General features: G+C 36.1%; 107 protein-coding genes, 3 tRNA genes, 1 pseudogene and 1 other annotated feature (1 of these 112 running past the window's edge). Of the genes and pseudogenes, 71 read left to right on the forward strand and 40 right to left on the reverse strand.

Features of this window, described 5'->3' with window-relative positions; genetic code table 11:
• Positions 1 to 481: 481 nt before the first annotated feature.
• From ftsH to BLP98_RS05265, 17 genes are all read right to left on the reverse strand, one after another.
• Positions 482 to 2,455, reverse strand: coding sequence for an ATP-dependent zinc metalloprotease FtsH (gene ftsH / locus BLP98_RS05185; RefSeq protein WP_074482253.1), 1,974 nt, complete (start codon positions 2,453 to 2,455; stop codon positions 482 to 484).
• A gap of 21 nt (positions 2,456 to 2,476) precedes the next feature.
• A complete protein-coding gene (gene hpt, locus BLP98_RS05190) occupies positions 2,477 to 3,019 on the reverse strand; it encodes a hypoxanthine phosphoribosyltransferase (protein ID WP_074482435.1) in 543 nt (180 codons plus the stop codon).
• A 4-nt stretch (positions 3,020 to 3,023) separates the two neighbouring features.
• Positions 3,024 to 4,289 carry a tRNA lysidine(34) synthetase TilS gene (gene tilS, locus BLP98_RS05195; protein WP_074482254.1) on the reverse strand — a complete coding sequence of 422 codons (1,266 nt, stop codon included), beginning with the start codon at positions 4,287 to 4,289 and terminating at the stop codon, positions 3,024 to 3,026.
• 10 nt (positions 4,290 to 4,299) lie between these two features.
• Positions 4,300 to 5,586, reverse strand: a complete 1,287-nt coding sequence (locus tag BLP98_RS05200) for a serine hydrolase (protein ID WP_074482255.1) — start codon at positions 5,584 to 5,586, stop codon at positions 4,300 to 4,302.
• 15 nt (positions 5,587 to 5,601) lie between these two features.
• A complete protein-coding gene (locus tag BLP98_RS05205; protein WP_074482256.1) occupies positions 5,602 to 5,721 on the reverse strand; it encodes an SP_0009 family protein in 120 nt (39 codons plus the stop codon).
• A gap of 1 nt (position 5,722) precedes the next feature.
• Positions 5,723 to 6,094 (reverse strand): FtsB family cell division protein, encoded by a 372-nt coding sequence (locus tag BLP98_RS05210; RefSeq protein WP_074482257.1) that lies wholly within the window; start codon positions 6,092 to 6,094, stop codon positions 5,723 to 5,725.
• A complete protein-coding gene (locus BLP98_RS05215; protein WP_006531199.1) occupies positions 6,081 to 6,353 on the reverse strand; it encodes an RNA-binding S4 domain-containing protein in 273 nt (90 codons plus the stop codon). Before BLP98_RS05215 ends, BLP98_RS05210 begins: the two co-directional genes overlap by 14 nt.
• A gap of 127 nt (positions 6,354 to 6,480) precedes the next feature.
• Entirely contained in the window at positions 6,481 to 7,035 is a 555-nt protein-coding gene (locus BLP98_RS05220; RefSeq protein WP_074482258.1) for a helix-turn-helix domain-containing protein, read from the reverse strand.
• A gap of 98 nt (positions 7,036 to 7,133) precedes the next feature.
• Positions 7,134 to 10,631, reverse strand: a complete 3,498-nt coding sequence (gene mfd / locus BLP98_RS05225; RefSeq protein ID WP_074482436.1) for a transcription-repair coupling factor — start codon at positions 10,629 to 10,631, stop codon at positions 7,134 to 7,136.
• Positions 10,632 to 10,635: 4 nt separating this feature from the next.
• Positions 10,636 to 11,205, reverse strand: a complete 570-nt coding sequence (pth, locus tag BLP98_RS05230) for an aminoacyl-tRNA hydrolase (RefSeq protein ID WP_074482259.1) — start codon at positions 11,203 to 11,205, stop codon at positions 10,636 to 10,638.
• A 77-nt stretch (positions 11,206 to 11,282) separates the two neighbouring features.
• Positions 11,283 to 12,398: a redox-regulated ATPase YchF gene (gene ychF, locus BLP98_RS05235; RefSeq protein WP_024344481.1), complete on the reverse strand. Its 1,116-nt coding sequence runs from the start codon at positions 12,396 to 12,398 to the stop codon at positions 11,283 to 11,285.
• Between the two features lie 99 nt (positions 12,399 to 12,497).
• Positions 12,498 to 12,689, reverse strand: coding sequence for a DUF951 domain-containing protein (locus BLP98_RS05240; protein WP_006531193.1), 192 nt, complete (start codon positions 12,687 to 12,689; stop codon positions 12,498 to 12,500).
• Between the two features lie 10 nt (positions 12,690 to 12,699).
• On the reverse strand, positions 12,700 to 13,584 hold the full coding sequence (locus tag BLP98_RS05245; protein WP_074482260.1) for a diacylglycerol/lipid kinase family protein: 885 nt from the start codon (positions 13,582 to 13,584) through the stop codon (positions 12,700 to 12,702).
• Between the two features lie 130 nt (positions 13,585 to 13,714).
• Complete coding sequence (gene dnaN, locus BLP98_RS05250) at positions 13,715 to 14,851, reverse strand: DNA polymerase III subunit beta (RefSeq protein ID WP_074482261.1); 1,137 nt, start codon at positions 14,849 to 14,851, stop codon at positions 13,715 to 13,717.
• A 157-nt stretch (positions 14,852 to 15,008) separates the two neighbouring features.
• Positions 15,009 to 16,364 carry a chromosomal replication initiator protein DnaA gene (gene dnaA, locus BLP98_RS05255; protein ID WP_074482262.1) on the reverse strand — a complete coding sequence of 452 codons (1,356 nt, stop codon included), beginning with the start codon at positions 16,362 to 16,364 and terminating at the stop codon, positions 15,009 to 15,011.
• A gap of 203 nt (positions 16,365 to 16,567) precedes the next feature.
• Positions 16,568 to 17,350: a ParB/RepB/Spo0J family partition protein gene (locus tag BLP98_RS05260; RefSeq protein WP_074482263.1), complete on the reverse strand. Its 783-nt coding sequence runs from the start codon at positions 17,348 to 17,350 to the stop codon at positions 16,568 to 16,570.
• A 72-nt stretch (positions 17,351 to 17,422) separates the two neighbouring features.
• Positions 17,423 to 18,661, reverse strand: a complete 1,239-nt coding sequence (locus BLP98_RS05265) for a S1C family serine protease (protein ID WP_074482264.1) — start codon at positions 18,659 to 18,661, stop codon at positions 17,423 to 17,425.
• A 214-nt stretch (positions 18,662 to 18,875) separates the two neighbouring features.
• Between BLP98_RS05265 and rlmH the strand changes: the two genes are divergently transcribed.
• Positions 18,876 to 19,355, forward strand: coding sequence for a 23S rRNA (pseudouridine(1915)-N(3))-methyltransferase RlmH (gene rlmH, locus BLP98_RS05270; RefSeq protein WP_074482265.1), 480 nt, complete (start codon positions 18,876 to 18,878; stop codon positions 19,353 to 19,355).
• Between the two features lie 449 nt (positions 19,356 to 19,804).
• Here rlmH and BLP98_RS05275 read toward each other — a convergent pair.
• A tRNA-Arg gene (locus BLP98_RS05275) sits at positions 19,805 to 19,878 on the reverse strand.
• Between the two features lie 332 nt (positions 19,879 to 20,210).
• Here BLP98_RS05275 and BLP98_RS05280 point away from each other — a divergent pair.
• Positions 20,211 to 20,282: transfer RNA gene (locus tag BLP98_RS05280), tRNA-Glu, on the forward strand.
• A 31-nt stretch (positions 20,283 to 20,313) separates the two neighbouring features.
• A tRNA-Asn gene (locus BLP98_RS05285) sits at positions 20,314 to 20,387 on the forward strand.
• 97 nt (positions 20,388 to 20,484) lie between these two features.
• Here the strand turns inward: BLP98_RS05285 and BLP98_RS05290 are convergent.
• The 3 genes from BLP98_RS05290 to BLP98_RS05300 all read right to left on the reverse strand — a co-directional run bounded on the left by BLP98_RS05290 (position 20,485) and on the right by BLP98_RS05300 (position 25,757).
• Positions 20,485 to 23,073 carry a YfhO family protein gene (locus tag BLP98_RS05290; RefSeq protein ID WP_074482266.1) on the reverse strand — a complete coding sequence of 863 codons (2,589 nt, stop codon included), beginning with the start codon at positions 23,071 to 23,073 and terminating at the stop codon, positions 20,485 to 20,487.
• A 95-nt stretch (positions 23,074 to 23,168) separates the two neighbouring features.
• The gene (locus tag BLP98_RS05295; protein ID WP_074482267.1) at positions 23,169 to 24,791 is read right to left on the reverse strand and encodes an ATP-binding cassette domain-containing protein; all 1,623 of its coding nucleotides are present in this window, start codon (positions 24,789 to 24,791) and stop codon (positions 23,169 to 23,171) included.
• Between the two features lie 93 nt (positions 24,792 to 24,884).
• Positions 24,885 to 25,757 (reverse strand): YitT family protein, encoded by an 873-nt coding sequence (locus BLP98_RS05300; RefSeq protein ID WP_074482268.1) that lies wholly within the window; start codon positions 25,755 to 25,757, stop codon positions 24,885 to 24,887.
• A 210-nt stretch (positions 25,758 to 25,967) separates the two neighbouring features.
• Positions 25,968 to 26,175: a binding site (T-box leader), on the forward strand.
• Positions 26,176 to 26,229: 54 nt separating this feature from the next.
• Here BLP98_RS05300 and trpS point away from each other — a divergent pair.
• The 3 genes from trpS to BLP98_RS05315 all read left to right on the forward strand — a co-directional run bounded on the left by trpS (position 26,230) and on the right by BLP98_RS05315 (position 30,070).
• Positions 26,230 to 27,252 (forward strand): tryptophan--tRNA ligase, encoded by a 1,023-nt coding sequence (gene trpS, locus BLP98_RS05305; RefSeq protein WP_074482269.1) that lies wholly within the window; start codon positions 26,230 to 26,232, stop codon positions 27,250 to 27,252.
• A 225-nt stretch (positions 27,253 to 27,477) separates the two neighbouring features.
• Positions 27,478 to 28,959 (forward strand): IMP dehydrogenase, encoded by a 1,482-nt coding sequence (gene guaB / locus BLP98_RS05310; RefSeq protein ID WP_074482270.1) that lies wholly within the window; start codon positions 27,478 to 27,480, stop codon positions 28,957 to 28,959.
• 244 nt (positions 28,960 to 29,203) lie between these two features.
• Positions 29,204 to 30,070 (forward strand): GRP family sugar transporter, encoded by an 867-nt coding sequence (locus BLP98_RS05315; RefSeq protein ID WP_074482271.1) that lies wholly within the window; start codon positions 29,204 to 29,206, stop codon positions 30,068 to 30,070.
• Between the two features lie 65 nt (positions 30,071 to 30,135).
• On the opposite strand, the gene recF is transcribed toward BLP98_RS05315, so the two are convergent.
• A complete protein-coding gene (gene recF, locus BLP98_RS05320; RefSeq protein ID WP_074482272.1) occupies positions 30,136 to 31,230 on the reverse strand; it encodes a DNA replication/repair protein RecF in 1,095 nt (364 codons plus the stop codon).
• Positions 31,231 to 31,232: 2 nt separating this feature from the next.
• Entirely contained in the window at positions 31,233 to 31,616 is a 384-nt protein-coding gene (yaaA, locus tag BLP98_RS05325) for a S4 domain-containing protein YaaA (protein ID WP_074482273.1), read from the reverse strand.
• Between the two features lie 87 nt (positions 31,617 to 31,703).
• Here yaaA and yfmF point away from each other — a divergent pair, with 87 nt between their 5' ends.
• From yfmF to BLP98_RS05370, 9 genes are all read left to right on the forward strand, one after another.
• Complete coding sequence (gene yfmF / locus BLP98_RS05330) at positions 31,704 to 32,948, forward strand: EF-P 5-aminopentanol modification-associated protein YfmF (RefSeq protein ID WP_074482274.1); 1,245 nt, start codon at positions 31,704 to 31,706, stop codon at positions 32,946 to 32,948.
• Positions 32,949 to 34,238, forward strand: coding sequence for an EF-P 5-aminopentanol modification-associated protein YfmH (yfmH, locus tag BLP98_RS05335; protein ID WP_074482275.1), 1,290 nt, complete (start codon positions 32,949 to 32,951; stop codon positions 34,236 to 34,238).
• A 65-nt stretch (positions 34,239 to 34,303) separates the two neighbouring features.
• Complete coding sequence (locus BLP98_RS05340) at positions 34,304 to 35,248, forward strand: helix-turn-helix domain-containing protein (RefSeq protein ID WP_074482276.1); 945 nt, start codon at positions 34,304 to 34,306, stop codon at positions 35,246 to 35,248.
• A 9-nt stretch (positions 35,249 to 35,257) separates the two neighbouring features.
• Complete coding sequence (gene pgsA, locus BLP98_RS05345) at positions 35,258 to 35,812, forward strand: CDP-diacylglycerol--glycerol-3-phosphate 3-phosphatidyltransferase (RefSeq protein WP_074482277.1); 555 nt, start codon at positions 35,258 to 35,260, stop codon at positions 35,810 to 35,812.
• Positions 35,809 to 36,651 (forward strand): energy-coupling factor ABC transporter ATP-binding protein, encoded by an 843-nt coding sequence (locus BLP98_RS05350; RefSeq protein ID WP_074482278.1) that lies wholly within the window; start codon positions 35,809 to 35,811, stop codon positions 36,649 to 36,651. Before pgsA ends, BLP98_RS05350 begins: the two co-directional genes overlap by 4 nt.
• Positions 36,627 to 37,469 (forward strand): energy-coupling factor ABC transporter ATP-binding protein, encoded by an 843-nt coding sequence (locus BLP98_RS05355; RefSeq protein WP_074482279.1) that lies wholly within the window; start codon positions 36,627 to 36,629, stop codon positions 37,467 to 37,469. Before BLP98_RS05350 ends, BLP98_RS05355 begins: the two co-directional genes overlap by 25 nt.
• Positions 37,462 to 38,259: an energy-coupling factor transporter transmembrane component T family protein gene (locus BLP98_RS05360; RefSeq protein WP_074482280.1), complete on the forward strand. Its 798-nt coding sequence runs from the start codon at positions 37,462 to 37,464 to the stop codon at positions 38,257 to 38,259. Before BLP98_RS05355 ends, BLP98_RS05360 begins: the two co-directional genes overlap by 8 nt.
• 139 nt (positions 38,260 to 38,398) lie before the next feature.
• Positions 38,399 to 38,998 carry an aggregation-promoting factor gene (locus tag BLP98_RS05365; protein ID WP_074482281.1) on the forward strand — a complete coding sequence of 200 codons (600 nt, stop codon included), beginning with the start codon at positions 38,399 to 38,401 and terminating at the stop codon, positions 38,996 to 38,998.
• Between the two features lie 218 nt (positions 38,999 to 39,216).
• Positions 39,217 to 39,897 carry a transglycosylase SLT domain-containing protein gene (locus tag BLP98_RS05370; protein ID WP_074482282.1) on the forward strand — a complete coding sequence of 227 codons (681 nt, stop codon included), beginning with the start codon at positions 39,217 to 39,219 and terminating at the stop codon, positions 39,895 to 39,897.
• A 28-nt stretch (positions 39,898 to 39,925) separates the two neighbouring features.
• Here the strand turns inward: BLP98_RS05370 and BLP98_RS05375 are convergent, their stop codons facing one another.
• From BLP98_RS05375 to sdaAB, 3 genes are all read right to left on the reverse strand, one after another.
• Positions 39,926 to 40,561 (reverse strand): HAD hydrolase-like protein, encoded by a 636-nt coding sequence (locus tag BLP98_RS05375; RefSeq protein WP_074482283.1) that lies wholly within the window; start codon positions 40,559 to 40,561, stop codon positions 39,926 to 39,928.
• 90 nt (positions 40,562 to 40,651) lie between these two features.
• Positions 40,652 to 41,524 (reverse strand): L-serine ammonia-lyase, iron-sulfur-dependent, subunit alpha, encoded by an 873-nt coding sequence (gene sdaAA / locus BLP98_RS05380; RefSeq protein WP_074482284.1) that lies wholly within the window; start codon positions 41,522 to 41,524, stop codon positions 40,652 to 40,654.
• Between the two features lie 11 nt (positions 41,525 to 41,535).
• Positions 41,536 to 42,207: an L-serine ammonia-lyase, iron-sulfur-dependent subunit beta gene (gene sdaAB, locus BLP98_RS05385; protein WP_074482285.1), complete on the reverse strand. Its 672-nt coding sequence runs from the start codon at positions 42,205 to 42,207 to the stop codon at positions 41,536 to 41,538.
• A 259-nt stretch (positions 42,208 to 42,466) separates the two neighbouring features.
• Between sdaAB and mnmA the strand changes: the two genes are divergently transcribed.
• From mnmA to rpsD, 7 genes are all read left to right on the forward strand, one after another.
• Complete coding sequence (gene mnmA / locus BLP98_RS05390; protein ID WP_074482286.1) at positions 42,467 to 43,588, forward strand: tRNA 2-thiouridine(34) synthase MnmA; 1,122 nt, start codon at positions 42,467 to 42,469, stop codon at positions 43,586 to 43,588.
• A gap of 313 nt (positions 43,589 to 43,901) precedes the next feature.
• Complete coding sequence (gene mnmG / locus BLP98_RS05395) at positions 43,902 to 45,806, forward strand: tRNA uridine-5-carboxymethylaminomethyl(34) synthesis enzyme MnmG (RefSeq protein WP_039696103.1); 1,905 nt, start codon at positions 43,902 to 43,904, stop codon at positions 45,804 to 45,806.
• Positions 45,807 to 45,892: 86 nt separating this feature from the next.
• Complete coding sequence (locus BLP98_RS05400; RefSeq protein WP_074482287.1) at positions 45,893 to 47,872, forward strand: DHH family phosphoesterase; 1,980 nt, start codon at positions 45,893 to 45,895, stop codon at positions 47,870 to 47,872.
• Positions 47,869 to 48,321 (forward strand): 50S ribosomal protein L9, encoded by a 453-nt coding sequence (gene rplI, locus BLP98_RS05405; protein ID WP_074482288.1) that lies wholly within the window; start codon positions 47,869 to 47,871, stop codon positions 48,319 to 48,321. Before BLP98_RS05400 ends, rplI begins: the two co-directional genes overlap by 4 nt.
• Positions 48,322 to 48,355: 34 nt before the next feature.
• Positions 48,356 to 49,717 (forward strand): replicative DNA helicase, encoded by a 1,362-nt coding sequence (dnaB, locus tag BLP98_RS05410; protein ID WP_074482289.1) that lies wholly within the window; start codon positions 48,356 to 48,358, stop codon positions 49,715 to 49,717.
• Positions 49,718 to 49,741: 24 nt separating this feature from the next.
• On the forward strand, positions 49,742 to 50,014 hold the full coding sequence (locus tag BLP98_RS05415; RefSeq protein WP_004233634.1) for a Veg family protein: 273 nt from the start codon (positions 49,742 to 49,744) through the stop codon (positions 50,012 to 50,014).
• A gap of 256 nt (positions 50,015 to 50,270) precedes the next feature.
• Positions 50,271 to 50,882 (forward strand): 30S ribosomal protein S4, encoded by a 612-nt coding sequence (gene rpsD, locus BLP98_RS05420; protein ID WP_004233633.1) that lies wholly within the window; start codon positions 50,271 to 50,273, stop codon positions 50,880 to 50,882.
• Between the two features lie 94 nt (positions 50,883 to 50,976).
• Here rpsD and BLP98_RS05425 read toward each other — a convergent pair whose 3' ends face one another.
• A complete protein-coding gene (locus tag BLP98_RS05425; protein ID WP_039696208.1) occupies positions 50,977 to 51,513 on the reverse strand; it encodes a TetR/AcrR family transcriptional regulator in 537 nt (178 codons plus the stop codon).
• 131 nt (positions 51,514 to 51,644) lie between these two features.
• On the opposite strand from BLP98_RS05425, the gene BLP98_RS05430 reads away from it, so the two are divergent.
• Together BLP98_RS05430 and BLP98_RS05435 are read left to right on the forward strand one after the other, a co-directional pair.
• A complete protein-coding gene (locus BLP98_RS05430; protein ID WP_074482290.1) occupies positions 51,645 to 54,359 on the forward strand; it encodes a YhgE/Pip family protein in 2,715 nt (904 codons plus the stop codon).
• Positions 54,360 to 54,510: 151 nt separating this feature from the next.
• Positions 54,511 to 54,864: a DUF1304 domain-containing protein gene (locus tag BLP98_RS05435; protein ID WP_074482291.1), complete on the forward strand. Its 354-nt coding sequence runs from the start codon at positions 54,511 to 54,513 to the stop codon at positions 54,862 to 54,864.
• 51 nt (positions 54,865 to 54,915) lie between these two features.
• Here the strand turns inward: BLP98_RS05435 and BLP98_RS05440 are convergent, their stop codons facing one another.
• The 4 genes from BLP98_RS05440 to BLP98_RS05455 form a co-directional block, all read right to left on the reverse strand.
• On the reverse strand, positions 54,916 to 55,821 hold the full coding sequence (locus tag BLP98_RS05440) for a DUF4097 family beta strand repeat-containing protein (RefSeq protein ID WP_074482292.1): 906 nt from the start codon (positions 55,819 to 55,821) through the stop codon (positions 54,916 to 54,918).
• Positions 55,821 to 56,402: a DUF1700 domain-containing protein gene (locus tag BLP98_RS05445; protein ID WP_074482293.1), complete on the reverse strand. Its 582-nt coding sequence runs from the start codon at positions 56,400 to 56,402 to the stop codon at positions 55,821 to 55,823. Before BLP98_RS05445 ends, BLP98_RS05440 begins: the two co-directional genes overlap by 1 nt.
• Complete coding sequence (locus BLP98_RS05450) at positions 56,389 to 56,715, reverse strand: PadR family transcriptional regulator (protein ID WP_074482294.1); 327 nt, start codon at positions 56,713 to 56,715, stop codon at positions 56,389 to 56,391. Before BLP98_RS05450 ends, BLP98_RS05445 begins: the two co-directional genes overlap by 14 nt.
• A 250-nt stretch (positions 56,716 to 56,965) precedes the next feature.
• The gene (locus BLP98_RS05455; protein WP_021143347.1) at positions 56,966 to 57,259 is read right to left on the reverse strand and encodes a WXG100 family type VII secretion target; all 294 of its coding nucleotides are present in this window, start codon (positions 57,257 to 57,259) and stop codon (positions 56,966 to 56,968) included.
• 243 nt (positions 57,260 to 57,502) lie between these two features.
• On the opposite strand from BLP98_RS05455, the gene BLP98_RS05460 reads away from it, so the two are divergent.
• From BLP98_RS05460 to BLP98_RS05545, 17 genes are all read left to right on the forward strand, one after another.
• Complete coding sequence (locus BLP98_RS05460) at positions 57,503 to 57,973, forward strand: type VII secretion protein EssA (protein WP_074482295.1); 471 nt, start codon at positions 57,503 to 57,505, stop codon at positions 57,971 to 57,973.
• Positions 57,954 to 58,220 (forward strand): EsaB/YukD family protein, encoded by a 267-nt coding sequence (locus BLP98_RS05465; protein WP_074482296.1) that lies wholly within the window; start codon positions 57,954 to 57,956, stop codon positions 58,218 to 58,220. The genes BLP98_RS05460 and BLP98_RS05465 overlap by 20 nt, the downstream gene beginning before the upstream one ends.
• Entirely contained in the window at positions 58,210 to 59,358 is a 1,149-nt protein-coding gene (gene essB, locus BLP98_RS05470; protein ID WP_074482297.1) for a type VII secretion protein EssB, read from the forward strand. Before BLP98_RS05465 ends, essB begins: the two co-directional genes overlap by 11 nt.
• A gap of 6 nt (positions 59,359 to 59,364) precedes the next feature.
• On the forward strand, positions 59,365 to 63,816 hold the full coding sequence (essC, locus tag BLP98_RS05475) for a type VII secretion protein EssC (protein ID WP_074482298.1): 4,452 nt from the start codon (positions 59,365 to 59,367) through the stop codon (positions 63,814 to 63,816).
• Positions 63,817 to 63,823: 7 nt separating this feature from the next.
• Positions 63,824 to 66,625: a type VII secretion protein EsaA gene (esaA, locus tag BLP98_RS05480; RefSeq protein ID WP_074482299.1), complete on the forward strand. Its 2,802-nt coding sequence runs from the start codon at positions 63,824 to 63,826 to the stop codon at positions 66,623 to 66,625.
• Between the two features lie 69 nt (positions 66,626 to 66,694).
• Positions 66,695 to 67,111 carry a YwqH-like family protein gene (locus BLP98_RS05485; RefSeq protein WP_074482300.1) on the forward strand — a complete coding sequence of 139 codons (417 nt, stop codon included), beginning with the start codon at positions 66,695 to 66,697 and terminating at the stop codon, positions 67,109 to 67,111.
• Positions 67,112 to 67,122: 11 nt separating this feature from the next.
• Positions 67,123 to 67,404 carry a variable surface protein mvspG gene (locus BLP98_RS05490; protein WP_074482301.1) on the forward strand — a complete coding sequence of 94 codons (282 nt, stop codon included), beginning with the start codon at positions 67,123 to 67,125 and terminating at the stop codon, positions 67,402 to 67,404.
• Positions 67,404 to 68,066 carry a DUF4176 domain-containing protein gene (locus BLP98_RS05495; protein WP_074482302.1) on the forward strand — a complete coding sequence of 221 codons (663 nt, stop codon included), beginning with the start codon at positions 67,404 to 67,406 and terminating at the stop codon, positions 68,064 to 68,066. Before BLP98_RS05490 ends, BLP98_RS05495 begins: the two co-directional genes overlap by 1 nt.
• Positions 68,056 to 69,654 (forward strand): T7SS effector LXG polymorphic toxin, encoded by a 1,599-nt coding sequence (locus BLP98_RS09315; RefSeq protein ID WP_159427429.1) that lies wholly within the window; start codon positions 68,056 to 68,058, stop codon positions 69,652 to 69,654. The genes BLP98_RS05495 and BLP98_RS09315 overlap by 11 nt, the downstream gene beginning before the upstream one ends.
• A 5-nt stretch (positions 69,655 to 69,659) precedes the next feature.
• Positions 69,660 to 70,541 (forward strand): hypothetical protein, encoded by an 882-nt coding sequence (locus tag BLP98_RS05510; protein ID WP_081341170.1) that lies wholly within the window; start codon positions 69,660 to 69,662, stop codon positions 70,539 to 70,541.
• The gene (locus BLP98_RS05515; protein ID WP_074482304.1) at positions 70,534 to 70,842 is read left to right on the forward strand and encodes a DUF4176 domain-containing protein; all 309 of its coding nucleotides are present in this window, start codon (positions 70,534 to 70,536) and stop codon (positions 70,840 to 70,842) included. The genes BLP98_RS05510 and BLP98_RS05515 overlap by 8 nt, the downstream gene beginning before the upstream one ends.
• 36 nt (positions 70,843 to 70,878) lie before the next feature.
• Positions 70,879 to 71,859: a hypothetical protein gene (locus BLP98_RS05520; protein ID WP_074482305.1), complete on the forward strand. Its 981-nt coding sequence runs from the start codon at positions 70,879 to 70,881 to the stop codon at positions 71,857 to 71,859.
• A complete protein-coding gene (locus BLP98_RS05525) occupies positions 71,850 to 72,596 on the forward strand; it encodes a hypothetical protein (protein ID WP_074482438.1) in 747 nt (248 codons plus the stop codon). Before BLP98_RS05520 ends, BLP98_RS05525 begins: the two co-directional genes overlap by 10 nt.
• 7 nt (positions 72,597 to 72,603) lie before the next feature.
• Positions 72,604 to 73,347, forward strand: coding sequence for a hypothetical protein (locus BLP98_RS05530; protein ID WP_142349360.1), 744 nt, complete (start codon positions 72,604 to 72,606; stop codon positions 73,345 to 73,347).
• Positions 73,348 to 73,359: 12 nt separating this feature from the next.
• On the forward strand, positions 73,360 to 73,788 hold the full coding sequence (locus BLP98_RS05535; protein ID WP_074482307.1) for a hypothetical protein: 429 nt from the start codon (positions 73,360 to 73,362) through the stop codon (positions 73,786 to 73,788).
• A gap of 1 nt (position 73,789) precedes the next feature.
• Positions 73,790 to 74,251, forward strand: a complete 462-nt coding sequence (locus BLP98_RS05540; protein ID WP_074482308.1) for a DUF5085 family protein — start codon at positions 73,790 to 73,792, stop codon at positions 74,249 to 74,251.
• On the forward strand, positions 74,244 to 74,978 hold the full coding sequence (locus BLP98_RS05545; protein WP_074482309.1) for a hypothetical protein: 735 nt from the start codon (positions 74,244 to 74,246) through the stop codon (positions 74,976 to 74,978). Before BLP98_RS05540 ends, BLP98_RS05545 begins: the two co-directional genes overlap by 8 nt.
• Before the next feature lie 112 nt (positions 74,979 to 75,090).
• Here BLP98_RS05545 and BLP98_RS05550 read toward each other — a convergent pair whose 3' ends face one another.
• Positions 75,091 to 75,666: a TetR/AcrR family transcriptional regulator gene (locus tag BLP98_RS05550; RefSeq protein WP_074482310.1), complete on the reverse strand. Its 576-nt coding sequence runs from the start codon at positions 75,664 to 75,666 to the stop codon at positions 75,091 to 75,093.
• A 314-nt stretch (positions 75,667 to 75,980) separates the two neighbouring features.
• On the opposite strand from BLP98_RS05550, the gene lepB (BLP98_RS05555) reads away from it, so the two are divergent.
• The 4 genes from lepB (BLP98_RS05555) (at position 75,981) to BLP98_RS05570 (ending at position 83,529) form a co-directional block, all read left to right on the forward strand.
• The gene (gene lepB / locus BLP98_RS05555; protein ID WP_074482439.1) at positions 75,981 to 76,595 is read left to right on the forward strand and encodes a signal peptidase I; all 615 of its coding nucleotides are present in this window, start codon (positions 75,981 to 75,983) and stop codon (positions 76,593 to 76,595) included.
• A 31-nt stretch (positions 76,596 to 76,626) separates the two neighbouring features.
• On the forward strand, positions 76,627 to 81,030 hold the full coding sequence (locus BLP98_RS05560; protein WP_074482311.1) for a SpaA isopeptide-forming pilin-related protein: 4,404 nt from the start codon (positions 76,627 to 76,629) through the stop codon (positions 81,028 to 81,030).
• A 60-nt stretch (positions 81,031 to 81,090) separates the two neighbouring features.
• Positions 81,091 to 82,524, forward strand: coding sequence for an isopeptide-forming domain-containing fimbrial protein (locus BLP98_RS05565; protein ID WP_074482440.1), 1,434 nt, complete (start codon positions 81,091 to 81,093; stop codon positions 82,522 to 82,524).
• A 174-nt stretch (positions 82,525 to 82,698) separates the two neighbouring features.
• Positions 82,699 to 83,529, forward strand: coding sequence for a class C sortase (locus BLP98_RS05570; RefSeq protein WP_074482312.1), 831 nt, complete (start codon positions 82,699 to 82,701; stop codon positions 83,527 to 83,529).
• Between the two features lie 21 nt (positions 83,530 to 83,550).
• Here BLP98_RS05570 and BLP98_RS05575 read toward each other — a convergent pair.
• From BLP98_RS05575 to rpmF, 5 genes and pseudogenes are all read right to left on the reverse strand, one after another.
• Positions 83,551 to 83,679 (reverse strand): annotated as a pseudogene (locus tag BLP98_RS05575) (trehalose operon repressor); the annotation flags it as partial.
• A complete protein-coding gene (locus BLP98_RS05580) occupies positions 83,676 to 84,002 on the reverse strand; it encodes a hypothetical protein (protein ID WP_074482313.1) in 327 nt (108 codons plus the stop codon). The pseudogene BLP98_RS05575 and the gene BLP98_RS05580, both read right to left, overlap by 4 nt.
• A gap of 98 nt (positions 84,003 to 84,100) precedes the next feature.
• The gene (locus tag BLP98_RS05585; protein WP_074482314.1) at positions 84,101 to 84,637 is read right to left on the reverse strand and encodes a 2'-5' RNA ligase family protein; all 537 of its coding nucleotides are present in this window, start codon (positions 84,635 to 84,637) and stop codon (positions 84,101 to 84,103) included.
• 100 nt (positions 84,638 to 84,737) lie between these two features.
• Positions 84,738 to 84,887, reverse strand: coding sequence for a 50S ribosomal protein L33 (rpmG, locus tag BLP98_RS05590; RefSeq protein WP_002262412.1), 150 nt, complete (start codon positions 84,885 to 84,887; stop codon positions 84,738 to 84,740).
• Between the two features lie 16 nt (positions 84,888 to 84,903).
• Positions 84,904 to 85,080 (reverse strand): 50S ribosomal protein L32, encoded by a 177-nt coding sequence (rpmF, locus tag BLP98_RS05595; protein WP_003066947.1) that lies wholly within the window; start codon positions 85,078 to 85,080, stop codon positions 84,904 to 84,906.
• 289 nt (positions 85,081 to 85,369) lie between these two features.
• Between rpmF and hisS the strand changes: the two genes are divergently transcribed.
• From hisS to BLP98_RS05620, 5 genes are all read left to right on the forward strand, one after another.
• Complete coding sequence (hisS, locus tag BLP98_RS05600) at positions 85,370 to 86,647, forward strand: histidine--tRNA ligase (RefSeq protein ID WP_074482315.1); 1,278 nt, start codon at positions 85,370 to 85,372, stop codon at positions 86,645 to 86,647.
• Between the two features lie 155 nt (positions 86,648 to 86,802).
• Positions 86,803 to 88,551 carry an aspartate--tRNA ligase gene (aspS, locus tag BLP98_RS05605; RefSeq protein ID WP_074482316.1) on the forward strand — a complete coding sequence of 583 codons (1,749 nt, stop codon included), beginning with the start codon at positions 86,803 to 86,805 and terminating at the stop codon, positions 88,549 to 88,551.
• A complete protein-coding gene (locus tag BLP98_RS05610; RefSeq protein WP_074482317.1) occupies positions 88,544 to 89,482 on the forward strand; it encodes a YitT family protein in 939 nt (312 codons plus the stop codon). The genes aspS and BLP98_RS05610 overlap by 8 nt, the downstream gene beginning before the upstream one ends.
• A 44-nt stretch (positions 89,483 to 89,526) precedes the next feature.
• Entirely contained in the window at positions 89,527 to 90,393 is an 867-nt protein-coding gene (locus tag BLP98_RS05615; protein WP_074482318.1) for a YitT family protein, read from the forward strand.
• A 104-nt stretch (positions 90,394 to 90,497) separates the two neighbouring features.
• Entirely contained in the window at positions 90,498 to 91,916 is a 1,419-nt protein-coding gene (locus tag BLP98_RS05620; RefSeq protein WP_074482319.1) for a prolyl oligopeptidase family serine peptidase, read from the forward strand.
• Between the two features lie 41 nt (positions 91,917 to 91,957).
• Here BLP98_RS05620 and BLP98_RS05625 read toward each other — a convergent pair whose 3' ends face one another.
• Together BLP98_RS05625 and argS are read right to left on the reverse strand one after the other, a co-directional pair.
• Entirely contained in the window at positions 91,958 to 92,251 is a 294-nt protein-coding gene (locus tag BLP98_RS05625; protein ID WP_074482320.1) for a bacteriocin immunity protein, read from the reverse strand.
• A 111-nt stretch (positions 92,252 to 92,362) separates the two neighbouring features.
• Positions 92,363 to 94,054 (reverse strand): arginine--tRNA ligase, encoded by a 1,692-nt coding sequence (argS, locus tag BLP98_RS05630; RefSeq protein ID WP_074482321.1) that lies wholly within the window; start codon positions 94,052 to 94,054, stop codon positions 92,363 to 92,365.
• Positions 94,055 to 94,243: 189 nt separating this feature from the next.
• On the opposite strand from argS, the gene argR reads away from it, so the two are divergent.
• The 18 genes from argR to nrdG all read left to right on the forward strand — a co-directional run bounded on the left by argR (position 94,244) and on the right by nrdG (position 112,300).
• A complete protein-coding gene (gene argR / locus BLP98_RS05635) occupies positions 94,244 to 94,681 on the forward strand; it encodes an arginine repressor (RefSeq protein ID WP_074482322.1) in 438 nt (145 codons plus the stop codon).
• Positions 94,678 to 95,031: a YlbF family regulator gene (locus BLP98_RS05640; RefSeq protein ID WP_074482323.1), complete on the forward strand. Its 354-nt coding sequence runs from the start codon at positions 94,678 to 94,680 to the stop codon at positions 95,029 to 95,031. The genes argR and BLP98_RS05640 overlap by 4 nt, the downstream gene beginning before the upstream one ends.
• Entirely contained in the window at positions 95,018 to 97,594 is a 2,577-nt protein-coding gene (gene mutS, locus BLP98_RS05645) for a DNA mismatch repair protein MutS (RefSeq protein WP_074482324.1), read from the forward strand. The genes BLP98_RS05640 and mutS overlap by 14 nt, the downstream gene beginning before the upstream one ends.
• Before the next feature lie 120 nt (positions 97,595 to 97,714).
• Positions 97,715 to 99,658 (forward strand): DNA mismatch repair endonuclease MutL, encoded by a 1,944-nt coding sequence (gene mutL, locus BLP98_RS05650; protein WP_074482325.1) that lies wholly within the window; start codon positions 97,715 to 97,717, stop codon positions 99,656 to 99,658.
• 1 nt (position 99,659) lies between these two features.
• Positions 99,660 to 100,253: a Holliday junction branch migration protein RuvA gene (gene ruvA / locus BLP98_RS05655; RefSeq protein WP_074482326.1), complete on the forward strand. Its 594-nt coding sequence runs from the start codon at positions 99,660 to 99,662 to the stop codon at positions 100,251 to 100,253.
• A gap of 29 nt (positions 100,254 to 100,282) precedes the next feature.
• On the forward strand, positions 100,283 to 100,834 hold the full coding sequence (locus BLP98_RS05660; protein WP_074482327.1) for a DNA-3-methyladenine glycosylase I: 552 nt from the start codon (positions 100,283 to 100,285) through the stop codon (positions 100,832 to 100,834).
• Positions 100,835 to 101,039: 205 nt separating this feature from the next.
• Positions 101,040 to 102,251, forward strand: coding sequence for an MFS transporter (locus BLP98_RS05665; RefSeq protein ID WP_074482328.1), 1,212 nt, complete (start codon positions 101,040 to 101,042; stop codon positions 102,249 to 102,251).
• Positions 102,252 to 102,348: 97 nt separating this feature from the next.
• Positions 102,349 to 103,608 carry a competence/damage-inducible protein A gene (locus BLP98_RS05670; RefSeq protein ID WP_074482329.1) on the forward strand — a complete coding sequence of 420 codons (1,260 nt, stop codon included), beginning with the start codon at positions 102,349 to 102,351 and terminating at the stop codon, positions 103,606 to 103,608.
• Positions 103,609 to 103,657: 49 nt separating this feature from the next.
• Positions 103,658 to 104,812, forward strand: coding sequence for a recombinase RecA (gene recA, locus BLP98_RS05675; RefSeq protein WP_074482330.1), 1,155 nt, complete (start codon positions 103,658 to 103,660; stop codon positions 104,810 to 104,812).
• Positions 104,813 to 104,972: 160 nt separating this feature from the next.
• Positions 104,973 to 105,371, forward strand: a complete 399-nt coding sequence (spx, locus tag BLP98_RS05680; RefSeq protein WP_004233512.1) for a transcriptional regulator Spx — start codon at positions 104,973 to 104,975, stop codon at positions 105,369 to 105,371.
• A 239-nt stretch (positions 105,372 to 105,610) separates the two neighbouring features.
• Positions 105,611 to 105,880 (forward strand): IreB family regulatory phosphoprotein, encoded by a 270-nt coding sequence (locus tag BLP98_RS05685; protein ID WP_003066890.1) that lies wholly within the window; start codon positions 105,611 to 105,613, stop codon positions 105,878 to 105,880.
• Positions 105,877 to 106,296 (forward strand): Holliday junction resolvase RuvX, encoded by a 420-nt coding sequence (gene ruvX / locus BLP98_RS05690; protein WP_074482331.1) that lies wholly within the window; start codon positions 105,877 to 105,879, stop codon positions 106,294 to 106,296. The genes BLP98_RS05685 and ruvX overlap by 4 nt, the downstream gene beginning before the upstream one ends.
• Before the next feature lie 32 nt (positions 106,297 to 106,328).
• On the forward strand, positions 106,329 to 106,646 hold the full coding sequence (locus tag BLP98_RS05695) for a DUF1292 domain-containing protein (protein WP_006531413.1): 318 nt from the start codon (positions 106,329 to 106,331) through the stop codon (positions 106,644 to 106,646).
• A 295-nt stretch (positions 106,647 to 106,941) separates the two neighbouring features.
• The gene (locus tag BLP98_RS05700) at positions 106,942 to 108,516 is read left to right on the forward strand and encodes a glycosyltransferase family protein (RefSeq protein ID WP_074482332.1); all 1,575 of its coding nucleotides are present in this window, start codon (positions 106,942 to 106,944) and stop codon (positions 108,514 to 108,516) included.
• A 100-nt stretch (positions 108,517 to 108,616) separates the two neighbouring features.
• Entirely contained in the window at positions 108,617 to 110,842 is a 2,226-nt protein-coding gene (nrdD, locus tag BLP98_RS05705) for an anaerobic ribonucleoside-triphosphate reductase (RefSeq protein ID WP_074482333.1), read from the forward strand.
• Positions 110,843 to 110,991: 149 nt separating this feature from the next.
• Entirely contained in the window at positions 110,992 to 111,138 is a 147-nt protein-coding gene (locus BLP98_RS09465) for a hypothetical protein (protein ID WP_165941999.1), read from the forward strand.
• Positions 111,139 to 111,149: 11 nt separating this feature from the next.
• Entirely contained in the window at positions 111,150 to 111,653 is a 504-nt protein-coding gene (locus BLP98_RS05710; protein ID WP_074482334.1) for a GNAT family N-acetyltransferase, read from the forward strand.
• Positions 111,654 to 111,685: 32 nt separating this feature from the next.
• On the forward strand, positions 111,686 to 112,300 hold the full coding sequence (gene nrdG, locus BLP98_RS05715) for an anaerobic ribonucleoside-triphosphate reductase activating protein (RefSeq protein ID WP_074482335.1): 615 nt from the start codon (positions 111,686 to 111,688) through the stop codon (positions 112,298 to 112,300).
• A gap of 675 nt (positions 112,301 to 112,975) precedes the next feature.
• Here the strand turns inward: nrdG and BLP98_RS05720 are convergent.
• Positions 112,976 to 113,587 carry a TetR/AcrR family transcriptional regulator gene (locus BLP98_RS05720; protein WP_074482336.1) on the reverse strand — a complete coding sequence of 204 codons (612 nt, stop codon included), beginning with the start codon at positions 113,585 to 113,587 and terminating at the stop codon, positions 112,976 to 112,978.
• 409 nt (positions 113,588 to 113,996) lie between these two features.
• On the opposite strand from BLP98_RS05720, the gene BLP98_RS05725 reads away from it, so the two are divergent.
• The 3 genes in view from BLP98_RS05725 to BLP98_RS09410 are tightly spaced (at most 34 nt apart) and all read left to right on the forward strand, a layout consistent with a single transcriptional unit that may run on beyond the window.
• Entirely contained in the window at positions 113,997 to 114,275 is a 279-nt protein-coding gene (locus tag BLP98_RS05725) for a DNA repair protein (RefSeq protein ID WP_074482337.1), read from the forward strand.
• A gap of 18 nt (positions 114,276 to 114,293) precedes the next feature.
• Entirely contained in the window at positions 114,294 to 114,908 is a 615-nt protein-coding gene (gene lepB / locus BLP98_RS05730; protein ID WP_074482338.1) for a signal peptidase I, read from the forward strand.
• A 34-nt stretch (positions 114,909 to 114,942) separates the two neighbouring features.
• Positions 114,943 to 115,343 carry the 5' end (the start) of a SpaA isopeptide-forming pilin-related protein gene (locus BLP98_RS09410; protein ID WP_159427430.1) on the forward strand. It continues 4,081 nt past the right edge of the window, so the window shows 401 of its 4,482 coding nt (coding positions 1-401); its start codon is at positions 114,943 to 114,945; its stop codon lies off the right edge, out of view.

Below are 115,343 nucleotides of genomic sequence, written 5' to 3' on the forward strand. Positions count from 1 at the left end.
GTCACTGACAGATTTATCGTTTCTTTGACAGGTTACTTCCGTAACCCGCACGTTTGGTTCGTATTGTTCAGTTTTCAAAGGTCTTTGTCTCATCAGAGACAACTTCTATATTCTATCAAATTTAAAACTTGTTGTCAACACCTTTTTCAAGAAATTTTCAAACTCGTTTCAAACTTGTTACCGCTGTCCTCTCGAACAACAGCTATATTAGTTTAGCATTTCTATCACGCTTTGTCAAGAACTTTTTTAAGTTTTTTTAAAGCCTTCTGAAATGTTTGCTGCCTCAAACAACAGCTTATTTAGTATACTAAACTTAACTTTCACTGTCAACACTTTTTTGATAGTTTTTTGATTTATTCTTGCTACTATTTTATAGCCCATTTTTAAGCTCGTTTTACGCGCATTTATATATTCTCTATATTTTACATATCAATATATAAAAAGAAGGCTCAGAGAGCCTTCTTTTGCCTTTTACTATAGATTATTCTTCAGAATCATCCATTTTTTCTTTCACTTCATCATATGATAGTGCATGTGCTTCCTCAGTATCATTTTCTAATTCTTCAGGTACTTTCCCTGTTTCATAGATAGATTTGATTTGAGCAGCATCTAATGTTTCATATTTAAGAAGTGCTTCTGCAATAAGTTTATGAGTTTCACGGTTATTGTTGATGATATCAACAGCTTTATCGCGTGCTTCATTTAGAAGGGCACGTACTTCATCATCAATCATTTGTGCTGTTTGTGATGAATATGATTTTTCTGGTGATACTTGGCCTGCCATTATAGCATGATTACCTTCATATTGAACAGGACCCAACTTTTCACTCATACCATATTCCGTTACCATTGAACGTGCCAATTGCGTTGCTTGTTCAAAGTCATTTGATGCACCTGTGGTTTGCGCATTAAAGATAATTTCTTCTGCAACACGTCCACCCATCAATCCAGCTAGTTGTTCTTTAAGATCAGATTTAGAGTGTAACATTTGGTCTTCTTTTGGAAGAGCAATCATGTAACCTCCTGCACGACCACGTGGTACAATTGTTACTTTATGAACGACACGTGCGCTTGAAAGAACTAAACCAACAATAGTGTGTCCAGCTTCATGGTAAGCAACCATTTCACGGTCACGTTGTGAAATCGTACGGTCTTTCTTAGAAGGACCAGCAATAACTCTATCTTCGGCTTCATCGATATCTGAAGCATCGATTTTAGTTTTATTACGACGAGCAGCAACAAGTGCAGCTTCATTTAGGACATTTTCAAGATCTGCACCAACAAATCCTGGTGTTTGCTGTGCAACAACTTTCAAATTGACATCTTCTGCCAACGGTTTATTTTTAGCGTGTACTCGAAGTATTGCTTCACGCCCTTTAACATCAGGACTTCCAACAAGAATTTTACGGTCAAAACGTCCTGGACGAAGAAGAGCAGGATCTAGAACATCGCTACGGTTAGTTGCGGCAATAACAATGATATTTTCATTTCCTTCAAAACCATCCATTTCAATAAGAAGTTGGTTAAGAGTTTGTTCGCGTTCATCATTTCCGCCACCCATGCCAGCACCACGTCGGCGACCGACAGCATCGATTTCATCGATGAAAATAATCGCACGCTCTGCCTTCTTAGCATCTTCAAATAGTGATCTAACACGACTCGCACCCACACCCACAAACATTTCAACAAAATCAGAACCTGAAATTGAGAAAAATGGGACGCCAGCTTCACCGGCAACAGCTTTAGCAAGTAAAGTTTTACCTGTTCCTGGAGGGCCTTCTAAAAGAACACCAGCTGGAATACGAGCACCAAGTGCTTTATATTTTTTCGGATTTTTTAAGAAATCAACAACTTCAACAAGTTCTTGTTTTTCTTCTTCAGCTCCAGCAACATCAGAAAATCTCACTTTAACGTCACCTTTATTTTGTGACTTAGCTCGATTTTTACCAAAACTCATTGCTCCACGAGCACCATTTCCGCCTTGATTCATCATCATGAAGAAGAAGACAATTACTAGGATAAGTGGAAGATAAGTTAATGCCAAAGATAGCCAAGCACCGCTTGAACTTTCTTGTTTGATATTTACATCAACATCTGCATCATCTGCCGCTTTAGTAAGTGTATCAATAGAAGAATCACTTGGTAAAATAATTGATGTAAACTCAGTAACTGATGTTGAGTTACTTCCTTCTAGGAAAGGAAGAGAAGCACTTGATTTTGTTTTTTTAGGTTTCGAATACTTACCACTTACTTCAATAATGCTACCGTTTGGCTGGTAAGTAATCGATTTAATATCACCCGCTTTAAGTTGCTTAACTAAAGTCGAGTAATTAATTTGTTGACTTTGTGTACTTGTTCCTCTCAAATAATATTGAAATGCGGTAATCGCCGCAATAATGACAAGAATATAAATAAAGGAATTTTTAACAAAGCCATTATTTTTGTTATTTTTCATATATTAACTAACGACTTTCTACTATTTTGAATAGATTTCTTCTTTCAAAACGCCAACATATGGTAAATTACGGTAACGTTCAGCATAGTCAAGACCAAACCCTACGATAAATTCATTTGGAACATCATAGCAGACATAATCAGCTTCGATGTCAACGACACGACCTTCTGGTTTGTCAAAAAGAGTTGCGATTTTTACTGAACTTGCTTTACGGTATTTAAACATATCACGAAGGTATTTTAGAGTACGTCCAGTGTCGATGATATCTTCGATAAAGACAACATCACGACCTTCAATATTTGTATCAACGTCTTTAAGAATTTTTACTTCACCACTGCTTTTTACTCCACCGTGGTAGCTAGAGACAACCATAAAATCAATTTCGACATGTGTATCGATATGTTTGATTAATTCTGCCATAAAAGGAACAGAACCTTTCAAAACACCAATTAATAGAGGATTTTTACCTTCATAGTCTTTTGTAAGTTGTGCGCCTAATTCTTTGGTTTTGGCAATAATCTCCTCTTCAGAATACAACACTTTTTCAATATCTTGTTCAAGCATGACATCACCTATTTCTAATTTTTTCAATATACAATTTGCCCTCCATTATATCATGTTTAGAGGGTTTTCTCAAATAAGTTTTATCAGCAACCTGAACAAAAATTATTTTTCCATCCTGTTCGCCGATAATGGCATTTGCACGTTCCTGACTTGGAATTTTTTCATCAATAAAAAGCCTGCGCAATTTTTTCGAAAAATCTCCAAAATCAATACGGTCCCCTTCCTGTCTCCGTCTTAAAAGAATAGGATGTAAACTGTAAACGGCTATGCCTTCCTTATCTTTGCCAGCAAATTGAAATCGATACTGACCATAATTGACTATGCTGTTATATTCTAGCATCTTTTGAACTAGTTCCCCATCGGTCTTAGGGCTGATTTTTTTCACTTGAAATGTTTCATAATCTTTAACTAGCCAGTAATCTGATTTCACATGATAGTTAGCATTAGATTTATTTATTAAAAGATGCAACATTTCCTCAAACTGTCCATGAGACACTTGCAATTCAGGAAAGTTTTCAAGGTAATTTTGAAAAAGAAGGGCTTGAACTGCGGGAGTCTGAGCTAAAAATTGAGAACAGTTTGTCGCCTCAATACCTTGTGTTAAATCTTGGAATGCTTGAAAGAGTTGTTGGCTTTCATGACCAAGATAGCGGAGAGCTTGTTTAAATTTAGGATTTTCTTCCTCTAGTACTGGAAAATAACGATTTCTAATACGATTCCTCAAGAAATCCAAAGAGTGATTGGTATCATCTTCAAAGTGAAAAATGTCAGGTAAATCCCTCTTCGAATAAGTCAAGAAAGGACGAATCAACTCACCGTTACCAAATGCATTAACTGGCTGCATTCCAGATAAATGACGCAAGCGACTACCACGTAAAAGACGCATAAAAATAGTTTCAGCTTGATCATCTGCATGGTGAGCCGTTACAAGAGCTGTATAATGGTGCTCATTCATCATCTCTTTAAAAAAACTGTAACGAAAATCACGCGCAGCTTTTTCAGAAAAAGTCCCCGAAAAATAAGCAACGTGAATTGGTACCTGATGTTTTCCTGCCCACTCGCGTAAATAAGCTTCCTCAGTATCTGACTCAATACGCTGTTTATGATTGACATGAGCAATAGCAATCTCTATGTCTAATTTTTTTCGATATATATACAAAAAGTGTAGCAGATTCATAGAATCTACTCCACCTGAGACAGCTATTAAAATTTTTTTATGTTTGGCGAAATATGCCTGTTTTTGAATTTCTTTTACTAATTTATCATACATAAGACTTCACTTATTTCAAAATGTTGTAAACGTCATTAGCGATATTTGAAATATCGTCGTAAGAAGCTTTATCTGTAAAAATTGACAAGATGAACGGTTGATTAGCATAAACGATAGCAACATCGTGTCTGTAATCATAAGCATCACCGATTTTGTGAGCTACCTGAACATTAATATCTTTAGAGATACGTGCATTATCAAATGCTGTTGATGATAGATATGAGATAATATCTCCATTTTGCTGATAGATAGCTTCCATTAAGTCAGCAGCGGTTTTAGATGACATTTCACGTGCCTTCATATCAAAATTAGTATTCGTTATAGCACTAATATCTGATGTGAAATGATCACCATATTGTTTGGCAATATAATAGCCTAAAATATTGGTTGCAACGTTATCAGAATTCTGACAAACAGCTTTTAATAAATCTTCAACGCTGTAATCTTTGTCATCAGCAGTTTTGCTAATTTTTCCGCTACCGCTTGGATTGTAAGCTTTAGCAAAAGTATTAACATCGGCAGTGTATTTTAACTTATCGTCCATTTTAACACTGCCATCTTGAATTTTTTCTTCAACGTAGTAAAGGGTCGCTAGCTTAGCAACACTAGCTGCATACATTGTCGTATCAGAATTAATCCCTGCTGTTTCTTGTGTTGAGAGTTGTTTAACGTAAATTGAGTAGTTACTTTTATTATATTTCTGATTAAGAACCTGCTGCACTTTTTCCATACGGTTATCTGTATCAGAAAGAGAGTCACTACTAATCCATCCTTTACCATCAACTCTATAATAAGTTCCATGATAAGTTGTCGCTTTTTGAGAAACGGTAACTGCTGAATAAGCATTTAAATCTGTTTTTACTTCCTGAGTTCCAACAACATATGGTGTTTGATAAACTTGAAAATCATCCTTTAACCAATAATTTTTTGACACTGTTTCCTGACTAAGAATGACATCATCATAAATTAATTGATGACTAGCTTCAATATAATTACCATCAGATAACTCAAATACTGGTTGTGAATTATCATTGATTAGAATTCTATCAATATCTAATTGGCTATTAGCAGCAATTGTTCTTGAAGCAACCGTCAAATTACTATCTTTATAAACATCACTGGTTTGGGCAAGGACAGGATTTGATGGTAAAGCATCAAAGTAAGTTGTCGATGCTGCCACACCAGCTGTCAATTGGTATTTTGCTGCATTACTTAAATCAACATTTTTTTCGGTACTAACAACAGAAAGAGAAGTCAAGAAAAATGGTATTAGCATCACTGCGAATAATCTTTTCATTGGCTCCTCCTTTCATTATTTTTCAGTTGATTGGTGATTTTCTTCTCGTAATTTTTGATTTTTTTCAGCCAATTCTTCTAACTTCTCATCTGAATAAGCTAGAAATTTTTCAATAGTTTCGATTAAATTTTCCATATTATTTTGGTAATAGATTTGGCAATGGATAAACCGTTTCGCCTGAACGTGATAAGTAATACTTAGCACGAGCATACTTCTCAACATAATTTTCATCTTTCAAACGATTAGCCAAAACTTTTTCAGCATCCGTTTCAACGACCAGATTGTTATATGTTTTCTGAAGTGAAACAACTTTATCCTTACGTTCTTGTAAAGTTTGATAACTTTTGACAAGGTTGTAAGTTGGCAAAATAAACAATAACATGACAACAATTAAAATCCATCCCATAAAACGATTGCGTTTGCGATTTTCTTCTTCTATGTAACGTTTTTTGGTATTTTCATCATTGATGTATTGATTATTTAATTGAACGATATTAGGCTTCTCCATCCGCTTCTATCCTTGTTTCATTAATGATTTCGTACATTTTAGTTGCATCTTCTTTTTTAGTACTGTCTTTCATTTCTAAGACACGTACAGTCAACAATTTATTTCCAAAACGAATTTCAACTTCGTCGTTAATTTTTAAATCAGTTGATGATTTAGCTAAGATACCATTTACTTTGATACGTCCTTTGTCAGCTACTTCTTTAGCAACTGGACGACGTTTTATAATACGGGATACTTTTAAATATTTATCTAATCTCATAATATTTTACCTCGCAATCTTTTCTATTTTATCACTTTTTTTCAGAAAATAACTGTTTTCAATATGTTTGTTAAGATAATGTAATAAAAAGAGAGCTAATGCTCTCTTAGTAACATCTAAAAAATTATCAATAAAAAATCACAGTAGAAACAATTGTACCAGCAAAAAAGATAATAAATACAATCACTAGCAAACTTGCCACAAACCATAGTTCACTTAAAAGACTTGTTTTTTTATTCTTATTAGGATTTAAGAAATTTAAAATATCAGCATAAGTCTGAAGTTCTCGATTTTTTAAAATATAAAATATTTGAAAAACTGAATAAGCAACTGGCATAGCTAACAGCCAGAGAATTATAGACTCTTGTACTGAATCAAGTAAATAACGTGTGGGTACTGCTACCGAAAAAAGAAACCAAGAAATTCCTCCAATAATGAGCCATTTCTTAAGCTGCGACTGGTCAACTTGATGTTTCATAATCTCAACATCCCCTTTGATTAAATTATCTAAAGTAACATCAAAATAGGCCGCAATCAACAAGAGTGAATTGATATCTGGATAAGTTTTACCACGTTCCCAGTTGGAAATTGTTTGACGTGAAACATAGAGCTTTTCTGCCAACTCTTCTTGAGAGAGATTTTTTTCCTTTCTCAATTCAACTAATCTGCGTTCAAGTTTCATTTTGACCTCCTTGATAATGCCAGTCTAAGCTTTATCAAAAACTTTACCATAAAGCTACTTTGACAAACTAGCATTTCATTGACAAAAGTCTTTGACAGCTAGTCTTGTTGTATTTTTCTGGCTTTGATTTCAGCTAGCATGCTACCAAATTTTTGAAGTTCTTCTAGGATTTCGTAATCTTTCTTTCCGCGAACATTAAAGGTAATTTCAATTTTACCTTGATTTTCACCAATACGGGCTTTCAAGTCTGTTTTAGAAAGAGCTTCAAAATAATCTTGTGTCAAGTAATGTTGTAACGAAACTTTCTCAAAACGTACCAATAAGTTGTTATCTTTACGCTCTACAAGTTCTGTAAAAGCATTATCCATATAAGACTTGACCAAACCAATCTCAAGTAAGTAGGCGACTTGGTCAGGGTATTCGCCAAAACGATCAATCAATTCATCTTGTAAACTTTGATAATCTTTCTGGCTTTCAATTTCACGAATGCGTTTGTAAATTTCAATTTTTTGACGTTCATCATCAATATAATCGCTTGGTAGATAGGCGTCAATTTGAAGATTCATCTCAGCATTACTCTTACGACGCGCTTGGGATTTTCCTTGTTTCTTAGCAATCGCTTCTTCTAATAATTGAGAATACATCTCAAAACCAACGGAATCAATAAAACCACTTTGTGAAGCACCGAGAATATTTCCCGCACCACGAATGGATAAGTCACGCATAGCAATCTTAAATCCAGACCCCAACTCTGTGAATCCTTTAATGGCATCCAGACGTTTTTCAGAAACCTCTGTCAAAATCTTGTCTGGGCGGTACATGAGGTAGGCGTAAGCAATGCGGTTTGAACGCCCAACGCGACCTCGAAGTTGATACAAGGTTGACAATCCCATGTGATCAGCATTTTCAATAAATAAAGTGTTCACATTCGAAATATCGACACCTGTCTCAATGATTGTTGTCGCAACCAGAACATCGTAAACACCGTCAATAAAATCCATGAGCGTATTCTCAAGTTGAATTTCACTCATCTGACCATGAACAAAACCGATGCTTGCTTCAGGCACCAATTCTTGTAATTCAGAGACTTTTTGGTCAATGGTGTCAACTCTATTGTAAACATAGAAAACTTGACCTCCACGATCAATCTCACGAATAATAGCTTCACGGATTAAACCAGGGTTAGTTTCCAAAACATAAGTTTGAACAGGATAACGGTTAGTTGGTGGTGTTTCAATAACTGATAAATCACGAATACCCAACATTGACATGTGAAGTGTTCGTGGAATTGGTGTTGCTGTTAACGTCAAAACATCAACTTTAGTCTTAAGTTCTTTCAGTTTTTCCTTGTGTTTCACACCAAAACGTTGTTCTTCATCGATGATAATCAGACCTAAATCAGCAAACTCAACATCTTTTGATAATAGACGATGTGTTCCGATAATAATGTCAACTTGACCTGTTTTCAATTTTTCTAAAGTAGCTGTTTGCTCTTTTTTACTTTGGAAACGGCTAAGCACATCAACTGCTACAGGGTAATTATCAAAACGCTCTGAAAAGTTCGTATAGTGCTGTTGAGCAAGAACGGTCGTTGGTACCAAAACAGCTACCTGCTTATGGTCCTTAACAGCTTTAAAAGCAGCACGCATGGCAACTTCGGTTTTACCAAAACCAACATCCCCTACCAATAGACGATCCATTGGTTTAGCTTCTTCCATGTCATGCTTGATTTCCTTAATAGAACGAAGCTGATCTTCAGTCTCTACATAAGCAAAATCGTTATCAAATTCCTTTTGTAAGTCATCATCTGGTGAAAAAGCAAAACCTTTTAGTTGACTGCGTTCAGCATAGAGTTTCAACAAATCATCTGCAATGTCTTCGACTTGCTTAGAGACTTTTTGTTTTGTTTTTTGGAAACGGCCGTCATTTAATTTGTTAATCTTAGGCTCTTTACCATCTGCCGAAACGTATTTCGATAGATTTTCAATTTGTTCTACGGGTAATGAAATCGTTGAAGAACCTTGATATTGAATCGTTAAATAATCACGGTGCACACCATGAATTTCAATGGTTTCAATACCTAAAAATTTACCAATACCATGAACGTGATGAACCACATAATCACCCTTAGAAAGTTCATTGTAGTCTTTCAAACGCTCTGCATTACTGATATTTGAACGACGAATACGACGTTTTATCTTTTTATGGTAAATTTCATGTTCCGTAATTAAAACAAGCTTTTCATCAGCAAAGTAAAAACCGTTTGATAAATTACCAACCACTAGCTGCGCTTGATGTTCTTGTAAATCACCCGCATCCGCTACTGGCAAATCTAAACCATACTCTTGCAAGTTTTCTTGAAGACGTTCTAGACCATGCTGAGTATCTGATTGAATTAAAATTGTTGCTTTAGATTTTTGGTAACGATTAACCTCATCAATCAACAAAGGAAATTGATTGAAGAATTCTTGCATTGGGTATTGTGTGAAATTGTGAAGCTTATCAAATTTTAGATTTCCCAAACCCTTATGGAAGTTTGAAAAGAAGGTTGCTGGCTGATACTGACGCAAATTTTTATAAATATCAGCAAAGTAAACCAAGCTTGACACTGCTTTACCACGTTGTAAATCTTCTGTCAACAAGTTTGCAATCTCTAAATCAAACTTGGCATTACGATCAACAATCTTTTGATAGTCATCAAAAAAGACAGGAGTTCCTTTAGGAATATAATCTAGAAGTGTCCACTGCTTAGCATAAAACAGTGATAAAAATCGTCTAATATCTTGATGTCTGTAGTGCTCTTGTGTTGCTGCATAAAGCTCGCTCAAATAAACCTCTTGCTCTTCTTTTGCATTTTCTAAAAACTTCTCAAATGCCTGGCTAGCTCTAGCATAATCCTCTTCTGATAAGATTAACTCATCAGCTGGATAGATTGTTACTTGTTCAACATTGCTAAGAGATTTTTGAGTCTGCGCATCAAATTGACGAATGCCATCAACTTCATCACCAAAGAACTCTAAACGGTAAGGATAATCTGCTGTTATCTCATAAATATCAATAATATCGCCACGTCGACTAAACTCACCAGGGTTCAAGACTTGAGAGACTTTTTGATACCCAACATTTGACAACACCTTTACAACCTTGTCAAGATTGTAATCCTCACCGACAACAAAATGTAATTGACTTTCAGAGTATGTCTTAGGATTTGGTAACAAAACACGTGCCCCAACTAGACTTGTTATCAAGATACCAGATTGATTATTATCCTGTAAAAAATTTAAAGCCTCTAGGCGCGAATGAGCTTTATCCATTGATGCAAAAATAAATTCTGCAGCAGCAACATCATCCGCAAAAAACGTGTAAACATTGTCCTCACCAATCAAACCAGATAAATCACTAGCTAATTTTTCAACCTCGTTTTGACTTGATGTGACAACTACTATTTTTTCTTCATTAGCCTGATAAGCTGAGGCGATAGCAAGAGCTTTACTTGCTCCTGATAATCCCATGACAAGTTGTCTCCCAAGAGTAGACACACCCCCATGCCATGACTGAATCAGCTTATTTTGACTAAATAAATCAATAATATTCATAGACTTACCCATTAAATTTTTGCATTGTTTTTACAAAATCAGCTTCCTGTAAGTAAAATTGAACAGCATCATTAACTTTTTCAAGTGTGTTAGTAACAGTGATATAGTCGTCTTTGTCAAATTTTCCAAGAACATGATCGACAACTGAGCGACCTTGCTTAGGACGTCCAATACCCACTTTAATACGGTCAAATGCCTGTGTTCCTGTGTGAGCAATAATAGACTTAATACCATTATGACCACCAGCTGAACCTTTTTGACGGAGACGAATACGCCCAACTTCCATATCCAAATCATCATAAATTACCATAAAATCTTCAATAGCAATATTATAGTAAGTCAGCAAAGCGTGAACTGCAATTCCTGAATTATTCATAAAAGTTGTTGGTTTAACCAAGTAAACTTTCTCTCCGTTTATAAAACAAGAACCTACCTCAGCTTTAAAATTCTTTTCTTCTGAAAAAGTCACATTCAAATCTTTGGCTAAACGGTCAATTGCCATAAAGCCAATATTGTGTCTTGTTTCGTGATATTTACTGCCTGGGTTTCCCAGACCAACAATCATTTTTACCATTATTTTTTCCTTTCAAATGCCAAAAGGGCTGGAAAAACTTTTTCCAACCTCATTTGATGTTTTATTATGATTTTTGCTTAGACGTTAAAGCGGAATTCCATGATATCACCATCTTGAACCACATAATCTTTCCCTTCTTCACGAAGACGACCTGCTTCTTTGACAGCTTTTTCAGAACCATATTTGATTAAATCATCGTAAGACATTGTAATCGCACGGATGAATCCACGTTCGAAGTCAGAGTGAATGATACCAGCTGCTTGAGGAGCTTTAATACCGCGTTTAAATGTCCATGCACGAACTTCTTTTTCACCCGCAGTAAAGTAAGTTCCAAGACCAAGCAAGTGGTAAGCTGCACGAGTCAAACGATCGACACCTGATTCTTTCAATCCAAGATCTTCAAGGAAGAATTCTTTATCTTCATCATCAAGTTCTGAAATTTCTTCCTCCGCACGTGCTGAGATAACAACAACTTCAGCATTTTCAGTTGCTGCGAATTCACGAATTTGTTTTACATATTCGATGTCGTCTGGGTTAGCAACTTTATCTTCATCAACGTTTGCTACATAAAGAACTGGTTTTGTTGTCAAAAGGAACAATTGTTTAACAATTTTTTGTTCATCTTCGGTGAATTCAATTGTACGAGCTGATTTTCCATCTTCAAGTACTGGCTTGATTTTTTGAAGAACGTTAAATTCTGCAACAGAATCTTTATCTTTTTGTGTACGTGCCACTTTTTCAACACGCGCATAGCGTTTGTTAACTGATTCTAAGTCAGCAAGAATCAATTCCAAGTTAATTGTATCAATATCAGCAAGTGGATCAACAAAAGCATCTTCACGCCCTTGTTCACGCATAACATTTTCATCATCAAATGCACGAACAACGTGAACAATAGCATCTACTTCACGAATGTTAGCAAGGAATTTATTCCCAAGACCTTCACCACGAGATGCTCCTTTTACAATACCCGCAATATCAGTAAATTCAAAAGTTGTTGGAACTGTCTTTTTAGGTGTGATAAGTTCAGTCAATTTTTGTAGACGTTCATCTGGAACTTCTACCATACCAACGTTAGGATCAATTGTCGCGAAAGGATAGTTAGCAGCTTCCGCACCTGCCTTTGTAATCGCATTAAAAAGAGTTGATTTTCCGACGTTTGGTAAACCAACAATACCTGCTGTTAAAGCCATATTTTATTAGTCTCCGTTAAATTTATTCAATCACAACTATTATAGCATAAAATTACTCAAAAAAGCCTGCTATATGCGCAGACTTAATGATTTTAAATATTATAATACTTTCTTCAACTTGCGTTCAAAATCATGACGACTCATCATGACAATATGATCACAATTAGTGCAACGAATTTTAATATCGGCTCCGATGCGGATCACTTCCCACTCGTTTGCCTTTTTACCAGTTGCCTTAACGGTACAAGCATGAGGTTTCTTCATTTCAACAAGACTTCCAATTTCGTACATGATTTCTCCTTTACAGATAAATATAACGCTTTTGAGGTGTTAGTGTCACTTCATCCAATGACACGATTTCACCATCAATCTCTACTAAACTTTTTTCAGGTGTCCTAATGGTCACCTCTTTATACGACTGATGCTGCAGATAAGGTGAGTATTCATGAATTTTAAAAACAAGACTTAATAAAACTAACACGCGTTCCCATAAAGTGTCACCCTTAGCATAAACACAATCTAATTGTTCTGAATAAGCTGTCGCATGTGGCCAAATCATCACACCACCACCAAAATAGGTATTATTGGCAAGTGAAAAGAAAAAGTGATTATTGACCTCAACAGATTCTCCCGACTCAGTCTCCAAGCAAAGCGAAGCAAAAGCAGGCTTCTTAATCAAACATTGAATGGCTGTTATGATATAAGTCAATTTTCCCAAATGATATTTATTAAGTCTAGCCTTTAGTTGTGACTGTTCAACATGATCAATGACCCAAGAAGCAAAACCAAGATCCAAACTATTTAATACCAGTCCGTTCTGGTAAGTATAAACAGTAATCTCTTTTGGTTCTTGCTTGGTAGACTCAATAAGACGTGTGAAATCTTTTTTCACTCCGAGAGCACGCGCAAAATCATTTCCAGAACCAAGTGGATAATAAGCAAAAGGAAGGCTAGCTGGCCAATAATATAAAATCTTTGACAAGGTGCCATCACCACCTAGAACTAACAATCTATCTTGATCACGCTGAAATGTTTCCAAAACGTATTTAACTTGATTTTTTTCATCATTTGGATATCGCGTTAGAAAAACAGCTATCTCTTGATTTAGCTTATTTTTCAACGTTGTAATAACATCTTTGGCACTACGATTTCCTGAATGAGGATTAGCAATAATATAAAGTGTCATATCAAGAGATATTATAACATAAAAAGCAAGAGCACTGTATAGACGGTGCCCTTGCTGGAGATTATGAAAAAGAAAAGTTTTAGGATGATTATAGTATACGAATTCATCCTTAAAGTTTCCTTAAAGATTTTTAGTTTGTGCGAACAGGTGTAATCAATTGAATGAAGTTTTCAGCATCATCACCTGGCATCAACGTAAAGGGACGTACTGGAGAGATGAAACGAATAACAACTGTTTCGCTCTTCAAAGCTTTAAGAGCTTCAATCAAATAAGTTGGGTTAAAGCTAATGGTTAAATCACTTCCTGATTGGTCAATGATATCCAACTCTTCGTTTACTTTACCAACTTCAGGAGAGTTAACGTGAGCTGATACGCTATTATTAACAATTTCAAGTTTCACAGTTCCGTTTTGAGTAGCATTTGAAATCAAATGAGCACGTTCCATTGCTGAACGAAGAGCAACTGTATTGAACGTTACTTCTGTTTCAAATGAGTTTGTCAACAAACGGTCCGTATCAGGATAATTTCCTTCTAGAAGACGTGTATAGAAACTAATGTAATCACTGCGGAAAAGCATTTGACTGTCTGAGAAGAATACTTCAACAGTTTCAATATCATCTGTAAAGACTGCTGCAAATTCACGTAATGATTTACTTGGAATAACAACATTAAAGTCATTTGACGTATTTTCTAAAGTCAATCTACGTTGACTCATACGGTGTGAGTCAGTTGCGACTGCTTTAAAATCTTTATGATCACTAAGTACCATATGAACACCAGTCAAAATTGGACGACTTTCTTGAAGACTGGCTGCAAAGGCAGTTTCAGTGATAATAGATTTCAATAATTTTGTTTCCAAAACTAATGGATTTTCAGTTTCCATTTCTTGAAGACGTGGGTAAAGATCTACGTCTTTACCTTTTAAGGTAATTTCTGATTTACCACTTGTCAATACGATTTGATGATGCTCAATTTCTTCAAAATCTAAAGTAACATCTGGAAGACTTGAGACAATATTAATAAAGAAATTTGCTTCTAATAGTACTGCACCGGGTGAAGTAATCAAAAGACCTGCATTTTCATTAGAAGTTGGAATAGTATTTTCAATTGAGATTTGTCCGTTTGAACCAGTTAAAGTAATGTTACTATTTTGAACTTCAATTTTGATAGTAGATAAAACTGGAATAGCATTCTTCGAAGAGATTGCTCTCTTGGTAGCATTCAATGCTTGAAGAAAGAAGGATTTATTAATTGAGAACTTTATCATGAGATAACTCCTTTATTTTATAAGTATTAAATTAGTAGTAGTAGTAGGTCTTGTTTAAACTGTTGATAACTCTCAAAACGCCTGAAAAATCACAGATCAAGAGTTGTTAACAACCTGTGGATAAATTGCATTGTTTTTTATTACTTATCCACAAGTCCTACTTAATCTTGTTTTTGATGGTTTCAATTTCGATTCGCAAACTATCATCTTGAGCCAACATATTTTTGATTTTGTTGTAGGCATGTAGAACGGTTGAGTGATCACGTCCACCAAATTCTTTTCCGATTTTTGGAAGTGAGTTATCTGTCATTTCACGAGCCAAATACATGGCTACCTGACGTGCTAAAACAATATCTTGTGTACGTTTGGTTGCCTTGATTTCTTTGACAGTAACACCGTAGAATTTACCAACTTGACTTTGGATTTCGTCAATTGGGATAACGGTCATTTTCGGACCATCTTGCTTACGTGCGCGAATAGCTTCAGCTGCAATATCTACGGTAATCGTTTGAACTTTTTTGATACTTGCTACAAGGCTGATATCTTTTAGCGCTCCCTCAAGGTCACGCACATTAGAATCAAACTGTCCTGCGAGATACTCGATAGTATCTTGAGGGAAAATGTAATCGTACTCTTGTGTTTTATTAGTCAAGATAGCTACACGTGTTTCAAAATCAGGTGGTGTGATATTGATAGTCAAGCCCCATTTGAAGCGCGTGACCAAACGTTGTTCGAGGTTATCGAGGTGATCTGGTGTACGGTCACTGGTCAGTACGATTTGCTTGTTGTTATCGTAAAGTGCATTGAAAGTATTGAAAAACTCTTCTTGTGTACCAGATAAGGTTTTTTTAGCTAATGATTGGATATCATCAATTAGCAAAACATCAAGATTACGGAATTTTTCTTTCAATTCTTCCATAGTGTCTAAACGAATATGAATAACAAATTCATTGATAAAATTTTCCGCAGTGATGTATTTGACACGCGCTTTAGGGTTGTTTTGCAATACCGCATTACCAATGGCGTTAAGCAGATGGGTTTTTCCAAGTCCAGGTCCACCCCAGATAAATAGGGGGTTATAAGTTGTCCCTGGTGCATCAGCAACGGCATAAGACGCAGAAAAGGCCCAACGGTTTTCATCACCTTGGACAAAGTTGTCAAAAGTATACTTGGTGTTCAAGTCTGAATCAACTTGTGGCAAGTGGCTTTTTTGTGGTGTTTGGAGAACTTGAGATGCCGTTTCTGCTACTGCTTGTTTTGCTAAATCTTCTTCAAAGACATAGTTAACTACAATTTCAGCATTATAAACCTCAAAACCAGCCGTTAAAATGATTGGTTTTAAATTTTTATCCCAAAACAGTTCTTTCATAGGATCCAGGTAAATTGTCGCCGTATTTTGCTCAATTTGAATTAACCGAGCATCTAAAACAAAAAATTCATAAGTTGCTTGTTTTAATTGACTTTTTGCCAGTTCAAGGACCCTATTCCAAAAAATTTGTTCATTTTCAGTCATAGTCATTTCCTTTTTGTGGATAATTCATAAATTATTTTAACATAAAATAAAAAAGTTTTCCACAACAGTGGAAATAAAAAATCCACACTGTTTATAGAAGTTTTCCACAGGTTGTGGAAAACAAAGAAAAAGGCCTAAAATCAATGATTTTAGCCTATTTTTCTTGTGGAAAACTATGAAATTGAAAAAGAGAAATTCACAAGCTATTTTAGCCTGTTGATAATTCTGTTTAAGTCTTCTTCAGACTGAAAATGTAATTGTAAGTCTCCTTTAAAGCCGCTTTTGGAAAGGGATAAGGTGACAGGAAGACCTAATATTTTTGAGAGTTCTTCTTCTTGATGACGGATAAAAATATTTTTTTGATTTGTTTTAGAAGATTTTTTCTTCTTTTTGCCGGATTTTACCAATTGCTCCAGTTTGCGAACACTAATTTCTTCACTTACTATTCTTTGATACCACTTCTGCTGTTCTTTTTCATCTTTAAGTGTTAGTAGCACGCGCGCGTGACCTTGAGAAAGGTCACCTTTTTCGACGGCTTTAGAGATACTTTGGGGGAGATTTAATAAGCGCAAGCAATTGGTAATGTAGGGGCGAGATTTCCCCATAAATTGAGCCAGTTCTTCATGTGTCATTTGATTTCTGTCTAAGAGTTGCTGATAGGCTTTGGCCTCCTCGATAGGATTGAGGTCAGAGCGCTGCAAGTTTTCGACGATAGCGAGCTGCATACTTTCTTTGTTAGAAATATCTTTAATGATTGCAGGAATTTCGCTTAGGCCAGCCATTTTAGATGCTTTTAGGCGTCTTTCTCCTGCTATGAGTTCATAACCAAAGATAGCTGATTTTCTGACAATGATAGGTTGGATTAGCCCATTAGCCTTAATAGAGCGAGAAAGTTCTTCTAATTCTTCTTGTTTAAATTCTAAGCGAGGTTGGTATGGGTTGGGAGCAATATCGTCAATATTTATTAGGTTAAGTGTTTCAATCATAGTTTCTCCTCTAAAAAATGAAGCTGAGAGAACCCAGCCTCATTAATTTTTATTCCTAAATTATTGATTTGATTAAGAGAGATCTTGTGTGGTTTTACTTAGCTTAATTGTTTCTGTTTTCTTATCAGTACCACGATAGAAAGTTACTTTGACAGAATCTCCAGTTGAATGACCGTAAAGAATACTTTGGAGGTCTGTGGTAGAGCTAACTTCTTTATCATCGATGGCTGTGATGACATCATATTTATTAAGTGTTCCTTCAGCAGGCATACCTGATTGAACAGAAGCTACAACGACACCAGCTGTAACACTAGTTGGGATATTAAGGCGACTAATTGTTGTTGTTGGCAAATCGCTTAGATTAGCCATTTTGATGCCAAGTGCAGGACGGATTACTTTTCCGTTTGCTTCCAATTGGTTGATGATTTTGACAACGTCGTTAGATGGAATAGCAAATCCCATACCTTCTACAGAGTTTCCAGAACCTGTATCTGATGTAGAAGAAATTTTACTTGAATTAATACCAATAACTTGACCTTCAACATTAATTAAGGCACCACCAGAGTTACCAGGGTTAATAGCTGCATCAGTTTGGATGGCATTAGTTGAGATAGTTTCACCATCGTCATTAGTCATTGTTACTGTACGGCTTAGGCTTGATACAATCCCTTGGGTTACAGAGTTCGCATAGTCTGTACCGAGCGGGCTACCAATTGCAACAGCAGTTTCACCAACAGTAATTTTATCTGAGTCAGCAAATTCAGCAACTGTTTTAACTTTATCAGAAGCAATCTTTACAACAGCAATATCAGAGTAAGTATCAGCACCTACTAAATCTCCGACAACTTTTGTACCATCAGAAAGCATGATTTCAAGTTGACTAGCACCATCAACAACGTGGTTATTAGTAACGACATAGGCAGAGTTGCCATCTTTTTTATAAATAACCCCAGAACCTTCACTTGCGATACTTAAGTCGTCATCAGAAGTATTATTATTGTTAGAATTTGAACCATCACCAAACATTTGGGCGTACAAATCATTTGATGATGTATTTGATTGGTAATTGATGACTGATACAACAGCTTCTCCGACTTTTTCGACAGCTTTTGTTGTATCATTAGAATTTGAATAATTTACTTTACTAGTTGTGGTTTTAATACTTGAACCACTAACGTTATTGACTGATACCCCAGTCAAATCTAAAACAAGTAGTGTCCCAGCTACTCCTCCAATAAAACCAACTAAAATAACTATTAAAGGTTTTAATAGTTTCTGGTAATTGACTTTTTTTAATTTTAATTTTTTCATGTCTCGACCTCCCTTTTTTATTCACAGATAGAATATAAAAAACGACTTAATTATACCTTAAAAGCCAAAAAAAATAAAGTAATCCACAGGTTGTGGAAAACTTTTTAAATATGTTTAAAAATCCCCCAATTAAGCGGATTTTAAGCTTGTTTATAGATTGTTAACATGTGGATAATGTGTGAAAAGCTTGTGAATATGTGGTAGAATAGAAAGCATGAAAGTAAAAATTATTGCTGTTGGAAAATTAAAAGAAAAATACCTAAAAGATGGTATTGCTGAATATGGCAAACGCATGAGTCGTTTTGCAAAATTTGAAATTGTCGAGTTACCGGATGAAAAAACACCAGATAATGCTAGTGATGCGCAAAATAACCAAATTATGGAAAAAGAAGGTGAGCGCATTTTAGCAAAAATATCTGATCGTGATTATGTTATTGTTTTAGCGATTGAAGGGAAGCAACTCCCATCAGAAGAATTTAGCAAAGTGATTGCTGAAGCAACTTTGAGAGGATATTCAGATATTGTATTTGTCATTGGAGGAAGTCTTGGGTTAGCTGATAAAGTTAAAAAACGTGCTAATCTTAAACTAAGTTTTGGTTTATTGACACTACCCCACCAATTGATGCGTTTAGTTTTGGCAGAACAAATTTATCGAGCTTTTATGATTCAACAAGGAAGTCCCTATCATAAGTAAAATAAATACGTAGACAAACTCTCTTAGCAGTATAACTATTGTAAATTTAAAGTGTGTCTGTCGACTTGAATAAACTCTTAGAAATGCTGGGACAACGGTATTTCTAAGAGTTTTTATTTTTTAACAAAAAGAAAAAAAGATTGAATAAAAATATCCAAAATGGATTTTTTCATTAATCTGAAGTTTTCATTGGAGGCTCTCTTTTATGAGCCTAAAAACTGAAAAGTAAATGGCTAATTTTGAAAAAAATCGATTTTTTACTAGTCCTAATTTTTCGTTACTGACCTAAAACGGGCTATGACAACGTACTCTCCTACTAACTACCGCGTATTACTGACTATAATTGCATAAAAGATAGGTTGAGTATTTTTGACTCAACCTATCTTTTTCGTTTCATGTGAAACATCAATGATATAAAATAAAAAACCGGCTAAAGCCGGTTAAAGATTTGATCCCAGCAGGATTCGAACCTGCGACCGTTCGCTTAGAAGGCGAATGCTCTATCCAGCTGAGCTATGAGACCATATCAACTTAATCATTCTATCAAAATAACAGCTTTGCTGTCAACTAAAAATCGTACTTTAACCTATGATACTAGCTATTTAGAAGTAAAAAAACAAGTAAACTAAAAAATACTTTTTAACTGGTAAACTCTTCTCGATTGTTTACTAATGGTTACTCTATAAAAGCCTATAATATCAGGCTTTTTCACACGTTAAAATTATTTGAATTTTTTGGCGATAGTTTAGTGCAAAAAAACTTCAAAAAAAGTAAAAAAAATTGAAAAAAACTATAGACAAAGAAAAAATATCTGCTATAATAGTATAAGTGTTGAGGGGAAATCCTAAAACTTCTGGTCCGTTGGTCAAGGGGTTAAGACACCGCCTTTTCACGGCGGTAACACGGGTTCGAATCCCGTACGGACTATAAAACTACTGCTTAGCAGTTTTTTTGTTTATCCGGCATAGCTCAGTTGGTAGTAGCGCATGACTGTTAATCATGATGTCGTAGGTTCGAGTCCTACTGCCGGAGTGATAAGACACCTTCCTAAGTTTTACTTAGGATTTTTTATTACTCAAAAAGGCTAGAACATTTGTTCTAGCCTTTTTTTGTTGTAATCTCATAAATACTAGGTTCTAAATACTTTTTTTCGTTTTCTAGTGATAGTGTAGATGATAAATAATGTGATACCAATTAGTGATAAAACGACACCTTCTTTAAATCCTGTTGGAACATAAGTTAGGATAACTTTTCCTTTTCCAGGTTTCACATCAACCTTCATAAAACCATCTTGAGCTTTTGATAGGGTGATTTTTTTACCGTTTTGAGTAGCTGTCCATCCTTTATCATATGGAATGGTAAAGAAGAGCGATGAGGCTCTATTAGCTTTATAGGCAGCTGTTACGGTATTTTTATGAGTTGTTACTTTGACATCTTGATTATCAATGATAGACATAGCTTTTTGATAATTCGCTAAATCAAGTGCATAGAAGTTGGGTTGATTGAATGATACTTGATTGTTTTCAGGAAATGTAAGTGTTACATGTAAAACTTGACTATCTTCAAAATAACCGAGATCAAAGAAAGTATAGGCATTATCAGTCGTATAGTCTACTGTTTTACCGTTGACAGTGATTTGTACCTTTTGGCTGTTTTCATTAGAAAATGTGATATTGGGAACACTAACATAAAGTTGAGTATTAGGAGCTACGGTTAAATCGTAATTGGCATGTGCATTTAATTCATCGTCATTACTTGATGTTACACGGCCGTTTAGAAGATTAGCTCCACCTGTTAATTGAGAAGCTACACGAGTAAAGTATCTTTCAGAAAGACCAGTTAAATTGTTAATTAAGTTGGTTTGGTTGTCAAGTGTGTTGACACTGAAGTTGACATCATTGTAAATGCCATTTGTTAAGATAGCAAGTTGGCTAGCATATTGATTTTCATATAATGACGTATCGCCCGAACTAGCTTTATAGTGAAAACCAAATTTATTGACATCCGTTTCAGAAAGATTATATTTTACAGCAAATAAACTATCCATCAACAAGGTATTGTTTTGATAACGAAGATTGAGATTGGTTCCTGTTGATTTAAATCCTAGGCGATCTAGTGTACTACTAGAAGTGGTGTTTCGAATAGATGAAAATTGGGAAATACCATGGTAATTATATTTCATACTATCGTTACCTGTTTGAGGAAGTAATTCTTCTGTACGATAGAAAGTGGTGTTAAGTTTATTGTTTTTTTGGATGAGTTGTTCAGTATCTGTCAAATGAAGTTCATAACTTTGACGTGATGGAAATACCCATTCATTATTTAATGCAGTAATCTGGTAATAAGTGTTTAGGGATATTTCAAATAATGTAAAGAGAAGTGTAAAGCTGACAAATAAGTTAAAGGTTAGGTACTGTTTAGCGTAGCTAATCAATATAATGGCATAAGCTGTTAAGAAAGAAAGCGTAATAATGATTTGTGGTGCTTCTAAAAATTGATAATGACTTTTCAGTAGCGTTGTAGCTAAAAATCCAACGACTAGAGGAATAATTCCAATAAGATAGTGTTTAACAGTTAGTTCTTTGAGATGTGATAAGGTCTCTGCTGCTAGAAGGATAATAATTATTGAAAATGTCCAAGAGTAACGGTGAAGGAACATATTTGGTGAATGCATTCCTTGCCACATTAAATCTAAAGGCTCAAGGTAAAAACTTGCAATAATTAGCAGCAAAATAACACCGTAGGCTAAACGTGTCTGCCATTTGATTGACTTAATTGTAAAGAAAATAATGGCTAAGATTAAAGGGAAAATTCCTACATAAATCATAGGAATTGAGCCAAATTTAGTTGTGTCATAAGAGCCAACAAAGTTTTTGGCAAATAAATCAAGAAACCATGAATTTTCTGTAAACCATTCTGTAAAGGTAGAAAATTTCTCTCCGTGTGTTGACAGGTCCAGGTAAGTTGGCAAGAGCATTACACAGCTAGATAGTCCAGCTAAGGTTGACACAATTGTAAAGTCTATAAATTGGCGTCCAATCGTTTTCCAGTGCTTTTCTTTGCTTACTTGAACGAGAAAATAAAGGACAAGGAAAATGGCAACCATAAAACCAAAGTAGTAATTTTGGATAAAGAGAATGGTTAAGGTAATGTAATATAGGACAAATTTTTTCTGATCTAGTAATCGATGAAGTCCAAGAATGATTAGAGGTAAGAGGATAAAAACGTCTAACCACATGTTAATCTCAATTTGGCTAACAGCAAAACTCATTAGAGCATATGAGGTTGACAGAATAACAGTAAATGATTTTAATACCTTTGGATAAAGTTGACGAAGACTATAAAAACTAGATAATCCCATGCAGGCAACTTTTAATAAAGTAAAGAGATAAACAGCATCTGGCATGCTCTTTAAGCTAAAGAAGTAGACCAAAGGTGAGAAGAAACTTCCAAGATAATAACTAATTAGAGCATAAAAATTTAAACCGAGTCCACTTGTAAAAGTATAAAATAGACTATCTGAGCCATGTAAGATGTTTCGTAGATTTTCAGCGAAAATAACATACTGATGAAAACCATCACTAGCTAAAATAGTTGTCTCACCGTTTAGGGTAATATCTTCAGCTAAAAGAGCTAGAAATAAGATAATGAAAGGTAAACAGAATGCTGTTAGGTAGTAAATGATATTATTTGTTAGTTTAAAAGATTTTAATTTCATAATGTTAGTAAGACAGGTTGAGATAAAAATCCCAACCTGTTTCTTTTCTATAATCTAAAGTATTGTAAATGTCACAATAAATTATGACAGAGTAATTAGTCTTTCCAGAGTTCTTTGACTTTTGCTTGAACTTCTTCGTTTTCAAGAAACTCATCGTAAGTTTCATCAATACGGTCAATGACACCATTTTTAGAAATAACAATGATGTGATTAGCCAAAGTTTGGATGAATTCGTGGTCGTGACTAGCGAAGATGATAGATTCTTTGAAATCTTTCAATCCATCGTTCAAGCTTGAGATTGATTCCAAATCTAAGTGATTTGTTGGATCATCGAGGATAAGAACATTTGATTTGAGAAGCATCAGTTTAGAAAGCATCACGCGCACTTTTTCTCCCCCTGAAAGGACGCTAACAGATTTGTTAACTTCATCTCCAGAGAAGAGCATACGACCAAGGAATCCTCGAAGGAATGTGTTATCGTCTTCTTCTTTATCAGCAAATTGACGAAGCCATTCAAGGATTGATTCACCTGAAGCAAAATCACGTGAGTTATCTTTTGGAAGGTAAGAGCGACTTGTTGTAACACCCCATTTGATAGTTCCTTCGTATTCGATGTCATCCATCAAAGCACGGATAAGAGCCGTTGTTTGAATATCGTTTTGGCCGATAAAGGCTGTTTTATCACCTGGACGTAAGATAAAACTGATATTATCAAGAACGGTTTCACCATCAATTTTTACAGATAGGTTTTCAACTGTTAGAAGGTCTTTACCAAGCTCACGCTCAGCTTTGAAGTTGATAAATGGGTATTTACGACTTGATGGAACAATTTCTTCAAGTTCGATTTTATCAAGCATTTTCTTACGAGAAGTAGCTTGTTTTGATTTTGAAGCATTGGCAGAGAAACGAGCAACGAATTCTTGCAATTCTTTGATTTTTTCTTCTGCTTTGGCATTACGATCGGCTTGCAAGCGAGCAGCAAGTTCAGATGATTGTTTCCAGAAATCGTAGTTACCGACGTAAAGTTTGATTTTACCAAAATCAAGGTCAGCCATGTGTGTACATACTTTGTTCAAGAAGTGACGGTCATGGGAAACAACGATAACAGTATTTTCAAAGTCAATCAAGAAGTCTTCAAGCCAAGAAATTGATTGGATATCAAGACCATTGGTAGGTTCGTCGAGAAGAAGAACATCTGGTTTACCAAAAAGAGCTTTGGCAAGAAGGACTTTCACCTTGTCACCGTTAGCAAGTTCACTCATGTTTTGATAGTGAAGATCTTCTGGAATATTAAGGTTTTGAAGCAATTGTGAAGCTTCACTCTCAGCTTCCCAACCGCCAAGCTCAGCAAATTCGCTTTCTAATTCTGCTGCGCGGACACCATCTTCATCTGAAAAATCAGGTTTCATGTAGATAGCGTCTTTTTCTTTCATAATGTTATAAAGGCGTTCATTCCCCATGATAACAACGTCGATGGCACGTTCTTCTTCGTAGTCAAAGTGATTTTGACGAAGAACTGATAAACGTTCATCTGGTCCAAGGGAAACATGACCTGTTGTTGGTTCAATATCTCCGGCCAAGATTTTCAAGAATGTAGATTTTCCTGCACCGTTGGCACCGATTAAACCATAGGTATTTCCAGCTGTAAAGTTGATGTTAACTTCATCAAACAGTTTTCTATCGCTGAAACGTAGTGATACATCAGAAACTGTAAGCAATTTTTCACCTCATAATATTTATCTATAAGCTCATTGTACATGAAAAAGCCCCAATTTTCAATTAGAGAAGTGGGGCTTTGAGTTACGTTTGGGTTACATTGGTAAAATGGCATCTTTTTCGTCAAGTTTATAGTATTTTTTGAGGCTGAAGCCACGTCCCATAACTTGTGTGGCAGGCATAACAACGATGAACGCTGTTTTGTCGATTTTTTGAATATTTTTTTCTAAACGAGGGACTTCTTGGCGTGAGACGGTTGTCATCAGCATTGTTTGATGGTCACCTGAGAAACCACCAGTGACAGGAATTTCTGTCACCCCTCGGTCAGCTTGTGTTGAAATATAGTCTTTAATTAAAGCGTTTTGTGGTGAAATAATCATGATGTTGCGCGATGAGGTAACACCAATTTGCATACTATTGACAACATAACCAATGACTAACAAACCAATAATTGAGTACATGACTGTGTCAACATCAAAAGCAACAAATCCCATAGCTACACTACAACCGTCAACGATTGTCATGGCAACAGCTAGTGGGAGCGGAGTGTATTTATGGAGAATTTGTGTGATGATACCTGTACCACCAGTTGAAGAATTTCCCCAGAAAACAACTCCTAAACCAAATCCACAAATAATACCACCAAATAAAGCAGCAAGGAGCGGATTGTGGGTTAAATTTGGCAAACCTTCTGTTAATTTAACAAAAATAGAATAAATCCAAGAGCCATAGATAGTCTTAAAAAATGTCTCTTTTCCTAGAAAAAGAAAGCAAGCTAATAGCAATGGAACATTGGTAATCATAACGAAGTTACCAGGATTCCATCCAAATAAGGCCTTCAAACTAACAGCTAATCCAACAACACCACCAGAAGCAATATGGTTTTCAAGGAAAAAACTGTTAAAGCCAACAGCAGCAATAAAGGCTCCAGCAGTTACGAGCCCAAAATCAATTAGTTTTTTCTTCATATGTAGTCCTCTTTTTTATAACAAACGATTATATTATGGCAAAGAAGCCCTTTATCGTCAAGATTTTTAGTGGTAAAAAGAGGCTTACAAGCATTTTTCTCATTTTCTAATTTAATTAAGAAGCAAAATGTATAATTATTCTATCTTTACTGATAGGGGAGATTTAAGGGAAAAGTTAGCGTCAGCTTGACAAAGAGGCTATAATTTCATAAAATGGAGAAGATTCAGAAGAGTAATGTAAACGCGTACTTTTAGAGAGCTGATGGTGCTGAGAATCAGTAGTAAGCTTACATGAATGGGCTGATGATTAAAAAGAATAATCTTTACATTTATCGTGTAAATTTTTATATAGTGGTAAAGAGATGGTAGGATTCTCCTATCAATTGAGGTGGTACCGCGTATTGATAACGCCCTCACGTCGTTTTACGACGTGTGGGTGTTTTATTTTTGAAATTAATTTTGAGGTGATAAAATGGCAAAACCAATTATTTTAACAGGTGACCGTCCAACAGGAAAATTGCACCTAGGGCACTATGTTGGAAGTCTAAAAAATCGTGTGCTTCTACAAAATGAAGACAAATATGATATGTTTGTTTTCTTAGCAGACCAACAAGCTTTGACAGACCACGCTAAAGAGTCTGAAATCATCAGAGAATCAGTTGGAAATGTTGCATTGGATTACCTATCAGTAGGACTTGATCCAGCTAAATCAACAATTTTTATTCAAAGTCAGATTCCTGAATTGGCTGAGCTAACGATGTACTACATGAACTTGGTATCATTATCACGTTTGGAACGCAATCCTACAGTTAAGACAGAAATTGCTCAAAAAGGTTTTGGTAGCTCAATTCCAACAGGATTCTTGGTTTATCCAATTTCTCAGGCAGCAGATATTACAGCTTTTAAAGCTAATTATGTGCCAGTTGGAAATGACCAAAAACCAATGATTGAACAAACACGTGAAATTGTACGCAGTTTCAATCACACTTATAAAACAGATGTTTTGGTTGAACCAGAAGGAATTTTCCCTAAAAATGAAGCAGCTGGTCGTTTGCCAGGGCTAGATGGTAATGCGAAAATGTCTAAATCTCTTGGAAATGGTATTTATTTGTCTGATGATGCTGACACTGTTCGTAAAAAAGTAATGAGCATGTACACAGATCCTAACCACATTCGTGTTGAAGATCCAGGACAAATTGAAGGAAACATGGTTTTCCATTACCTTGATATTTTTGGACGTGAAGAAGATCAAGCAGAGATTGCTGCTATGAAAGAACACTACCAACGTGGTGGTCTTGGTGATGTGAAAACAAAACGTTACTTGCTTGAGATTCTTGAACGTGAATTGGCACCAATTCGTGAACGTCGCTTAGAATATGCAAAAGATATGGGTGAAGTATTCCGTATGCTTGAAAAAGGAAGCGAAGCTGCGCGTGAAGTTGCAGGGCAAACTCTTGCTGAAGTTAAAGCAGCTATGGGGATTAACTACTTCTAAAATCAACAGAACTCTGAGGCAAATGCCTTGGAGTTTTTTTGGTAATTAGTAACATGTGTTTTAAATGAGAATTGCAAAAATAATCAGTCTAATATAGGAAAGAATTTTTGGAAAAAAATTGAATTTAATTTATTGACAAATGATTTGAGCGTGTTATTATAGTAACAATAAAAAATTAGCTAGGGTTAAAATCCCCTACAAATATATAGAAAAGAGGGTTATTTAATGTCAAATTGGGACACTAAATTTTTGAAAAAAGGTTACACTTTTGATGACGTACTACTCATTCCTGCTGAAAGTCATGTTCTTCCAAACGAAGTTAACATGCAAACAAAACTTGCAAAAAATTTGACATTGAACATTCCTATCGTGACAGCGGCTATGGATACTGTTACTGACAGTAAAATGGCAATTGCTATTGCACGTGCGGGTGGTCTTGGTGTTGTTCACAAAAATATGTCAATTCAAGAACAAGCAGAAGAAATCCGTAAAGTAAAACGTTCAGAAAACGGTGTTATCATTGATCCTTTCTTCTTAACACCTAAACATTCTGTTTCTGAAGCAGAAGAATTGATGCAACGTTACCGCATCAGTGGTGTTCCAATTGTTGAAACTCTTGAAAATCGTAAATTGGTAGGGATTATCACAAACCGTGATATGCGCTTCATCTCAGATTACCATGCTCCAATTTCTGCACATATGACAAGTGAAGAATTGGTAACAGCTCCTGTTGGAACTGATTTGGAAACTGCAGAACGCATCCTTCACGAACATCGTATTGAAAAATTGCCTTTGGTTGATGAAGCTGGACGTTTGTCAGGTCTTATCACTATCAAAGATATTGAAAAAGTTATTGAATTTCCTAATGCTGCTAAAGATGAATTCGGTCGTCTTTTAGTTGCTGGTGCTGTTGGTGTTACTTCAGATACATTTGAACGTGCAGAAGCTTTGTTTGAAGCAGGAGCAGACGCTATTGTTATCGATACTGCACACGGTCACTCAGCTGGAGTTCTACGTAAAATTGCTGAAATTCGTCAACACTTCCCAGAACGTACATTGATTGCTGGTAATGTAGCAACTGCAGAAGGTGCTCGTGCTCTTTATGAAGCTGGTGTAGACGTTGTTAAAGTCGGAATCGGTCCTGGTTCAATCTGTACAACACGTGTTGTAGCAGGTGTTGGTGTTCCTCAAATCACAGCTATCTATGATGCTGCAGCTGTTGCGCGTGAATACGGTAAAACAATCATCGCTGATGGTGGTATTAAATACTCAGGTGATATCGTAAAAGCTTTGGCAGCAGGTGGTAATGCTGTAATGCTTGGTTCTATGTTTGCTGGTACAGATGAAGCACCAGGTGAAACTGAAATCTACCAAGGTCGTAAATTTAAAACATACCGTGGTATGGGATCAATTGCAGCTATGAAGAAAGGTTCAAGCGACCGTTACTTCCAAGGTTCAGTGAATGAAGCTAACAAACTAGTTCCAGAAGGAATTGAAGGTCGTGTAGCTTATAAGGGTGCTGTAGCTGATATCGTCTTCCAAATTCTAGGTGGTATTCGTGCTGGTATGGGTTATGTTGGTGCTGAAGACATCACAGCTCTTCACGAAAAAGCTCAATTTGTTGAAATGTCAGGAGCTGGCTTGATTGAAAGTCACCCACACGATGTTCAAATTACAAATGAAGCACCAAACTACTCAGTACACTAAGAAAAACTGATGTTATAGATATGATCTCTGATGAGTTGATAAACTTATCAGAGATTTTTTTGTTTAGACCTTTACAAAATGGTAGGTTATGTGTTAGAATATGTAACTATGTTCGCAAAAAACATGAAATTTTCTTTTACTTTTCTGAAAAAGCGTTTTCATAAAAAGCGAATAGTTAATTATATATTTACAACAGTGTAAACAACGTTTACTAATCTGTAAAACATAGCGTAAAGGAGAAAAAATGCAGGGTATTTTATTTGCATTGATTCCCATGATTGCATGGGGAAGTATCGGGTTTGTCAGCAATAAAATTGGAGGTAAACCAGATCAACAAACATTAGGAATGACTTTAGGGGCGCTTTTATTTGCCTTTGTTGTATGGTTGTTTGTTCAACCAGAAATGTCAGTAACACTTTGGGTTGTCGGAATCATCGGTGGTATGCTTTGGTCTATGGGACAAAACGGCCAATTCCGTGCAATGCAATACATGGGTGTTTCAGTAGGTAACCCATTGTCAAGTGGAGCACAACTTGTATTTGGTAGCTTGATTGGTGCCATTGTATTTGGTGAATGGAGCAAACCAGTTCAATACACACTTGGTATTATTGCTTTGCTTCTTTTGGTTATCGGATTCTATTTCACAAGTAAACGAGATGCTGAAAAAGTTGAAACTAGCGAACTTACTGACTTTGGTAAAGGTTTCCGTGCTTTGACTTATTCAACAGTTGGTTACCTTTCTTACACTATTCTATTTAACAACATCATGAAATTCGATGCTTTAGCTGTTATTTTCCCAATGGCTGTAGGTATGGTGCTTGGAGCTATTATGTTCATGAAATTTAACGTTAAATTTGAAACAGTTGTTATCAAAAATGCAATCGTTGGTTTGATGTGGGGTGTTGGTAACATCTTCATGCTTCTTGCTGCTGCTAAAGCAGGTCTTGCTATTGCCTTTAGTTTCTCACAACTTGGTGTTATCATTTCTATTATGGGTGGTATCCTCTTCTTGGGTGAAACTAAAACACGTAAAGAAATGCGTTGGTTGGTAATTGGTATTGCATGCTTTGTTCTTGGAGCTGTATTACTAGGAATTGTTAAATCTTACTAATTATCATTGACAACATTGTCAATTCAGTTGTAAACACACAAAAAAGCTGGCTTAGGCCAGCTTTTTTAGTTTTCTTCAATAGTTCCTTGATTAACAGTGAAAATTTTCAACTCTTCTGGGAGTTTTGAAAGGTGTTCAAGACTTGTCGTTGTGATAAAGGTTTGAACATTTTCAGCAATAATCATTTTTAACAATTCTGTTTGTCGGTAGTTATCTAGTTCACTCATAACGTCATCAAGAAGAAGGATTGGGTAATCACCAGTGACATTCTTGATAAGTTCAATTTCAGCCATTTTAAGAGATAAAATCAGACTACGGTGTTGTCCTTGACTACCAAAATTAGCAGGCATGTCATTGATGAAAAATTCTAAATCATCACGATGAGGACCTGCGCCAGTATTTTTTTTGAAAATATCACGTTTGCGATTCTTTTCCAATGCTTTTAAAAATTGTTCCTTGATTTCAGCTTTGTCCTGAAAGGGAATAGATGATAAATAGTGAATTTTCAAATGTTCCAGTCCATTAGAGATAGCATAGTGATACCGGTCAGCTTCTTTTTCTAAATTGGAAATAAACTCTAATCGATGTTCCATTACACGGCTACCAAAGTCAGCCAATTGTTCATCAAGAACGGCTAGAAAGTCGACATCAACTTTTTCAGCTGTTTTTAGGTAAATGTTACGTTGTTTGAGGACATGATTATAATTAGACAAATCAGACAGGTAAACAGGCTTGATTTGCCCTAAATCAATATCAATAAATTTTCGACGAAGACTTGGTGCCCCTTTAATGAGTTGCAAATCTTCAGGTGCAAATAATACTACTGTCATAACACCAACATAATCAGATAATTTAGCTTGTTTGAGGTGATTAACTTTAGTAACTCGTCCTTTACTTGAGAGGTTGATTTCTAAGGGAACCGTACCACTTGAGCGTTGTAATATTCCTGAAACCCGAAGTTCTTTTTCTTGAAAGTGAATTAGCTCTTTGTCTGTACGTGTGCGATGGCTGCGTGTTAAAGATAAGAAATAAATAGCTTCTAAGAAATTGGTTTTTCCTTGGGCGTTTTTTCCAATGAAAACATTAAGTCCAGGGGAAAATTCAAGCTCATTAGTTAAATAATTACGATAATTTTTTAACGCTATTTTTTGAATCCACATATTTAAGTTCCTGGGAAACGAACGGGTTTGCGTTCTTTATTTGAATTAGCTTTCTTTTTAGGCTGATTTTGTTTCTTATCTTTTTTATTTTTAGCGTTTAATTCTTTAACAATTGCAGCAACACGGGCTTTTTCAGCCATGGCTTCAAGGTGCTCTTCTTTTTCCTTTTCTGTCGGTGCGATAATATCAATAATGATACTATCCTCTGGAATGCTTACAACATCACCGATACGAATTTTTTTACCGCGGCGTTTTTCGTCTTCGCCATTGAAGAGAACGGTTGTTTCTGCTAGATAAGCTTTGATAGCACCACCACTTTGGATAATACCCAGTTCTTTTAGTAAAGCTTGTAAAGTAATATAGTCATCAAATAATTTGTATTCCATCGTTTTCTCCATTTTATAATTCAAGTAATTATAACATAAACGTGGTATAATTTTAGCTAATAAAGTGTTTTTAGTAAGGAATTTGTAATGAAAATAGTTGATGGTGTTGAATTACATCTAATCAAAAACGAAAAATTCAAAATGAACCATATTACTTTTCGGTTTTCTGGAGATTTTAATCAAAAAACGGTAGCACGACGTGTTTTAGTGGCTCAAATTTTAGCAACTGCCAATGAGAAATATCCGACTGCTCAACGATTTAGAGAGCGTTTGGCAAGTCTTTATGGAGCAACTTTGTCAACTAAAGTATCAACAAAGGGATTGGTTCACATTGTTGATATTGAACTGGCTTTTATGAAGAATCAGTATGTGATGACTAAAGAGAATCTTTTGGAAGAAGTTATTGAGTTTTTATATCAAGTTCTCTTTTCACCACTTGTGACGGTTGAACAGTACCAATCTAAGTTATTTGAGCTTGAACAAGCAAATTTGATTAATTATTTAAAAGCTGATAAGGACGATAGTTTTTACAGCAGTGAACTAGGTCTAAAAAAATTGTTCTTTACGAATCCAGCTTTTCAAACTTCAAAATATGGAACAGCAGAGTTAGCAGCTGCTGAAAATTCTTATACAGCTTTCCAAGAATTTCAAAAGATGCTTCGTGAAGATCGCCTAGACATCTTTTTATTAGGGAAATTTGATGATTATCGCATGTTACAATTATTTAATCGATTTCCTTTCGAAGATCGTCACAAAGATTTAGTATTTGACTACCAACAAGATTTTAATAATATTGTCCAAGAAAAATTAGAAGTTCGAGAGGTTAACCAATCGATTTTACAGTTGGGCTATTCCTTCCCAATTCGTTACGGTGACAAGGATTACTTTACACTGCTTGTTTTTAATGGCTTGTTTGGAGGTTTTGCACATTCACGCTTATTTACAGAAGTACGAGAGAAAGAAGGGCTTGCTTATACTATTGGAAGTCATTTTGATATCTTTACAGGTTTACTGAATGTTTACGCTGGAATTGACAAGAAAAATCGTAATCGTGCGATGCAATTGATTAATAAACAATTTTCAACGATTAAATCAGGACGTTTCTCTGAAGCACTTTTAAAACAGACTAAGAAAATGTTGCAGGTCAATTTGAGACTAGCTGAAGATTCTCCTAAAGTATTGATTGAGCGTTGTTATAATGGTCAATATTTGGAAAATCATTACAGTGTTGACGATATGATTGACAATATTGACAAAGTTAGTAAAGCAGATATTCTTCATTTGACAAAAAAATTAAAATTACAAGCACTATATTTTTTGGAGGGAAAGTAAATGACAAAATTAGTTGAGACAGTTTTCCCTGAAATTGGTGAAAATTTGTATACTGCCGTATTAGAAAATGGCTTGAAAGTCTTTTTGATTCCTAAAACTGATTTTCAAGAAAGCTGTGGCATGTTAGTTGTCAATTTTGGTTCCCTTGACAACAAGTTTACACTGGATGAAAGTGTTAAAACATATGCAGAAGGTATCGCTCACTTTCTAGAGCATAAGCTATTTGAGCTAGAAGATGGACAAGATGTATCTGAATTATTTACTAATGCTGGTGCTAATAGTAATGCTTTTACAACTTTTGACAAGACATGCTTCTATTTTTCAACAGTTGATCATTTAAAGGAAAATTTGGAATTATTGCAGCATTTTGTAGCAGATACAGCCTTTACAGAAGAGTCAATTGAACGAGAAAAATCGATTATTGGTCAAGAGATTGATATGTATCAGGATGATGCCGATTATCGTTTGTATCAAGGTGTTCTTGAAAATTTGTATCCTAAAACCGCTCTTGCTCGAGATATTGCTGGAACTCATGAAAGTATTGCTAAGATTTCTGTGGCGGATTTAAAAGAAAATCATGATGTTTTTTATTCTCCACAAGAGATGACACTATTAGTTGTTGGTAATTTTGATAAGGATGACATCTTTAGACAAATTGAAGAGAGTCAAAAAGATAAAACGTGTGTTTCTCATGCCCTTAATCGTCAAGAGTTGATTTATGAACCTGTTGTCCCTAAGACAGCTGTTCAAATGGAAGTGACTCAACCTAAATTGGCTATTGGATTAAGAGGTCCGGTTTTAGCAGAAAGTACTTCTACACTACGTCAAGAACTAGCTTTGAGAATATTCTTTGCTATGATTTTGGGTTGGACATCAAAACGTTATCAAGAACTCTACGAAAGTGGTCAAATTGATGACTCTTTTGATTTTGAAATTGAGGTCTATCAACAATTTCAATTTTTAATCATCTCTTTAGATACCTCAGTACCAATTGCTATGGCAACTAATATTCGACAATACTTAGATAAAGTAGCAATATCTAGCGATTTAGATGATTTATCAGAAGATCATTTTGAAATTGTAAAAAAAGAACTCTATGGAGACTTTTTCAAGAGCATGGATTCAATTGATAATTTATCGGCTCAATTTATAAATCACCTATCTGATGAAGAGACCTACTTAGCCGTACCTAAAATTCTAAGTACTTTAAGTTTTGAAGAAGTGTTAAAAATAGGAAATGATTTCTTAACGCAATCAGATGCGACAGAATTCACAATCCTACCAAAATAAAATCGAAATACTTGTTAAAATTTGCTATAATAAATCTGATTATATTTTGTTAAAGGAAACCTTGTATGAGAGAAGAAACAATTGGTGAGATCTTAAGAAAAGGTCGTGTTGCCAAAAACTTGTCATTAGAAGATGTTGAAGAAAAAACAGCTATTCCTTCACCACATCTTTTAGCATTAGAATTAGAAAAATTTAAATTAATTCCTAAGGATGAAGTTGAAACTTACCTTCAACAATATGCGGAATTGGTTGACGTTGATGCAGCAGAACTATTAAAGCGCTATCGAGAACAAGTGGCTGAAGTGAAAGAAGAAACACCAACAGTTGCTGATGACGAACGAATTACAATTGTACCAAGTCATAAAAAAGCAGAGCTACAAGCGAAAAAACAAGCTCCTGTTTCTAAGTTAGAACCTAAACAGACTGATGAATTTGGAATTGGTTCACGTTCAAGTCGCTATAAGAGTTCAGAAAAAACGGCATCTTATCTACCAATTATTTTACTTTGCTTAGTTGCTCTAGGCATTTTAGCTTTTGTTTCTTTTGTGACTTGGACACAGCTTCAAAGTGATAGCAATCACTCAAATCCAAGCTACTCTGTTGTTCATAGTTCATCTGCATCAAGCAGTTCTTCAACAACAGAAAGTTCCTCTTCGACAAGCTCTTCTTCATCTGAAGAAAAGACATTGAAAATGGAAACTGAGGGAGGCGGAAGTAACTTAACGGTTAATCTATCAAATGTTACAGATAATTTGACTGTTGATATCAGTTTATCTGGTGCAGATAGCAGCTGGGTTTCTGTAAGTAATTCAGAAGCTGGTGATGGTGGAACGTTACTTTCTTCAACAGGAGTTTCAAGCTATTCAGCAACGCTTCCTGCAGGTACAAAAACATCTGTGATTACACTTGGTGTAACTGCAGGTGTCACAGTTTCAATTAATGGTCAAGCAGTTGATACGTCTGCTTTGACAAGTACAACATTAAGTTATATTACAATTAATATTCAATAAGGTAGGAAAATGAAAATCGATTTTACAAAAAAAGAAAACATTCCTAATTTGTTAACATTAGGTCGTATTGTTTTGATTCCAGTATTTATTTTGATCCTTTGTATATGGAATAATACAGCAGGTCATGCGGTTGCGGCAGTAGTTTTTGCATTGGCAAGTATTACGGATTATTTAGATGGTTATCTTGCAAGAAAATGGCAAGTTGTTACAAACTTTGGTAAATTTGCAGATCCATTGGCTGATAAGATGTTAGTAATGACAGCATTTATCATGCTTGTTGAATTAGGAATGGTTCCTGCTTGGATTGCTGCGATTATCATTTGTCGTGAGCTTGCGGTAACAGGTCTTCGTTTGTTACTAGTTGAGAATGGTGGAACAGTTTTGGCAGCTGCTATGCCTGGTAAAATCAAAACATTTACTCAAATGTTTTCAATTATTTTCTTACTTTTCCATTTTTCAACTATTGGAACAATTTTACTTTATGTCGCTTTGATTTTCACAATTTATTCTGGTTATGATTATTTCAAAGGGGCAGGCTTCCTCTTTAAGGACACATTTAAATGACATTTAACAGTATTGACGTCAAAAATTTAACATTCAAATATACTGATCATCAAGAAAATTACACTTTAGATAATTTATCGTTTCACGTGAAACAAGGAGAATGGTTGTCTATCATTGGGCATAATGGTTCAGGAAAATCAACAACAGTTCGTTTAATTGATGGACTGTTGGCTGCTGAATCAGGTCAAATCTTTGTAGAAGGGGAACTTTTAACCGAAGAAAACGTGTGGAACATTCGTCAAAAAATTGGAATGGTTTTTCAAAATCCGGACAATCAATTTGTTGGAGCTACCGTTGAAGACGATGTTGCCTTCGGATTGGAAAATAAGGGAATTCCATTAGAAGAAATGCAAGCACGTGTGAAAGAAGCGCTCGAGCTAGTGGGAATGTCAGCTTTTGCTGATCGTGAACCAGCTCGTCTTTCAGGTGGTCAAAAACAGCGTGTGGCTATTGCAGGCGCAATTGCAATGCGTCCAAATATCATTATTTTAGATGAAGCAACTAGTATGCTGGATCCAGAAGGACGTCTAGAATTAATTCAAACAATAAAAGAGATTCGTGATCAATACAATATGACAGTTGTGTCTATTACTCATGATTTGGATGAGGTTGCTCTTAGTGACCGTGTCTTAGTTATGAAAAAAGGAAAAGTTGAATCAAGTTCAACACCGCGAGAACTCTTTGCTAGAGGAGAAGAATTATTGACTTTGGGATTGGATATTCCTTTTTCAGCCAATCTTATCTCTACTTTAAAGAATAAAGGGTTTGAGTTTACAGAGAATTATCTTACGGAAAAGGAATTAGAAGATCAGTTATGGGAATTACTCTTGAAGGCGTAAATTACACATATCAAGCGGGGACACCTTTTGAAGGGCGTGCCCTTTTTGACATTAATCTTACTATAAAAGAAGGCTCTTATACGGCTTTTATTGGACATACTGGATCAGGTAAGTCGACGATTATGCAGCTTTTGAATGGTCTTAACGTTCCTACAGAGGGTGCTGTGATTGTTGATGATATTAAAATTACAGCTAACTCAAAGAATAAGGAGATTAAGCCTGTTCGTAAAAAAGTTGGTTTAGTCTTTCAATTTCCTGAAAGTCAACTTTTTGAGGAAACAGTCCTTAAAGATGTGGCATTTGGGCCACAAAATTTTGGTGTTTCTATAGAAGAAGCTGAACAGTTAGCACGAGAAAAGCTAGCTATGGTTGGGATTCATGAAGAATTTTTTGAAAAGAATCCTTTTGAGTTGTCTGGTGGTCAAATGCGCCGTGTGGCTATCGCTGGTATTTTAGCTATGGAACCCGAAGTTTTAGTCTTAGACGAACCAACAGCAGGTTTAGACCCTAAAGGGCGTCGTGAATTGATGACTTTGTTTAAAGAATTACACCAAAATGGGATGACAATCGTGTTAGTAACCCATTTAATGGATGATGTTGCTAATTACGCTGATTATGTTAATGTCCTTGAAGGTGGTAAATTAGTCCGTTCAGGCTATCCTAAAGAAGTTTTTCAGGACGTTGAATTTCTTGAAAGTAAGCAATTAGGTGTTCCAAAAATCACCAAGTTTGCTCAACAACTTGTAAAACGTGGATTACATTTAGATACTTTACCAATTACTATAGAAGAATTTGCAGAGGTGGTGAAACATGGATAAATTAATACTTGGTCGTTACGTACCTGGAAATTCATTAATTCACCGTCTAGATCCTCGTAGTAAGCTTCTAGCGATGATTTTATATATTATCATTGTTTTTTGGGCGAATAACCTTGTTACTAATCTATTGATGATTGCTTTTACTTTAGTAGTTGTTTTATTATCAAAGATTAAATTGAGCTTCTTTTTAAGAGGCGTTCGTCCAATGATTGGTATTATTTTGTTTACGACGTTATTCCAAATGTTCTTCACACATGGAGGAGAAACTTATTTTCAATTTGGAATTTTGAAGATTACAAGTTATGGGTTTAGTCAAGCAGTATTGATTTTCATGCGTTTTGTCTTGATTATCTTCTTTTCAACGCTTCTAACCTTGACAACGACACCGTTGAGCCTTGCTGATGCTGTTGAGTCTTTGTTAAAACCATTTGTTCGTTTTAAAGTACCTGCTCATGAAATTGGTTTAATGCTTTCTTTGAGTTTACGTTTTGTTCCGACATTGATGGACGATACTACACGTATTATGAAAGCTCAGAGAGCACGTGGGGTTGATTTTGGCGAAGGAAATCTTATTCAAAAGGTGAAATCAATTATTCCAATTCTTATTCCACTCTTTGCTTCTAGTTTTAAACGTGCGGATGCATTAGCTCTTGCGATGGAAGCACGTGGCTATCAAGGTGGAGATGGACGTACAAAATATCGAATTTTACAGTGGACAGTTAAAGATTCAGTAACCATTTTACTTGTCATAATTTTAGGAATTCTCTTATTTTATCTTAAAGAAAGCTAAAACGCCTAATCTGTAGGCGTTTTCTTTATAATATAAGAATGTAATTGTAATATTTTTAATATAACTCTAAAACCAGAGTAACATTTTGTCTGTATTATATAGCCTGTACTAATTTTTGAAACAAAAAAAGGAGCATATAATGCAAACAAATATTTTTAAAACTAAATCGAAATCTATTAAACTTGGTCTTGCCGGTGTAGCCGCTGCAGCAGCACTAATTATCCCAACAGTTGCTAGCGCAGATTCATACACAGTTAAATCAGGTGATACACTTTCTGAAATTGCTGTAACTTACAACACAACAGTTGAAAAATTGGCTTCAGTAAACAGCATTGCAAATGTTGACTTCATTACTGTAGGTCAAATCTTAGAACTAGATCCAGAAGCTACTGCACCAGTTGCAACTGAAACTGCTACAGTAGAAGCTGCACCAGCAGCTACTGATAACTCAGCTGCAGCAGCACCAGCTGCGCAAGCTGAAACAACAACTACTTCTTACACATCAAACTTGGGTACTTCAGACGCTCAAGCTAAAGAAATCATTGCTCAACGCGAATCAAGCGGTAGCTACACAGCACAAAACGGTCAATACTATGGTCGTTACCAATTGACAATGTCATACCTAAACGGTGACTTGTCAGCTGAAAACCAAGAACGTGTTGCTGATTCATACGTAGCAGGACGCTATGGTTCATGGTCTGCTGCCCTTGCATTCTGGAATGCAAATGGTTGGTACTAAGATTTAGAGATAGAATTACCAGTATTAGAATAAAAAGATTGAAGAAATTTCTTCAATCTTTTTTTGTTTTATCATCAAAAAAATTAGCGTTTTCATTGGGAACTTGATGTTAATCTCAATATCTCTGTAATATTTTTAACATATTTTCAATCTCCGAGTAATAAATAAATTATATGATAGGAAACAGGAGTTCTAGAGAGGTATATATTTTATTTATTATGTATAGTAGGATTACTAAAGCAAAACATAGAAAAATCAGAAATATTATTGTCAGCATCCTTGGAGTCATTTTTGTTGCGGCAATGATTGTTGTTCTTATTCCAAAAATAGAAGCATTTGCAGAAACTATTACAACTCGTTCAGAAGCAGGAGCTGCTAAATCTGTATCAACGTCAAGTTCAGAAAGCTCTGCTATGTCTACTACAAGTATCAGCTCTACAGAGTCGAATTCTGAATCATCTAGTAGTTCTGTAGAAGAAAGTGAAGAAGTTGAATCATCTTCATCAGTTGAAGAGGCATCAGAATCTGAAGTATCAAGTTCTGAAGCTGCACCCGTTACTGATGATACAACTGTTGTAGCAGCAAGCTCTACGGCACCTTCTTCAACAACGCCACAATCATCAGCGCCTTCAGTAGTAGCTGCAAACGGAAATACAGCTGGTGCTATTGGTTCAGCTGCAGCAGCTCAAATGGCAGCTGCTACAGGTGTCCCCCAATCAACTTGGGAAGCAATCATCGCTCGTGAGTCTAATGGTGATCCTAATGTTGCTAATCCATCAGGAGCATCAGGATTGTTCCAAACGATGCCGGGTTGGGGTTCAACAGCTACTGTTCAAGATCAAATCTCAACAGCTATCAATGTCTATAATACACAAGGACTTTCAGCTTGGGGATATTAATTTAATAGAAGAAAAAGCACTAATCATCTTATAAAGATGATAGTGCTTTTTTAATATCATGTGGGTGATGGCAAATACTTTCAGCGCCATGTTCTTGTAAACTTTCGAGACTACCAAATCCCCATGTTACACCGAGTCTTCTGATCCCTGTTTTTTGACCACCAATCATATCAAATTTTGTATCACCGATGATAACAGCTTCGTGTGCTTGAATGCCTTGTTCTGTAAGGCAGGCATTGATTACATCTGCTTTATGGAAATGTTGGGGAGTAGAACCGTAGACTTTTTCAAAATGTGAAATGATGCCAAGTTCTGTCAACATGAGATTAGCCATTGGTTGATGTTTACTTGTGGTAACAAATAATGAGTAATTTAAATCATTTAACTCTTGCAGTGCTTCTGAGATACCATTATAAAGGGAGACTTGATGGACACCTTTTTCTCCATAATAGTCTCTAAAGGTTTTGATAGCGTGATCGACTTCATCAGCTTGATCAAAATATTGTCCAAAAGTCACTTCTAGTGGAGGTCCGATGAATGTTGACAGTTGTTTATCCGTTTGTAAAGGTAGATGTAACTTTTCAAAAGCATAATTAAAAGCTGCTTTAATACCAGGACTTGAATTTACTAGTGTTCCATCAAGGTCAAATAAGATTGATTTCATATTTACTCTCCTGTAAATTTTGTCAATATTGATTGACAATGTCGTCAATCAGCAAGAAAATTAGCACTTAGTATTTTAATACTATATTGATTACTCTCCGAATATTTTGGCTTGTAAGCGGCGTCCAGTTGGTGTGGCTGCTAGCCCACCTTCGGCAGTTTCTCGGAAAGCTGTTGGAAGACTAGATCCAACTTGGTACATAGCATCAACAACTTCATCAACTGGAATTTGCGATTCAATGCCAGCAAGTGCCATATCAGCAGCAACCAAGGCAAAACTAGATCCAAGAGCATTACGTTTAACGCAAGGAACCTCAACAAGTCCTGCAACAGGGTCACAGACAAGTCCTAGCATGTTTTTAATAACAAAGGCGACAGCTTGGCTAGCTTGATAAGCAGACCCTCCAGCGGCCTTTACAAGGGCTGCTGCACTCATTGCGGAAGCAGATCCGACTTCGGCTTGACAGCCACCTTCAGCCCCAGAAATTGATGCGTTGTTTCCAATAACAAGTCCAAAAGCACCCGCAGTGAACAAGAAGTTAAGTTGTTCTTCTTCAGAAAGGTTTAATTTCTCAATGGCTGTTGTTAAAACGGCAGGTAGGCATCCAGCAGAGCCTGCTGTTGGTGTGGCACAAACCAGCCCCATCTTGGCATTTAATTCGTTAACGGCTATAGCATTTCGTACGGCTGTTAGCACAGTTGTATCAGATAAGTTTTTGCCAGATTTTAGATAGTTGTCCATTTTGACAGCATCTCCTCCGGTTAAACCGCTAATTGATTTACTAGGAGTAAGTCCATCAGTAACAGAATTTTTCATGACTTGAAGGTTTTTCTTCATAATGTGAATGATTTCTTCACGGCTACGTCCACTTAATTCAGTTTCTGTGGTAATCATTAGTTCAGCAATATTACCGTTAAAGTCTTTATCGGCTTGTTCAACTAATTCTTTAATAGAATAAAACATTCTTTTCCTTTCTAATCAAAGAAGTTCACATTGTGTAAGTGTGGGATGTGCTGGATTTGTTCAACAGCTTTGTGACAATCACGTGAGTCAACTTCGATAATCATGATTGCTTTTTCACCAGCGCGTTCTCGAGTGACGTTCATTTGAGCAATATTAATGTTGTGTTCAGAAAGAATATCTGTTACTTTGGCAATCATACCAGGGATATCTTGGTGAACGATAATTAAGGTTGGTGTATTCATTTTTAAAGAGACAGAAAAACCGTTAAGTTCAGTTACTTCGATATTTCCACCACCAATTGAGATACCAGTGATGCTCATTGTTTTATCCCCTTTTTCCACGGTGATTTTAGCAGTGTTGGGGTGAGGGGCATTGCTATCTTTTAGGATATCCCAATAAATACGAACGCCTTTTTGGTGAGCGATTTCTAATGAATTTTTAATATCTGGGTTATCGGTATCCATTCCTAGGATACCAGCAACGAGTGCTTTATCAGTTCCGTGTCCACGGTAGGTCTTAGCAAATGAATTATATAAATGAAATGTTACGGAATCAGGAATTTCTCCGAAAATAGAATTTACAATTTTTCCAATACGAACAGCTCCAGCAGTGTGGCTGCTTGACGGGCCAATCATTACGGGTCCAATAATGTCAAAGACAGATTGGAATTTTAGATTTTTCATATCTACTCCTTCTAGAATCTATGCTTATTTATTATAACAAAGGAAAAGACTTGGGTAAACGATAATAAATCGCTTAACTTGATTAAAAATGAGAAAAAAATGTAAAAAGGAAGCACAAAAGACTTACATAACAAGAATTTCATGTTATAATAGACTTCGCGTGGTTTCACGCATTCAAAATCGACCTTCAAATCGATTTTTGAAAAACTGGGCCCTTCAAGCCTATGTTCGAAAAAAATATCTTGATGGGAGGATTATCATGACAGATAATTCAAAAACACGTGTTGTTGTTGGTATGAGTGGAGGCGTTGATTCGTCTGTAACAGCTCTTCTTTTGAAAGAGCAAGGCTATGACGTTATCGGTGTCTTCATGAAAAACTGGGATGACACAGATGAATTCGGTGTTTGTACAGCAACCGAAGATTATAAAGACGTGGCAGCTGTAGCTGACCAAATTGGTATTCCGTATTATTCTGTTAACTTTGAAAAAGAGTACTGGGATCGTGTCTTCGAATACTTCCTTGCGGAATACCGTGCAGGACGTACGCCAAATCCAGATGTAATGTGTAATAAGGAAATCAAATTTAAAGCCTTCCTTGACTACGCTATGACACTTGGTGCCGATTATGTGGCAACTGGGCACTACGCACAAGTCTCTCGCGATGAAGATGGTACAGTTCACATGCTTCGTGGTGCAGATAATAACAAAGACCAGACTTATTTCTTGAGTCAATTGTCACAAGAACAATTGCAAAAAGTAATGTTCCCACTTGGTCACTTGGAAAAACCAGAAGTGCGAAAAATTGCTGAACGCGCGGGACTTGCAACAGCTAAGAAAAAAGATTCAACAGGAATTTGCTTTATTGGTGAAAAGAACTTTAAACAATTCCTTAGTCAATATTTACCAGCTCAAAAAGGTCGCATGATGACTGTTGATGGCCGTGATATGGGTGAACACGCTGGTTTGATGTATTACACAATCGGTCAACGTGGAGGTCTTGGTATCGGTGGTCAACAAGGTGGCGACAATGCTCCTTGGTTTGTTGTCGGAAAAGACCTTTCAAAAAATATTCTTTACGTTGGTCAAGGTTTCTACCATGAGTCACTAATGTCAACTAGCCTTGATGCTTCAAGTATTCACTTTACACGTGATATGCCTGAAGAATTTACAATGGAAGTTACTGCAAAATTCCGTTACCGCCAACCTGATTCAAAAGTTACTGTTCATGTTAAAGGTGACAAAGCAGAAGTTGTCTTTGATGAACCACAACGTGCTATCACACCAGGTCAAGCTGTTGTATTCTACGATGGTGAAGAATGCCTAGGTGGCGGAATCATCGATATGGCTTATAAAGATGGTGTTGCTTGCCAATACATCTAATTGACAACTTTGTAAACATAGATTGACAAATGTTGTTTAATAATTAGTCATTATTGCTCGAAAAATTATCGGCGATTAAATTGACAATTTAACTTAATTTGATACAATAATCATAACAATAATCATGATGGTCAAAGCTCATGAGAATTGTGCGTTTTTGTCGCACAGTTTTCGAGGGTTTTGATCGTTTTTTTGTTTTACTAATCGTATTTTATATTTGGAAAGGAATGCTTTGAGTAGCTTAGCTAATCTTTTGATTACTTTAATTTGATAAAAAGATTGGCAAAGGTTTACTTGATATTGTAATTGAATCATGACACATGAATTTGCTGAAAATTATGATGTAATTGTTGTCGGTGCTGGGCATGCTGGTGTTGAAGCTAGTTTGGCTGCAGCTCGTATGGGTTGTAAAACAATGCTCGCAACAATCAATTTGGAAATGTTATCCTTTATGCCATGTAACCCTGCTATCGGAGGGTCTGCCAAAGGTATCGTCGTTCGTGAAATCGATGCTCTTGGTGGAGAAATGGGTAAAAACATTGACAAGACTTACATCCAAATGAAAATGCTTAATACTGGTAAAGGTCCTGCTGTACGTGCTCTTCGTGCACAAGCTGATAAGGCGCTTTACTCTCGTACAATGAAGCATACTGTTGAACAGCAAGAGAATTTGACATTACGTCAGTCAATGATTGAAGAAGTTTTAGTTGAAGATGGAAAAGTTGTTGGTGTTCGCACAGCTACTAATCAAAAATTTTCAGCTAAAGCTGTCGTTATCACAACTGGTACAGCTCTTCGCGGTGAAATTATTTTGGGTGAACTTAAATATTCATCTGGTCCAAATAACAGCCTAGCTTCAATTGGACTTGCAGATAATTTGAAAGAACTTGGACTTGAAATTGGACGTTTCAAAACAGGGACACCTCCACGTGTTAAAGCAAGTTCTATCAACTATGATGAAACAGAAATTCAACCGGGTGATGAAAAACCAAATCATTTCTCATTCATGTCTAATGATGAAGATTACCTCAAAGACCAAATTCCATGCTGGTTGACTTATACTAACCAAACTAGTCACGATATCATTAACAAAAACCTTTACCGTGCTCCAATGTTCTCAGGTATTGTTAAAGGGGTAGGTCCACGTTATTGTCCATCTATCGAAGATAAAATTGTTCGTTTTGCAGATAAAGAACGTCACCAACTTTTCCTAGAACCAGAAGGACGTGAAACTGAAGAAGTTTACATTCAAGGATTGTCAACAAGTCTTCCTGAGGATGTTCAAAAAGAATTGGTTCACTCAATTAAAGGGCTTGAAAATGCTGAAATGATGCGTACAGGTTATGCGATTGAGTATGATATCGTTTTGCCACACCAATTGCGTGCAACACTTGAAACTAAGAAAATTTCTGGACTTTTTACCGCAGGTCAAACTAATGGTACTTCAGGTTATGAAGAAGCTGCGGGACAAGGGATTGTTGCTGGTATCAATGCCGCTCTTAAAGTTCAAGGTAAACCAGAAATGATCCTAAAACGTAGTGATGCTTACATTGGTGTTATGATTGATGACTTGGTAACAAAAGGAACTTTGGAACCTTATCGTTTGTTGACAAGTCGTGCAGAATATCGTTTGATTTTGCGTCATGATAATGCTGATATGCGTTTGACTGAAATTGGTCACCGTGTTGGTTTGGTTGATGAAGAACGCTATGAACGTTACTTGAACCGTAAACGTCAATTTGACAATGAGTTGACAAGACTGTCAAGTCTTAAAATCAAGCCTGTCAAGGAAACTAATGCACGTATTGAAGCACTTGGTTTCAAACCATTGACAGATGCCTTGACAGCTAAAGAATTCATGCGTCGTCCAGAAATCAATTATGAAATTGCAACAAGTTTTGTCGGTCCTGCGGAAGAAAAACTGGATAGCAAAGTAATTGAACTTTTGGAAACTGAAATCAAATACGAAGGTTACATCAACAAAGCACTTGATCAAGTGGCTAAAATGAAACGCATGGAAGAAAAACGCATCCCTGCTAATATTGACTGGGATGATATCGATTCTATTGCGACAGAAGCTCGTCAAAAATTCAAGAAAATTAACCCAGAAACAATCGGACAAGCAAGCCGTATTTCAGGGGTTAACCCAGCTGATATTTCTATTTTGATGGTTTATTTAGAAGGTAAACAAAAGCACCATCGAAACCAAGAAGATTAAGTCATTAAACTGTAATCATTAAACAGAGGACAGCCCTACTAAATAGGGCTGTTTTATGGTATAATTGTAAGCTAAGAGGTTAACCAATGAAAAGATTTCGATTTGCAACTATCCACTTAGTCATGATTGGCCTTATTTTATTTGGTATCTTGGCTATTTGTGTCAGACTTTTTCAGACGGAGTCAGCTATCTTAGCTGCAATCTTTTTGGCGCTTTCTTTACTTGTAGCTTTGCTCTACTATCAGAAAGAAAATTATGAGTTATCGGAACTTGAACAAATTGAATTATTAAACAACCAAACGGAAGTTGGTCTAAAACATCTTCTAGAACAAATGCCAGTTGGTGTTGTTCAGTTTGATCAAGAAACAAACGAGGTAGAGTGGTTTAATCCATATGCAGAGCTCATTTTCACTAGTGAAGAAGGAGAGTTTGAGGATGACATCATTCGTAGAATTATCGGGGCTAAGCGAGAAGGTGACGCTACCCAGACATTTGAGTTAAATGGCAATAAGTACTCGTCTTACATCGATTCATCAACGGGGATTTTCTATTTCTTTGATACATCTATGGGAAATCGTCAGTTGGGTGATGCAGCCTTTTTGCGTCCAGTCATTGGGATTATTTCCATTGACAATTACGATGATGTGACAGATGATTTATCAGATGCTGAGATTTCACAAATCAATAGCTTTATTGCAAACTTTATTTCGAATTTCACGAAGTCAAAAAATATTTTTTATCGTCGTGTCAATATGGATCGTTTCTACTTTTTTACAGATTACGCTGTTTTGAGTAGCTTGATTGACGATAAATTTGATGTTTTGGAAGCTTTTCGAAAACAAGCTAAAGAAGAGCACAACCTACCACTAACACTTAGTATGGGGGTTTCTTATGGTGATGATAACCATCAACAAATCGGTCAGGTTGCTTTGCAGAACCTAAATACGGCGCTTGTACGTGGTGGAGATCAAGTTGTTATTTGTGAAAATGATGAGCATAAGAAGCCGTTGTATTTTGGTGGTGGTTCAGTATCTACTGTTAAGCGTACACGTACGCGTACACGTGCCATGATGACAGCTATTTCAGATCATATTAAAGGCGTTGACCGTGTATTTGTCGTTGGTCACCGCAATATCGATATGGATGCTCTAGGATCAGCTGTAGGGATGCAATTCTTTGCAAGTAATATTAACGCAGAATCTTATGTCGTCTATAATCCAGATGAAATGAGCCCAGATATTACACGTGCTGTAAAAAGACTGCGAGAGGATGCCAAAACCAAGTTGATTACCATTAAGCAAGCCTTGTCAATGATGACAGAACAATCATTGTTGATTATGGTTGATCATTCTAAGGTTGACCTTACCTTGTCGCAAAAGCTTTACAACAAGTTTACAGATGTGATTGTTGTGGATCACCATCGTCGTGATGATAATTTCCCAGAAAATGCAGTCTTGACCTTCATCGAAAGTGGAGCAAGTAGTGCAAGTGAGTTGGTTACAGAATTGATACAGTTCCAGAATGCCAAGAAACGTTTGAGTAAAATTCAGGCAAGCGTCTTAATGGCTGGTATTATGCTTGATACGAAGAATTTCTCAGCCAGCGTAACTAGCAGAACGTTTGATGTGGCCAGTTATCTACGAGCACATGGAAGTGATAGTATTGAAATTCAAAATATTTCTCAAACGGATTTTGAGGAATATCGATTGGTTAATGAATTAATTCTTAGAGGACGAAAAATTTATGATAACATCATTGTTGCCAGTGGCCGTGATGGTGTTAATTATAGTAAAATAGTTGCTAGTAAGGCTGCAGATACCATGTTATCTTTAGCTGGTATCGAGGCGACATTTGTTTTGGTGCAAGTGGCTCCTAATAAAGTGGCTGTTTCAGCACGTAGTCGTAGTAAGATTAATGTTCAACGCATGATGGAAGAACTTGGTGGTGGTGGTCATTTTACTCTAGCTGCTTGTCAGTTAGAAAATATGTCAGTGAGCCAGGCCGAAGGTGTTTTACTTGATGTGATTGAAAATGATTTAAGAGAAAATATGGAGGCAGAGAGATGAAAGTAATTTTTCTAGCAGATGTTAAAGGAAAAGGTAAAAAAGGTGAAATCAAAGAAGTTCCAACAGGTTATGCCCAAAACTTCTTGATTAAGAAAAATCTTGCTAAAGAAGCTACTAATCAAGCCATTGGTGAATTAAAAGGTAAACAAAAATCAGAAGAAAAAGCACAAGCTGAAGTGTTAGCTGAAGCTAAAGCTCTTAAAGCTGAACTTGAAAAAGAAGAAACTGTTGTTAAATTCACTGAAAAAGTTGGTCCTGACGGACGTACTTTTGGTTCAATTACAGCTAAGAAAATCGTAGAAGAATTGTCAAAACAATTCGGTTTAAAAGTTAACAAACGTGCCATTGCTTTGGATCACCCAATTCGCGCTATTGGCTCTGTTGAAGTACCTGTGAAATTACATAAAGAAGTAACTGCTGAAATTAAATTAAACATCAAAGAAGCATAATTAAGATTTGAGTTTACTAGGGGAGGTGAAAAGATTGGCAGAAGAGCCAGAATTGAGAGTTCAGCCACAGGATTTATTAGCAGAGCAATCTGTCTTAGGTTCTATTTTTATCTCACCAGATAAACTCATCACTGTCCGTGAATTTGTTAGCCCAGATGATTTTTATAAATACTCTCACCGAGTTATTTTTAAAGCAATGATTACTTTGAGTGATCGTAATGAGGCTATCGATGCTACAACAGTGAGAACAATTCTTGATGACCAAGGTGATTTGCAAAATATTGGTGGCTTGTCATATATTGTTGAATTAGTCAACAGTGTGCCAACGAGTGCCAATGCAGAATATTACGCTAAGATTGTTGCTGAAAAGGCAATGTTGCGTAATATTATTTCTAGGTTGACAGAAACTGTAAACCTGGCTTATGAAGGTGCTACAGATTCAGAAGATGTGATTGCTGGAGCAGAAAAAGCTCTTATTGAGATTAATGAACACAGCAATCGTAGTGGTTTTCGCAAGATTTCAGACGTCTTGAAGGTGAACTATGAAAATTTGGAAATTCGTTCACGCCAAACGAGCGACGTTACTGGTTTGCCAACAGGCTTTCGTGATTTGGATAAGATTACGACAGGTTTACACCCTGATCAATTAGTCATTCTAGCAGCACGTCCAGCCGTCGGGAAAACAGCATTTGCTTTGAATATTGCGCAGAATGTTGGAACTAAGCAAAATAGACCAGTAGCCATCTTTTCTCTGGAAATGGGAGCTGAAAGCTTGGTTGACCGTATGTTAGCTGCAGAGGGAATGGTTGATTCTCATAATCTTAGAACAGGTCAGTTAACAGATCAGGAATGGAATAATATCACCATTGCTCAAGGAGCTTTGGCGGACGCACCAATTTATATTGATGATACACCAGGGATTAAAATTACTGAGATTCGCGCGCGTGCACGTAAGCTATCGCAAGAAGTTGAAGGAGGTCTTGGGTTAATTGTTATTGACTACCTTCAATTGATTACAGGAACGCGTCCTGAGAACCGACAACAAGAGGTCTCTGATATTTCACGTCAATTGAAAATTTTGGCTAAGGAATTAAAAGTGCCTGTTATTGCACTGAGTCAGTTGTCTCGTGGTGTTGAACAACGTCAAGATAAACGTCCAGTACTGTCAGATATTCGTGAATCTGGTTCTATCGAGCAAGATGCTGACATTGTAGCTTTCTTGTATCGTGATGATTATTATCGTCGTGAAGGTGAAGATAACGAAGATGCTGTTGAAGACAATACGATTGAAGTTATTTTAGAGAAAAACCGTTCTGGTGCGCGTGGAACTGTGAAATTAATTTTCCAAAAAGAATATAATAAATTTTCTAGTATTGCGCAGTTTGAAGAGCGTTAATAAAGATAAGGAGTAAGATAAAAGATGAGTGATGCATTTGCAGATGTAGCAAAAATGAAGAAAATCAAAGAAGATATTAAAGCCCACGAAGGTCAATTGGTTGAATTGACACTCGAAAATGGTCGTAAACGTGAAAAAAATAAAATTGGTCGTTTGACTGAAGTTTACCCATCATTGTTTATCGTTGAATACAATGAAAACTCTGATGTTCCAGGTGCGATTAATAATTCATACGTTGAATCATACACTTATTCAGACATTTTAACTGAAAAAACATTGATTCGTTATTTTGATTAATTTTATCTAAGAATTAACATACAAAAGGCTTTACAGAGCCTTTTTTTTATGTTAAACTAAATTCCGTGTGAAATAATAGCGGGAGAGTATGAAGCTCGTCAACAGTTGGCTCTTCTACAGTTTTTCTTCCTATAGAAAAGCTTCTAGAAGTCGGAAAAGTAATCTTGGCTGTTTAGATGAAAGTCACCTGCACGAATCAGGATTCTCTAAATTGTTATTTCCTACAAAATTTTTATTTTATAGGAGGACATTTTAAATGTCACGTTATACAGGTCCATCATGGAAACAATCTCGTCGCCTTGGCTTGTCTCTTACAGGTACAGGTAAAGAATTAGCACGTCGTAACTACGTGCCAGGTCAACACGGTCCTAACAACCGTAGCAAACTTTCTGAATACGGTTTGCAATTGGCTGAAAAACAAAAACTTCGTTTCACTTACGGTGTAGGTGAAAAACAATTCCGTAACTTGTTCGTACAAGCTACTAAAGTTAAAGGTGGAACTCTTGGTTTCAACTTTATGGTTCTTTTGGAACGTCGTCTTGACAACGTTGTTTACCGTCTAGGTCTTGCAACTACTCGTCGTCAAGCTCGTCAATTCGTTAACCACGGTCACATCCTTGTTGACGGTAAACGTGTTGATATCCCTTCATACCGCGTAACTCCAGGTCAAGTTATCTCAGTTCGCGAAAAATCAGCTAAAGTACCTGCTATCCTTGAAGCTGTTGAAGCTACTCTTGGACGTCCAGCATTCGTATCATTCGACGCTGAAAAACTTGAAGGTTCATTGACTCGTCTTCCAGAACGCGACGAAATCAACCCAGAAATCAACGAAGCTCTTATCGTTGAATACTACAACAAAATGCTTTAATTCACTGTTTATTGAAGTGTTTAAAACCACGGTTTTTCCGTGGTTTTTTTGTTTTTTATTGAATGTAAAAAAGCCACCTTTATGGTGGCTTTTGTTAAAGTGGCAAAAGTTTTAAGATGAGATTAGTCATTTGGCGTGGTGATTCTTTTTTACCTTTAGCAATCCAAGATTGGCAAAGGCCGAAAAAGGCATAGGCGAAGTAAATACTGCTGTATTCTCTCTCAACAGGACTCAATTCGTCACGGCCAAAACGGTCTTGTAAATCAGTATTAATGAAAATACGTACTTTATTAATGATAAAAGCTTGGAATTCACGAGTTCCGTTAGCAGAAATCAAGGCAGATAAGAGTTGCTCACGTTTTAGAAATTCAAAAATTTCCAAAAAGGCTTGAGCTTTATTGCCTTCGTGTTTTTCAAAAATGTATTCAACCTGATTAAAGAGCGTTTGTTGGCAAGAATCAATCAACTCAAATTTATCCTTGTAGTGAGTGTAGAAGCTAGAGCGGCTAATACCAGCTTCTTTTGCCAACTTGATTGTTGTAATATCATCAAAACTTTCTGTTTTTAAGAGGCTAACCATAGCTTCTTGAATAGCCCTCTTAGTGTTTGCTTTGCGGTTGTCATGTGCCATAAACAATTTCTTTTGAACACTTTTAGACAGAGTGTCCAAAATCTCCTTCTTTTGTCTTGAAATTATTTCATATCCTTGTATAATATATTTTATCATAATTTTTGAACAGTGTGTCTAAATTAGGAGAAAATATGTTAGAAGAATTAAAAGCACTTATTAAAAGTCCCAAACTTTGGGTAACAATGATTGGGGTTGCGCTTGTTCCAGCTCTTTATAACTTGTCATTCTTAGGCTCTATGTGGGACCCTTATGGAAATGTAGAGAATTTGCCAGTGGCAGTTGTTAACGAGGATAAGTCAGCAACGCTAAATGATAAAACATTGACAATCGGTGATGACATGGTAGACAGTATGTCTAAAAATAAAGCCCTTGATTATCACTTTGTCAGCCAGAAAAAAGCTGATAAAGGTTTAAAAGATGGCGATTACTACATGGTTATCACATTACCAGAAGATTTGTCAGAGAAAGCCTCTAGCTTATTAACGGATAATCCGAAGAAATTAAATATTAAGTATCAAACAACAGCAGGTCGTAGTGTGGTTGCCTCAAAAATGAGTGAATCAGCAATGACTAAGCTTAAAGATACCGTTTCAGAAAATATTACAAAGACCTATACAAAAGCAGTCTTCAAGAGCATGACAGACTTGCAAAATGGTTTGAAAAAGGCTAGCGATGGTGGTAATCAATTAGTTGATGGTAGTCAAAAACTTGAATCAGGCAGCCAAACCATTACAGATAACCTAAATAAAGCCGCTTCAGGAAGTCAACAACTCGCTGACGGGTCAACAACACTTGTCAATGGTCTCGGTGAATACACAGACGGTGTTGGACAATTAGCACCTGGTCTTGATAAACTCTCTGGAGGTGTGTCAGCATACACAAATGGTGTAGGACAATTAGCAGCGGGGTTACCAGAGTTATCAGCAGGCGTGACAGAGTACACCACTGTTGAAGGTAAGGTTGCTAAAGTTATGCCCCAGTTGACACAAGGTTTTAATACGTATGCAGGTGGTGTTAATAAGACATCAGTTGGTATGAATGCTTTGTCAGCAGGACAAACCACTTTTGCAACAGCTTTAACATCATATACTAATGGTGTCAGTCAGCTATCAGCAGGCCTAACTCAATTAAATGCTAAATCTAAAGAGTTAACTGATGGCATTAATCAATTACAAACAGTAAGCAGTAATAATCTAGATCAATTAATCACAGGTGCGACAAATCTTAATAATGGTTTGCAAGCTCTTCAAACTGAACTAAATAATACAAGCTTGCCAGATACATCACAATTGCAAGCCAGTCTTAATGAGCTAAATCAACTAGGGCAAAGTCTATCTGCGATGAGTTCAGCAATTTCATCTATTAATAGCTCAGATTTAGCGGCTGTTCAAGCAACTTCTGCTTACCAAGGTCTTAGCTCAGAACAACAAGCTGAAATCGATGCAGCTATTACAAATAGTACTGGTGCAGCAACTGCGAATAATTTGGTAAATCAAATTTCAGGTATTCAAACACAACTTGCTTCACTTCAAGGTTTATCAACGCAATTAACGAATTTATCAGCTCTTCTTGATAAAGTAGCTACCCTGAAAGCTAATAGCTCTGCTGCTAGTGCAGGAAGTCAACAATTAGTAAATGGTTTGACACAATTTAAAGCTGGTTTCTCAGATACAGCACTTTCATCTTATGCTTCAGGTGTTTCTAACTATACAGCAGCTGTTGGCCAAGTAACCACTGGTGCTAACAAAATAGCTGGTAATAATGAAATGTTACTATCTGCTTTTTCTCAATTAAATGGTGTTGCCAGCGTTTTACAATCTGGATTAGGACAACTAGTTGCCAACAGTCCTCAATTAAGTAATGGTCTTGCTCAAGTTCAATTTGCAACTTCAGCTTTGGCTGCGAAAAATGATAAGTTAGTAAATGGAGCTAAAAAAGCAGAAAATGGAGCTAATCAACTCGATGCTAAAAGTGATGAATTAAGAAATGGTGCAAGTGACGCAGCCTCAGGTGCTAACAAGTTAGCTTCAAACAATGATAAGCTAAATAGTGGTGCTAAGAAATTGCAATCAGGAGCACAAGAATTGGCTTCTGGTTCAAGCAAATTGGCTGCTGGCAGTGGCACATTGACAAATGGCTTGACAACATTGACAGATGGCTTGACAACGTTGACAAGCTCATTATCTGATGCTAGTCATCAATTATCATTAGTTTCAGTAGATAGTAAGAATGCGAAAATGGTTTCTGCTCCGGTATCTACAGCTGCTAAAGATAAAGATAGCGTGAAAACAAATGGTATTGGTATGGCGCCTTACATGATTGCTGTATCACTTATGGTTGTTGCTCTTTCAACAAATGTTATCTTTGCTGATTCATTATCAGGTCGTCCTGTTAAGAATCGCTTTGAATGGGCAAAACAAAAATTGTTCATCAATGGTTTGATTTCAACAGCAGGTTCAGTAATTCTTTACGCTGCTATTCAATTCCTTGGATTTGAAGCTAACTATGGTTGGCAAACACTACTCTTCATTATTTTGAGCGGTTGGACATTGATGGCTCTTGTAACAGCATTAGTCGGTTGGGATAATCGCTACGGTTCATTTGCTTCATTGATTATGTTGTTGTTGCAAGTGGGTTCTGCTGGTGGTTCATATCCAATTGAACTTAGTCCTAAGTTCTTCCAAGTCGTTCACCCATACATGCCGATGTCATACATTGTTACTGGATTACGTCAAACAATTTCAATGACATGCTCAAATGGTAAAGAAGTTGCTGTTCTAACTGGTTTCCTTCTTGCCTTCATGGTCTTAGGCCTTGTCATTTATAGAAAACAAGATGCAGAGTGATAGGTTTCCTATCCTCTGTTTTTTTGTAGGCAAATCATTTGAAGAATGTCTTAAGCTTTTGTATACTTAACAAAAGTCGATTAATTTAAAAACGTTTACGATGAGTTTACAGGTGTGTCAAATCTGTAGGTTATGAGAAGGAGGAGAAATAATGTCAATTATTACACTGATTTTAGCTGCTTTAGTAGCTTTGGAACATTTTTACATTATGTATTTAGAGACATTTGCGACACAGTCTAAAGCAACAGCGCGTGTCTTTAACATGTCAGAAGAGGAGTTGAAACGTGAGTCAGTAACTAATCTATTTAAAAACCAAGGGATTTATAATGGTTTGATCGCTGTCTTTTTGCTTTACGGTATCTTTACAGGAAATGCAACTGTTGTGGTTATTTTCCTTTTGAATGTTGTTCTGGCAGCTCTTTATGGTAGTGTGACTGCTGATCGAAAGATTATTTTTAAACAAGGTGGTTTAGCTATTTTAGCTTTAGTAACCTTGTTATTTTAGACTAAAAAAACGAAGTTGAGTATTAAGCTCAGCTTCGTTTTTTTGTTTAATTTAATTCACTGAAATATCACCAGTGTTGCCACTGATTTTCAAGATATTTTTAGTTGAAGGGGTAAGTGAGCTAGAGATATCGCTATCTCCGATATTGTTACTAGCTTGAACTGTAAGTTCTTTGTTGGCAAGGGTAATGTCGACGTCGCCAGTTGAGCTAGATAATGTATTGATACCTTCCAAATTAATACCATTTGCAGAAAAATCACCGATTGAAATGTCAATGTTTGAGTCAATGATTTTGCCATTTTCAAAATCAATATCACCTGTGCTTGTTGTTAGGCTGAACTTGTTTAGATTGCAGTTTTGGAAATTTCCATCTCCGACAGCGACAGTCAATTTACCAGAATTAAAGTTACAGTTGGTAATATCTAAATCCCCTGCACTGAGTTCGATGTTGGCGTAATCGGCAGTCACATCACTGAATTGCAAATCACCGGCTTTCAAATTAGTTTTTATGGAGTGAATATCCATATTTTTAGGGATAGAAATAATAATGGTGTGCTTATTGGTAATCGTACCGGTTTTAGCAAGATTGATGAGGTCTTTTAAGCTAAAGAAATTAAATGATGTTGAGTGATCTTGCCAGCCACCAGTTTGTTTAACGGTAAGCGTCCCATCGCTTGTAACCTGATAAGAGACTGGGAGTTTTTTTGTGTCTGAATATGAGATAAAAGGTTTATCAATATCGACTTTTGAAACCACAACATCAAAGGTTGAGGCATTAATGTCAATTTTATTAAATTGGTCAAGAGTTACTTTGCTTTGCTTGATGTGTGATTTAACTTCGTATTTTTGATCTAGTTTAGTTAAGCCACCAGTAGCTAGGCCAACTCCAGCCAGTCCTGCTCCTACTAAACTAGCACCAATCCCAATACCTAAAACGATTTTTGTCCACTTTTTCATTATTTTCTCCTTTTACTTGCCGCTTTTTGAATTAATTTACTGATACTTTTTCCTGCCAATTTTCCAACAGCACCAGCAGCCAGAAGGGCTAGTAGTGCTAAGCCAAGTGATAAAAGTCCCAATCCTAATCCCAAGGCTGTTGTTGATGGCGCGATACTAAGATAAGACCAACTGTCAATCAGCATGTAAACACCAGATGTTAAAAGGGCGACTCCTAAAGCTAGTACCATAGCTATAACGGCAATTCCGAACGCCAAAATAGTAATGATAACCATAAGCAGTACCAAAATAAGTGGTAGGGCAACTGGGCTAGCTAGAATAGCGAGGATAGCAATCCAGATAATGACAGCCTTGTTTTTAGGTGATTTTTCATCTTCAACAATCTTCTCATCGAGTAATCGGCTAATAATGTCGTGCGCTGCATCTTTAGGTGATCCTAGTTCAGCAATAACTGCTTCTTCATTTTCGGGACCAGCTTCATCGAAATATTCTCTGAAGTAGTCCATGGCTTCTTGATAGTCATCTTTTGGCAGTTTTTTTAGATATTTATCTAGTTTTGCCAGGTAGTCATTTCTCGTCATCCTTTAATCTCCCTTCGACAATCTCCTTGATTTTAGCGGTATACAGTTGCCACTCACCTTTTAGAAAGGTAAGTTGTTGTTTACCACTTTCTGTAGTTGTGTAGTATTTGCGTTTACGACCTTGGTATTCTTGTTGGTAGGTGTCTAAATAGCCTGCCTTTTCTAGTTTTTTTAAAATTGGATAAAGTGTAGATTCTTTAATATTGGCTACTTCTTTGATTGTATGACTAATGGCGTAACCATAAGAATCTTCTTTATCGACGATAGCTAGAATAAGAAATTCAATAACGGTCGCAGAAGTTGGAAAGTACATAGCAAATTCCTTTCTGACAATATATAAAATTTTTATATATAATTATTTTATATATAAACTATAAATCAGGTTAATTTAAAAGTCAAGCATAATATATAAAAATTTTATATATTTTAAAATGTTGATTTTGTGGCAAAAAAAAAGCTACTGTAAACTTAGTTTACAGTAGCTTTACATACAAATTTAGGAAAGGTGGTTATCAACTAATGGTATACACTAGAGTCTCCCAGTTCCACCTTTACCAGAACAATTAGTTAAGTCCGAATGAAGCAGAATCTTGAGCATCACGTTCAGCAACAGTTTCAGCATAGTTGTTCAATTGTTGGTTGATGCTTGCAAGCAACTCTTCAAATTTTTGAACTTGAGTATAGAGTTGGTTGTATTGTTCAAGGTAAGCATTGAATGCTTGACCTTTCCATTCTTCAGCAATTTGGCTATTCATGCTGTTAACAGATTGAATAGCTTGTTCAATTTGTTCTTTTGAACGAGTGTAAACTTGAGCTTGCTCCTTAAGTTGTTCTGGTGTTACGCTAATAGCGGCCATAAAAATCTCCTTTAAAATTTATTTTTTTCTAAATTATACGCTTTTAATTTTTTTTGTAAAGTGAAAAGTGTAAAAAAATCCATTCTATTTCAAAATTTGAATAAATAATTTAGAGTATGATACCGTTTTATATGATAAAATATTTGGGTGTAAAGGCTTAATTTCCTATTGGTAGATGGGTAAAAAAGTGGTATAATTATTAGACATATATGAAAGGTAATTTTAATATAGACAATTAGGAAAATGAAAAAAGGGATAATGGGGATTTGTATTTTGTGTTTATTATTAAGCACACACATCGTTTTTGCAGAAAACGGTAATTTAAATTTAAATACGGATTCTATTTCTAACACGAAACAGAAATCAGCGGGTAACAGTATTGAAGAGCTTTATGCGCCTAATCTTTTCTTGAATCGAACGCAAGATGTTGTTGATAAGGAACATCAAAAAGAAAAGAAGATGCTAACAACCGCCAATCATTCTGTTTTTAAAGCTGATGGTAAGAAGACGACTTATTATCACTTAGATACTGAGAAGGTTACAGCAAAGCAATTTGTTAATTATCATGTTGATGAGAGTTACAAAGTTGCTAAAGATGATCAAGCTCAGAAGAAATCGTATTTGAATTCGATTACTGTTTTTTGCTTTTTTATTTTGATGACAGGATTGGGAATTTTTTTGGGAAGGAAGCGTCATGGCATTCGACAACATTGATATTACAATTGCTTACCAAGATAGACAGATTGATTTAAGGATTTCACGAGGTTTGTCTCTTGTTAGATTAGAAGAGCTGTTGAGAGAATTAAATATTTTATCTCGGTTAGGTTTTGTGGAAAAAGACAATCAAGCTTGGAAACTTTGTTTGAAGAATAAGGCGATTACTTTAAATCGTTACGAGATGTTAGTTAATTTTCCGTTAGGAAATGGGGATATTTTGGAGATTAGAACTTATGATATTTGAGGACAATCATTTAAAATTTGTAGAAAAAGACAATCAGTTAATTGTAACAGTGCAGCCAGTCGATTATGATCGAAAAAGCCAAGCTTTTATTGAGGAATATGTTCAGGCGCAGGTTTCATTAACTGAAACTGGTGAATTGGTGCTGTCATATGATTTACCTGCCTTTTCAGAGAGTCTTGCTGCTTGTATAGCAAAGGCAAACACGGATCTAGAACGTTATTCTCTGGCGCAAAAAATCGCTACAATTACTGTTAAGCCAAATGATTTTAATGTTGCTTACCCACATCCGCAAAATATTTATGTTTCTGGTAATGATGTTAGATTAATTCATTATGGGATTAGTCATATTTTAGCACCACAAGTTTTTGATATAGAGCACTATTTGAAGGTTTACAAAGCTTTAATAGCTTCAATTTTGCTTCCAAAAGTTGATTTTGAATTGGCTGTTGAAGGGTTAGATGCTGTTCGTGAAACAATCGCTGAAAAAATTAATGCCTTTCAGTCTGTTGCTGAAATTAACCACTTTATCAGTGAAGAATTTCATCGTTTAGAGCAAAAGAATAAAGAAAGTAAGGTTCAAGTCAATAAAAAACAATGGCGTGCTTTATTGGTTGGTGTGATTGTTTTAGCGGTGTCAACCTTAACACTAGGCTTTTTCACCTATAAGTCATATTCAAGAGATTTACCTTTGAAAAATGCTGTGATTGATGCCCAATCTGCTTTTATGGCTACTGATTACGATAAAGCCATTGATACTTTGGAGCCTTACAGTGTCAATCGTCTTCCTAAATCAGCCAAATATATTTTAGCAACAAGTTTTGTAAAATTGGACAATCTGAGTTCTGAACAAATGGAAGCTGTTTTGAATACTATTACCCAGTCTTCAGATGAAACGATTTTAAATTATTGGATTTATTTAGGGCGTGGTGATTTAGAAAAAGCACTAGATGTAGCTCAAAATATTGGAGATACTCAATTAATTTTGCACGCTTATACGAATCTATATGAAAAAGTGAAAGCTGACACGAAAATGAGTGGATCTGAAAAACAAAAGAAACTCACAGAATACGAGAAAGAAATTAGTAAGCTTTCTAAAGAACTTGGAGAAACAACAGGTTCAAAATCTAACGGGGATTAATGATTTATGATTCAAAATGATAATGTAACTTATTACCACCATCTTGGGGATTATTTGGGAGACGAGAGTCAGTCACAGGCTTTTTTGTTGAGCTTGTCTGATAAATTATTATATATGCGTTTCTCAGAAAAATTTCCATTGATTTTTGATGGAAATCACTACAGCCTTAGTGATGGTGAGATTTTTAGAAATGGTCAGAAGATAACTAGTCAAAAAGTTTTGGGAGAAACAGAAGATTATTATTTTTTGAGACCTGAAACAGATATTTTTACGCTTTATGTCTACCCACCACATGAAAATTTTGTCTTATCTTCATCTGATACGGCAGATATTCAGTTGGAGGGTGAAACAGTTGTTTTATTTTCTCAAGGCAAAGTCTATGTTGAATCTCCTAGTACTTCTTTGATTTATGTTAATGGTAATCGTGTTAGCGGCAATGTATCATCACCATTTAATGTTGGAGATTCTGTCTTTGTTGAAGATTATTTAATTGAACGTCGTCATCATCAATGGAAAGTAACACGTCTTTGGAAGAAGCCTGAGTTTAGACAAGTTGAAAACTTCTTGTTCCAAGCGCCGATGAAAGAATTTCCAAGTGATTTCCCAGATTATCACAGAAGTCCTCGAATTATGCCAACTATCTATAGTGATGCTATCGTGCTTGACAGTCCAATGCAAGCCAATTCAATGGGGCGTAATTCTCTTCTTCGTGCTATTGTTCCACCACTTGGAATGTTTGGGATTACAGCATTGACGAGTTTGGTTAGCCGCAGAAATCCTTGGATGATGCTTGGTATGGGTGGTTTTAGTTTGTTAACTGCTGGAATGACACTGACACAGTACTTCCAAGATAAAAAATACTATAAAAAACAAGAGCTTATCCGTGTAGAAGATTATGATCATTATCTGTTAAAACAAATTTCTAAAATAAGTCATTATCATAACGAAGAAAAAGATATTTTAAATTACAACCAGCCTGATATAGATACTTTGGCGAAAATGGTATTTGATTATGATTCTCGTATTTATGAACGTATGAATTATAATGCTGACTTTTTGCAAGTGTCTTTAGGGACTGGTGATATTGATACTAAGTTGAAGCTTCAAACTTCTTTTAAGGAGCAAAGCAAGGACAAACAAGCTATTTTTGCCAAAAAGACAGTTGAAAAGTATCGAAAACAACATCAAGTTCCGATTACCTTGTCACTTAGCCAAGCGACTGTTGGTATTATTGGAACATACGATACAACTTATCCTGCGATTTCAAACCTTTTGGTTCAGTTAGCGGTTTTCCACAGTTATCAAGATATTAATTTTGTGATTCTGGTTCCTGAAGAATCTTATGCTAGAGATTGGTATCAATGGCGTTTCTTGCCACATTTTAAACTTCAAGAGCGTAATGTCCGTGGTATTGTCCATGATGCACGTAGTCGAGATGCTGTTTTAAATGCACTTTACCAAATTATTCAAAAACGTATGCAGCTCAAGCGTGAAATGGGAAGTAAAGATGTTCGTTTTGCACCTCATTACGTTGTGACGATTTTTGATGATTCTTATTTGGCTGGGCACAGTTTAAATGAATATTTGGCTGAAGATTTGACGGAACTAGGTGTCACGGTTATTTGGATTAAAGAAGCACAGCGTTTCTTGCCAGAAACTGTCACAACTTTGGTTGAATATCAAAACCAAAATGTTGGCCAAATTATCAATGATAATGGGGAATATCTAGCACAACGTTTTACTCCTTATCCAGAAAGTAAAAATTACGAAGCCATTGCTCGAACATTGGCTAACTTACACCATGTGGAAGTTGAAAAAAATTCTATTCCTAAATCAGTTACTTTCTTAGAACTCTACAAGGTGGAAAAAGTTGAGGAATTACAATTAGCAGCACGTTGGGCTAAGGCAGATACTTCTAAGACGTTAGCGGTGCCGTTGGGACTTCGTGGTCGTGATGATATTGTTGAATTGAATCTACATGAACGTGCTCACGGTCCACATGGATTGGTTGCAGGGACAACCGGTTCAGGGAAATCTGAAATCTTGCAGTCGTATATGTTATCTCTAGCTGTTAATTTTGGTCCAGAAGATGTTGGCTTTCTACCTATTGACTTTAAAGGTGGTGGGATGGCTAACCTTTTTAAAGGTCTTCCACATCTTATGGGGGTCATTACGAACTTGGATGGTGCAGCTAGTGCGCGTGCCCTTGCTTCAATTAAAGCGGAACTCCAAAAGCGTCAACGTCTTTTTGAAGCCTTTGGTGTGAACCATATTAATGGTTATACTAAGCTTTACAAGCAAGGAAAAACAGCTACTGATGGAGGGCATTACCCAACAAAACCACTTCCGCATCTATTCTTGATTAGTGATGAATTTGCAGAATTGAAGGCTAATGAGCCTGAGTTTATGTCAGAGTTGGTTTCTGCCGCACGTATTGGTCGTTCCTTAGGTGTTCATTTGATTTTAGCAACCCAAAAACCATCTGGGGTTGTTGATGACCAAATCTGGTCAAACTCACGTTTTAAATTGGCTTTGAAAGTATCTGATAAATCGGATTCAAATGAAATTATTAAAACACCTGATGCAGCTAGCATCGTAGAGCCTGGTCGTGCTTACCTTCAAGTCGGAAATAATGAAATTTACGAACTCTTTCAATCAGCTTGGAGTGGTGCAACTTATCAACCTAATAAATCTGAGAAAAAAGAAGAAGTTGATGACCGTATTTGGTTGATTAATGATTTGGGGCAATACGAATTATTAACAGATGACCTTTCTTTGGAAGAAGAACTTAGTGTACAAACAGAGAAGAGTCAAACAGAATTAGAAGCCTTGGTTGATTATATTTCAACCTATTCACAAGAAGCTGGAGTAGAAATTCCAGATAAACCTTGGTTGCCTCCGTTGAAAGACAAAATTATTTCTCCTGTTTTAGCTATTTCTTGGTCTGACGAGAAACATTTGGCGGTGCCATTTGCGATGATGGATGTGCCATCTGAACAAGCGCAACGTAATTTTGATTTTGACGTTGAAGAATTAAGTCATACGGTTATCTATGGTTCTCCTGGTTTTGGGAAATCTGTTGCTTTGCAAACTTTGGTAATGAACTTTGCTCGTCTTAATACGCCAGAACAAGTACAATTTAATCTTTTTGATTTTGGTACGAATGGTTTGTTACCGTTGAAAGATTTACCTCACGTTGCAGATTTGACACGTTTGGACGAAGAAGAAAAATTATTGAAATTCTTAAAACGTATCGATAATGAATTGAAGACCCGAAAAGATTTGTTTGCGCAATACAGCGTTGCTAGTCTTGCTCAATATGAGCAAAAAACAGGCCAAAAACTTCCGGTCATTCTTACTGTCATGGATGGTTTTGATGCTATTAAGGATAGTCCCAAAGAAGAAGTTATCGAAGCTTGTATGAATCGAATTTTACGAGAAGGTTCAAGTTTGGGTTGCTATTTGATTGTGACTGCTTTACGTGCAAATAGTCTAAAAATCAGTATGTCAAGTAATGTTTCAACTAAGATGGCTTTATTCTTGGTTGAGGATCATGCTGTTAAGGATGTTATCGGACGTAATGCTTTGATTCCACAAGAAATTTTTGGACGTGCTCAGGTGCACGATGATATGCCATATGAAATCCAAATTTATCTTCCAAGCGAAGGTGAGGAAGATATTGAGCGTTTGCGTTATTTGGAAGAAGAAGTGGCTGAAATGGATAGAGCTTGGACAGGACAACGTCCGAAAGCTATCCCAATGCTTCCAAATGATATTAGCCTTTCTGACTTCTATGGCAATGATTATACGATGACAATGATAAATCATTTGCAAATGCCGCTCGCCTTTGATAAGGAAACAACAAATGTCGTTGGCTTTATTCCTGAAAAACATGGTTACTTTGTTATTATGGATGATACGCCAACGCAAACACGTTTATTTGAAACCATTATTATTCGAAATATGGCTTACTTTAAAGGTCACGCGCAACGTATCGTCTTTGATCCAGATCAACGTTTTGAAGGAGCTGTAGAAAGCTTTGATTTGGTAGCATCAGAAGGAAGTTATAGCACGGTTATGAATGATTTGCTTGGAGAAATGAACTCACGTTCTCCAGAAAATGCTAATCAGCCAATTTTCGTTTACCTACCAGATGCTCATACGATCAATGATAAGTTGATGTTGTCAAATAGTACTTTAGATACTATTTTGAAAAAAGCAGCTAAAGTTAATATTTATTTTATTTTCCAAGGTCATCAAAAAACAATCGAAACACGTTTTGATGACTTTAACAAACGCTTAAGATCAAATATTCCAGCTGGGATGTTTGGTACACGATTTGCAGATCAAACCATTATTAAAGGTCGAACACGTTACGGAGAGCCTCTACTAGAAGCAGATGAAGCACAATTCTTTGAAGGAAGAGAGGTTACCCGCGTTAAAATACCTAAGGGATAGGAGAAAAATGAAAAAAGTTAAGATTAAACCAAGTATTGTAGTGATTGCTTTGAGTGTTTTTATCTCAATTTTGGCAATTAGCTCAGGAGTATTTGTCTATACGCAAGACAAGGAAGTTTCTGTAACTGATAAAGCTAAAAAAGATGAGCGATTGACCGTTGCTTTGGTTAATGAAGATGCAGGTGGTAACTTAAATAATGTCAATTATAACTTCGGTCAAGAATTCACGAATTTATTAACCAATGCAGGGGATTCCAAAGAGAACTGGGTTACCATGCCACGTAGTTTAGCTGAAAGTAAATATAGTGATGGCAGTGCAGATGTCATTATTTATATTTCAAACGACTTTTCAGACAAAATTCTTCAGTTGGAAAGTTTTAATCCGTCACAAGCTAAAATTGGTTATAAAGTTAAAAAATCAACAGACACTGTTAAAGAAAAAAATGTTGAAAGCCAAGTAGGGACATACTTGAACTTGATTAATCAACGTGTGATTAAAATGTACTTCTCAAGTGTTATTGGTAACCTGGACGATGCCAAACGTAATGTCGCTAACATTGTTAACGACCAAGAAACAAGTTACACAAGTTTGTCTAACTACATTTACACACCATCAAATGAAGCTAGTCAAAATCTTAGTGGTTTGACAAGTTTCGCTAATTCTCTTCAATCAGGCAATAAAGCTTTTGAAGATAGCCAAGCAAACTTCACCAAGGGCGTCTTTGAAATGCTTAATTCTACAAGCAATGGTTTAAATGGTGAGTTGCCAGAAGTCAAAAGTTTTGTTGATCTTCAAGCAGATATCGCTAAAAGTAATGTGGCTACTGCTAATTCAGCTATTTCTGATCAATTTAAAACAGATACTGATTTGTATAATCATTTAAATGACAATGCTGTTAGTAGCTTAAATAAATTTTACGCCCCATCACCTATTACAAGTGAATCAAATGGTGGTGAGACTGTTTATAATTTATTTGCTAATAGCATTTCAGATTACAATAGCATTATTGAAAATTACCGTGGACAAGTTGAAAATACTCGTAATCATTTAACAGATTTATTGAACCAAGTTCAAGAAACACGTTCAAAAGTATCAGCACAATACTTTAACGGTGATTTAGGACTTGATAAGAATAATTATCTAAACATTGGTAATCAAGCAGATCGTAAGTCAGCGATTAAAAGTGACGTTCAAAATCAAGTGACTGATCAACAAGTTAAAGATGCTCTTGCTAATCAGATTAGAACATCGCTTGGTGGTACTCTTCCGTCAGAGTACGAGGGTGAAATTGCTAACCTTATGGGAAGTATTGATGTGAATGGCGCTGATTATAATGCTCTCTTTTCAAAATTAGAAAGTATGGGAGCTATCACATCTGCCGAAGTTGCTAGCTATAAAGCTAAGTTAGGATTACTTAGCAAATACCAAGCAGTCAAAGGGGTGACAACTGCTGGTGGAGCAACTTATTCATTTTTAACTGCTGAGGATGCTAAACCTAGCCAATCAAACGTTGTTTCTATCAATGTAGCTCCAACATCAACACAAGTAACAACGACAACTAAGGCAGCAGACCAAGCTGAAAATACTTCTGAATCAGCATCAAAAGATGATCAAGCAAAAACTACAGAAAACACTGAGACAAAACAAGATGCTACAACTGTTGCGATTACAGATGTTTCAGGAGGAAGCGTTGCTTTTGCTGATGACTGTTCAACAAGTAAACAAATCTCAAGTGCTCAAAACCTGAAAATTGCTTATACTTTTGATTCACTTGCAGTTGGAACTCATACGATTAACTTTAAGTTGAAAATTGGTGATAATGTTATTCCAATGACTTATACAACATTTGTAACGGATACTGCAGATGATGTTGCTTTGGTTAAAGATGATTTGAAAACTATTTTGGCACAGCTAAATAATATCAGTACAGCAGCAGCTATGGTTCAAACATTATACGGAGAACCTGGACAAACTGATTTTAGTAAAGTAGATGTAGCCAATCCTTCTGCTAACTCAGTTGTTAAAATGTACGGTAATTTGACTTACGATAATATTGCAGGTCTTGACGTTGATAATTACAAAAATTCAGGTGTTACTTTGTACACTGAATTAACAAATGAAATGACAGAGTTGCAATCAGCTATCAATGACTTGCCAGGTCTATCTGATGATCGTTTACCTCGTAATTACTTTGCTCAAGGTTTGCAAAACTTAGTAGCGTGGTATAATTCAGCTGCAGATAGTTTGAATGCTGAATATTCAAATTGGTCACATAATCAAGCCAAAGAACTTAATGTAGCTCCTTACGGAAGTGGTAATGCTGACGGCAATAGCCTTTATGTTGATGCTTCTAGTGGAGATGCTCTTTATAGCAGTATTTCAGAAATTGTTAAATCAACATCAGATAATGCGCAATCAACAACAAGTAACTATCAAGCTTTGGGAACAATGACAGATGAATTTACACAATTAGTTTCTCAAGTTGATACCATTCAAAAAGATGTTGATGATACCATGGCAAATACTAACAAGCTTATCAGTAGCCAAGCTGGAAATATTAAAGACAGTACAACTTATGCTACTAACTTCTCTAAAGTGCTCAAAAATGCTCGTAGTGGTGGTACTGATAATGAAGCTGTTATGAATTTCTTGTCAAATCCAGTGAATATCACGAAGAAAACAACAAGTGGTGTCGTTGCAGAAAAAGATAATACCATTTGGATTGTTGTAACAGCTATTGTTTCAAGTATTTTATCAATTATCGTGACTTATTTCTTAACAAAATCAAGTAAACCAAAATCTAATTAAGCAATGATAAGTCCAGATGCTTTTGGCATCTGGATTGTCTTGCATTTCTTTAAAAAAGGGGAGATTGCCGTGGGAAGCAAAGAAGCAAAACATTATCAAAATTGTGCTAGTACTTGTCGTAGTCATAGTAGTAGTTTACGTTCAAATCGAACAGCTGCTATGGACAAAAAAGAAAAATTGGAAAAGGCAAAATCTAAAATTACCAGTGAATTAAGTCAAATCTCTAGTCAAAAATCGACCTTGTCGACTTTAAATAACGTTGACACAGGAAATTTTGTAGGTGACCGTCAAGCTAAGTATCAAGGAAAAATGTCGGCGGCACTTCAAAAGTTATCAACTTATAAGACAAGCGAAGATGATAATTTGACATCTATTAATAATAAAATTGCTGAACTGGAGACTACGATTTCAAGCTTAACCTCACAAATCAATAGCTGGGATCAACAAGCTGTGATGTATGATCGTATGGCTGCAAGTAGTATGTAAGGGGAGAATTTATGGCAAAGACGGGAGTAGATTTAGAAGAGTGGAAGAGTCTGACCGATGGCGTTGCTTCTTCAACAAAAGGCATCAGTAAAATAAAATCACTGACATTTACAGAAACAACTTTAAAACCATTTCTTGATTTTCATAAGAATATTGATAAATTTAATGCATCAATCAAGAAATTGAAGACTTTTACTAAAGATGATGCTGATAAAATGTATAAAGCTGGTAAAAATAAATCAGATGATGATGCTAATGAAGCTAAGCACACACGTAGTAAGGGAGGCAAATAATGCAGGATGAATGGATTGCATTACTTAGAGAAAGTTTGAGAAAACTGGATATTTCGGATGGCGACTTAGCTTTTTTAGAAAATTTAGCCTTAGTTTTTTCTGGACACCCTGATGTCTTTACGGCTTGTCATCTGGCTTTTCTGGATGAAGAAAATGAATATCATTATCACCCAGTCATTGGAGCACCTTATGAATTTGAGTTTGATTATGACTTAGCTCAGGTGACGATTAGTAGACCAGATGGTCAGTTACAGTTGTCGTTGCCACTGTTTCAAGCTTTTCTATCCTATGTGGACTTGCTCTTTGGCAAAATCTATCCTTTAGGTAGCATTGTTGAGCTTGATAAGGAACTTTTGCCTGAAGATTTAGTGACAGCTTTTGCTCGGGAAGATATGGATTTTAATGTTGTTATTACAGGACGCCGTGCTTTGGTCAATAATCAGACCGCTTATGCTGATTATATTGGCTATGTCTGGCCGTATGGCATGGATTTTGAGACGCAACCGCTTTTGATTAGTAATCTTTTTGTTAAACGTGTGATTTCAGAAGGTTATACGGATGCGCGTGACAAGTATTATTGTGATGAAGAGTTACGTCGAGCTTATTTTTATGATAAAATTTTCTCAACGTTGTATCCAAAGGGAGAGATTTATGAAGATTAAGATGAGTGAGGTAATATCGCAGCGCGATAGCCTCAAAAGCTCTATCAGCCAAACAAAGAGTCAACTATCAAGCGCCAAGAAAAAGTTAAAAAGCGCAGCCAATTCAGAGGCTCTAAAGGGTGATGTTAAAGATGCGATTGATAATAAAATCAATAACTACCAAGTGCCTTTGCTGACGAATTATGTGAATAGCTTAGACGTTATCTCACAAGGTTATGATAACCTTATCAGCACTTTTAAGAGTATTGTGAGTGAAAATAGCGACTCTGCCATTATTGACACAGATGTCTTGCAACAAATGGTGGATAAGTTCGATTCACCGCTAGAGCAATTGAAGACAAGCTCTGACGCGATTAACAAGGCAATTGATGATGTCGCAGACATTGTCACACTAACTAAAGTGACAACAGACGATGCCGTATCAGAATTCAAAGGTGCCAAAAAAGTCCTAACTAACACCATCAAAGACATGGGAACTTTCAATAATACCCTCTTCACCAGTGAAGCAGGCGACATCCTAGACGAACAAAATACGCAAATTGGAAGCTTATCTAACCTAGGAAGTAGCTCATACACCAGCAAAAAAGCAAAAGATTTCTACAAGAAAACAGCTTTTAAAACAGAAGTTAAAGAAACTAGGCTTGTTGTTAGCGGTAAGGCTAGACGAGACCAGCTAAAAAACGAACTCGCCAAGAATTTGTATGACTCTAAATACAGTGGGTATATGGTAGAAACAAATTCATTACCAACACCAATTTTGTTAACATTGGAGAAAAGGGGCAGCGACTATTATAAAGAATTCCAAAAAGTTATGGATAGTGATGCGGCGAAATATTTAAGTGAAGCTTTTAAACTTTTACCAAGTAAATTTATTAAGTCTATAAAACAGTCAGAAGGCTTTAAAGAAATTATGTGGAGATTGGCAAAATCTGGTGAAAAAGGAGAAAAAGCTGCCACTTACGTTCTTAAAGGATTAATGAAGTACGAGGAATTTGGTAATGCAGCCAAAAATACTAAATTAGGAGCAATGATTTCCGGGACATCTAAAGTATTTGATGGTGCTAAAAAGGTGGCTGATCCTCTAAAAAGCATTGTAAAAGAAGGTTTGAAATCCACAAAATTTTATAAAGCTATTTCAGAAACAGCAAAAACTGGTGGTGAAGTAAGTGGAACTTTTAAAATTTTAGGAAAAGGAGTGAAATTTGCCGGGAAAGCTGCCACGGTAGTAACTTTTGCGGATGTAGCTGTTTCTGGTGTTTCTGGTGGGGCTAAAGAATTTGCAAAGACTAAAGATATCGGCAAAGGTGTTATTGTTGGGACCTTCTCAGCAGTTAAAAGTGTAGGACCGTTGGAAGGTGCAACCATTGGAGCAGCGGTTGGAGGAGGGTTCCCTGGAGCAGTTGTGGGAGCAGGTGTTGGATTAGGAATATATATTCTTGATAAGACAGGAGTGCTGGATACTGCTGAAGACTTAACAATGAAATTTTATGATAAAACTAAAGAAAATATAGGAAAAACAGTTAAAACTGTTGGTAAATCTATATCAACTACATTTAGTGGAATTGGAAAGGCAGTAGGTGTTGGATGACTAACATGAAAAAATCAATATTTAATGCAAGTTTTGAAGAAAGTCTTAATTTAGAAGACGATGGATTTCGAAAACTTCAGCAAGAGCAACATGATAAATTAGCACGGAAAGTTATTAACGGGAAGCCAACATTTAGTTTTAAAATGCAAGCTTTTATATTAACTTTGCTTTTCCCAGTCTGTTTTAATTATTTATTGTCAGTCGCTTCTACCGAATTAACAAATAATCAATCAAATGGATTACATCTTAACCCTTCTAATTATAATTTCTTAACATGGCAGGTTTATTTGGTTTTGTTGTGTATATGGTTATTGTTTGTAATCGTTGGGAAGTATTTCAGTCAGGTATTTATTTTACCATATCGTTATCAATTCCATAATTTTACCTATATGGTTATTTTATATATTGAATTAGATTTGCTAATTTTAGGACTTCTACTTTCTAATCTGCCATTTTGGATTGTTTTAGTAATAATGATTATCTGGATAATTTTAATATATTTTATGGTATCGGTAGAATTAAGAGGAGCTCGGAAGATAATATATAGTGAGACTAATGAACTTAGAAAAATTGATAAAATAGCAAAGCTGATATCAATGTATGGTATGGGGCTATTAGGAGTTGCTGTTATTATTAAGCAATTAATTTCTGTGTTTTCAGGAAAAAATTCGAATTTTTTAGAGAATATTGGAATATTATTAGCATTACTAATAATGAATATTATAATGCCTGCAGTTGTAATATTTATAGGAACTCCCTATTTTTTACAGGCTTATTACAAACTCAAATACCCTGAAGAATACCGTGAATGGGAGGGTAAATCTCTTGAAGAATGGTATGGAAAGAAATATTTGAAAAAACACAAGGAGCTACTAGAACATGAATAAATCAAAAGAATTGTTACCACTTGGAAGTATTGTTTATCTTGAAGAAGGAACACAAAAAATAGTTATTGTTGGTCGTGGGGCCATTTTTGAAGATCCAGAAACTGGTGAACAAGTCTTTGCAGATTATATGGGGGCTCTTTATCCAGCAGGTCTTCAAACAAATTCAACATTATTCTTCCAACATGAGAATATCGATGAAGTTGTTTTTGAGGGCTATCATGATGATGAAGAGGACAGATTTTTAAAAGTTTATCATGAGTGGGAAGAAAATTTGAAAATTCCACGAAAACAGATTGATTGATTTTAAGGCGCTTTTGCGCTTTTTCTGTAGGTGTTAATGATAGAAGCGACTGTTGGTAGTATCACAGCACCTTACTTGGTGGGTAAAAAATACTATAAAACTGCTAAAAAGTGGGCAACCTCAGCTTATGCTGAATATCGTTTCTCAGAAAATGGAGTAGGAAGTACAATTATTAAAAAATCTGATAAAACAGTTGATCATGTTTTAGATTTTATTTTTGGAACGAGTGACATTTTGAAAAAGAATGAGCACCACAGTATTGTTAAGTTTCATAGTGGGAGAGTCACCAAAAGTTTTGAAAAAATCATGAAAACACTTGGTGAAACGGATTATTCAAAAGAAGTCAGAAAGTCATTAAAAACAATTGAAAAAGATGGCTTAAAAGGGGTAGCTAAAGCCAAAGAAATTGCGAAAGGTGTTGTAAGAGGAACAAAATCTAATGTGATTTCTGAAGCTGAGGAAGCATTTAATACAAAAACACTTAAAAATGTGATTAAGGCTACCAAGAAATCTGGTAGGATCACTAAAGGTGTGAAAACAGCGTTTAAGGAATCAAATGTTGGAACAGCTCTAAAAACTGGTTCAAAATTTGCGAAGGGTGTAGCTGTTCTTAATGTTGTAGATGGTGTGGTTGAGACTTTTGGTAATGTTGAAAAAAATAAAACCCAAGCTAAAAGACAAGGGTTACACGGAGCAGAAGTTTCAGCCAGTGTAGCGACAGGTTTTGTTGTTGATGCTGCCAAAGCCACTGTTAAAGGAGTCGCAAGTACGGCTGCAGCTACAGCAGGAGCGGCTGCTGTAGGGGCCTTTGCGACAGGAGTTCTTGGCCTTACAGCAGCTCCTGTACTAGTAACAGGAATTGTAGCAGTAGGAGCTGCTATATTTGTAAGTAATAGGATTGATAAGATTGATAAGAGTACTAATCTAACTAATAATGTAAAATCTAAAGTTAACTCTTTTATTAAAGGTTGTGGTGATTTTGTAAAAGGAATGAAAGGTTGGAAATCATGGACTTAAATTTAATTAGGCGTCTAAAAATATTGTTAAAATATCAAGGAGAAAATATTAAAAGCGGTGTGAGTCGAATTGGAAATTATACGGGACTGTTTATATTATATCCTTTCATACTCTGGAGTTTTTTTACAACAATGAATACTTCAGAACTCTCGCTTAATTTAAGTAAGTCTATTTTTTACATTGGTCTTATTGTATGGGGGGCTGCACTTTTATTGACAGTCATAGATTGTTTAAAAAAGAACCAATTTCTTGTTGGACTTTCAACGTGCTTGATGTATATTTATGGCATTTTTACATTACCAATCTCTTCAACGGCAGCTTGGGGAGATGGTAGATTAAATTTTGTAGCTTTGCAAGAAGTATCAATTATTTTATGGCCAATGATTTATTATATTATTTTGGCTTATTTCATGGTAGATAAAGAAGGGCGAGTTTTAAAAAATGATAAGGAAAAGTTAATTTTTGCTTATATTATGATATTTCCAATTGCTTTAGCTGTTGTTGTAGCTGTGCCAATGATTTATTTTATTTCGGAATATTATTATATTTATTTAGCTTGGGGATTAGAGGTAACATTTTCTGTTTATCTAGTAGCTATATGGCAATATGTTTTTTACCCACTCCGTCATAAGTCTGACTTAGCAGTTGCTTCAGAAGTACAAAGCCAAACAGTAGATGCATTGAGTGATACGTTACAAGAACAACATTTTGATAAAGATGAAATTAAGGAAGATTGATGGTCACATGGGATTAATTGAGCGTTTAAAAATACTATTAAAGAATCAAGAAAAAAATGTTAGATGTGGAGTGAGTCGTAAAGGAAACTTAGGAGTTTTGATTTTTCTTTATCCATTAATATTTCTTATGATTTATGCAGCGTTTGATGATTTGAAATTACCAGTTTTCTTTGAAAAGTTTGTCTTAGATTTGGGAGTTATTATTGGAATTGTTTCAATTCTGCTAACAGTTTGGGACTGTTTTAAGAAAAATCAATTTTTAGTAGGTTTATCAGCATATTTTATTGGTGTGTATGCCTTTTTTACTTTGCCTATTTCGGTAACAACTGCCTTTAGTAATGGCAATTTAAACTTTATTCTTCTACAAGAAGTTTCTATAACTTTGTGGCCACTATTAATGTGGTTGTCAATGGCTTATTTTACAATAGATTCAGAAGGTAATATGGTCGAAGGTAGGCTACAAAATAAAATACTTGGCAATCTTTTTGTTGCTCTAGGAACTATTCTATGTATCTATGGGCTTGTTGAATTAAGATTATCAGATACCTATCTTACATGTGTTATTTGGGGATTTGAACTAATAGTTGGTTTAAGTTTAGTGACTGCATGGTCGTACATCCTCTACCCACTCCGTCACAAGGATGATGAAGGTGCTGATTTGACAGAAGCTTCAGAAGTTCAAAGTAAAGCAGTGAATGCATTAAATGAGACGTTACAGGACAAACGTTTTGATAAAGAGAGATTTAAATAAAAGGGAGTTAAAATGATTGAAAAAGCTATTATTAAGCAAACACATTTGGTGAAAAAGACGGTTCGTATTGAGGCAGATCAGTTGCCAGCTTTATTTGAATATACAGAGTATTTGCCATTTGAATTTGGTATTTATAAAGATGGTCCAACATTCTTTGAAATCACACCATCACAATTTCAAGAAGAAAAACAGACTTATGATGTTTATATTCCGATTAATACAGAGGTTGCCTCAACTGATGATTTTACGTATGTACCGAGCCTAGAAATTAAAGGTGTGCGTAAGCGAGTGCCTTTTGAGGAAGGTCTTGATGAACATTTAAATAGTATTAAAGATTATATGAGAGAAGAGGGATTAGCTATTCCTGACAAGCTCTTTTTGATTATTACACCTGTTTATGGGCAACTATTTGCGGATATCATTGTTCCAGAGGAGAATTGAGATGGCAGAGCTTTTAGAAGGACGTAATCAGACTTTAACCTTGTCTAATGTTTGGAGTATTGACTATACTGTTGAAGCAGATAAGATTGGGATTGCTTTTAAAGATGCTTTAGATAGTATCACAGCTGCGGGCTATACTTTAAAAACGGACTTGTTTTATTCAACGCCACAAGTAGAAGGACATGACGGTATGTTAGATATCACGGTTTATCTACCAGTAAATGAAGATTATTTGGGAGAAGAAGTTGAGTTAGCAGAGTTTAATAGCTATTTTTCGATTTCGACCATGTATGGTGTTCGCACTTCAAGTACGAAACCTGAAGATTTTGATAAGGCTTTGGATAGGTTGCAAGCAATGTTGTTGGAAGATAAGTGCCAAGAGGCTTCACCAATCTTTTTCATGTCTTCAAAGATTAACGGAACAGTTTATACAGATATTAGAATAGGTGTTCGTTTTGAGTAAATCAAAAAAGCAAGAAGAAACAGTTATTTTAGAACGTTACCATGGACCTTTAATCACGAACGGTGTGGAACTAGGGTATATTAAAATAGTTCCGTGGCTATCGCTTCCTTTTCTAATAATTTTCTTTATTATTGGGATCAAGCATTGGTATGCAGATGATTTGGGTATGTTTAGGCTGGCTTTTGGATGTGGAATTGTTATTAATTTGCTAGGAGCAGTATTTTCATTCTTTGATGAATTTATTTTAAAACATCGCTTTTTAACATATATATTAATAGCACTTAGTTTTATTTCGTTGTTAAATTGGCTTGATTTTATCGGTTTGGTATTATTTATTTCTAAAAATAATTCTACAGTTCCATCAGATTTTAGTATATTTTCTTCTAAGTTAGTATTATTTTTTATTATTTTAACGATACTCATTTCTTTTATCATGACCTTCTTTGTATATCCATATTTCTACAGACGAGATCGTCGTACAAATGGTGCATACCGAGAAAAAGAATCGAAATTTAATAGTTACGATAATAAGTTATTCTCAAGTAATTTTTTGCTTATCTTCGGTTTGGTTGTCTTTGTTCCACCACTTTTAACAGGTTACTTGGAGAATGTATTTGGGCTAGTTATCGGAATACTATTTTCACTTGTTTTTCCAGCTTTGGTTGTAGACGCTTTTTATGCGGCGCTTTATGCCAAACAACATCCAGAAGAGATTGATGAGCTTTAAAATATTATAAATTGCTTAGCTATCAATAATTTGGGGATAGGTTGTTAATAATTAGAAACTTTAAAATCAATGTTCGTTTTGAGTAGATACAAAAAAGCTAGAGATTTAATCTCTAGCTTTTTTGATTTTCCATTGTGTAGTAAGAATATAAAGGTGCTTTTGCTAATTTTAAAAAGTCTTTTTTAAATTCTTTGGGTGGCATAGGTGCTTCTTGAAGAAGCCAAATTTTGATAATGACAACGATTTGTTCCACGATAATTTTGGTTAAGACGTCTTTGGGGAGATTAAAGGTTTCGCTTTGGGGACGAATGATGTCTATTGCCCACTCAGTGTAGGTAGATACGATGGTATCTTCAAATGGTTGGGTAATAGCAGCTGTGTGTAAGAGTCTTAAGTGTTCTCTTTTATCGTAGACAAAAGGTAGCAGGTTATCAGCAACATAATCCAAGGGATTGCCATCTTTTTCTTTATCATAATGACGACACCACTGGCGAATTTCCCAGATGATGTAGTCGTCGACATAAGTGATAATTTCATTAAAATTTCTAAAGTGTTTCTGATAAATTGCTTGTCTAGAAACACCAGCTTTTAATGCAATTTCAGAGATGGTAAAGTTTGTCTTTTGGGGAGTTTCTGCGACTAATTCGAAAAAGGCACCTATGATTTTTTCACGTGTGTATCTTGCCATAGTGTTTTCCTCCAATGATAGTTTGTATTTTACCATAAAACAAAAGAGTTTTTCTCATTATTAGAAAAGAAAGATAATTGCCTATTCTAGCTAATCTACACCTTGTAAACCTTGATAAATTAACATTATGTCTATCTTTTTTCTAATTTTATTGTTTTTGGGTTTACGGAGTGTAAATAAAAAATGATAGCTTTTTACTAGATATGAGGATAAAATTAATTCGGAAAAAAGGAGATCGGGTTAAAAAAGGCTGTCATATTAAGCCTAGGAGTTTGTTAGGAGTCATTAGAAACGAAAAAGGATTTGTAGTCAAAATGAAAAAGTTTTGTACTGTCAGGACGCAAGGAATAAGCATAAGTGATTTACCTGATTCAAAGGAACTATTAAAAGAACTAAGCAAAGTAAAGTATCGAGAGCGTTATTTTCAGACGCTCAGAGGAACAATTTTTGCTTTGATTACAGTGGCTGCGTCAGCAGTATTAGTAGCGAGCATTTGGTTACCAGTTCTACAAATTTATGGTAATTCTATGACACCTAATTTGAAAGCTGGAGATATGATAATCTCCGTTAATAGTAAAAATCTGGAGCAAGGTGATGTCGTGGCTTTTTATTATAATAACAAGATTCTAGTAAAGCGTGTGATTGCAACATCTGGTCAATGGGTCAACATAGATAAAAAAGGTAATGTCTCTGTTGATGGTAAAAAATTGAAAGAGCTTTATTTGCAAAAACGTGAAAGGGCTTACGGAGAGACTAATATTAATTTACCCTATCAAGTTCCTGATAGTCATTATTTTGTTATGGGAGATCATCGTAGTGTGTCAATAGATTCTCGAAATAAAGCAGTTGGTACGGTTAGTGAAGATCAAATCGTTGGAAAATTAACCTTTCGGATTTGGCCGCTAACGCGTTTAGGAGCAATTGAGTAACAAGGATTTATAGCAAAAGAAAGGAGTTCTTATGAAAAAGCTGTGGCTCAATCTGATGACTCGATTTAAGCTGAGGCTTAGAGAAAGTGTTATTGCAAGGATAGCTTTGGCTTTATCGATTATTGTCGTTTTTTGTACAACCTATGCTTTAATTTTACCCGCCCTAACTATTAGCACGGATAATCGTTCAGCTCTGATGCAATCAGCTGAAAATGCTTCTACCGAGCAACTAGAAAGCTCAGAAGAAAAGATGCAAGTGGAAGCTTCAAGTTCTGAACAAGAAACATCAGAACAGAAAGACAGTCAGACCTCTTTAGATACGTCTTTAGAAGCTAGACGGTTGCAAGAAACAGCTGATAACCTAACAGTAGTGGCAGATTTTACGCAAGGGACTTTTACAGAGGAGGTCTCTTTGAAAGTTAGACCGATAGCAGACACGCGAGAGATTAATCAAAAAATATCTACTGTTTTACGTGAAACAAAGCAGAGCCTGTCTAAGGCATTATCTTATGATATTTCTTTTGTTAATGCAGCTGGTCAGGAAGTTGAACCTAAGAAAGACGTCAGCATCTCAATGCGCTTTAATACGGTGGTTTCAAGCACGGATTTTCAAAGCAGTTGGAAACTGTATCACTTTGTTAATAATGATGTTAACCATGTTGAGGAATTAACACATGAAGTTGATACGCAAATCCAGCAGGATAATTCAGATAGTGTTGTGAGTGTTGATTTTAAGTCGGATTCCTTTTCAACCTATACCTTAGCTGGGGTAACTTATGCTGATTTTACGGAATATTTAACAGGTTATTCTTATGATGAAAAAACTGTTGAAGAAAATTTAGCAACAAAAGTTCTAACAGTTGATTTGGAATTGGATTACTCGATTTCTAAGGCTCATCTAGCTGCAGATAGGTATTATTATCTAGAATTACCCAATGGGACTGCTATTGGGCAAGATATCAATCTGGGGACAGAATATATCGGTAAAGATACCAATCAAGTTGATGCTTATACCTATAAATTCGCCTATGATGAAGCGTCTGGTAAATACTATGTTTTGATTGCTTTTATTGAAAGTTATGTCAATGATATTACTGATGGCACACAGTCTAAAGGTTGGATAAAATACGATGCTATCTATGGTAGTGATTATCAGCAAAATGATGGGAGTTATCAAGTGATTTATTCGGATGACCTTGTTGTGACTATTCCAGAAGATGACATCAAAAAGAATTACGATTTAACAACATCTAAATCAGGTTCGGTGACTTACGATGGGGATACACCCTACCTGACTTATACCGTTAAGGTTGATTCAACATTTGGCACACCAAGTTTAATCGATGTCAAAGATGTTTTGACGGCATCTGGAGTTTCAATATCTGCGATTGATTCTGTAAGTGTAACTAAATCAACTTATGTTGGAAATAGTGGTAATGTGACCTCTACAGATTCAGTACCAACAAGCGCCTACAGTTATCATTTTAATGCGTCAAATAAAAGCCTTGAAACAACACTTCCTCAGTTAGTGTCTGGTGGTACGGACTCAGAAGGAAATGCTATTGGGCATTTTTATACTCTTACCTACCGTTATAAAATTTCTGGTTTGACGGCTGGTTCATCGGTTGCGGTAAATAACACGGTGAGTGCAACTTCGCAAACAAATGATGATGACAAAAAGACACATACGAGTAGCTCAAGTGTGACTTTAGCGCTTAATCAAGTTGATAAACAAGGAACTTACAATGAGGCTGACGGCACCATCACTTGGACGATTAGAGTTAATGAGGGGCAAAATGACATTGCTGGTGCATTATTAACAGATGAGATGTTTTCTAAAGCAAGTAATCTAAACATCTCCCCTAATGCTGGAGCAACTATTGAGTACAAAAATGGAAAAATTTCAGGGATAAGATTCAATGCTTTGTCAAACAACAAAAACACAAATAATTACACTATTGCCTATACGACGCCTGTTGATCAGACAAGAGCTGGTTGGGATGCCAGTAAGATAACAAATAAAGTTGTTCTAGACGATGATGGAAAAACGTCAACAAGGACTGACCAAACGACTAAGGAGACTGAGGTAACTATTCCTGGCACAGGAAATATTACTAAAATCATTTCAGATGTTTGGGAGGTGTCAGATACTGGCACAAGGGAAGTTGTTTGGGAGGTAGAGATTGGACTTCCTAACTCAGGAGTACTAGAAAAAGGAACGGTGTTTACAGATACATTGAAAGATCCGTGGAATCAGAATTCAGAAATTCATTGGTATACCAAAGTACAATTAGAAGACCTATATCACCGTCTGGAAGAAGTTTTAGGCAAGAATGGTTTTACATTAGAAGCACGTCAATCCAATCATGGAGAATATACTAACTACAGTAAGCTGAGTGCTGATGTGCATTATACAGAATTCAAGGTAACTTTAACTGCTGACCGTGAATCCTCTTTGAATAGTTTAATGATTCATTATAGGTCTATGATTAGTTTGGAAAATAGTTCCAACCAGCGTTATGTTAATACCTTGACCTCGGGTAATCATAGTGTGAGCGAAGAATACGATTATAGTAACAATACTAATGTCGTCAAAACTGATGGTCATGGTAATTCTGGAACAACTAAAACGACAAGTGCTGACGGAACGGTTACTTGGATGGTCAAAGTTGAGTTAGATGATAATGCCACCAACATGACGGTGACGGATACTTTGCCAGAAGGGATTAGTCTGACAGCTCTATCTTATGGTCAACGTTGGGGACAAATTAATGCTAATTTTGAGAACAACTCGCTGACACAAGGAACTAACGGCTGGGGAACCTATAACATTGCTTTAAACGGAACAGTTTCAAGTGATGGTGTGGTAATGCTAGATTTCACGACAACTGATGGTAAGAGTTTAAAGAACAACATTGGTGGGAACAGTGATCTTTGGATGACTTTTACAACTCACTACGATGATTTTACAGAAGGCAGTTCTAAGTTAGTCAAATCTCTCACAAATAATGTTTCTGTTACGGTCAATGGTGAGGATTATGGCTCAGATAATCAGATGCAAGAAGTAACGTTTAGTTCAGATGAGGGGAACTCTACAACGCCTGATGTTAAACCAATTGCTAAATCAGGTGAATGGGATAATGCCAAACGTCAGTTGACTTACAGCTTGTCAATCAATCCTCAAGCAGATGATTTAGTTGAAGGCTCAGACACGATAACTTTGACGGATGTTATGCATAATTGGTCAAATGTGGTTTCTGAATATCTTATTCAAGATTCAGTGAAACTTTACTACACTGATGGTACTGAAGTTCCAACCAGCGAATGGGCTTGGAAGATAAGTTCAACAGATGATGGGTGGGGCAATCATTATCACACCTTAGTGGTGACAATGAAAGATTCTAAGGCTTATATTCTTGATTACTCTTATCAATTAACAAAACCAAATGAAAATGCTGCCGCTTATTATTATCCTCACAATACGGCGACGCTTGAAGGCGTAGCAAATGGCTCAGATCACACCACAACGACAGTTCATTGGCAAAGAACGGGAACAAGTTCTGGATTTGATACTGAGAAAGCTTATATTATTAGCAAAGTTGATGCGGATAATTTTGGTTTAGATTTAGAAGGAGCAGTCTTTACTGTTTATAAATATGACGGTGACTTAGATGACAGTAATGATGAAGAAGTGACAACTTATCAGACAAATGCCAAAGGTCTCATCTCTATTGTCTACTCTTCGGGTAACTATCAAGAAGATCAGATTTACTACGCTAAGGAGACTCAAGCTCCGGCAGGATACGAATTGCCAGATAATCCTTCCAAACACTATTTCTATTGGGATGAGGATGGTAGCTTTTCGGCTTTACCAATAACTATTCCAAAATTGACAAATCTCTCAGAGAATAATGGTTCTGATTTTGTTGAAAATAAAAAAGTCAAGACTATTAATCTTACGGTTAAAAAGCAGTGGTTTGATGCTGAAGGTCAGGAAATAGGTAGTGCAGACGGCTTGATTACATATGATGTATTGCAAGTCGCAACAAGCGAAAATGGAGAAAGTACCGAGACAGTTTATAAATCTGGTGAAACCATGAGCCATTCAGATGATTGGACAAAAACTTACTCTAATTTACCATTAACAGATGCTCAAAAGACTCTTACTTATACTTACTATGTTCGAGAGCATGCAACTAGTGGATTTGACATTAGTTATGATAATGGAGCTCAAGCATCGGAAGAGCCATCAACTCTTGCTTTGGCTTCAGATTCGGCTCTTATTGTTATGAAAAATACTGCGCAGAAACGATATGCTTTACCCAAAACGGGTGGTAAAGGTGGTATTTGGTACTACGTTCTTGGAGCAATATGCATACTGATTGTTGTAGGGGTGTTGATAGCATTTATATACGGCAAAGGTGGTGTTGCTTAACGAAGACGAGTAACTGCCTTGAAGTAAATATTTATATTGATTTAAAGGAAAGGACTTATGATGAAAAAGATTAAATTATTTTTGGCAGCCTTGCTAGCTCTTGTTTTTGCCTTTTCAGCTGGCAAAGCAAAGGCTTATGACATCACTGTTGATAACGGTGGTAATGGCACTTATGAATCGTACCGTATCTTTACAGGAACGTTATCAGAAGATGGAAAAACTCTTTCAAATATTAAATGGGGAGATGGCATTACAGAAACAGGTCGAACTGCTTTACAAGAAAAATACAAAGTGAGTTCTGCCGCAGCTCTTGCTGAAGTGATAGGGGCAGAAGGTTTTACAGTCACTCAAGCAGAAGAATTTGCTAAGGAAGCTGGAAAATACCTTCAAAACGCTGGAGGCTTGACAGACCTTTCAGCGGGGTATTATCTTGTGCAAAATAAAACAGTTGGTAGTAATGAAGCCTACACTAACTATATCTTAGAAGTTGTTGGAAATGTTACTGTAACACCAAAGACTGATATTCCAAGCTTTGAGAAAAAGGTCAAGGATACAAATGATAGTAAAGGTGAGGAGACAGATTGGCAGGATTCGGCTGATTACGATTTTGACGATAGCGTGCCTTTCCAATTGACCGCTACTTTGCCAAGTAATTTCGATAGCTATGAAACTTATTATTTTGAAATTACAGACTCTCTTTCAGATGGCTTAACTTACAATAAAGATGCTAAAATTTATCTTGTAAATGGTAATCAAAAAGATGATGTTACACAAGCTTTTACCATTGAAACTGCTGATGGATTGCATTTTAAAATAGCTAATCTAAAAACTATTTCAGGTGTTACGGCTTCATCTAAAATTGTGGTTGAATACACTGCCACACTTAATAAAAGTGCCATTATTGGTAAAGTAGGTAACCCAAATACAGCTAAATTGATTTACTCAAACAACCCAAATAGTCGAGGAACTGCTGGTAGCACTACAGAAACACCAGAAGATACCGTGATTGTCTTTACTTATAAAGTTGTTGTCAACAAAGTTGACGAAAACAGTAAACCTTTGGCAGGTGCTGGATTTACCCTTTTCAAAAAAGTTGCTGATGCTTGGAAGGAAGTTAAGACAATCTCATCTAGCGAAGCAACAACATTTACCTTCTCAGGGCTTGACGATGGTGTTTACAAACTTTCAGAAACAGCCACTCCAGATGGTTACAATAAAATTGATGATGTTGAATTCACAGTAACCGCAGAGCATGATGTCTTATCAGACAATCCTGCTTTGACATCTCTTTCAGGAGATGCAGCCAGTGGTGAGCTTGCTTTTACGGCAGCAGTTACTGAAGGTAGTTTGTCAACTGATATTATCAACCAAAAAGGAGCACGTCTACCATCAACTGGTGGTAAAGGAACAGCACTCCTTTACGTGCTAGGTTCGGCACTTATTTTGGTTGCTGGTATCCTGTTAGTAACCAAAAAACGTATGGATACTAAGTAATAATAGGCTCTAGTTTTATCGTAGGAAGTCAATAAAGCAAGGTTATTTGTCAGCGTTAACACTTTACACCAAGGACTTTTTTTGTAAAGTTCTTGTTTACAACCTTGTCAACTTGATATTGGGAGTGATTACTTACTATCACTCCTTTTCCTATGTTTTAGAAAGAAAAATGTAATGCGATTTAGAAAATTCAAAGAGAATTTTGTTACAGCTATATTGATTATTTTATTATTAGTTGGTTTGTCCTTGGTTTTGTATCCGACTGTTAGCAATTATTGGAATTCATTTCATCAGTCAAAAGCAGTCGCTTCTTATTTGCAAGATGTTGAGGATATGGAAGAGAGTAAAAAGGATAGTTTGCGAGAAGAGGCGCGTGTCTATAACGAAAAACTTCCTCAAAACGTGACACCCAGTTTACAGGTAAGTGAGGAGGACAAGATTCTTTACAATGAAACTTTCAAGGTATCAAAATCAGGAATTATGGCTTACATTGAGATACCAAAGTTAAATACCACACTTCCTATTTATCACGGGACAGACGAGACTGTTTTGCAAGTAGCTATTGGTCATATTCCAGGGACTTCATTTCCTATAGGAGGAAAAGGCAGTCATGCGGTGGTTTCTGGGCATAGGGGCTTGCCATCAGCTAGGCTGTTTACAGATATTGATCATTTGGTAGAAGGGGATCTATTTATGATTCAGGTTTTAGATGAAACATTAACTTACCAAGTAGATCAAATATTGACGGTGCTTCCACAGGAGGTATCAGCTTTGCGGATTGATCCCGATCAAGATTATGTCACTTTAACAACATGTACGCCTTACGGGATTAATACTCATCGTTTATTGGTTCGAGGCCATCGTGTGGCAAATCTCAAAGGAGATGTTCGCGTAGTTTCAGAAGCGAGTCAAGTAGAGGTCTTACTGATTGCACCATTTATTGCCATTTTGATTTTTATCGTGATTTTATTGGTGATAGTTGTTTATCGCAAGTGGCGACAATAGTAAAACTAGTTAGCTTTCGGGCTAACTAGTTTTTTGGTTAGTTCGTGTAGCAAAATCAACAAAGCGAAATTTTTCGAGTTTGTGTCGGCTTTCGGTGAATTGGAATTGCTGTTTATTGGCTAGGTAGACTTTTGATTTGACAAAAATTATAATAACAAGAGGATAATTAATAAAATTGCAATGATTAAAGTGATAGATAGCACATAAATCACTTTACCAGCAAGGCTATGTGGATTGATGGATGCACCAAGTGTCCTCAAGCGCGTGATGTCATCTGTGTTGGAAAATTTTTCACACTCATACCGATAGGCAGAGGCAAGAAGTCCAAGAAGGGTAAGACAGAAGCCGCATAAGATGATTTTTAGACCAAAAGTCGATAACGATTTGCCAAATACCGCAGCAACCATAAAGAAAAAAATAGACAACACTAAAAAAATGAGAAAAGGTCCCCTTTTATCCTGACTAGTTTTCATAAAACCTCCCCAAAATAACCTTTTTCCTCATTATAGCACTAATTAGTTTAGACAATAAAAATTACCTCCCTCAAGCTCTTACTTGGAGGAGATTGTTTTTATGAGAATGTTTTTTGGAAAATATCTTGAACTTGATTGTCAGGTGTAATAGAAATCAGTTTTATTCCAATTACCTTTCCTTCAGAAAGTGATAAATGCTTCAGACAATAATGATAAGCCTTAGCCATCTTATCTTCAGCAATTCGGTTAGCAATTGTAAGATGTGGAATCCAGTTATTTGGTGAGTAAAGTGAGTCCTTGCTGAGATAATCACTTAATTGCTGATGGATATCAAAATGAAGTTTACTCATCTGCGGAGTTTTTATAGGGCTAAAAAAAATGATATTGGTATTAATAAAAGAACCAATAGATGTAAACGAAATATCAATTGGCTTATCAGGAAGTGTTAAAGTTTCTAGTCCTTTTATGATATCGTCTTTGGTGGTGCCTTCGTCAAATGATGCTAAGGTAATATGTGGCTCTCTATCTGTTACTTCGTAAGCATATTGAGATAATTGGGCATCACTTAGCTCTTTCCAAAACTCTTTAATAGTCGCTTGTAGGTTATCATCCAATGTCATAATAAGTGCAAACATATCTCCACATCCCTTTAAGTATTTTAGGTAATATTATATCATCTTTTGAAGGACAATAAAAAACACTTTAGCATTTTGCTAAAGTGTTTTCTGTATTCAATTATTTAACTTCAGTAAAGATTACGTGTTTACGCAATTTTGGTGAGTATTTTTTCAATTGAAGACGGTCTGGAGTGTTACGTTTGTTTTTTGAAGTAAGGTACAAGCGTTCACCAGATTCTTTGTGTTCAAGTGTAATATTTACGCGCATGGTATCTCCCTTCTAATTATTTAGCTGCTTTAGCGATTTTACGTCCTTTGTAGTATCCTTTAAGTGATACACGGTGAGAACGTGAGTAATCTCCAGTAGTTTCGTCAAATTTAACTGATGGAGCAGTCAATTTGTAGTGTGTACGACGTTTGTTTTTCTTCGCTTTTGAAGTGTGACGTGCAGGTACTGCCATGTTTTATTTCCTCCGATAATATTTTTAATTTGTTCTTGATTTTGAATCAACTTTAACATAATAACATATCTTTTTTGTAAAGTAAAGTTACTTGACAAAAAAATTGAAAAAGTTGTTAATTTAACGTTTTCAGGTTAAAAGAGAGTGAAATAAAATGCGAAAAATGGATGGTCTCTCCTTCTTTACCTGCTCTTTTTATGATAAAATAAAGAGTGATTGAATAGCTACTATAGTAGAAAGGAATTAATGGGCTGAATTTGTAAAAATTTGGTGCCGGTATATTTTATTTATGAAATTACAAAAACCTAAAGGAACACAGGATATTTTACCTAGCGAAAGTGCTAAGTGGCAATACGTTGAAGCTGTTGCGCGTGAAACTTTCAAAAAATACAACTACAGCGAAATTCGTACACCAATGTTTGAACATTATGAAGTTATCAGTCGTTCTGTTGGTGACACAACTGATATCGTGACAAAAGAAATGTATGATTTCCACGATAAAGGTGACCGCCATATCACTTTGCGTCCAGAAGGTACAGCTCCTGTTGTGCGTTCTTTTGTGGAAAATAAATTATTTGCACCAGAAGTTCAAAAACCAGTTAAAATGTACTACATTGGCTCAATGTTCCGTTACGAACGTCCTCAAGCTGGTCGTTTACGTGAATTCCACCAAGTCGGTGTTGAGTGCTTTGGTTCAGCAAATCCTGCTACAGACGTTGAAACAATTGCGATGGCTTACCAATTGTTCCAAACATTGGGGATTAAAGATGTGACACTTCACTTGAACACTCTAGGAAGTGCTGCTAGCCGTGCTGCTTACCGTCAAGCTTTGATTGATTATTTGACACCAATGCGTGACAAATTGTCAGCAGATAGCCAACGTCGTTTGGATGAAAACCCACTTCGTGTTCTTGACTCAAAAGAAAAAGAAGATAAAGTAGCTGTTGAAAATGCACCATCAATCCTTGATTACCTTGATGAAGAAAGTCAAGCTCACTTTGATGCCGTACGTGAAATGCTTGAAACACTTAACATCCCATATGTAATTGATACTAATATGGTTCGTGGACTTGACTACTACAACCACACTATCTTTGAATTTATCACAACTGTTGATAAATCTGAGTTGACAATCTGTGCAGGTGGTCGCTACGACAGCCTTGTTGAATACTTTGATGGACCAGAAACACCTGGATTTGGTTTTGGACTTGGTCTTGAACGTTTGCTTCTTATCTTGGACAAACAAGGTATTGAATTGCCAGTTGAAAAAGAAATGGACGCCTACATCGCTGTCTTGGGACAAGGTGCTAACATTAAAGCTTTGGAATTGGTACAAGCTATCCGTAACCAAGGTTTCTCAGCTGAACGTGATTACCTTGGACGCAAGATTAAAGCACAATTCAAATCAGCTGACGCTTTCAATGCTAAAACAGTCATCACATTAGGTGAAAGCGAAATTGAAGCAGGTCAAGTAGCTGTTAAGAACAATAAAACACGTGAAGAAGTGACTGTAAGCTTTGATGACATTACAAACAACTTCGCTGACATTTTAGCTAAATTAAGCTAAGAAAGTCATCTCAATAAAAAATCATAAGCTCTTTATTAATGAAAAGGCTTAATGAGAAAAGAATTTGAAAAACTCCCCCACATGGGTGGGGTTTTTCTTTGCTTTTTGCTATAATAGATGGGAATGAATAAATTTTAAACGGAGAATCATATCAAATGAAACGTACAATGTATGCTGGTCGTGTTCGCAGCGAACACATTGGTCAAGAAATTACCTTAAAAGGTTGGGTCGGACGTCGTCGTGACCTAGGTGGACTTATCTTCATCGATCTTCGTGACCGTGAAGGTATCATGCAATTAGTCATCAATCCAGAAAAAGTTTCAAGCGATGTTATGGCAACAGCTGAAAAACTTCGTAACGAATTCGTTATCGAAGTAACTGGTGAAGTTGCACAACGTGAACAAGCCAACAAAAATTTGCCAACTGGTGAAGTTGAGTTGAAAGTATCAGCTTTAACAATTTTGAATACAGCTAAAACAACACCATTTGAAATTAAAGATGATGTTGAAGTCAGTGATGATAACCGTCTTCGTTACCGTTACTTGGATCTTCGTCGTCCAAAAATGCTTAATAACTTCAAATTACGTGCAAAAGTTACTCACTCAATCCGTAACTACTTGGACGGACTTGAATTCATCGACGTTGAAACACCAATGTTGACAAAATCAACACCAGAAGGTGCACGTGACTACTTGGTGCCAAGCCGTGTCAGCCAAGGACATTTCTATGCTTTGCCACAAAGCCCACAAATCACAAAACAATTGTTGATGAATGCTGGATTTGACCGCTACTACCAAATCGTTAAATGTTTCCGTGATGAAGACTTACGTGGTGACCGTCAACCTGAGTTTACACAGGTCGATATGGAAACTTCATTCTTGTCAGATAAAGATATCCAAGATATCACTGAAGGAATGATTGCTAAAGTCATGAAAGATACTAAAGGAATCGACGTTACATTGCCATTCCCACGTATGTCTTATGATGATGCAATGAACAACTACGGTTCAGATAAACCTGATACTCGTTTCGAAATGCTTTTACAAGACTTGACAGAAGTTGTCAAGGATGTTGACTTCAAAGTCTTCTCACAAGCTCCAGTTGTAAAAGCTATCGTTGTTAAAGGTAATGCAGACAAATACTCACGTAAAAACATTGATAAATTAACTGAATTCGCAAAACAATTCGGAGCAAAAGGTCTTGCATGGCTTAAATTTACTGATGGTGCCATCAATGGACCAGTTGCTAAATTCTTGACAGATATTGAAGACAAGTTGACAGAACGTTTACAACTTGAAGAAAATGATTTGGTACTTTTCGTAGCTGATACACTTGAAGTAGCTAACAACACACTTGGTGCACTTCGTACACGTATCGCTAAAGAACTTGGTATGGTTGACAACTCTAAATTCAACTTCCTTTGGGTTGTTGATTGGCCAATGTTTGAGTGGTCTGAAGAAGAAGGACGTTACATGTCTGCTCACCACCCATTCACATTGCCAACTGAAGAATCAGCTCACGAATTAGAAGGTGATCTTGCTAAAGTACGTGCTGTCGCTTACGATATCGTTCTTAATGGTTACGAACTTGGTGGTGGTAGTCTTCGTATCAACCAAAAAGAATTGCAAGAACGTATGTTTAAAGCTCTTGGTTTCACAGCTGAAGAAGCAAATGACCAATTTGGTTTCTTGCTAGAAGCTATGAACTATGGATTCCCACCACACGGTGGACTTGCTATCGGTCTTGACCGTTTCGTAATGCTTCTTGCTGGTGAAGATAACATTCGTGAAGTTATTGCATTCCCTAAAAATAACAAAGCATCAGACCCAATGACACAAGCACCAAGTCTTGTATCAGACAAACAATTAGAAGAATTGGCTTTAGCAACTAAAACTAATGATTAAAAAAGCATCCCTTAAAAAGAAAACAAAATATATTGTTAGCCGCTGGGCTAAGAAATATGGTCTTTTAAAAACGATGCAAAGCATTTCAAGAGAGAAGTACGCGGAAAAAATTTCCGCTTCTCTTTTTTATGGTTTGCTTTCTGCTATCGCTGTTAATTTCTTTTTCCAACCAGGTCACGTTTATTCAAGCGGAGCAACTGGTTTGGCACAGGTCTTATCAGCTATTAGCGAACGTTTGATTGGATTTAGACTACCGATTTCTTTGGTTTTTTATGCCATTAACTTACCGCTTTTAATCCTAGCTTGGTACAAAATTGGGCATAAGTTCACAGTTTTTACCCTTATTACAGTTTCGATGAGTTCTTTCTTCATCCAAATTGTTCCTGAGATTACCTTAACAACTGACCCTTTGGTTAATGCCATTTTTGGTGGTCTGGTTATGGGAACTGGGGTAGGATTTAGTTTAAAATCACGTATTTCAAGTGGTGGTACAGATATTGTTAGTCTTACCATCCGTAAAAAAACAGGACGTGATGTTGGGAGCATTTCTCTCACGGTAAATGGTATTATTATGGTATTTGCCGGAATTTTGTTCGGTTGGCAGTACGCCCTTTACTCAATGGTGACGATTTTTGTCTCTAGCCGAGTAACAAATGCTATTTTCACCAAACAAAAGAAAATGCAAGCAATGATTGTGACAAGTTGTCCTGAGAAAGTTATCGCTATGATTCATACCAAACTTCATCGTGGTGTGACACAGATAAACGATGCTGAGGGAACTTATAATCACGAAAAGAAAGCAGTTCTATTAGCTATTATTACTCGAGAAGAGTACAATGATTTCAGATATTTAATGAGGAAAACAGATCCAAAGGCTTTTGTTTCAGTTGCTGAAAATGTTCATATTATTGGACGTTTTGTTGATGACTAACCTTTTGATTAATTTCCTATAATTAGTTTTAGGAGGAGTGTAATATGGCTCAAAAGCTTAGACAAGTACGAAGTTTATTGTTGATTGCTCTTGGTGTAGCAATGTATACCTTTGGTTTTGTTAAATTTAATATGGCAAACGCTCTTGCTGAAGGTGGCGTTGCAGGGGTAACCTTGATTATCCATGCACTTTATAAAATTGACCCAGCTTATACTTCTCTCATTTTAAATGTTCCTTTGTTTATCATGGGAGCTAGAGTTTTGGGGCGAAAATCATTAGCCTTGACCATTTATGGGACAGTTTTACTTTCCTTTTTTATCTGGTTTTGGCAACAAGTACCAGTGAAAATTGTGCTACAAAATGACATGATGTTGGTTGCTGTTGTTGCTGGTTTATTTGCTGGTGCAGGTAGTGGATTGGTTTTCCGATACGGTGCAACGACAGGTGGTACAGATATCATTGGACGCGTGATTGAAGAAAAATTTGGCTTTAAATTAGGTCAAACGCTTCTATTTGTGGATGCTCTTGTATTGACAGCGTCACTTGTTTACATTGATTTGCAACACATGCTTTACACTTTGGTAGCAAGTTTTGTGTACAGCCAAGTGCTAACAATTGTGCAAAATGGTGGTTATACAGTACGTGGTATGATTATCATTACCCAAAAATCGCAAGAAGCTGCGGATGCTATTTTGAATGGTATTAACCGTGGTGTCACTTACCTAAATGGACAAGGGGCTTACTCAGGAAATGAAAAAAATATCTTGTACGTTGTTTTGAATCCAGGTGAAGTTCGTGATGTCAAAGCTATCATGGCTGATCTGGACCCAGATGCTTTTATTTCCATTATAGATGTTGACGAAGTTGTTTCTTCTGACTTTAAAATCAGAAGAAAGAACTACGATAAATAGTCAAAAAGACGAGGTGATTTCACCCGTCTTTTTTTTTGATTGACATAAGTGCGGAAAATTCATAAACTAAAGAAAACGATTACAATGCATAGGAGTGATTTGATATGGCAAAAAGAATAGATGTGGCAATTGCTAAAGTTTCAATGATTATTAAAGGTTATGAATGTGGACCAGGTGTTCCAAAACTTTTGGTACAGTTAACGCATAAAGTGTCAGGAGTTGTCGCTGATAAGCTCCTAGTCAGGACTGCAGGTAAAGAACGTCAGATTAGTAGAGTGTACTTGTCAGATGATAAGGGACAAGAAGTCAGCAGTGCCAGTGAGTATCTAGTTATCAAAATGCCAGTGACTTTTGATAGTCAGAAAAATGCAGCTATAGCTTGTCCATTTTATTACAATCTAGAAACCTTGCACAACACTTGGGTGGAAGATTATCCAGTTACTATAAATGGATTAGAGGTAATTTGTGACGGTGAAGTGGCTGAACTATCTGGAAACTATGATATTATTCATAACCGTCTATCACCTGATACTGATGTCTTTAATAAGCGTGGCTTTTATTCTGGTACTTACCTTAATCCCTTAACAAAGCAAAAAGAAAAACTCACCCTTCAATATGTATCGTATGAGCCCAAAGCCCAAAAGGCAGAAGAAGGCTTTCCTTTGTTAATTTGGCTTCATGGTCAAGGTGAAGGAGGAACAGATACTGATATTACCTTGTTGGGAAATGAAGTAGTAGCTCTAGCTAAGCCCGCTATTCAATCCCATTTTACAGCTGGTAAGCAAATAGGTGCCTATATTTTAGCTATTCAAGCCCCAACTTATTGGATGGATGAAGGTGATGGGACAAATGGTGCTGGCGCTGGTGATTCATGCTATACTGAGGTTTTGATGGATACGATTAAGACTTATGTTGCGAATACTCCCGCTGTTGATAAGAAACGAATTTATTTAGCAGGGTGTTCAAATGGTGGTTACATGACCTTGAATTTGGCGATTCGTAACCCTGGGTACTTTGCTGCCCTTGTTCCACAAGCTGCAGCTTATTCCTATTATCAATATGAGCGTAATAGCACTGGCACCTACGTAATAGCTTCTAGTGACACACCGGCATTTGTTAAGACAGATATGGTTTATTTTGATAAGGATAAATTTGCTGCTCTTAAGGATACTCCAATTTGGTTCATTCACGCAGCCAATGACACGATTGTTAATCCAAAGGATTATGCACTGCCTATTTATAAGGCTTTGCTTGATAGCGGAGCTGAGAACAAGTGGTTTTCTTACTTTGAAAGTGTTGATGGAACAGACATGCAAGGTGTCTCTTACATTGGGCATTTATCTTGGATTTACTTCTTTAAAAATCAAGTCTCAGGAGTACAAGATATTTCTGCCATCAAAAAATCAGATGACTTATCAGGATTTAAACCAAGTAATAAAACTAATGGAGGTATAAGTACTGCAAAAGTTAATGGAAAATCTTATGACAATATCTTTGATTGGTTAAATGCTCAAGAAAAATAAGTTTAGACAAATGAAAAAAGCCGTTTTAGACGGCTTTTTTATTAGGGATGAAACAAACTACCTAGCATGATTGCAGTAGCGGCATTTCCTTTGTATTTTTCAGGACTATCAGCTATTTCTTTGTAAAGAGCTGTAATCTCAGGTGATGTTTTGAGTTTATGAGTTAGCAAATACCTAGAAATGGCATGAGCCAATTTTGTACGTGCTAGTTGGTCGTGTTCGTCTTTTTCTAAATCTTTAGCGAGTGCAAAGATGTCTGCTTTTAGAGGCTCATCATCAGGTAAACTAGCATAAGCTTTACTGAGTAATTCCATGAGTTGATTTTCCTTTACCATAATAGAAATCTCCTTTATTATTATGGCAACAGTTTAATATTTTGCTTGAAAAAGGTCAAGAAAAAAGCTGAAACACTGTCTCAGCTTTTTTATCTATATTATCAGAAATGATTACATTTCGTTTGGTGCTTCAACGCCAAGAAGACGAAGTGCTTCTTTAAGAACTGTAGCAGTTGCGTAGCTGAGGGCTAGACGGCTGTCACGTTCTGGGCTTTCGTCAAGGATACGTGTGTGTGCGTAGTATTTGTTGAAGCTTTGTGCAAGGCTGATAGCGAATTTTGCAATGATTGATGGTTCAAAGTTATCAGCTGCACGTTTGATAATACGTGGGAAATCTTGGATAAGTTTTACAATTTCCCAGCTTTCTGCGTCATCAAGGCTGTAAACTTGGTTTACAGATGGTGTAAACTCAGCTTTACGAAGGATTGATTGGATACGAGCGTGAGCGTATTGTACATATGGTCCAGTTTCACCTTCAAATGATACCATAGCGTCAAGGTCAAAGTCGTAACCGTTCAAACGATCTGTTTTCAAATCGTAGAATTTGATAGCTCCGACACCGACAGCATGAGCAACAGCTTCCTTGTCAGCAAGGTTAGGATTTTTAGCGTTGATTTGATCTTCAGCACGTTTAACAGCTTCAGCAATTGTTGGTTCAAGAAGGATAACATTACCTTTACGAGTTGATAATTTTTTACCTTCTTTAGTAACAAGTCCAAATGGTACGTGAGTAATATCTTCGTTCCATTCGAAATCCATTTCGTTAAGAACGGCTTTCAATTGTTTGAAGTGAGCTGATTGTTCGTTACCAACAACGTAAATAGCTTTTGCAAAGTCGTAAGTACGTTTACGGTAAAGAGCGGCAGCTAAATCACGTGTGATGTAAAGTGTCGCACCGTCAGATTTTTTGATAAGGGCTGGGTGTTCGATACCATATTTTTCAAGATTAACGACTTGGGCACCTTGAGATTCTTCAAGAAGACCTTTTTCTGTCAAGATATCGACAACTTCATCCATTTTATCGTTGTAGAATGCTTCACCGTTAAAGCTATCAAATGAAACACCAAGTTCATTGTAAAGGCGGTTGAATTCTACAAGACTTTCGTCACGGAACCATTGCCATAGTGAGATAGCTTCTTCGTCGCCTGCTTCCAATTTACGGAACCACTCACGAGCTTCTTCATCAAGTTCTGGATGTGTTTCAGCTTCAGCGTTGATACGAACATAAAGTTTCAATAGTTCGTCGATTGGATGAGCTTTAACAGCTTCTTCGTCACCCCATTTTTTGTAAGCGACGATCAACATACCGAATTGTTTACCCCAGTCACCAAGGTGGTTGATTTTAACAGCTTTATAGCCAAGCTTTTCAAAAATGTTAGCCAAGCTATCACCAATAACAGTTGAACGAAGGTGTCCAATTGAGAATGGTTTTGCGATGTTTGGACTAGACATATCGATAGCAACATTGCGACCGTGTCCTAGATCTTGACTAGCGTAGTTGCTTCCGTTTGCGATAACTTGTCCTAGGACATCAGCAGAGATGCTTTTCTTGTCAAGGAAGAAGTTAATGTATGGGCCAACAGCTTCGATTTTTTCAAAACCTGTTGTATCCATTTTTTCAGCAATATCTGCTGCAATCATTTGTGGTGCTTTACGAAGGATTCGAGCCAATGAGAATGCTGGAAAAGCAAGGTCCCCCATATCAGAATTTTTTGGCACTTCAAGCAGATTAACAATTTGTTCTTGGTCTAATTCTGGAACAATAGTTTGAATGCGTTCTGCAATTGTACGTTTAGTATCCATGATTTTCTCCTAAATTAGTTAGTCATATTATTTTAACATAAAAATAAGAAATAAACGAGGTTAGTGACAAGAAAACGTTTGAAGGAGTAAAAATTAAGAAGTTATAGGAAAGATGGACGATGGAAAGGTGAAAAAATTTCATTTTTTTGGTATAATTTTAAGGATAAATATACACAAAGGGAAAGTTAAATGAATAAAATAGAACGTCAAAATCGAATCAAACGTTTGATTCAATCAGGCCATATTGGCACACAAGAGGAAATCAAGCGACATTTGCAAGAAGAAGGCATTAATGTTACGCAAGCCACTTTGTCACGAGACCTCCGTGAGATTGGACTTTTGAAATTGCGTGATGCTTCAGGAAAACTTTACTACAGCTTGTCTGAGACTGCAGAAACAACATTTGGAGCTAATATCCGTTCGTATATTTTAAAAGTAGCTCGTGCTGGTTTTATGTTGGTATTGCACACTAATCTCGGTGAAGCAGATGTTTTAGCAAACTTGATTGATAGCAGTGATATTTCTGAAATTCTTGGAACTGTGGCTGGTGCTGATACATTGTTAGTCATTTGTAAAGATGAAGAAACTGCTCAAGCATTTGAGCGCGATTTATCAACAGGCCTATGAGCAACTATGATCAAGCCGTAGAAAAATTACTCCAAGCCGTTCAAAAGCATGATAGTGTGGTTGAGTTTCAAAGAGCTGAAAAAAAGATTAAGGATTTTCCAGAATTAGAAGACCTGGTCAAAGATATGAAAGCTTACCAGCAAGAAGCTGTACTTTTTCACAAGATCGATAAAGCTTGTGCTGAAAAAGAGGCTGGTGCTCAAGCTGATCAATTGCGAGAAGAATTATCAGAGCTTCCTATTGTCAAGGATTATCGTGCTAAAATGCAAGACGCAAGTGATTTAGTTCAATATATTACAAACAGCTTGGAAGCAAAAATTAACGAGGAGTTAAGTAATGGCAAAAGATAAAATTTCTCCAGGCATGCAACAGTATTTGGACGTCAAAAAAGACTATCCAGATGCTTTTTTACTTTTCCGCATGGGAGACTTTTACGAATTATTTTATGATGATGCAGTTAAGGCTGCTCAAATTTTAGAGATTAGTTTAACTAGTCGTAATAAAAATGCTGACAATCCTATTCCAATGGCAGGAGTACCTTATCACTCAGCTCAGCAATATATTGATGTATTGGTTGAGATGGGATATAAGGTAGCCATTGCCGAGCAAATGGAAGATCCTAAACAGGCAGTTGGTGTGGTTAAGCGTGAAGTTGTTCAAGTGATTACACCAGGGACTGCTGTTGATTCTTCTAAGCCAGATAATGCTAATAATTTCTTAGTAGCCATTGATTCTGATGGTAAAACTTTTGGCTTAGCTTACATGGATGTCTCAACTGGTGAGTTTTATGCCACAAGCCTCTCAGACTTTACTAGTCTAAAAAGTGAAATTCTAAACCTTAAAGCTCGTGAGATTGTAGTCGGATATGAGCTTTCAGAAGATGAACAACATAGCTTAGTTAAACAACTCAATTTATTGCTTTCGTTTGAGCAAGAGCGCTATGAAGATGTTCATTTGATTGATCCTAATTTAACAGCTTTAGAGATTTCTGCTGCTGAAAAATTACTTCAATACGTTCATACAACACAGAAACGTGAATTGAGTCACTTGCAAAAAATTGTTCACTATGAAATCAAGGACTATTTGCAAATGTCTTACACGACAAAATCTAGTCTTGATTTGCTAGAAAATGCTCGAACTAGCAAAAAACACGGTAGTCTTTACTGGTTACTAGATGAAACCAAGACGGCTATGGGGATGCGTCTGTTGCGTAACTGGATTGATCGTCCTTTAGTTAATCAAGAACAAATTGAAGAACGCCAAAATATTGTTCAAGTGTTCTTGGATAATTTCTTTGAACGTAGCGATTTGACAGATAGTCTTAAAGGTGTTTACGATATTGAGCGCTTAGCTAGTCGTGTGTCATTTGGAAAAGCCAATCCAAAAGATTTGCTTCAACTTGGTCATACTCTAGGGCAGGTGCCAACTATCAAAGCTATCTTGGAATCTTTTGATAGTCCTCACCTTGACAAGCTTGTCAACTGCATTGACACATTGCCAGAACTAGAATCTTTGATTAGCTCTGCTATTGATCCAGATGCTCAGGCAGTGATTACAGAAGGAAGTATTATCAAAACTGGTTTTGATGAAACTTTGGATAAATATCGCAAAGTCATGCGTGAAGGCACAAGCTGGATTGCTGAAATTGAAGCTAAAGAACGTGCGGCTAGTGGAATTACAAACTTAAAAATTGATTACAACAAAAAAGATGGTTACTATTTCCATGTGACAAATTCTAACCTTTCATTGGTCCCAGACTATTTCTTCCGTAAGGCAACATTGAAAAATTCAGAGCGTTTTGGTACGGCAGAATTGGCTAAAATCGAAGGCGAAATGTTAGAAGCACGTGAACAATCAGCAAGCTTAGAGTATGATATTTTCATGCGTGTTCGTGCTCAAGTTGAGCGCTACATTTCACGTTTGCAAGATTTAGCAAAAGCTATTTCTACGGTCGATGTTTTGCAAAGTTTGGCTGTTGTTGCTGAAAACAATCATTATGTTCGCCCAACTTTCAACAATAATTATGAGATTAAGATTGAAAAAGGACGTCATGCGGTCGTTGAAAAAGTGATGGGCACACAGGAATATATCCCAAATACCATTACTTTTGGTAGAAACACTAATATTCAGTTAATTACTGGTCCTAATATGAGTGGTAAATCAACTTATATGCGCCAATTAGCCTTGACGGTGATTATGGCACAAATGGGGTCATATGTTGCCGCTGAGAGTGTCAGTCTTCCTGTTTTTGATGCTATCTTCACACGTATTGGTGCAGCAGATGACTTAATTTCAGGTCAATCAACCTTCATGGTAGAAATGATGGAAGCTAACCAAGCTATCAAACGAGCTAGCGACCAGTCCCTTATCTTGTTTGATGAATTGGGACGTGGTACTGCAACTTATGATGGTATGGCTTTGGCGCAATCAATTATTGAGTATATTCATGATTATATTGGTGCTAAGACAATGTTTGCAACCCATTATCATGAGTTGACATCTCTGTCAACTACCTTGACACATCTTGTCAACGTGCATGTTGCAACTCTAGAACGTAATGGCGACGTCACTTTCCTTCACAAAATTGCAGAAGGACCTGCGGATAAATCTTATGGTATTCATGTGGCAAAAATTGCAGGTTTGCCAGAAGATTTATTGCAACGAGCAGATAGCATTTTAACGAATCTAGAATCAGGTGCTGCTCAACTTCATTTGACAGCAGATGCAGTAGATGTTGAAGAAGAGACTCAAGTGAAGACTAAGGTTGAAGAACCTGTTGCAGAACAATTGAGCTTGTTTGCAGATGAAGCTACTAATCAAGATGTGATTGAAGCTCTTAAAAAAGTAGATTTGATGAATCTAACTCCGATGCAAGCCATGAATGTTATTTATGAGCTAAAAAATATGTTATAAAATTAAGAGGTAATCTGAAAGCAGATTGCCTTTTTACTTTGTGTTATAATTAAAGGTAAACAGTCGTGAATGAAAGGAAAAGGAATGCTAGCTTGAAACAGCATTTCTATCAGATAAATTATGAGTAAAATTATTGAGTTGCCAGAAGTTTTGGCCAACCAAATTGCTGCTGGTGAAGTTATCGAACGACCAGCCAGTGTTGTGAAAGAATTGGTAGAAAATTCGATTGATGCTGGCAGTAGTCAAATTACCATTGAAATCGAAGAATCTGGTCTCAAGAAGATTCAAGTGACTGATAATGGTGAAGGAATTGCTCAAGAAGATGTGGCTCTTAGTTTACATCGCCATGCTACCAGCAAGATTAAAAGTCAAGCTGATCTTTTTCGAATTAGAACTTTGGGATTTCGTGGTGAAGCCATTCCCTCAATTGCTTCTATTAGCCACTTTACGGTAAAAACATCGACGGCTGATGAAAATTATGGAACTCTCTTGGTGGCTAAAGGTGGCGAAATCGAAACACAAGAACCGATTTCAACACCGGTCGGAACAAAAATTACGGTTGAAAATCTTTTTTACAACACACCTGCTCGTCTTAAATACATGAAGAGTCTTCAATCAGAGTTAGCTCATATTGTGGATGTGGTTAATCGTTTGAGTTTAGCACACCCAGAAATTGCCTTTACTTTGATTAATGATGGCCGTCAAATGACAACAACTTCTGGTACAGGAGATTTGCGCCAAGCCATTGCAGGGATTTATGGCTTGAATACGGCTAAGAAAATGATTGAGATTTCGAATGCTGATCTTGATTTTGAAGTCTCTGGATACATCAGTTTGCCAGAATTGACGCGTGCAAATCGCAATTACATCACCATTTTAATCAATGGTCGTTACATTAAAAACTTTTTGCTTAATCGTGCTATTTTAGATGGCTACGGTTCAAAATTGATGGTTGGGCGTTTTCCGATTGCTGTCATTGACATCCAGATTGACCCTTACCTTGCCGATGTCAATGTTCACCCGACGAAGCAAGAAGTCCGTATCTCAAAAGAAAAAGAGTTGATGAGCTTAATCAGCTCTGCAATTGCAGAGAGTTTGCGTGAGCAAGATTTGATACCAGATGCACTGGAAAATCTAGCTAAGTCAAGCACTCGTGGTTTTTCAAAACCAGAGCAAACGAGCTTGCCGTTGAAACAAACTGATCTTTACTATGATAAAGAATGTCATGATTTCTTTGTAAAATCAGATACGGTTGAAGAGCAACCTGTACAGCTGTTTAATGAGGTTGACACTCCTGTCAAGGAAGTTGACAATCAGTCATCGGTGAAATTTGCACAGCGCTCAACTGTAGAACACCAGAGGGCTGATGACCACGATGAGCTTGATTTTAAAAATAAAAGCAAACTCAATAAGATGATTGAAAGTCTTGATACTGAAGAAGCATCGACTTTCCCAGAATTAGAATATTTCGGTCAAATGCACGGGACTTATCTGTTTGCACAAGGAAATGGTGGCCTTTATATTATTGACCAGCATGCGGCGCAAGAACGTGTTAAATATGAGTATTATCGCGATAAAATTGGAGAAGTTGATGACTCTCTTCAACAACTTCTGATGCCATATTTATTTGAATTTTCAGGAGCTGATTTTATTAAGCTACAAGAAAAAATGGAGCTGTTGAATAAAGTTGGGATTAATTTGGAACCATATGGTAACAATACTTTTATTCTCCGTGAGCATCCTATTTGGATGAAAGAAGAGGAAATTGAGACAGCTGTTTATGAAATGTGTGACATGTTGTTGTTGACAAATGAAGTATCAGTGAAAAAATACCGTGCCGAACTGGCTATTATGATGTCATGTAAACGATCAATCAAGGCTAATCACACACTGGATGATTATTCAGCACGTCAGTTGATAGTGCAATTATCTCACTGTAAAAATCCTTATAACTGTCCACACGGACGCCCAGTACTTGTCAACTTTACCAAGTCAGACATGGAAAAAATGTTCCGTCGTATTCAAGAAAATCACACAAGTTTAAGAGAGTTAGGAAAATACTAGAATGTACGATTATATCAAAGGAAAATTAACCAAAATCACAGCTAAATATATTGTTGTCGAAGCAGGTGGTTTGGGCTATATTATTAACGTTGCCAACCCTTATAGTTTTTCAGATTTGATGAACCAAGAGGTGCAAGTTTATCTTCACCAAGTGGTGCGTGAAGATGCTCAATTGTTATTTGGGTTTCACACAGAAGATGAAAAAGCAGTCTTTCTCAATTTGATTTCGGTTTCTGGGATTGGTCCGACAACTGCGCTAGCCATCATTGCGGTAGATGATAATGAGGGCTTGGTCAATGCCATTGATACAAGTGATATCAAATATTTGATGAAATTCCCAAAAATTGGTAAAAAAACTGCTCAACAAATGATTTTGGATTTGGCTGGAAAATTTGTCGATGTTTCTGTAGAAAATGGCAAAGCTTCTCAGACAAAAACAGTTGCTAACGAGCAACTTGAAGAAGCCATGGAAGCTTTATTGGCGCTTGGTTACAAAGCAGCAGAGCTTAAGAAAATTCGCAAGTTCTTTGAAGGAACAAATGAAACTGCAGAACAATACATTAAATCAAGCCTTAAGATGCTGATGAAAGGCTGATTATCAAGGATTTTTAGGAGATGTTTCACATGAAACGTTGTAGTTGGGTGAAGGAAAGTAATCCTTTATATGTCGCTTATCACGATGACGAGTGGGGCAAACCACTTCACGATGATTGTAAACTATTTGAGCTTTTATGTCTTGAAACCTATCAAGCTGGTCTATCGTGGGAGATTGTACTTAATAAACGACAGGCTTTTAACGAGGCTTTTCATCATTATGATATTCAAAAAGTTGCTCAGATGACTGATGATGAACTTGATGGTTTACTTACAAATTCAGCTATTGTGAGAAATCGTCGTAAGATTTATGCGACTAGGGCAAATGCTCAGGCTTTTATCAAGGTTCAGGAAGAATTTGGTTCATTTGATCGCTACCTATGGGAGTGGGTTGATTTTACGCCTCTTGTTAATGAGGTGGAGGATTATGCGACCTTTCCAGCTAGCACGCCTTTGTCTGAAAGACTTTCTAAAGATTTAAAAAAGCGTGGGTTCAAATTTGTTGGGCCAGTGTGCGCATATTCTTTCCTCCAAGCAGCTGGTTTAGTAAACGATCATGAAATTGATTGTGATTTTAGATAGTTGATGGTCATCTGGAAAGTTATTTCCAGATGATTTTTTGTTAAATAAGAAAAGTTGACACGTTTGTCAACAGGTGACAATTTTAGTTGACAGACTGTGAATAGAATGAACGTGTAATGCTGATGGAATATAGCAAATAGCACTTTACATTGCTTGTAAATTAGAGTATTTTGGAAGGAAAAAATAAGCAAGGGCAGGTGGGATTATGAAGCAAATGACTAGAAATACTTTTGTCTATTTTTTATCGAATTTTTTAGTAACGGTGGCTTATTCTATGCCGCACTCGATTTTGACAGTTATTTTACTAGCCAAAGGGTTGACCTTGTCACAAATCTTGCTGATTCAATCAGCTTATAGCATTGCGATTGTCTTGTTTGAATTTCCAAGTGGCTTGTTAGCAGATAATTATTCTCGGAAAAATCTTTATAGTCTATCAAAGGTCTTCTTGATAGTCATGTTTTTGATTGTGCTTTTTAGTAGTAATTTTTATCTGATTTTTTTAGCATGGTTTTGTTATGGAATAGCTGCTGCTTTGGATAGTGGGACTCTTGATGCTTACATTATTAATCAATTGAAGTTAGCTGGTCGTGAAAATGAGCTTCAAAGATTTTTAGCTCTTAGCAATCGTTTAGAAATTGTTGGTTTACTTCTTGGGAGTAGTTTAGGTGGAATTCTTTATCAGTTTATTGGCATCAACATTTATGTATTAGGAACTGTTTTCTTAGTAGCTTCGACTCTGATTAGCTTTTTCTTATTTAGAGAAAGAACAAAATCTACTGATTTACAAGAGCTTCATGTTAGTGTACTAAAAAATCAGATTAGGAACAGCTTTAAGGAACTGCGCAAGCAACCACGCTTGAGCTTAATTCTGATTTTTGATTTCTTAAGTCAGATTTTCTTTCAAACACATTTTCAATTATGGCAGTCATTTTTCTTAAGCAAGGGGATTAGTAGTCATTATTTCCCTGCCTTTTATATTGCTTTTCAAGTGATTACACTATTTTCTTATTCAATCAATATTGAGGGTATTAAGAAATATAAAGGAATTATTAAATGGAGTCCTTTAATTATTTTTCTCCCTTTGACTTTCTTTTCAAGTCACTTAGGTATCTTTTTATCAGCTTATTTTATCTTTATTTTTGTTTTTTACGTTATTGAGTTTATCTTAAATTATCAGTTTAATAAGATGGTGTCGATTGAGAATATTTCATCATTGGTTTCATTTAAATCAACAGTCAGTCGAATCGGCAGTATTCTTTTATTATGTGTCTTGAGTTTTATGGTGAAAATAACAGCAGTCGAGATGGTTATGACTATTAATTTCATGACTTCCTTACTTTTATTAGCAGTTTTAGCAGTATTTTTTATGAAAAAAGCAAAGGTTGACACTTCTGTAAAGAAAGTTGACAACAAATGATAAGGGGAAACGGATGCTTTATCGCAAAAAGTCATTCATTTTCCATATTTTTTGATAGAATAAAACTAAATTACGAATAGATAAGTAGGTGGCAAATATGAAAGCTGAGATTATTGCTGTTGGGACAGAAATCTTAACAGGACAAATCACAAATACTAATGCACAGTTCTTATCAGAAGAATTTGCAAAATTTGGTATTGATGTCTTTTTCCAAACAGCTGTTGGAGATAATGAAGAACGTCTTTTGTCAATTATTGATTTGGCAAGTAAGCGTAGTGATTTAGTTGTTTTGTGCGGTGGCTTAGGACCAACTGAGGATGATTTAACAAAACAAACTTTGGCAAAATATTTAGGGCGTAACTTGGTTTTTGATGAAAAGGCAAGTAAACGTCTAGATGAGTTCTTTGCCACACGTCCACAATTTGCAAGAACAGCTAACAATGAACGTCAAGCTCAATTGATTGAAGGATCTACACCTTTACAAAATAGCACTGGTTTAGCTGTTGGTGGTGTGATAGAAGTTAACAGTGTTACTTATGTTGTTCTTCCTGGACCACCAAGTGAACTTAAACCAATGGTTTGGGATTATTTAGTACCTTTGTTATCTAGTGATCACAAGCAGCTTTACTCTCGTGTTTTGCGATTCTTTGGAATTGGTGAAAGTCAACTAGTGACAGTTTTGTCAGATTTGATTGATAACCAAACAGATCCAACCATTGCTCCTTATGCTAAGACAGGGGAGGTAACCCTTCGTTTGTCAACAAAAGCAGATGATATTAAGTCAGCTAAAGCAAAATTAGATGACTTAGAGCATAAAATTCTTTCAAAGAAAACCTTAAATAGTATCCCACTTGAAAATCTTCTTTATGGTTACGGCGATGATAACAGCATGGCGCGTGTTGTTTTTGACTTACTTAAGCAAAAACAAAAGACTATCACAGCTGCAGAAAGTTTAACAGCAGGGTTATTTCAATCAAGTATTGCTGATTTTCCAGGTTCTTCAGCAGTCTTTAACGGTGGTTTTGTGACTTATAGTATTGAAGAAAAATCTAAAATGCTTCAGATTCCACTCGAAGAGTTGCAAGAACATGGTGTTGTTAGTCACTTTACAGCTGAAAAAATGGCAGAGCAATCACGTTTATTAACAGATGCTGATTTTGGTATTGGTTTAACAGGGGTCGCTGGTCCAGATAGCTTAGAAGGTCAACCAGCAGGTACAGTTTTCATAGGTATTGCTACTAGAAAAAAAGTTCATTCTATTCGTGTTGTTATAGGTGGACGAAGTCGTTCAGATGTCCGTCATATTGCATGTTTGTATGCTTTTAACCTAGTACGTCAAGCTTTATTACAAGATTAAAATTTGCTATAATAAAGCTAGTATCTCGAACAAACAGAAAGGGAAAAATTTGGCTAAAAAGACAAAGAAAACAGAAGCTATCACGAAGAAATTTGGTGATGAGCGTAAAAAAGCACTTGATGATGCTTTGAAATTAATTGAAAAAGATTTTGGTAAGGGAGCTGTTATGCGCTTGGGTGAGCGTGCTGAACAAAAAGTTCAAGTGATGAGTTCAGGTAGCTTGGCTCTTGATATTGCTCTTGGAGCAGGTGGTTATCCTAAAGGACGTATCATTGAAATCTATGGTCCTGAAAGTTCAGGTAAAACAACAGTAGCTCTTCATGCCGTAGCGCAAGCTCAAAAAGAAGGTGGTATCGCAGCCTTCATCGATGCTGAACATGCCCTTGATCCAGCTTACGCCGCAGCTCTTGGTGTCAATATTGATGAATTGCTTTTGTCACAACCAGACTCAGGTGAACAAGGTCTTGAAATCGCTGGAAAATTGATTGATTCAGGAGCTGTTGATCTTGTTGTTGTCGACTCAGTTGCAGCTCTTGTTCCACGTGCCGAAATTGATGGTGATATTGGTGATAACCACGTTGGTTTACAAGCTCGTATGATGAGTCAAGCCATGCGTAAACTTTCAGCATCTATCAATAAAACAAAAACAATCGCCATCTTTATTAACCAATTGCGTGAAAAAGTTGGGGTTATGTTCGGTAACCCAGAAACAACACCTGGTGGTCGTGCCCTTAAATTCTATTCTTCAGTTCGTCTTGACGTGCGAGGAAACACACAAATTAAAGGTACTGGTGACCAAAAAGATAGCAACATTGGTAAAGAAACTAAAATCAAAGTGGTTAAAAACAAAGTTGCTCCACCATTTAAAACTGCTGAAGTGGAAATTATGTATGGTGAAGGTATTTCACGTACAGGTGAATTGATTAAAATCGCTAGTGATTTGGACATCATTAAAAAAGCTGGAGCTTGGTTCTCTTACAATGGTGAAAAAATTGGTCAAGGTTCTGAAAATGCTAAGAAATATTTAGCTGATCATCCAGAAATTTTTGATGAAATTGATCACAAAGTTCGTGTTCACTACGGATTGGTTGAAGAAACTGAAGATGAAAAAGCTGCAAATCTTGCTGATGAAAAAGCCGCAGCGACTGAAAAAGTAGATGAAGTTGTCCTTGATTTGGATGATGCTATCGAAATCGAAGAATAAAAGGGAAAATATAAAAGGAAGCTGTATCAGCTTCTTTTTTCTTACAAAAAAAGCAATCTTTTTAATTGACTTTTTAGAAAAATAGGTCTTAGGTCCCATGTGTTCCACTGTGTATGTGTGCTATAATACAACTATCATGGGATAGAAAGTGAGAGTGCACATGATTAAAATTTACACAATTTCAAGTTGTACAAGCTGTAAGAAAGCCAAAACATGGCTCAACGCTCATCAGCTCCCTTATAAAGAACAGAATTTAGGAAAAGAACCACTATCACGAGAAGAAATCTTAGCGATATTAACAAAAACAGAAAACGGTATTGAAAGTATTGTTTCATCTAAAAACCGTTATGCAAAAGCACTTGACTGCGATATTGAGGAATTAAGCCTAAGTGAGGTTATTGATCTCATTCAAGCTAATCCACGTATCTTAAAGAGCCCAATCTTGATTGATGATAAACGTCTCCAAGTTGGGTATAAAGAAGATGATATCCGTGCTTTCTTGCCACGCTCTATTCGTAACGTGGAGAATGCAGAAGCTCGTTTGCGCGCAGCTTTATAAATGTTATTTATATAGTAGAAAAAGGCTCAATTTGGGTCTTTTTTATCTTCCTATTTTTGGAAAATATATTAAAAATTTGAAAAAGGTTACATGCTATTTGTGTCAGCTTTTATAACAATTTTTTCTGAAATGTATTTGAAATCAAAATAAACTTTGGTTAAATAAAGTCAGATTCTTGTGAAATCTTAGTGAATAAGCTATAATAATTGATGACAGCTATTTAGAAAGAAGGTGTAAGTATGGGATTTACAGATGAAACTGTACGCTTTAATTTAGACGATAGCAACAAGAAAGAAATTAGTGAAACTTTAACAACGGTTTATCGCTCTCTTGATGAAAAAGGTTATAACCCAATCAATCAGATTGTAGGTTATGTTCTAAGTGGTGACCCTGCTTATGTGCCTCGTTACAATGATGCAAGAAATCAAATTCGTAAATACGAACGTGACGAAATTGTTGAAGAGCTTGTCCGCTATTATCTCAAAGGAAATGGAATTGACTTGAAATGAGAATCATGGGACTAGATGTCGGCTCGAAGACTGTTGGTGTGGCAATTAGCGACCCACTTGGTTTTACAGCGCAAGGCGTAGAAATTATTAAAATCGATGAAGAAGCTGGCGAATTTGGCTTTGAAAGACTTGGAGAGTTAGTTAAACAGTATAGAGTTGATAAGTTTGTGGTTGGTCTACCTAAAAACATGAACAATACTGAAGGACCTCGTGTAGAAGCAAGTAAGGCCTATGGTGACCAGATTGCGGAACTTTTCAATATTCCAGTAGATTATCAAGATGAACGTTTAACAACTGTTCAAGCAGAACGCATGTTAGTAGAGCAGGCTGACGTTAGTCGTGGTAAGCGTAAAAAAGTTATCGACAAATTAGCTGCACAGCTTATTTTGCAAAATTATTTAGATAGAATGTTTTAATCTAATCATTAATTCATTTAAAGGAGACAATTATGGCACATAACCATAACCACGATCATAACCATGATCACGAGCATGAAGTTATTACACTTGTAGATGAACAAGGTAATGAAACACTTTTTGAAATTCTTTTGACAATTGATGGTCGCGAAGAATTCGGTAAAAACTATGTTCTTTTGGTACCAGCTGGTGCTGAAGAAGACGAACAAGGTCAAATTGAAATTCAAGCTTACTCATTCACAGAAAATGAAGATGGTACTGAAGGTGACCTTCAACCAATCCCTGAAGACTCAGATGCTGAATGGGATATGATTGAAGAAGTTTTCAACAGCTTCTTAGATGAAGACTAAGTTTGTAAGACGAGAGATTAGGAGTTATTCCTAATCTCTTTTTTCATAGATAGGATAATACTAAGGAAGTCAAAAATGCCTCCTTTTTATTTTTACGAATAAGTAAATTAAAGGGGGACATTTTATGGAGAAAAATAGTCATTTAAGCGAAGAGGAAAATGATTTCCTAAAACGCTATCAAAACAAGCCATATCACTGTTTTAGGGAAATTTTAGCTTATTGTGTTATCCTTAACAAATTGACTAATGATTAGTTTCTGTTATACTTAGAGTAAGACAATTCAAGGAGAAATTAAGTGAATACATCAGAACAAGTAAATGTAGATCAGACTGCTGTGTCATCATACAGTCGCTCATCTCGTAAATTCGGTGAAGTTAGCAGTCATCTAGAACCTTCTAGACGAACAAAAGTGCCACAACCTCATAAATTATATATTTTGTTGCTGAGTGTTGTAGTAAGCTGTTTATCAGTAGCTGTACCTATGTTTACCGATATGGCAAATAGTCTACAATCACAAAATCTTTATATTGGATCAATGTTTGCTCAAGGGCATCTTCCATTTACGGATATGTTTGCGACAGGTGGTTTCCTCTATTATGCAGTGATTGCTTTGGCTTACATTCTTGGTTCTACTCTATGGTTAGTTCCAATTCAAATTGTTACTTTTTATTTATCAGGAATTTATTTCTATAAATTAGTTAACTATTTTATAGATAGTCAACGTGTTGCTGTTGCCTTTAGCGGCGTTTTCTATCTACTTAATGTTGCTCTTGGCTTTGGTGGTTTATACCCTATTCAATTTGCAATGCCTTTTGTTATGGTTTCATTATGGTTTTTAACAAAATATTTTGCCGATATTATCAAGGATGAAGCCTTTATTTTATATGGATTTGCTGGCGCAGCAGCAATGCTTTTAGAACCTCGTACTTTGGTGTTCTGGGTGCTTTCTTTCCTAACAATCATTGTATTTAACTTAAAACAAAAACATTTTGCGCGTGGTTTCTACCAATTATTGTGTATCATTTTTGGAACTATTTTGGTGTTCTACACAGCGGGATACTTCATTTTGAATGCTCAAGTGTTATCACCATATATTTCACAAGCTATTGTTTATCAATTCACTAATTTTGCAACTAGTGATGGCAATTTGATTTTAACTTTATTGTTCCAAGTTGTCTTGGCTTTAGCATCTGGACTTTTATTAGGCGCTTTGTCATTTGGTAAAGTAATCAAAGGTGAAGATAAGGTATCAAAATGGCTTATTTTCCTAGTATTTCTTGTTTTCTTTGCCATGGATTTATTCACACAAAGTTACCAATTCTATAATTTATTGGCAGTAATACCTTTTGGTTTATTATTGACAGCTATGGTTTTGGGAGAACAATATAAGCGTAGTTTGACAAAAACATCGCATCGCCGTAGAAAAACTTCAGATAATGCTGGAAGCTTTGGTCTTTATCTCAAACGTCATTTTTATTTACCAATTTTAGTGCTTGTGTTTGGTGTTGGGCAAACTTTGGTACATACAGTCCTATCAGCTAATCTAAACAGTGAACGTACAAGTATTGCAAGCTATCTCGAAAAAGAAGCATCAAAAGATGATACTATTTATGTTTGGGATGATTCATCTAAAATTGGTATTGATAGCCAATTGTCAAGTAGCTCACAATTCACTTCGCCAGTTGTTAACACAACGAAATCTGCTAATGAAAAAGTCTTAGAAGATGAATTGCTACAAAATCTAGGGTCATATATTGTGGTCAACAAGGATCAAAAAATTTCTGATTCACTAAAAAAGAATTTTTCTTCTAACTATGAAGAGGTCCAAATCGGCGGTATTACAGGCTTTACCGTCTATCACAAAAAATAAAGAAAAACGCAATATCTTGTGGTTACCAAAAAAAGTGACCACAAGATATTGATTTTTTTTTGTCCCGTGTTATAATAGACGAGTAAGAAGGAGTGTTCATATGATTACATTAGAAAAAGAAAAAATTGCTGCTCAACCTACTGTAAAAGTTATCAAACGCGATGGACGTTCTGTAAACTTTGATTCAGATAAAATTTATAATGCTTTGGTTAAAGCAAGCAATAATGTGACAAAAATGTCACCAGTTGTTGAAGCAAAATTGGAATCTATTTCAGATAATATCATTGCTGAAATTTTTGATCGCTTCAAAGACAATGTTAAAATTTATGAAATTCAAAATATCGTTGAGCATGAACTTTTAGAAGCTAATGAATACGCAATTGCTCAAGAATATATTAATTATCGTACAAAACGTGACTTCGCACGTTCACAAGCGACAGATATCAATTTTTCTATTGATAAACTTTTGAACAAAGATCAAACCGTCGTTAATGAAAACGCTAACAAAGATAGTGAAGTCTTCAATACACAACGTGATTTGACAGCTGGTATTGTTGGTAAATCAATTGGTCTTAAAATGTTGCCAGCTCACGTTGCCAATGCTCACCAAAAAGGTGACATTCACTTCCATGACCTTGATTACAGCCCATATACTCCAATGACAAACTGTTGTTTGATTGACTTCAAGGGAATGTTGGGTAACGGCTTTAAGATTGGTAATGCTGAAGTTGAAAGTCCAAAATCAATCCAAACAGCAACAGCACAAATTTCACAAATCATTGCTAACGTTGCTTCAAGCCAATACGGTGGATGTACAGCTGACCGTATCGATGAATTTTTGGCACCATATGCTGAACTTAATTACCAAAAACATTTGAAAGATGCTAATGAATGGGTTGCTGAAGATCGTCGTGAAGATTACGCACGTACAAAAACTAAAAAAGATATTTACGATGCTATGCAAAGTCTTGAATACGAAATCAATACTTTGTTTACATCAAATGGTCAAACACCATTTACATCACTTGGTTTTGGTCTTGGTACAAATTGGTTTGAACGTGAAATTCAAAAAGCAATTCTTGAAATCCGTATCAAAGGTTTAGGTAGCGAACATCGTACAGCTATTTTCCCTAAACTTATCTTTACTTTGAAGAGTGGTCTTAACCTTGAAGAAGGTACACCAAACTATGACATCAAACAATTAGCTTTGGAATGTGCCACAAAACGTATGTATCCAGATGTTCTTTCATACGATAAAATCGTTGAGTTGACTGGTTCATTTAAAGCCCCAATGGGATGTCGTTCATTCCTTCAAGGTTGGAAAGATGAAAATGGTGTCGAAGTTAACTCAGGTCGTATGAACCTTGGTGTTGTTACTGTTAACCTTCCTCGTATTGCCATGGAATCAAATGGTGATATGGATAAATTCTGGGAAATTTTCAACGAACGTATGGGAATTTGTAAAGATGCGCTTGTTTACCGTGTTGAACGTGTGAAAGAAGCTACTCCAGCAAATGCTCCAATCCTTTACCAATATGGTGCTTTTGGTAAACGTCTTGGTAAATATGATAACGTTGATGAACTTTTCCGTCACCGCCGTGCGACAGTATCACTTGGTTACATCGGACTTTACGAAGTCGGAACAGTCTTCTTTGGCCCAGAATGGGAAACAAATCCTGAAGCTAAAGAATTCACAGTTGACATCATCCGTAAAATGAAAGATTACTGTGTTGAGTGGTCAGATGAATATGATTATCACTTCTCAATCTATTCAACACCATCTGAAAGTTTGACTGACCGTTTCTGCCGTCTTGATACTAAGAAATTTGGTATTGTTAAAGATATCACTGATAAAGAATACTATACAAACTCATTCCACTATGATGTTCGTAAGAATCCAACACCATTTGAAAAACTTGATTTTGAAAAAGTTTACCCAGAAGCTGGTGCAACAGGTGGATTCATTCACTATTGTGAATACCCAGTTCTTCAACAAAATCCGAAAGCTCTAGAAGCTGTTTGGGACTATGCTTATACACGTGTCGGATACCTTGGTACAAATACACCAATCGACCGTTGTTATAAGTGTGGATTTGAAGGGGACTTCACACCAACAGAACGTGGTTTCGTTTGTCCAAACTGTGGTAACAGCGATCCAAAATCAGTAGATGTTGTTAAACGTACTTGCGGATATCTTGGTAATCCTCAAGCTCGTCCAATGGTTAATGGTCGTCACAAAGAAATTTCTGCTCGTGTTAAACACATGAACGGATCAACTATTAAAAATCCAGGTGACTACCGTATGCACAAGGATAAAAGTTGTTAATCATTAGTTTTCTTCAATAACTTTGAAGATTTAAAAAGGTCAATGATTGACCAATAATAGTTTAGACAGTTTCACGACATATTGAAGCTGGAGACATTCGTCCCAGCTTCTTTATTATATTGATAAACATTTGAAGAAAGGAAAAAATTGTGGGAAAATATCAATTAGATTATAAAGGCATGCAACAAGTTGAACGTTTTCACGAAAAAAATTCGAACGTGAAATCTGACAAAAAAGCGCGTGTAAATCAGCTAAAAGCTCAATTTTTAGAAAAAGCTAAGAAGAAAAGTAAATAAGAGGTAGGTTTATGCAATTACGAAGACCTGAATTATCAGATAAAGCAGCTGTTATGGACATGATGAAAGACTTTGAAGTGAGTAAGTCTGCTCATGATGGTGGTTTTTGGGATGTGGATAACTTCAATTACGAAGAGTGGATTGAGGACAATCGTCTAAGTGAAATGGGAATTAATGTTCCAGAAACTTTTGTTCCGGCTGTTCAATTTGTCTCTTTTTCTGATGATGGCAGAGCTTTGGGATTTTTGCATTTACGTCTACGTTTAAATGAAAATCTTTTAAAACAAGGTGGACATATTGGTTATTCTATTCGTCCATCTGAACGCCGTAAAGGGTATGCTAAAGAGCAGTTGCGATTAGGTTTGTTAGAAGCTAAAAAGAAAAATATCAAAACTGCTCTAGTGACATGCCACGAAGACAATCCTGCTAGTCGTAAGGTGATATTAGCAAATGGTGGTAAACTAGAAGATATTCAAAATACTGTTGAACGCTATTGGATAACTCTAAATGAGTAATCAAGGGAAATTAGGACAGAAAGAAGGCTAGTATGGAAGAAAAAAACTGGAATACTCCTAAACCCCGTGAATGGAAATCAGAAGAATTAAGCCAAGGTCGTGTTATTGACTATAAAGCCTTTAATTTTGTTGATGGTGAAGGGGTTCGTAATTCGCTTTATGTATCAGGTTGTATGTTTCATTGTAAAGGATGCTATAATGCTGCTACATGGTCATTTAAAGCAGGGCAACCTTATACCCAAGAGCTAGAAGAGCAAATTATGGCTGATTTGGCACAACCATATGTTCAAGGGCTAACGCTTCTTGGTGGAGAACCGTTCTTAAACACAGGATTTCTCTTACCATTAATTAAGCGCGTGCGTCGAGAACTTCCTGAGAAGGATATTTGGTCTTGGACGGGTTATACTTGGGAAGAAATGATGCAAGAAACCCCAGATAAGTTAGAAATGCTTAGCTTAATTGATATTTTAGTAGATGGTCGTTTTGATATAACTAAGAAAAATTTGATGTTACAATTTCGTGGGTCAAGTAATCAACGTATCATTGATGTTCAAAAGTCATTGAAAGCGGGAGAAGTTATTATTTGGGATAAATTAAATGATGGTGATCAAAAATTTGAACAGGTTAGCCGCGATGATTTACTATAAATGTGGAAAAAAGTAGCTGATTTTCAAGAATCAGCTACTTTTTTGAGGAAAATTTTGCTAAAAATGGAAGTTATTAACAGCTGTTTTTTTTAAAATGTGGATAGCTCTTAAAACTTGGTATAAAGGGATTTATAGCTGAATTATACACAAGTTATCCCCAGTATATAACCACACTTATCCACAAGTTGTGAATAACTGTTAACAAATTGTGTAAAAATGGGAGAATTTTCATGCTATTTTACTTTTTTTTATAAAAAATGCGTGATTGATTTGAAAATTTCATGCAAAAAAGTCAGTAAGACAATAGTTTTACCGACTTTTTATCTATTTAAGGTCATTGAGACCTACTTTTACGGGAACACAAGAAAAAAATACATAGAGCAGGTTTGCTTAACTGAACGATTAAGTTGACTTTAGAGCTTATTGATTAATATTTTTTGTGGATAACTTACTAATCCTTACAGTTAACTGTGATTAATAAGTGTCAAAAAACTGTCAATTAAAATATCAATGTGTCAACTTATAGCAAAATGGAAACGGTAAATCTGTCAATGTTAGCGGTTTTCTTGTCAACTTTATGAAAGAAAGTGTCAAGAAAGGAAATAAAGCAACAGGATTTAGAGACATGGGAGTATGTCATTAAATCATTACAAAAAATTTTAAAAATAAATACCCCTATCTTTTGTTTCTTATCTTTGTTTGTTCTTCTGAGGGAGCATTGAAGTAACTAGGAATAGAATTAAAAAGAAGGGATAGATTTTTGGCAATAAGTTCGGGTTCTTCAGGCTCATCTTTAGTTAACCAAAATTGTAGGATGTTAAGATAGGCACCAAATAAACCTTTTGAGATGTAATCAATGTTGCTATCTACAGTATCATCAACACACCAGGGGAGATTGATGGTTTTGTAAATCTGTGCAGATTTTTGATTGAATTTTTCTGTTAGTAATGAAAAGTGGCCACTTTCAACAAGTGATGAAATAAAAGCTTTATTCGAATACATAAAATTCAAAGTGACTAAGAAAACGTCCTCTGCACTCTCCGCTAAGATAAAATTATCTCGCTGTAGATAATAACCTTTAACAAAGTTATCTAAACAGAAATCCATTAAATCGGCTTTGTCATCAAAGTAGCGATAAAATGTGCGTCGTGAAATAGCAGCTTTGTCAAGGATATGATAGATAGTGATTTTGTCATAATGTCGTTCAGTAATCAGTAGATAAAGGGCTTTTGATAAACGGTGTTTAGTCTCTAAGACTTGGTGTTGTTTTTTTGATAAATTTTTCATAAACAATCCCCTACTTGAATGATGTAATATTTCTGAAAAGACAAAAAATTATACCTAATCAATTTAGCATTGTAACATAAACCTAAAAATTAAGCTACATCAATCCTACGATTATGATAACGTTTTACTTAAAAAAGTTATCATTGTTAGCTTTTCTAACAGTGATAGAGGACAAAATATTAAGAAAATTAGAACTAGGATACAAAAGTTTAAAAAAAGTATCACTTACACAAAATCCCTTTTCAAAATCGCAAAAAAATATTATAATGTTCTCCAAAACACCTAGATATATAAAACGACAAAATGAAAAAATGTTTATTTTATCTTTATTTTTTCAGAATAAGAATAAATATACATTAAGATTTATGTGAGTTTTATGTGAAAGGGAATACTAAGAGGAGGTCCTAATGTGCTTGATGCTAAACAATTAAGAAAACTTCGTCGTTCAGATTTATTTGAGCTGCTTGTAGAACAAGCTAAAGAAATTGAAGAACTTCAAGATCAAGTAAAAGAACTTGAAGGTAAGCTTGAGCGTCGTGAGCTGCAAGTTTCAGATGCTGGCTCAATTGCTGAAGCTGCCCTTGCTATCAGTAAAGTTTTTGAAGAAGCACAGGCAGCAGCGGATACGTATCTTTATAACGTTAAGCGTATGGCAGACGCCAAAAAGAATGTAGATGATGAAGCGTAAGAGGCTGAGATTTTTAACATGAAACCAATAGTTGAAAAAAAATCACAGAAAATTAATTTATCCGATTTACCAAAAGCCGAGGAGCTTTCAAAAGAACTAGGAAAAATTAAATATCGTGAACGCTATATTCGAACTCTACGCAGCACAGTTTTTACCTTAGTGACAGTAGCAGCTTTGGCTGTACTTGTTGCAACAATTTGGTTACCTGTTTTACAAATCTACGGAAATTCAATGACTCCGACTTTGAAGGCTGGAGATATGGTAGTTTCTGTTAGCAAGAAACATTTGAAACAGGGTGATGTTGTGGCATTTTATTATAATAACAAGGTTTTGGTAAAGCGTGTTATTGCAACATCAGGCCAATGGGTCAACATTGACAAAAAAGGTAATGTCTATGTTGACGGAAAGAAAATCAAAGAGCCTTATTTACAAAAAGGTGAAAAAGATTACGGAGAAACCAATATCGACTTACCTTATCAAGTACCAGATGGCAAGTACTTCGTGATGGGAGATCACCGAAAAGTTTCTATCGACTCACGTAATAAAGCTGTTGGTGTGGTAGACGAAGAACAGTTAGTTGGGAAACTAAGTTTTAGGATTTGGCCCCTTCCTCGTATGGGGACAATCGATTAAAGAGCTAACAAATTATGTTTAGAAAGGAGTTCCAATGTTAAAGCTATGGGCAAGGTTAGCAATTTTAGTAAAAAAGCGGGTCCACGATAGTATCATTGCAAAGATTGCTTTGGCACTATCACTGGTAGTTGTTTTCTGTACCACCTATTTACTGATATTACCAGCCCTAACGATTAGTACGGGAAATAGTTCATCCGTTTTTCAATCATCAGAAGGAGCAACATCTCAAGTGGAGTCCACGACGGATGATTCCCAAAAAGCAAGTAACCAGACAGAAGCTTCTTCACAAGCCAGTTCGACTGAGTCAAATCAAGAAAAAAAGGATATGACAGCAGCAGGTACTCTGAGTGCTGAAACGTCAGATATGACGGTGACTGTAACTTATGAGGGAAATACATTTTCAGAACCTGTTCAACTAAAGGTAAGTCCTGTTGC

The organism is Streptococcus equinus, from assembly GCF_900104225.1.
In the GTDB taxonomy this organism is placed as follows: Bacteria; Bacillota; Bacilli; order Lactobacillales; family Streptococcaceae; genus Streptococcus; species Streptococcus equinus_D.

Coding starts and splice junctions, on each gene's coding strand:
- BLP98_RS05520 (WP_074482305.1), top strand. CDS start 70,879: ATGATAGAAGCGACTGTTGGTAGTATCACAGCACCTTACTTGGTGGGT.
- BLP98_RS05640 (WP_074482323.1), top strand. CDS start 94,678: ATGAGCAACTATGATCAAGCCGTAGAAAAATTACTCCAAGCCGTTCAA.
- hpt (WP_074482435.1), bottom strand. CDS start 3,019: ATGCTTGAACAAGATATTGAAAAAGTGTTGTATTCTGAAGAGGAGATT.
- mfd (WP_074482436.1), bottom strand. CDS start 10,631: ATGAATATTATTGATTTATTTAGTCAAAATAAGCTGATTCAGTCATGG.
- BLP98_RS09315 (WP_159427429.1), top strand. CDS start 68,056: ATGAAGATTAAGATGAGTGAGGTAATATCGCAGCGCGATAGCCTCAAA.
- mnmA (WP_074482286.1), top strand. CDS start 42,467: ATGACAGATAATTCAAAAACACGTGTTGTTGTTGGTATGAGTGGAGGC.
- BLP98_RS05465 (WP_074482296.1), top strand. CDS start 57,954: ATGGCATTCGACAACATTGATATTACAATTGCTTACCAAGATAGACAG.
- rpmF (WP_003066947.1), bottom strand. CDS start 85,080: ATGGCAGTACCTGCACGTCACACTTCAAAAGCGAAGAAAAACAAACGT.
- ruvX (WP_074482331.1), top strand. CDS start 105,877: ATGAGAATCATGGGACTAGATGTCGGCTCGAAGACTGTTGGTGTGGCA.
- dnaA (WP_074482262.1), bottom strand. CDS start 16,364: ATGACTGAAAATGAACAAATTTTTTGGAATAGGGTCCTTGAACTGGCA.
- BLP98_RS05200 (WP_074482255.1), bottom strand. CDS start 5,586: ATGAAAAGATTATTCGCAGTGATGCTAATACCATTTTTCTTGACTTCT.
- mnmG (WP_039696103.1), top strand. CDS start 43,902: ATGACACATGAATTTGCTGAAAATTATGATGTAATTGTTGTCGGTGCT.
- ruvA (WP_074482326.1), top strand. CDS start 99,660: ATGTACGATTATATCAAAGGAAAATTAACCAAAATCACAGCTAAATAT.
- trpS (WP_074482269.1), top strand. CDS start 26,230: ATGGCAAAACCAATTATTTTAACAGGTGACCGTCCAACAGGAAAATTG.
- BLP98_RS05540 (WP_074482308.1), top strand. CDS start 73,790: ATGGCAGAGCTTTTAGAAGGACGTAATCAGACTTTAACCTTGTCTAAT.
- BLP98_RS05580 (WP_074482313.1), bottom strand. CDS start 84,002: ATGAAAACTAGTCAGGATAAAAGGGGACCTTTTCTCATTTTTTTAGTG.
- BLP98_RS05455 (WP_021143347.1), bottom strand. CDS start 57,259: ATGGCCGCTATTAGCGTAACACCAGAACAACTTAAGGAGCAAGCTCAA.
- pgsA (WP_074482277.1), top strand. CDS start 35,258: ATGAAAATCGATTTTACAAAAAAAGAAAACATTCCTAATTTGTTAACA.
- sdaAA (WP_074482284.1), bottom strand. CDS start 41,524: ATGTTTTATTCTATTAAAGAATTAGTTGAACAAGCCGATAAAGACTTT.
- mutS (WP_074482324.1), top strand. CDS start 95,018: ATGGCAAAAGATAAAATTTCTCCAGGCATGCAACAGTATTTGGACGTC.
- essC (WP_074482298.1), top strand. CDS start 59,365: ATGATTCAAAATGATAATGTAACTTATTACCACCATCTTGGGGATTAT.
- BLP98_RS05720 (WP_074482336.1), bottom strand. CDS start 113,587: ATGAAAAATTTATCAAAAAAACAACACCAAGTCTTAGAGACTAAACAC.
- BLP98_RS05260 (WP_074482263.1), bottom strand. CDS start 17,350: ATGATTGAAACACTTAACCTAATAAATATTGACGATATTGCTCCCAAC.
- BLP98_RS05435 (WP_074482291.1), top strand. CDS start 54,511: ATGTCAATTATTACACTGATTTTAGCTGCTTTAGTAGCTTTGGAACAT.
- esaA (WP_074482299.1), top strand. CDS start 63,824: ATGAAAAAAGTTAAGATTAAACCAAGTATTGTAGTGATTGCTTTGAGT.
- BLP98_RS05450 (WP_074482294.1), bottom strand. CDS start 56,715: ATGTACTTTCCAACTTCTGCGACCGTTATTGAATTTCTTATTCTAGCT.
- BLP98_RS05315 (WP_074482271.1), top strand. CDS start 29,204: ATGCAGGGTATTTTATTTGCATTGATTCCCATGATTGCATGGGGAAGT.
- rpmG (WP_002262412.1), bottom strand. CDS start 84,887: ATGCGCGTAAATATTACACTTGAACACAAAGAATCTGGTGAACGCTTG.
- ychF (WP_024344481.1), bottom strand. CDS start 12,398: ATGGCTTTAACAGCAGGTATTGTTGGTTTACCAAACGTCGGAAAATCA.
- BLP98_RS05290 (WP_074482266.1), bottom strand. CDS start 23,073: ATGAAATTAAAATCTTTTAAACTAACAAATAATATCATTTACTACCTA.
- essB (WP_074482297.1), top strand. CDS start 58,210: ATGATATTTGAGGACAATCATTTAAAATTTGTAGAAAAAGACAATCAG.
- yaaA (WP_074482273.1), bottom strand. CDS start 31,616: ATGGAATACAAATTATTTGATGACTATATTACTTTACAAGCTTTACTA.
- rpsD (WP_004233633.1), top strand. CDS start 50,271: ATGTCACGTTATACAGGTCCATCATGGAAACAATCTCGTCGCCTTGGC.
- BLP98_RS05440 (WP_074482292.1), bottom strand. CDS start 55,821: ATGAAAAAGTGGACAAAAATCGTTTTAGGTATTGGGATTGGTGCTAGT.
- BLP98_RS05695 (WP_006531413.1), top strand. CDS start 106,329: ATGGCACATAACCATAACCACGATCATAACCATGATCACGAGCATGAA.
- BLP98_RS05360 (WP_074482280.1), top strand. CDS start 37,462: ATGGATAAATTAATACTTGGTCGTTACGTACCTGGAAATTCATTAATT.
- BLP98_RS05510 (WP_081341170.1), top strand. CDS start 69,660: ATGAAAAAATCAATATTTAATGCAAGTTTTGAAGAAAGTCTTAATTTA.
- BLP98_RS05340 (WP_074482276.1), top strand. CDS start 34,304: ATGAGAGAAGAAACAATTGGTGAGATCTTAAGAAAAGGTCGTGTTGCC.
- BLP98_RS05615 (WP_074482318.1), top strand. CDS start 89,527: ATGGCTCAAAAGCTTAGACAAGTACGAAGTTTATTGTTGATTGCTCTT.
- yfmF (WP_074482274.1), top strand. CDS start 31,704: ATGAAAATAGTTGATGGTGTTGAATTACATCTAATCAAAAACGAAAAA.
- BLP98_RS05665 (WP_074482328.1), top strand. CDS start 101,040: ATGAAGCAAATGACTAGAAATACTTTTGTCTATTTTTTATCGAATTTT.
- BLP98_RS05525 (WP_074482438.1), top strand. CDS start 71,850: ATGGACTTAAATTTAATTAGGCGTCTAAAAATATTGTTAAAATATCAA.
- BLP98_RS05495 (WP_074482302.1), top strand. CDS start 67,404: ATGCAGGATGAATGGATTGCATTACTTAGAGAAAGTTTGAGAAAACTG.
- BLP98_RS05400 (WP_074482287.1), top strand. CDS start 45,893: ATGAAAAGATTTCGATTTGCAACTATCCACTTAGTCATGATTGGCCTT.
- dnaN (WP_074482261.1), bottom strand. CDS start 14,851: ATGATAAAGTTCTCAATTAATAAATCCTTCTTTCTTCAAGCATTGAAT.
- BLP98_RS05210 (WP_074482257.1), bottom strand. CDS start 6,094: ATGGAGAAGCCTAATATCGTTCAATTAAATAATCAATACATCAATGAT.
- hisS (WP_074482315.1), top strand. CDS start 85,370: ATGAAATTACAAAAACCTAAAGGAACACAGGATATTTTACCTAGCGAA.
- BLP98_RS05490 (WP_074482301.1), top strand. CDS start 67,123: ATGGCAAAGACGGGAGTAGATTTAGAAGAGTGGAAGAGTCTGACCGAT.
- BLP98_RS05460 (WP_074482295.1), top strand. CDS start 57,503: ATGAAAAAAGGGATAATGGGGATTTGTATTTTGTGTTTATTATTAAGC.
- BLP98_RS05350 (WP_074482278.1), top strand. CDS start 35,809: ATGACATTTAACAGTATTGACGTCAAAAATTTAACATTCAAATATACT.
- ftsH (WP_074482253.1), bottom strand. CDS start 2,455: ATGAAAAATAACAAAAATAATGGCTTTGTTAAAAATTCCTTTATTTAT.
- lepB (WP_074482439.1), top strand. CDS start 75,981: ATGAAAAAGTTTTGTACTGTCAGGACGCAAGGAATAAGCATAAGTGAT.
- BLP98_RS05550 (WP_074482310.1), bottom strand. CDS start 75,666: ATGGCAAGATACACACGTGAAAAAATCATAGGTGCCTTTTTCGAATTA.
- BLP98_RS05560 (WP_074482311.1), top strand. CDS start 76,627: ATGAAAAAGCTGTGGCTCAATCTGATGACTCGATTTAAGCTGAGGCTT.
- yfmH (WP_074482275.1), top strand. CDS start 32,949: ATGACAAAATTAGTTGAGACAGTTTTCCCTGAAATTGGTGAAAATTTG.
- guaB (WP_074482270.1), top strand. CDS start 27,478: ATGTCAAATTGGGACACTAAATTTTTGAAAAAAGGTTACACTTTTGAT.
- recF (WP_074482272.1), bottom strand. CDS start 31,230: ATGTGGATTCAAAAAATAGCGTTAAAAAATTATCGTAATTATTTAACT.
- nrdD (WP_074482333.1), top strand. CDS start 108,617: ATGATTACATTAGAAAAAGAAAAAATTGCTGCTCAACCTACTGTAAAA.
- BLP98_RS05265 (WP_074482264.1), bottom strand. CDS start 18,661: ATGAAAAAATTAAAATTAAAAAAAGTCAATTACCAGAAACTATTAAAA.
- tilS (WP_074482254.1), bottom strand. CDS start 4,289: ATGTATGATAAATTAGTAAAAGAAATTCAAAAACAGGCATATTTCGCC.
- BLP98_RS05625 (WP_074482320.1), bottom strand. CDS start 92,251: ATGGTAAAGGAAAATCAACTCATGGAATTACTCAGTAAAGCTTATGCT.
- BLP98_RS05685 (WP_003066890.1), top strand. CDS start 105,611: ATGGGATTTACAGATGAAACTGTACGCTTTAATTTAGACGATAGCAAC.
- BLP98_RS05710 (WP_074482334.1), top strand. CDS start 111,150: ATGCAATTACGAAGACCTGAATTATCAGATAAAGCAGCTGTTATGGAC.
- BLP98_RS05570 (WP_074482312.1), top strand. CDS start 82,699: ATGCGATTTAGAAAATTCAAAGAGAATTTTGTTACAGCTATATTGATT.
- nrdG (WP_074482335.1), top strand. CDS start 111,686: ATGGAAGAAAAAAACTGGAATACTCCTAAACCCCGTGAATGGAAATCA.
- BLP98_RS05585 (WP_074482314.1), bottom strand. CDS start 84,637: ATGTTTGCACTTATTATGACATTGGATGATAACCTACAAGCGACTATT.
- BLP98_RS05565 (WP_074482440.1), top strand. CDS start 81,091: ATGAAAAAGATTAAATTATTTTTGGCAGCCTTGCTAGCTCTTGTTTTT.
- sdaAB (WP_074482285.1), bottom strand. CDS start 42,207: ATGAAAAATCTAAAATTCCAATCTGTCTTTGACATTATTGGACCCGTA.
- BLP98_RS05245 (WP_074482260.1), bottom strand. CDS start 13,584: ATGACACTTTATATTATTGCTAATCCTCATTCAGGAAATCGTAGTGCC.
- BLP98_RS05660 (WP_074482327.1), top strand. CDS start 100,283: ATGAAACGTTGTAGTTGGGTGAAGGAAAGTAATCCTTTATATGTCGCT.
- BLP98_RS05425 (WP_039696208.1), bottom strand. CDS start 51,513: ATGGCACATGACAACCGCAAAGCAAACACTAAGAGGGCTATTCAAGAA.
- BLP98_RS05370 (WP_074482282.1), top strand. CDS start 39,217: ATGTATAGTAGGATTACTAAAGCAAAACATAGAAAAATCAGAAATATT.
- BLP98_RS05535 (WP_074482307.1), top strand. CDS start 73,360: ATGATTGAAAAAGCTATTATTAAGCAAACACATTTGGTGAAAAAGACG.
- BLP98_RS05530 (WP_142349360.1), top strand. CDS start 72,604: ATGGGATTAATTGAGCGTTTAAAAATACTATTAAAGAATCAAGAAAAA.
- argR (WP_074482322.1), top strand. CDS start 94,244: ATGAATAAAATAGAACGTCAAAATCGAATCAAACGTTTGATTCAATCA.
- spx (WP_004233512.1), top strand. CDS start 104,973: ATGATTAAAATTTACACAATTTCAAGTTGTACAAGCTGTAAGAAAGCC.
- mutL (WP_074482325.1), top strand. CDS start 97,715: ATGAGTAAAATTATTGAGTTGCCAGAAGTTTTGGCCAACCAAATTGCT.
- pth (WP_074482259.1), bottom strand. CDS start 11,205: ATGGTAAAAATGATTGTTGGTCTGGGAAACCCAGGCAGTAAATATCAC.
- lepB (WP_074482338.1), top strand. CDS start 114,294: ATGAAACCAATAGTTGAAAAAAAATCACAGAAAATTAATTTATCCGAT.
- BLP98_RS05205 (WP_074482256.1), bottom strand. CDS start 5,721: ATGGAAAATTTAATCGAAACTATTGAAAAATTTCTAGCTTATTCAGAT.
- BLP98_RS05445 (WP_074482293.1), bottom strand. CDS start 56,402: ATGACGAGAAATGACTACCTGGCAAAACTAGATAAATATCTAAAAAAA.
- BLP98_RS05610 (WP_074482317.1), top strand. CDS start 88,544: ATGATTAAAAAAGCATCCCTTAAAAAGAAAACAAAATATATTGTTAGC.
- BLP98_RS05515 (WP_074482304.1), top strand. CDS start 70,534: ATGAATAAATCAAAAGAATTGTTACCACTTGGAAGTATTGTTTATCTT.
- BLP98_RS05365 (WP_074482281.1), top strand. CDS start 38,399: ATGCAAACAAATATTTTTAAAACTAAATCGAAATCTATTAAACTTGGT.
- BLP98_RS05415 (WP_004233634.1), top strand. CDS start 49,742: ATGAGTGATGCATTTGCAGATGTAGCAAAAATGAAGAAAATCAAAGAA.
- BLP98_RS05240 (WP_006531193.1), bottom strand. CDS start 12,689: ATGTACGAAATTGGAAGTCTTGTTGAAATGAAGAAACCTCATGCTTGT.
- aspS (WP_074482316.1), top strand. CDS start 86,803: ATGAAACGTACAATGTATGCTGGTCGTGTTCGCAGCGAACACATTGGT.
- rplI (WP_074482288.1), top strand. CDS start 47,869: ATGAAAGTAATTTTTCTAGCAGATGTTAAAGGAAAAGGTAAAAAAGGT.
- BLP98_RS05620 (WP_074482319.1), top strand. CDS start 90,498: ATGGCAAAAAGAATAGATGTGGCAATTGCTAAAGTTTCAATGATTATT.
- BLP98_RS05670 (WP_074482329.1), top strand. CDS start 102,349: ATGAAAGCTGAGATTATTGCTGTTGGGACAGAAATCTTAACAGGACAA.
- argS (WP_074482321.1), bottom strand. CDS start 94,054: ATGGATACTAAACGTACAATTGCAGAACGCATTCAAACTATTGTTCCA.
- BLP98_RS05220 (WP_074482258.1), bottom strand. CDS start 7,035: ATGAAACTTGAACGCAGATTAGTTGAATTGAGAAAGGAAAAAAATCTC.
- BLP98_RS05355 (WP_074482279.1), top strand. CDS start 36,627: ATGGGAATTACTCTTGAAGGCGTAAATTACACATATCAAGCGGGGACA.
- BLP98_RS05375 (WP_074482283.1), bottom strand. CDS start 40,561: ATGAAATCAATCTTATTTGACCTTGATGGAACACTAGTAAATTCAAGT.
- BLP98_RS05215 (WP_006531199.1), bottom strand. CDS start 6,353: ATGAGATTAGATAAATATTTAAAAGTATCCCGTATTATAAAACGTCGT.
- BLP98_RS05300 (WP_074482268.1), bottom strand. CDS start 25,757: ATGAAGAAAAAACTAATTGATTTTGGGCTCGTAACTGCTGGAGCCTTT.
- BLP98_RS05430 (WP_074482290.1), top strand. CDS start 51,645: ATGTTAGAAGAATTAAAAGCACTTATTAAAAGTCCCAAACTTTGGGTA.
- rlmH (WP_074482265.1), top strand. CDS start 18,876: ATGAAAGTAAAAATTATTGCTGTTGGAAAATTAAAAGAAAAATACCTA.